At 58.2% G+C, this 115,343-nt stretch carries 111 protein-coding genes, 7 tRNA genes and 3 rRNA genes (2 of these 121 cut by a window edge); 40 read left to right on the forward strand and 81 right to left on the reverse strand.

The genetic code is table 11. The features are described 5' to 3' along the window. From LIS66_RS23925 to tyrS, 55 genes are all read right to left on the reverse strand, one after another. Positions 1-85: the 5' end (the start) of a catalase gene (locus LIS66_RS23925; RefSeq protein ID WP_227973172.1), read on the reverse strand. It extends 1,370 nt beyond the left edge of the window; 85 of the gene's 1,455 nt are visible here — the first part of the coding sequence; it begins with the start codon at positions 83-85; the stop codon falls past the left edge of the window. A 240-nt stretch (positions 86-325) separates the two neighbouring features. Beyond that, entirely contained in the window at positions 326-712 is a 387-nt protein-coding gene (gene rplQ, locus LIS66_RS23930) for a 50S ribosomal protein L17 (RefSeq protein WP_003176402.1), read from the reverse strand. 42 nt (positions 713-754) lie between these two features. After that, entirely contained in the window at positions 755-1,756 is a 1,002-nt protein-coding gene (locus tag LIS66_RS23935) for a DNA-directed RNA polymerase subunit alpha (RefSeq protein WP_016772946.1), read from the reverse strand. A 22-nt stretch (positions 1,757-1,778) separates the two neighbouring features. Continuing rightward, positions 1,779-2,399 carry a 30S ribosomal protein S4 gene (rpsD, locus tag LIS66_RS23940; protein ID WP_003176404.1) on the reverse strand — a complete coding sequence of 207 codons (621 nt, stop codon included), beginning with the start codon at positions 2,397-2,399 and terminating at the stop codon, positions 1,779-1,781. A gap of 18 nt (positions 2,400-2,417) precedes the next feature. Next, positions 2,418-2,807, reverse strand: a complete 390-nt coding sequence (gene rpsK, locus LIS66_RS23945; RefSeq protein WP_002555466.1) for a 30S ribosomal protein S11 — start codon at positions 2,805-2,807, stop codon at positions 2,418-2,420. Positions 2,808-2,837: 30 nt separating this feature from the next. Continuing rightward, complete coding sequence (gene rpsM / locus LIS66_RS23950; RefSeq protein WP_003186020.1) at positions 2,838-3,194, reverse strand: 30S ribosomal protein S13; 357 nt, start codon at positions 3,192-3,194, stop codon at positions 2,838-2,840. Positions 3,195-3,324: 130 nt separating this feature from the next. After that, complete coding sequence (rpmJ, locus tag LIS66_RS23955; protein WP_002555468.1) at positions 3,325-3,441, reverse strand: 50S ribosomal protein L36; 117 nt, start codon at positions 3,439-3,441, stop codon at positions 3,325-3,327. A gap of 27 nt (positions 3,442-3,468) precedes the next feature. Further along, positions 3,469-4,797, reverse strand: a complete 1,329-nt coding sequence (gene secY, locus LIS66_RS23960; RefSeq protein ID WP_042610655.1) for a preprotein translocase subunit SecY — start codon at positions 4,795-4,797, stop codon at positions 3,469-3,471. Then, positions 4,798-5,235 (reverse strand): 50S ribosomal protein L15, encoded by a 438-nt coding sequence (gene rplO, locus LIS66_RS23965; protein WP_003228720.1) that lies wholly within the window; start codon positions 5,233-5,235, stop codon positions 4,798-4,800. A gap of 3 nt (positions 5,236-5,238) precedes the next feature. After that, positions 5,239-5,415: a 50S ribosomal protein L30 gene (gene rpmD, locus LIS66_RS23970; protein ID WP_003176408.1), complete on the reverse strand. Its 177-nt coding sequence runs from the start codon at positions 5,413-5,415 to the stop codon at positions 5,239-5,241. Positions 5,416-5,417: 2 nt separating this feature from the next. Continuing rightward, positions 5,418-5,918 carry a 30S ribosomal protein S5 gene (gene rpsE, locus LIS66_RS23975; protein ID WP_007955637.1) on the reverse strand — a complete coding sequence of 167 codons (501 nt, stop codon included), beginning with the start codon at positions 5,916-5,918 and terminating at the stop codon, positions 5,418-5,420. A 3-nt stretch (positions 5,919-5,921) separates the two neighbouring features. Further along, positions 5,922-6,272, reverse strand: a complete 351-nt coding sequence (rplR, locus tag LIS66_RS23980; protein ID WP_003186037.1) for a 50S ribosomal protein L18 — start codon at positions 6,270-6,272, stop codon at positions 5,922-5,924. A gap of 10 nt (positions 6,273-6,282) precedes the next feature. Further along, on the reverse strand, positions 6,283-6,816 hold the full coding sequence (rplF, locus tag LIS66_RS23985) for a 50S ribosomal protein L6 (RefSeq protein ID WP_003228722.1): 534 nt from the start codon (positions 6,814-6,816) through the stop codon (positions 6,283-6,285). 12 nt (positions 6,817-6,828) lie between these two features. Beyond that, positions 6,829-7,221 (reverse strand): 30S ribosomal protein S8, encoded by a 393-nt coding sequence (gene rpsH, locus LIS66_RS23990; RefSeq protein ID WP_016772944.1) that lies wholly within the window; start codon positions 7,219-7,221, stop codon positions 6,829-6,831. A gap of 208 nt (positions 7,222-7,429) precedes the next feature. Further along, positions 7,430-7,735 (reverse strand): 30S ribosomal protein S14, encoded by a 306-nt coding sequence (gene rpsN / locus LIS66_RS23995; RefSeq protein WP_003186042.1) that lies wholly within the window; start codon positions 7,733-7,735, stop codon positions 7,430-7,432. A gap of 13 nt (positions 7,736-7,748) precedes the next feature. Then, positions 7,749-8,288: a 50S ribosomal protein L5 gene (gene rplE, locus LIS66_RS24000; protein ID WP_003210069.1), complete on the reverse strand. Its 540-nt coding sequence runs from the start codon at positions 8,286-8,288 to the stop codon at positions 7,749-7,751. A gap of 20 nt (positions 8,289-8,308) precedes the next feature. After that, positions 8,309-8,623, reverse strand: a complete 315-nt coding sequence (gene rplX, locus LIS66_RS24005) for a 50S ribosomal protein L24 (protein WP_003186046.1) — start codon at positions 8,621-8,623, stop codon at positions 8,309-8,311. An 11-nt stretch (positions 8,624-8,634) separates the two neighbouring features. Then, positions 8,635-9,003 (reverse strand): 50S ribosomal protein L14, encoded by a 369-nt coding sequence (gene rplN, locus LIS66_RS24010; protein ID WP_002555479.1) that lies wholly within the window; start codon positions 9,001-9,003, stop codon positions 8,635-8,637. A gap of 23 nt (positions 9,004-9,026) precedes the next feature. Further along, positions 9,027-9,293, reverse strand: coding sequence for a 30S ribosomal protein S17 (gene rpsQ, locus LIS66_RS24015; protein ID WP_003194644.1), 267 nt, complete (start codon positions 9,291-9,293; stop codon positions 9,027-9,029). Positions 9,294-9,295: 2 nt separating this feature from the next. Next, a complete protein-coding gene (rpmC, locus tag LIS66_RS24020; protein WP_002555481.1) occupies positions 9,296-9,487 on the reverse strand; it encodes a 50S ribosomal protein L29 in 192 nt (63 codons plus the stop codon). Next, entirely contained in the window at positions 9,487-9,900 is a 414-nt protein-coding gene (gene rplP / locus LIS66_RS24025; RefSeq protein ID WP_003228729.1) for a 50S ribosomal protein L16, read from the reverse strand. The genes rpmC and rplP overlap by 1 nt, the downstream gene beginning before the upstream one ends. Before the next feature lie 12 nt (positions 9,901-9,912). Next, on the reverse strand, positions 9,913-10,599 hold the full coding sequence (gene rpsC / locus LIS66_RS24030) for a 30S ribosomal protein S3 (protein WP_003176422.1): 687 nt from the start codon (positions 10,597-10,599) through the stop codon (positions 9,913-9,915). A gap of 13 nt (positions 10,600-10,612) precedes the next feature. After that, positions 10,613-10,945: a 50S ribosomal protein L22 gene (gene rplV, locus LIS66_RS24035; RefSeq protein ID WP_003103908.1), complete on the reverse strand. Its 333-nt coding sequence runs from the start codon at positions 10,943-10,945 to the stop codon at positions 10,613-10,615. Between the two features lie 11 nt (positions 10,946-10,956). Next, the gene (rpsS, locus tag LIS66_RS24040) at positions 10,957-11,232 is read right to left on the reverse strand and encodes a 30S ribosomal protein S19 (RefSeq protein ID WP_011336172.1); all 276 of its coding nucleotides are present in this window, start codon (positions 11,230-11,232) and stop codon (positions 10,957-10,959) included. A gap of 16 nt (positions 11,233-11,248) precedes the next feature. Next, entirely contained in the window at positions 11,249-12,073 is an 825-nt protein-coding gene (rplB, locus tag LIS66_RS24045) for a 50S ribosomal protein L2 (protein WP_016772943.1), read from the reverse strand. A 14-nt stretch (positions 12,074-12,087) separates the two neighbouring features. Next, the gene (gene rplW, locus LIS66_RS24050) at positions 12,088-12,387 is read right to left on the reverse strand and encodes a 50S ribosomal protein L23 (RefSeq protein WP_002555488.1); all 300 of its coding nucleotides are present in this window, start codon (positions 12,385-12,387) and stop codon (positions 12,088-12,090) included. Further along, the gene (gene rplD, locus LIS66_RS24055) at positions 12,384-12,986 is read right to left on the reverse strand and encodes a 50S ribosomal protein L4 (protein ID WP_227973173.1); all 603 of its coding nucleotides are present in this window, start codon (positions 12,984-12,986) and stop codon (positions 12,384-12,386) included. Before rplD ends, rplW begins: the two co-directional genes overlap by 4 nt. 12 nt (positions 12,987-12,998) lie before the next feature. Beyond that, positions 12,999-13,634, reverse strand: coding sequence for a 50S ribosomal protein L3 (rplC, locus tag LIS66_RS24060; protein ID WP_003228738.1), 636 nt, complete (start codon positions 13,632-13,634; stop codon positions 12,999-13,001). Positions 13,635-13,714: 80 nt separating this feature from the next. Beyond that, positions 13,715-14,026 (reverse strand): 30S ribosomal protein S10, encoded by a 312-nt coding sequence (rpsJ, locus tag LIS66_RS24065; protein WP_003186070.1) that lies wholly within the window; start codon positions 14,024-14,026, stop codon positions 13,715-13,717. Positions 14,027-14,180: 154 nt separating this feature from the next. Then, positions 14,181-15,374, reverse strand: a complete 1,194-nt coding sequence (tuf, locus tag LIS66_RS24070; protein ID WP_024014521.1) for an elongation factor Tu — start codon at positions 15,372-15,374, stop codon at positions 14,181-14,183. 31 nt (positions 15,375-15,405) lie between these two features. Next, the gene (gene fusA, locus LIS66_RS24075) at positions 15,406-17,511 is read right to left on the reverse strand and encodes an elongation factor G (protein WP_016772942.1); all 2,106 of its coding nucleotides are present in this window, start codon (positions 17,509-17,511) and stop codon (positions 15,406-15,408) included. A 30-nt stretch (positions 17,512-17,541) separates the two neighbouring features. After that, a complete protein-coding gene (rpsG, locus tag LIS66_RS24080) occupies positions 17,542-18,015 on the reverse strand; it encodes a 30S ribosomal protein S7 (RefSeq protein WP_016772941.1) in 474 nt (157 codons plus the stop codon). A 107-nt stretch (positions 18,016-18,122) separates the two neighbouring features. Then, on the reverse strand, positions 18,123-18,494 hold the full coding sequence (rpsL, locus tag LIS66_RS24085) for a 30S ribosomal protein S12 (RefSeq protein ID WP_003186084.1): 372 nt from the start codon (positions 18,492-18,494) through the stop codon (positions 18,123-18,125). A 216-nt stretch (positions 18,495-18,710) separates the two neighbouring features. Continuing rightward, positions 18,711-22,910, reverse strand: coding sequence for a DNA-directed RNA polymerase subunit beta' (gene rpoC, locus LIS66_RS24090; RefSeq protein WP_042610656.1), 4,200 nt, complete (start codon positions 22,908-22,910; stop codon positions 18,711-18,713). 64 nt (positions 22,911-22,974) lie between these two features. Next, positions 22,975-27,048: a DNA-directed RNA polymerase subunit beta gene (rpoB, locus tag LIS66_RS24095; RefSeq protein ID WP_016772939.1), complete on the reverse strand. Its 4,074-nt coding sequence runs from the start codon at positions 27,046-27,048 to the stop codon at positions 22,975-22,977. Between the two features lie 221 nt (positions 27,049-27,269). Beyond that, positions 27,270-27,635, reverse strand: a complete 366-nt coding sequence (rplL, locus tag LIS66_RS24100; RefSeq protein WP_003228750.1) for a 50S ribosomal protein L7/L12 — start codon at positions 27,633-27,635, stop codon at positions 27,270-27,272. Positions 27,636-27,708: 73 nt separating this feature from the next. Continuing rightward, positions 27,709-28,209, reverse strand: a complete 501-nt coding sequence (rplJ, locus tag LIS66_RS24105) for a 50S ribosomal protein L10 (protein WP_008081912.1) — start codon at positions 28,207-28,209, stop codon at positions 27,709-27,711. A 198-nt stretch (positions 28,210-28,407) separates the two neighbouring features. After that, positions 28,408-29,103: a 50S ribosomal protein L1 gene (gene rplA, locus LIS66_RS24110; protein WP_024014523.1), complete on the reverse strand. Its 696-nt coding sequence runs from the start codon at positions 29,101-29,103 to the stop codon at positions 28,408-28,410. Beyond that, on the reverse strand, positions 29,103-29,534 hold the full coding sequence (gene rplK / locus LIS66_RS24115; protein ID WP_003176435.1) for a 50S ribosomal protein L11: 432 nt from the start codon (positions 29,532-29,534) through the stop codon (positions 29,103-29,105). The genes rplA and rplK overlap by 1 nt, the downstream gene beginning before the upstream one ends. A gap of 118 nt (positions 29,535-29,652) precedes the next feature. Then, positions 29,653-30,186, reverse strand: a complete 534-nt coding sequence (gene nusG / locus LIS66_RS24120) for a transcription termination/antitermination protein NusG (RefSeq protein ID WP_007957598.1) — start codon at positions 30,184-30,186, stop codon at positions 29,653-29,655. 9 nt (positions 30,187-30,195) lie between these two features. Beyond that, the gene (gene secE / locus LIS66_RS24125) at positions 30,196-30,564 is read right to left on the reverse strand and encodes a preprotein translocase subunit SecE (RefSeq protein WP_016772937.1); all 369 of its coding nucleotides are present in this window, start codon (positions 30,562-30,564) and stop codon (positions 30,196-30,198) included. 45 nt (positions 30,565-30,609) lie between these two features. Beyond that, positions 30,610-30,685 (reverse strand) — tRNA-Trp (locus LIS66_RS24130). A 53-nt stretch (positions 30,686-30,738) separates the two neighbouring features. Continuing rightward, a complete protein-coding gene (gene tuf / locus LIS66_RS24135; RefSeq protein WP_024014521.1) occupies positions 30,739-31,932 on the reverse strand; it encodes an elongation factor Tu in 1,194 nt (397 codons plus the stop codon). Positions 31,933-32,017: 85 nt separating this feature from the next. Next, positions 32,018-32,093 (reverse strand) — tRNA-Thr (locus LIS66_RS24140). A gap of 27 nt (positions 32,094-32,120) precedes the next feature. Then, positions 32,121-32,194, reverse strand: a tRNA-Gly gene (locus tag LIS66_RS24145). 25 nt (positions 32,195-32,219) lie between these two features. Then, a tRNA-Tyr gene (locus tag LIS66_RS24150) sits at positions 32,220-32,304 on the reverse strand. 142 nt (positions 32,305-32,446) lie between these two features. Next, positions 32,447-32,878: an SPOR domain-containing protein gene (locus LIS66_RS24155; RefSeq protein WP_123420233.1), complete on the reverse strand. Its 432-nt coding sequence runs from the start codon at positions 32,876-32,878 to the stop codon at positions 32,447-32,449. A gap of 7 nt (positions 32,879-32,885) precedes the next feature. Then, positions 32,886-33,638, reverse strand: coding sequence for a pantothenate kinase (locus tag LIS66_RS24160; protein WP_227973174.1), 753 nt, complete (start codon positions 33,636-33,638; stop codon positions 32,886-32,888). Further along, entirely contained in the window at positions 33,628-34,581 is a 954-nt protein-coding gene (gene birA, locus LIS66_RS24165; protein ID WP_227973175.1) for a bifunctional biotin--[acetyl-CoA-carboxylase] ligase/biotin operon repressor BirA, read from the reverse strand. Before birA ends, LIS66_RS24160 begins: the two co-directional genes overlap by 11 nt. Before the next feature lie 132 nt (positions 34,582-34,713). Further along, a 5S ribosomal RNA gene (rrf, locus tag LIS66_RS24170) occupies positions 34,714-34,829 on the reverse strand. Positions 34,830-34,985: 156 nt separating this feature from the next. Next, positions 34,986-37,879: ribosomal RNA gene (locus tag LIS66_RS24175) — 23S ribosomal RNA — on the reverse strand. A 247-nt stretch (positions 37,880-38,126) separates the two neighbouring features. Continuing rightward, positions 38,127-38,202 (reverse strand) — tRNA-Ala (locus tag LIS66_RS24180). Positions 38,203-38,232: 30 nt separating this feature from the next. Further along, positions 38,233-38,309 (reverse strand) — tRNA-Ile (locus tag LIS66_RS24185). Between the two features lie 81 nt (positions 38,310-38,390). Then, positions 38,391-39,927, reverse strand: a 16S ribosomal RNA gene (locus tag LIS66_RS24190). Together the 16S, 23S and 5S rRNA genes with 2 tRNA genes alongside form the textbook arrangement of a ribosomal RNA operon. A gap of 553 nt (positions 39,928-40,480) precedes the next feature. Then, positions 40,481-41,680, reverse strand: coding sequence for a tyrosine--tRNA ligase (tyrS, locus tag LIS66_RS24195; RefSeq protein ID WP_042610446.1), 1,200 nt, complete (start codon positions 41,678-41,680; stop codon positions 40,481-40,483). A gap of 212 nt (positions 41,681-41,892) precedes the next feature. Between tyrS and LIS66_RS24200 the strand changes: the two genes are divergently transcribed. Both LIS66_RS24200 and LIS66_RS24205 read left to right on the forward strand, forming a co-directional pair. Further along, positions 41,893-43,317, forward strand: coding sequence for a peptidoglycan DD-metalloendopeptidase family protein (locus LIS66_RS24200; protein ID WP_116658846.1), 1,425 nt, complete (start codon positions 41,893-41,895; stop codon positions 43,315-43,317). A gap of 3 nt (positions 43,318-43,320) precedes the next feature. Then, the gene (locus LIS66_RS24205) at positions 43,321-44,412 is read left to right on the forward strand and encodes an anhydro-N-acetylmuramic acid kinase (protein WP_227973176.1); all 1,092 of its coding nucleotides are present in this window, start codon (positions 43,321-43,323) and stop codon (positions 44,410-44,412) included. A gap of 69 nt (positions 44,413-44,481) precedes the next feature. Here LIS66_RS24205 and erpA read toward each other — a convergent pair whose 3' ends face one another. Beyond that, positions 44,482-44,832, reverse strand: coding sequence for an iron-sulfur cluster insertion protein ErpA (erpA, locus tag LIS66_RS24210; protein WP_007918905.1), 351 nt, complete (start codon positions 44,830-44,832; stop codon positions 44,482-44,484). Between the two features lie 167 nt (positions 44,833-44,999). After that, positions 45,000-46,034, reverse strand: coding sequence for an N-acetyl-gamma-glutamyl-phosphate reductase (gene argC, locus LIS66_RS24215; RefSeq protein WP_123417911.1), 1,035 nt, complete (start codon positions 46,032-46,034; stop codon positions 45,000-45,002). 134 nt (positions 46,035-46,168) lie between these two features. On the opposite strand from argC, the gene hemJ reads away from it, so the two are divergent. The 6 genes from hemJ (at position 46,169) to coq7 (ending at position 50,712) form a co-directional block, all read left to right on the forward strand. Beyond that, entirely contained in the window at positions 46,169-46,597 is a 429-nt protein-coding gene (hemJ, locus tag LIS66_RS24220) for a protoporphyrinogen oxidase HemJ (RefSeq protein ID WP_039757756.1), read from the forward strand. 33 nt (positions 46,598-46,630) lie between these two features. After that, a complete protein-coding gene (locus tag LIS66_RS24225; RefSeq protein ID WP_065616570.1) occupies positions 46,631-47,599 on the forward strand; it encodes an NAD(P)H-dependent flavin oxidoreductase in 969 nt (322 codons plus the stop codon). A 78-nt stretch (positions 47,600-47,677) separates the two neighbouring features. Further along, complete coding sequence (locus LIS66_RS24230; RefSeq protein WP_227973177.1) at positions 47,678-48,625, forward strand: DUF805 domain-containing protein; 948 nt, start codon at positions 47,678-47,680, stop codon at positions 48,623-48,625. Positions 48,626-48,686: 61 nt separating this feature from the next. Next, positions 48,687-49,475, forward strand: a complete 789-nt coding sequence (locus tag LIS66_RS24235) for an SDR family NAD(P)-dependent oxidoreductase (RefSeq protein WP_042610440.1) — start codon at positions 48,687-48,689, stop codon at positions 49,473-49,475. 56 nt (positions 49,476-49,531) lie between these two features. Then, positions 49,532-49,870: a histidine triad nucleotide-binding protein gene (locus LIS66_RS24240; RefSeq protein ID WP_016772924.1), complete on the forward strand. Its 339-nt coding sequence runs from the start codon at positions 49,532-49,534 to the stop codon at positions 49,868-49,870. A gap of 194 nt (positions 49,871-50,064) precedes the next feature. Beyond that, positions 50,065-50,712, forward strand: a complete 648-nt coding sequence (coq7, locus tag LIS66_RS24245) for a 2-polyprenyl-3-methyl-6-methoxy-1,4-benzoquinone monooxygenase (protein ID WP_065616568.1) — start codon at positions 50,065-50,067, stop codon at positions 50,710-50,712. 118 nt (positions 50,713-50,830) lie between these two features. Here coq7 and speD read toward each other — a convergent pair whose 3' ends face one another. After that, positions 50,831-51,625 carry an adenosylmethionine decarboxylase gene (gene speD, locus LIS66_RS24250; RefSeq protein WP_024014530.1) on the reverse strand — a complete coding sequence of 265 codons (795 nt, stop codon included), beginning with the start codon at positions 51,623-51,625 and terminating at the stop codon, positions 50,831-50,833. 237 nt (positions 51,626-51,862) lie between these two features. After that, positions 51,863-52,285: an OsmC family protein gene (locus LIS66_RS24255; protein ID WP_016772921.1), complete on the reverse strand. Its 423-nt coding sequence runs from the start codon at positions 52,283-52,285 to the stop codon at positions 51,863-51,865. A 235-nt stretch (positions 52,286-52,520) separates the two neighbouring features. Here LIS66_RS24255 and crp point away from each other — a divergent pair, with 235 nt between their 5' ends. Continuing rightward, the gene (gene crp / locus LIS66_RS24260) at positions 52,521-53,165 is read left to right on the forward strand and encodes a cAMP-activated global transcriptional regulator CRP (RefSeq protein ID WP_042610435.1); all 645 of its coding nucleotides are present in this window, start codon (positions 52,521-52,523) and stop codon (positions 53,163-53,165) included. A 9-nt stretch (positions 53,166-53,174) separates the two neighbouring features. On the opposite strand, the gene LIS66_RS24265 is transcribed toward crp, so the two are convergent. The 4 genes from LIS66_RS24265 to LIS66_RS24280 all read right to left on the reverse strand — a co-directional run bounded on the left by LIS66_RS24265 (position 53,175) and on the right by LIS66_RS24280 (position 56,491). Next, positions 53,175-53,876, reverse strand: coding sequence for a lipoate--protein ligase family protein (locus LIS66_RS24265; RefSeq protein ID WP_227973178.1), 702 nt, complete (start codon positions 53,874-53,876; stop codon positions 53,175-53,177). A gap of 126 nt (positions 53,877-54,002) precedes the next feature. Further along, positions 54,003-54,842 carry an indole-3-glycerol phosphate synthase TrpC gene (trpC, locus tag LIS66_RS24270; protein ID WP_064365387.1) on the reverse strand — a complete coding sequence of 280 codons (840 nt, stop codon included), beginning with the start codon at positions 54,840-54,842 and terminating at the stop codon, positions 54,003-54,005. Further along, the gene (gene trpD / locus LIS66_RS24275; protein ID WP_064365388.1) at positions 54,839-55,888 is read right to left on the reverse strand and encodes an anthranilate phosphoribosyltransferase; all 1,050 of its coding nucleotides are present in this window, start codon (positions 55,886-55,888) and stop codon (positions 54,839-54,841) included. Before trpD ends, trpC begins: the two co-directional genes overlap by 4 nt. Before the next feature lie 9 nt (positions 55,889-55,897). Further along, positions 55,898-56,491, reverse strand: coding sequence for an aminodeoxychorismate/anthranilate synthase component II (locus tag LIS66_RS24280; protein WP_227973179.1), 594 nt, complete (start codon positions 56,489-56,491; stop codon positions 55,898-55,900). 405 nt (positions 56,492-56,896) lie between these two features. Here LIS66_RS24280 and estP point away from each other — a divergent pair, with 405 nt between their 5' ends. Next, on the forward strand, positions 56,897-58,804 hold the full coding sequence (estP, locus tag LIS66_RS24285) for an esterase EstP (protein ID WP_227973180.1): 1,908 nt from the start codon (positions 56,897-56,899) through the stop codon (positions 58,802-58,804). A 173-nt stretch (positions 58,805-58,977) separates the two neighbouring features. Here estP and trpE read toward each other — a convergent pair whose 3' ends face one another. The 10 genes from trpE to LIS66_RS24335 form a co-directional block, all read right to left on the reverse strand. Continuing rightward, positions 58,978-60,459: an anthranilate synthase component I gene (gene trpE, locus LIS66_RS24290; protein ID WP_227973181.1), complete on the reverse strand. Its 1,482-nt coding sequence runs from the start codon at positions 60,457-60,459 to the stop codon at positions 58,978-58,980. A 70-nt stretch (positions 60,460-60,529) separates the two neighbouring features. Continuing rightward, positions 60,530-61,348, reverse strand: a complete 819-nt coding sequence (locus LIS66_RS24295) for a phosphoglycolate phosphatase (protein ID WP_041476686.1) — start codon at positions 61,346-61,348, stop codon at positions 60,530-60,532. Next, the gene (gene rpe, locus LIS66_RS24300; protein WP_007918813.1) at positions 61,345-62,019 is read right to left on the reverse strand and encodes a ribulose-phosphate 3-epimerase; all 675 of its coding nucleotides are present in this window, start codon (positions 62,017-62,019) and stop codon (positions 61,345-61,347) included. Before rpe ends, LIS66_RS24295 begins: the two co-directional genes overlap by 4 nt. 114 nt (positions 62,020-62,133) lie before the next feature. Then, positions 62,134-63,282 (reverse strand): iron-containing alcohol dehydrogenase, encoded by a 1,149-nt coding sequence (locus tag LIS66_RS24305; RefSeq protein ID WP_083353687.1) that lies wholly within the window; start codon positions 63,280-63,282, stop codon positions 62,134-62,136. A gap of 280 nt (positions 63,283-63,562) precedes the next feature. Continuing rightward, positions 63,563-64,387 carry an ABC transporter permease gene (locus tag LIS66_RS24310; RefSeq protein WP_042610426.1) on the reverse strand — a complete coding sequence of 275 codons (825 nt, stop codon included), beginning with the start codon at positions 64,385-64,387 and terminating at the stop codon, positions 63,563-63,565. Between the two features lie 12 nt (positions 64,388-64,399). Then, positions 64,400-65,647 (reverse strand): ABC transporter permease, encoded by a 1,248-nt coding sequence (locus LIS66_RS24315; RefSeq protein WP_227973182.1) that lies wholly within the window; start codon positions 65,645-65,647, stop codon positions 64,400-64,402. Between the two features lie 224 nt (positions 65,648-65,871). After that, positions 65,872-66,915 (reverse strand): ABC transporter substrate-binding protein, encoded by a 1,044-nt coding sequence (locus LIS66_RS24320; protein WP_227973183.1) that lies wholly within the window; start codon positions 66,913-66,915, stop codon positions 65,872-65,874. A 60-nt stretch (positions 66,916-66,975) separates the two neighbouring features. Beyond that, on the reverse strand, positions 66,976-68,100 hold the full coding sequence (locus LIS66_RS24325; RefSeq protein ID WP_042610424.1) for an ABC transporter ATP-binding protein: 1,125 nt from the start codon (positions 68,098-68,100) through the stop codon (positions 66,976-66,978). Positions 68,101-68,435: 335 nt separating this feature from the next. Continuing rightward, a complete protein-coding gene (locus LIS66_RS24330; protein WP_003228820.1) occupies positions 68,436-69,065 on the reverse strand; it encodes a response regulator transcription factor in 630 nt (209 codons plus the stop codon). Between the two features lie 116 nt (positions 69,066-69,181). Next, a complete protein-coding gene (locus LIS66_RS24335) occupies positions 69,182-71,578 on the reverse strand; it encodes a PAS domain S-box protein (RefSeq protein ID WP_227973184.1) in 2,397 nt (798 codons plus the stop codon). Between the two features lie 73 nt (positions 71,579-71,651). Between LIS66_RS24335 and LIS66_RS24340 the strand changes: the two genes are divergently transcribed. After that, positions 71,652-72,638: an alpha/beta hydrolase family protein gene (locus LIS66_RS24340; RefSeq protein WP_227973185.1), complete on the forward strand. Its 987-nt coding sequence runs from the start codon at positions 71,652-71,654 to the stop codon at positions 72,636-72,638. A 96-nt stretch (positions 72,639-72,734) separates the two neighbouring features. Here LIS66_RS24340 and LIS66_RS24345 read toward each other — a convergent pair whose 3' ends face one another. Genes LIS66_RS24345 through LIS66_RS24355 form a run of 3 tightly spaced genes read right to left on the reverse strand, consistent with a single transcriptional unit; the run spans position 72,735 to position 75,191 of the window. Next, entirely contained in the window at positions 72,735-73,502 is a 768-nt protein-coding gene (locus LIS66_RS24345) for a TerB family tellurite resistance protein (RefSeq protein ID WP_042610124.1), read from the reverse strand. Between the two features lies 1 nt (position 73,503). Continuing rightward, positions 73,504-74,175: an N-acetylmuramate alpha-1-phosphate uridylyltransferase MurU gene (murU, locus tag LIS66_RS24350; RefSeq protein ID WP_083353691.1), complete on the reverse strand. Its 672-nt coding sequence runs from the start codon at positions 74,173-74,175 to the stop codon at positions 73,504-73,506. Further along, positions 74,172-75,191, reverse strand: coding sequence for an aminoglycoside phosphotransferase family protein (locus LIS66_RS24355; RefSeq protein WP_123417897.1), 1,020 nt, complete (start codon positions 75,189-75,191; stop codon positions 74,172-74,174). Before LIS66_RS24355 ends, murU begins: the two co-directional genes overlap by 4 nt. Positions 75,192-75,321: 130 nt before the next feature. Between LIS66_RS24355 and LIS66_RS24360 the strand changes: the two genes are divergently transcribed. From LIS66_RS24360 to LIS66_RS24410, 11 genes are all read left to right on the forward strand, one after another. Beyond that, positions 75,322-78,123 (forward strand): LPS-assembly protein LptD, encoded by a 2,802-nt coding sequence (locus LIS66_RS24360; protein WP_042610121.1) that lies wholly within the window; start codon positions 75,322-75,324, stop codon positions 78,121-78,123. Then, positions 78,098-79,420: a peptidylprolyl isomerase SurA gene (gene surA, locus LIS66_RS24365; protein ID WP_185053921.1), complete on the forward strand. Its 1,323-nt coding sequence runs from the start codon at positions 78,098-78,100 to the stop codon at positions 79,418-79,420. The genes LIS66_RS24360 and surA overlap by 26 nt, the downstream gene beginning before the upstream one ends. After that, positions 79,417-80,406 (forward strand): 4-hydroxythreonine-4-phosphate dehydrogenase PdxA, encoded by a 990-nt coding sequence (gene pdxA / locus LIS66_RS24370; protein ID WP_083353693.1) that lies wholly within the window; start codon positions 79,417-79,419, stop codon positions 80,404-80,406. The genes surA and pdxA overlap by 4 nt, the downstream gene beginning before the upstream one ends. Beyond that, complete coding sequence (gene rsmA / locus LIS66_RS24375; protein WP_039757718.1) at positions 80,403-81,221, forward strand: 16S rRNA (adenine(1518)-N(6)/adenine(1519)-N(6))-dimethyltransferase RsmA; 819 nt, start codon at positions 80,403-80,405, stop codon at positions 81,219-81,221. The genes pdxA and rsmA overlap by 4 nt, the downstream gene beginning before the upstream one ends. Before the next feature lie 113 nt (positions 81,222-81,334). Further along, complete coding sequence (gene apaG, locus LIS66_RS24380; protein ID WP_042610118.1) at positions 81,335-81,715, forward strand: Co2+/Mg2+ efflux protein ApaG; 381 nt, start codon at positions 81,335-81,337, stop codon at positions 81,713-81,715. Further along, positions 81,715-82,596, forward strand: a complete 882-nt coding sequence (locus LIS66_RS24385; RefSeq protein WP_227973186.1) for a symmetrical bis(5'-nucleosyl)-tetraphosphatase — start codon at positions 81,715-81,717, stop codon at positions 82,594-82,596. Before apaG ends, LIS66_RS24385 begins: the two co-directional genes overlap by 1 nt. A 34-nt stretch (positions 82,597-82,630) precedes the next feature. Next, positions 82,631-82,960: a thiosulfate sulfurtransferase GlpE gene (gene glpE, locus LIS66_RS24390; RefSeq protein WP_042610116.1), complete on the forward strand. Its 330-nt coding sequence runs from the start codon at positions 82,631-82,633 to the stop codon at positions 82,958-82,960. Positions 82,961-83,256: 296 nt separating this feature from the next. Beyond that, positions 83,257-85,179: a PrkA family serine protein kinase gene (locus LIS66_RS24395; RefSeq protein WP_039757710.1), complete on the forward strand. Its 1,923-nt coding sequence runs from the start codon at positions 83,257-83,259 to the stop codon at positions 85,177-85,179. A 119-nt stretch (positions 85,180-85,298) separates the two neighbouring features. Then, a complete protein-coding gene (locus tag LIS66_RS24400) occupies positions 85,299-86,570 on the forward strand; it encodes a YeaH/YhbH family protein (RefSeq protein ID WP_039757709.1) in 1,272 nt (423 codons plus the stop codon). Next, positions 86,567-88,129, forward strand: a complete 1,563-nt coding sequence (locus tag LIS66_RS24405; RefSeq protein WP_064365402.1) for a SpoVR family protein — start codon at positions 86,567-86,569, stop codon at positions 88,127-88,129. The genes LIS66_RS24400 and LIS66_RS24405 overlap by 4 nt, the downstream gene beginning before the upstream one ends. Before the next feature lie 64 nt (positions 88,130-88,193). After that, positions 88,194-89,423 (forward strand): multifunctional CCA addition/repair protein, encoded by a 1,230-nt coding sequence (locus LIS66_RS24410; RefSeq protein WP_227973187.1) that lies wholly within the window; start codon positions 88,194-88,196, stop codon positions 89,421-89,423. Positions 89,424-89,505: 82 nt separating this feature from the next. Here LIS66_RS24410 and folK read toward each other — a convergent pair whose 3' ends face one another. Together folK and folB are read right to left on the reverse strand one after the other, a co-directional pair. Then, positions 89,506-90,024, reverse strand: coding sequence for a 2-amino-4-hydroxy-6-hydroxymethyldihydropteridine diphosphokinase (folK, locus tag LIS66_RS24415; protein ID WP_042610112.1), 519 nt, complete (start codon positions 90,022-90,024; stop codon positions 89,506-89,508). Next, positions 90,015-90,371, reverse strand: coding sequence for a dihydroneopterin aldolase (folB, locus tag LIS66_RS24420; protein ID WP_064365404.1), 357 nt, complete (start codon positions 90,369-90,371; stop codon positions 90,015-90,017). Before folB ends, folK begins: the two co-directional genes overlap by 10 nt. 74 nt (positions 90,372-90,445) lie before the next feature. Between folB and plsY the strand changes: the two genes are divergently transcribed. Beyond that, positions 90,446-91,015, forward strand: a complete 570-nt coding sequence (gene plsY, locus LIS66_RS24425; RefSeq protein WP_024014548.1) for a glycerol-3-phosphate 1-O-acyltransferase PlsY — start codon at positions 90,446-90,448, stop codon at positions 91,013-91,015. Positions 91,016-91,038: 23 nt separating this feature from the next. Here the strand turns inward: plsY and tsaD are convergent, their stop codons facing one another. Continuing rightward, on the reverse strand, positions 91,039-92,064 hold the full coding sequence (gene tsaD, locus LIS66_RS24430) for a tRNA (adenosine(37)-N6)-threonylcarbamoyltransferase complex transferase subunit TsaD (RefSeq protein WP_042610110.1): 1,026 nt from the start codon (positions 92,062-92,064) through the stop codon (positions 91,039-91,041). Between the two features lie 199 nt (positions 92,065-92,263). On the opposite strand from tsaD, the gene rpsU reads away from it, so the two are divergent. The 16 genes from rpsU to LIS66_RS24510 all read left to right on the forward strand — a co-directional run bounded on the left by rpsU (position 92,264) and on the right by LIS66_RS24510 (position 112,751). Next, positions 92,264-92,479, forward strand: coding sequence for a 30S ribosomal protein S21 (gene rpsU, locus LIS66_RS24435; protein ID WP_002551877.1), 216 nt, complete (start codon positions 92,264-92,266; stop codon positions 92,477-92,479). Between the two features lie 486 nt (positions 92,480-92,965). Then, positions 92,966-94,930 carry a DNA primase gene (dnaG, locus tag LIS66_RS24440; RefSeq protein ID WP_042610109.1) on the forward strand — a complete coding sequence of 655 codons (1,965 nt, stop codon included), beginning with the start codon at positions 92,966-92,968 and terminating at the stop codon, positions 94,928-94,930. 67 nt (positions 94,931-94,997) lie between these two features. After that, on the forward strand, positions 94,998-96,845 hold the full coding sequence (gene rpoD / locus LIS66_RS24445; protein ID WP_227973188.1) for an RNA polymerase sigma factor RpoD: 1,848 nt from the start codon (positions 94,998-95,000) through the stop codon (positions 96,843-96,845). Positions 96,846-96,970: 125 nt separating this feature from the next. Beyond that, positions 96,971-100,717, forward strand: a complete 3,747-nt coding sequence (locus tag LIS66_RS24450) for a bifunctional diguanylate cyclase/phosphodiesterase (protein ID WP_227973189.1) — start codon at positions 96,971-96,973, stop codon at positions 100,715-100,717. Between the two features lie 15 nt (positions 100,718-100,732). Continuing rightward, a tRNA-Ile gene (locus LIS66_RS24455) sits at positions 100,733-100,809 on the forward strand. A 280-nt stretch (positions 100,810-101,089) separates the two neighbouring features. Then, the gene (locus tag LIS66_RS24460; RefSeq protein WP_042610127.1) at positions 101,090-101,530 is read left to right on the forward strand and encodes a hypothetical protein; all 441 of its coding nucleotides are present in this window, start codon (positions 101,090-101,092) and stop codon (positions 101,528-101,530) included. A gap of 308 nt (positions 101,531-101,838) precedes the next feature. Next, positions 101,839-102,300 (forward strand): Lrp/AsnC family transcriptional regulator, encoded by a 462-nt coding sequence (locus LIS66_RS24465; RefSeq protein WP_042606694.1) that lies wholly within the window; start codon positions 101,839-101,841, stop codon positions 102,298-102,300. A gap of 223 nt (positions 102,301-102,523) precedes the next feature. Next, positions 102,524-104,206 (forward strand): flavin monoamine oxidase family protein, encoded by a 1,683-nt coding sequence (locus LIS66_RS24470; RefSeq protein WP_227973191.1) that lies wholly within the window; start codon positions 102,524-102,526, stop codon positions 104,204-104,206. A gap of 12 nt (positions 104,207-104,218) precedes the next feature. Then, complete coding sequence (locus LIS66_RS24475) at positions 104,219-105,013, forward strand: carbon-nitrogen hydrolase family protein (RefSeq protein ID WP_042606688.1); 795 nt, start codon at positions 104,219-104,221, stop codon at positions 105,011-105,013. Positions 105,014-105,051: 38 nt separating this feature from the next. After that, positions 105,052-107,463, forward strand: coding sequence for a pyrroloquinoline quinone biosynthesis protein PqqF (gene pqqF / locus LIS66_RS24480; RefSeq protein ID WP_227973192.1), 2,412 nt, complete (start codon positions 105,052-105,054; stop codon positions 107,461-107,463). Between the two features lie 156 nt (positions 107,464-107,619). Then, positions 107,620-107,694, forward strand: coding sequence for a pyrroloquinoline quinone precursor peptide PqqA (gene pqqA, locus LIS66_RS24485; RefSeq protein WP_003444522.1), 75 nt, complete (start codon positions 107,620-107,622; stop codon positions 107,692-107,694). An 81-nt stretch (positions 107,695-107,775) separates the two neighbouring features. Next, entirely contained in the window at positions 107,776-108,687 is a 912-nt protein-coding gene (gene pqqB, locus LIS66_RS24490) for a pyrroloquinoline quinone biosynthesis protein PqqB (protein WP_227973193.1), read from the forward strand. Between the two features lie 142 nt (positions 108,688-108,829). Continuing rightward, positions 108,830-109,582 carry a pyrroloquinoline-quinone synthase PqqC gene (gene pqqC, locus LIS66_RS24495; protein ID WP_064365278.1) on the forward strand — a complete coding sequence of 251 codons (753 nt, stop codon included), beginning with the start codon at positions 108,830-108,832 and terminating at the stop codon, positions 109,580-109,582. After that, a complete protein-coding gene (gene pqqD, locus LIS66_RS24500) occupies positions 109,579-109,854 on the forward strand; it encodes a pyrroloquinoline quinone biosynthesis peptide chaperone PqqD (RefSeq protein ID WP_042606684.1) in 276 nt (91 codons plus the stop codon). Before pqqC ends, pqqD begins: the two co-directional genes overlap by 4 nt. Beyond that, positions 109,847-110,986: a pyrroloquinoline quinone biosynthesis protein PqqE gene (pqqE, locus tag LIS66_RS24505; protein ID WP_185053929.1), complete on the forward strand. Its 1,140-nt coding sequence runs from the start codon at positions 109,847-109,849 to the stop codon at positions 110,984-110,986. Before pqqD ends, pqqE begins: the two co-directional genes overlap by 8 nt. Further along, positions 110,952-112,751 carry an alpha/beta hydrolase family protein gene (locus LIS66_RS24510; protein ID WP_227973194.1) on the forward strand — a complete coding sequence of 600 codons (1,800 nt, stop codon included), beginning with the start codon at positions 110,952-110,954 and terminating at the stop codon, positions 112,749-112,751. Before pqqE ends, LIS66_RS24510 begins: the two co-directional genes overlap by 35 nt. Before the next feature lie 115 nt (positions 112,752-112,866). Here LIS66_RS24510 and LIS66_RS24515 read toward each other — a convergent pair whose 3' ends face one another. Continuing rightward, positions 112,867-113,025: a YqaE/Pmp3 family membrane protein gene (locus LIS66_RS24515; protein WP_003228885.1), complete on the reverse strand. Its 159-nt coding sequence runs from the start codon at positions 113,023-113,025 to the stop codon at positions 112,867-112,869. 191 nt (positions 113,026-113,216) lie between these two features. After that, positions 113,217-114,443: an aspartate aminotransferase family protein gene (locus LIS66_RS24520; RefSeq protein ID WP_227973195.1), complete on the reverse strand. Its 1,227-nt coding sequence runs from the start codon at positions 114,441-114,443 to the stop codon at positions 113,217-113,219. Between the two features lie 170 nt (positions 114,444-114,613). Between LIS66_RS24520 and LIS66_RS24525 the strand changes: the two genes are divergently transcribed. Then, a protein-coding gene (locus LIS66_RS24525) for a LysR family transcriptional regulator (protein ID WP_064365285.1) crosses the window boundary here: on the forward strand, positions 114,614-115,343 show its 5' portion. The gene runs 185 nt beyond the window's last position; the window shows 730 of its 915 coding nt (coding positions 1-730); its start codon is at positions 114,614-114,616; its stop codon lies off the right edge, out of view.

The raw sequence follows: 115,343 nt of genomic DNA on the forward strand, positions 1-115,343 counted from the left end.
GACCGCGTGGGCCGGCGGAGCGGGAATTCTGGTTGTCAGCGACTGGCGCGCCACTGGCGGTTGTAAGCGTTTTGGTCTGGCTCATGCGGTCTTCTTCCTCTGTCAGTCTTTGAACTGCCGGCTAATGGGCTTGGCGGGAAGTATTGATCATCGACGTTATCGCTACAAATTCATTAACTTGCAGACATCGATAGATAATTACTAATTATGTTTTCCCGGCACATAGTGGCAGTTCGAGCATGTCAGAAACTTGTACGGACGACGCATTTCTTACAGGCACAAAAAACCGGGCACTAGGCCCGGTTCTTTGTTTCAGACTGACGTCTTACTCGGCGGATACAGCTTCGCCAGCAGTAGCACGATCAACCAACTCGACGTACGCCATAGGCGCGTTGTCGCCAGCGCGGAAACCGCACTTGAGGATGCGCAGGTAGCCACCCTCACGGGTAGCGTAACGCTTGCCCAGGTCGTTGAAGAGCTTACCAACGATAGCTTTCGAACGAGTACGGTCGAAAGCCAGACGGCGGTTAGCCAGGCTGTCTGTCTTGGCCAGAGTGATCAGCGGCTCGGCAACGCGGCGCAGTTCTTTGGCTTTTGGCAGAGTAGTTTTGATCAGCTCGTGCTCGAACAGCGACACCGCCATGTTTTGGAACATGGCCTTGCGGTGCGAGCTGGTGCGGCTCAGGTGACGACCACTTTTACGATGACGCATGGTTCATTCCTTACCAAACACTACGTTCGGTGATTACGACGATCAGGCAGTCGCCTTGTCGTCCTTCTTAAGACTTGCAGGCGGCCAGTTGTCGAGGCGCATGCCGAGGGACAGACCGCGGGAGGCCAGAACGTCCTTGATTTCAGTCAAGGATTTCTTGCCCAGGTTCGGAGTCTTCAACAGCTCTACTTCGGTACGCTGAATCAGGTCGCCGATGTAGTAGATGTTTTCCGCCTTAAGGCAGTTAGCCGAACGTACAGTCAGTTCCAGATCGTCAACCGGGCGAAGCAGGATCGGATCGATCTCGTCTTCCTGCTCGACAACCAGCGGCTCACTTTCACCCTTGAGGTCGACGAACGCAGCCAGCTGCTGTTGCAGGATGGTTGCAGCGCGACGGATAGCCTCTTCAGGATCCAGAGTACCGTTGGTTTCCAGATCAATAACCAGCTTGTCCAGGTTGGTACGCTGCTCGACACGGGCGTTTTCCACCACGTAGGCGATACGGCGAACCGGGCTGAACGAAGAATCGAGCTGCAAGCGACCGATGCTGCGGCTTTCGTCTTCATCGCTCTGACGCGAGTCGGCTGGTTCATAACCACGACCACGAGCTACGGTGAGCTTCATGTTCAGGGCGCCGTTAGACGCCAGGTTAGCGATTACGTGATCGGGATTAACGATCTCGACATCATGATCCAGCTGAATATCGGCAGCGGTAACCACCCCCGAACCCTTCTTCGACAAGGTCAGCGTAACTTCGTCACGACCGTGCAGCTTGATGGCCAGACCTTTAAGGTTCAACAGGATTTCAATTACGTCTTCCTGTACACCTTCGATGGCGCTGTACTCGTGGAGCACACCGTCAATCTCGGCCTCGACTACTGCGCAGCCGGGCATTGAGGACAACAGGATGCGGCGCAGCGCGTTGCCCAGGGTGTGGCCAAAACCACGCTCGAGAGGCTCGAGAGTGATCTTGGCGCGGGTTGGACTGACAACCTGCACATCAATGTGGCGGGGTGTCAGGAACTCATTTACCGAAATCTGCATGGATGCACCTATTTTCTAGCCCTTACTTGGAGTAGAGCTCGACAATCAGGCTTTCGTTGATGTCGGCGGACAGATCACTGCGAGCAGGAACGTTCTTGAAAACGCCCGACTTCTTCTCAGTGTCTACTTCTACCCATTCTACGCGGCCACGTTGGGCACACAGATCGAGAGCTTGGACAATGCGAAGTTGGTTTTTTGCTTTCTCGCGAACTGCAACCACGTCACCAGCACGAACCTGATACGACGGGACGTTTACGGTCTGACCGTTGACGCTGATCGACTTGTGCGATACCAGCTGACGGGATTCGGCACGAGTCGAACCAAAGCCCATACGGTATACAACGTTGTCCAGACGGCATTCGAGAAGTTGCAGCAGGTTTTCACCGGTTGCACCTTTCTTGCCAGCAGCTTCTTTGTAGTAGCCGCTGAACTGACGCTCGAGAACGCCGTAGATACGACGGACCTTCTGCTTTTCACGCAGTTGGGTGCCGTAGTCGGACTGGCGGCCGCGGCGTTGGCCGTGGATACCAGGTGCTGCTTCAATGTTGCACTTCGATTCGATCGCGCGCACGCCGCTCTTCAGGAAGAGATCGGTGCCTTCGCGACGAGCGAGTTTGCATTTTGGACCAATGTAACGAGCCATTCTTTACAATCTCCTGGATTACACGCGGCGCTTCTTCGGCGGACGGCACCCGTTGTGCGGGATTGGCGTCACGTCGGTGATGCTGGCGATCTTGTAGCCACAGCCGTTCAAAGCGCGGACTGCGGATTCACGACCTGGACCTGGACCCTTGACGTTGACGTCGAGGTTTTTCAGGCCGTATTCCAGCGCAGCTTGACCAGCACGCTCAGCAGCTACTTGAGCAGCGAACGGGGTGGACTTGCGGGAACCGCGGAAACCCGAACCACCGGAGGTAGCCCAGGAAAGAGCGTTACCTTGACGGTCGGTAATGGTCACGATGGTGTTGTTAAAAGATGCATGGATGTGGGCGATGCCATCAACCACTGTCTTTTTAACTTTTTTACGAGGACGAGCAGCAGGTTTTGCCATGATTAAATTCCTGTCGATTCGCTGGGGCGATTACTTGCGGATCGGCTTACGCGGACCTTTACGGGTACGCGCGTTGGTCTTGGTACGCTGACCGCGTACTGGCAGACCACGACGATGACGCAGACCGCGATAGCAACCGAGGTCCATCAAGCGCTTGATTTTCATGTTGATTTCGCGACGCAGGTCACCTTCAGTGGTGAACTTCGCCACTTCGCCACGCAGCTGTTCAATTTGCTCGTCGCTCAGATCTTTGATCTTTGCTGCTGGGTTTACCCCAGTCACTGCACAGATCTTCTGCGCAGTAGTGCGACCAACACCATAGATGTAGGTCAGCGAGATAACAGTATGCTTGTTATCTGGAATGTTAACGCCTGCAATACGGGCCATTCAGTGGGACTCCAATTGACAGCTACCTACGCCCCGGAAGCCAAGAAATAGGGCGCGAGATAATATCGCTGTAATAACAAATAATCAACCCGGTAGCGCACTAGCTACCGGGCTTGAAGCACAATCACACTCAGCCTTGGCGCTGTTTGTGACGCGGTTCCGCGCTGCAAATTACTCGAACAACACCTTCGCGGCGAATAATCTTGCAGTTACGGCACAGCTTTTTCACCGATGCACGAACTTTCATCACCAACTCCTCGAACCTTATGGGTACTCAGCGCAACATGCCGCTGCCGTAACCCTTCAGGTTGGCTTTCTTCATCAGGGATTCGTACTGGTGCGAAACGAGGTGCGATTGTACTTGGGACATGAAGTCCATCACAACCACGACCACGATCAGCAACGAGGTCCCGCCAAGGTAGAACGGAACGTTTGCTGCAACCACCAGGAACTGGGGCAACAGGCACACGGCCGTCATGTAAAGAGCACCGAACATGGTCAAGCGGGTCAGAACGCCATCGATATAGCGCGCAGACTGCTCACCTGGACGGATGCCCGGAATAAAGGCACCGGACTTCTTCAGGTTTTCCGCTACGTCTTTCGGATTGAACATCAACGCCGTATAGAAGAAGCAGAAGAAAATAATCCCTGCACTAAACAGCAGAATATTCAACGGCTGACCAGGAGCGATCGACTGCGAGATGTCCTGCAACCAGCCCATACCTTCAGACTGACCGAACCAGGCACCCAACGAAGCCGGGAACAGCAAAATGCTGCTCGCGAAAATAGCCGGAATAACACCGGCCATGTTCACCTTCAGCGGCAAGTGGCTTGTCTGCGCAGCAAAAACCTTGCGGCCCTGCTGACGCTTGGCGTAGTGAACAGCGATACGACGCTGGCCACGCTCAATGAACACCACGAAACCGATAATCGCTACTGCCAGCAAACCGATGGCAACCAGGGCGAAGATGTTGATATCACCCTGACGCGCAGACTCGAAAGACTGCCCGATTGCTCTCGGAAGACCGGCGACGATACCCGAAAAAATCAACATCGAGATACCGTTGCCTACACCACGCTCAGTAATCTGCTCACCCAGCCACATCATGAACATCGCACCAGCCACAAAAGTGGTTACCGCGACGAAATGGAAGCCAAAGTCACCAGTGAACGCAACGCCCTGCCCCGCCAGGCCAATGGACATGCCAATAGCCTGAACGAGAGCGAGGACGACGGTGCCGTAGCGGGTGTACTGGCTGATCTTGCGACGGCCAGCTTCACCTTCCTTCTTCAACTGCTCCAGCTGCGGGCTGACGGCGGTCATCAGTTGCATGATGATCGATGCCGAAATGTACGGCATGATCCCCAGTGCAAAGATGCTCATCCGTTCCAGCGCGCCGCCGGAGAACATGTTGAACAAGCTAAGAATGGTCCCCTCATTCTGTCGAAACAGGTCTGCGAGTCGGTCCGGGTTGATACCTGGAACCGGGATGTGTGCGCCTATTCGGTAGACGATAATCGCCAGGAACAGAAAACGCAGACGAGCCCAGAGTTCAGACATACCGCCTTTGCCGAGCGCAGAGAGAGCACCTTGCTTAGCCATTTATTCCTCGAACTTGCCGCCAGCTGCTTCGATAGCCGCACGCGCACCTTTGGTGGCGCCGATTCCCTTGCCGATAGTGACAGCGCGAGTCACTTCACCGGACAGCATGATTTTCACACGCTGTACGTTGACGTTGATCACGTTGGCATCTTTCAGGGACTGCACAGTAACGATGTCGCCTTCCACTTTGGCCAGCTCGGACAGACGCACTTCTGCGCGGTCCATGGCTTTCAGGGAAACGAAACCGAACTTGGGCAGGCGACGATGCAGCGGCTGTTGACCGCCTTCAAAGCCTGGAGCAATGGTGCCACCGGAGCGGGAGGTCTGACCTTTGTGACCACGGCCACCAGTCTTGCCCAAACCACTACCGATACCACGGCCCGGACGATGCTTTTCGCGACGGGAACCCGGCGCTGGACTCAGATCATTGAGTTTCATCGATTAACCCTCGACACGCAGCATGTAGTAAGCCTTGTTGATCATCCCGCGATTCTCGGGAGTATCCTGGACTTCTACAGTGTGACCGATGCGACGCAGACCCAGACCCTTAACGCACAGTTTGTGGTTAGGGATGCGGCCGGTCATGCTTTTGATCAGCGTTACTTTAACGGTAGCCATGATTACTTGATCTCCTCAACACGCAGGCCACGCTTGGCAGCGATGGACTCAGGAGACTGCATAGCCTTCAGACCCTTGAAAGTGGCGTGAACCACGTTTACCGGGTTAGTCGAGCCGTAGCACTTGGCCAGAACGTTCTGAACGCCAGCAACTTCGAGGACAGCACGCATAGCGCCGCCAGCGATGATACCGGTACCTTCAGAAGCAGGCTGCATGTACACCTTCGAAGCGCCGTGAGCGGACTTCATTGCGTACTGCAGAGTGGTGCCGTTCAGGTCAACTTGAATCATGTTGCGGCGAGCAGCTTCCATTGCCTTCTGGATCGCAGCAGGCACTTCACGTGACTTGCCACGGCCGAAGCCAACACGCCCTTTACCATCACCAACCACGGTCAACGCGGTGAAAGTGAAGATACGGCCGCCTTTAACGGTTTTGGCTACGCGGTTAACTTGAACCAGCTTCTCGATGTAGCCTTCGTCGCGCTTTTGGTCGTTATTTGACATAACTTAGAACTCCAGCCCAGCTTCACGAGCAGCATCAGCCAGCGCTTTAACGCGGCCGTGGTACTTGAAGCCAGAGCGGTCGAAAGCCACTTGCGAGACGCCAGCGGCCTTAGCACGCGTAGCGACCAGCTGGCCAACCTTTGTGGCCGCGTCGATGTTGCCAGTGGCACCATCACGCAGTTCTTTATCCAAAGTCGAGGCACTTGCCAGGACTTTGTTGCCGTCGGCCGAGATGACCTGGGCGTAGATGTGCTGCGACGAGCGGAACACGCAGAGACGCACGACTTCGAGTTCGTGCATTTTCAGGCGTGCTTTGCGAGCGCGACGCAGTCGAGTAACTTTTTTGTCGGTCATTTGCTATGCCCTACTTCTTCTTGGCTTCTTTACGACGGACGACTTCGTCCGCGTAGCGCACACCTTTGCCTTTGTACGGCTCTGGTGGACGGAAGTCGCGGATCTCGGCGGCCACTTGACCTACCAGCTGCTTGTCGATGCCCTTGATCAGGATATCGGTCTGGCTAGGAGTCTCAGCGGTGATGCCTTCCGGCAGTTCGTAATCCACTGGGTGCGAGAAGCCAAGAGCCAGGTTCAGAACCTGACCTTTTGCTTGCGCTTTGTAACCAACACCGACCAGCTGGAGCTTGCGCTCGAAGCCTTGGCTTACGCCCTGGACCATGTTGTTTACCAACGCACGCGTGGTACCGGCCATTGCGCGAGTTTGTTGATCGCCATTGCGAGCAGCGAAACGCAGCTCACCAGCTTCTTCAACGATCTCAACGGACGAATGGATGTTCAGTTCAAGAGTACCCTTGGCACCCTTCACCGAAAGCTGTTGGCCTGCGAATTTGACTTCGACACCGGCTGGCAGCTTAACGGGGTTCTTAGCGACGCGAGACATGCTTATCCCCCCTTAGAACACAGTGCAAAGAACTTCGCCGCCGACACCGGCAGCGCGCGCAGCACGATCCGTCATCACACCTTTGTTGGTGGAGACGATAGACACGCCAAGACCGCCACGAACTTTCGGCAGATCCTCAACGGACTTGTACTGACGCAGGCCTGGACGACTAACGCGCTTCACTTCTTCGATAACCGGACGGCCTTCGAAGTACTTCAGCGAGATGGACAGCGACGGCTTGGCGTCGGTGGTGATCTGAAAATCCGCGATGTAACCTTCGTCCTTCAGGACTTTTGCTACAGCAGCCTTCAACGTGGAAGACGGCATGCTTACGACAGACTTTTCAGCCATCTGGGCATTACGGATTCGAGTTAGCATGTCCGCTAACGGGTCCTGCATACTCATGGGCTAGACGCTCCTAATACAGAAAAATTAGCCTTGCGGCTACTACTTGTCGCCGAGAACTTCCGGGCAGAAAAACACGGGCTCAGGCGAGCCGGTCATTCTAGACACACCCCAGAAATGAATCAAGCCCCAAAAGGGGCTTGATTCAGATTCAAGGCCACCGATGGTCAGGTTCTTGCGAACCCGAACATCGAGACTTTGACAACTGTTACCAGCTGGCTTTAACCAGACCTGGTACGTCACCGCGCATTGCAGCTTGACGCAGCATGTTACGGCCGAGGCCGAACTTGCGGTACACGCCGTGCGGACGACCAGTCAGGCGGCAACGGTTACGCATGCGCGAAGCGCTTGCGTCACGTGGTTGCTTCTGCAGAGCTACGGTAGCTTCCCAACGCGCTTCTGGACTTGCGTTCAGATCGACGATGATAGCTTTCAGCGCTGCACGCTTGGTGGCGTACTTGGCAACGGTGAGCTGACGCTTCAGCTCACGGTTCTTCATGCTCTTCTTGGCCATTTTCCTACTCCAATCAGTTGCGGAACGGGAATTTGAAAGCACGCAGCAGAGCGCGGCCTTCATCATCGTTCTTGGCAGTGGTGGTCAGGGTAATGTCCAGACCGCGGAGAGCATCGATCTTGTCGTAGTCGATTTCCGGGAAGATGATCTGCTCTTTCACGCCCATGCTGTAGTTGCCACGACCATCGAAGGACTTGGCATTCAGGCCGCGGAAGTCGCGAACCCGAGGCAGGGAGATCGACAGCAGACGATCCAGGAACTCGTACATACGCTCACGGCGCAGGGTCACTTTGACGCCGATCGGCCATCCTTCGCGGACTTTGAAGCCAGCGATGGATTTACGAGCGTAGGTCACAACGACTTTCTGGCCGGTGATCTTTTCCAGGTCAGCAACAGCGTGCTCGATGACTTTTTTGTCGCCGATCGCTTCGCCCAGACCCATGTTCAGGGTGATTTTGGTAACGCGCGGAACTTCCATCACGTTCGAAAGCTTAAGTTCTTCCTTAAGTTTCGGAGCGATTTCCTTCCGGTAAATCTCTTTTAGTCGTGCCATGGTCTTCTACCTAGCAGTGTTCAAGCATCAACCGCTTTTTGGGTCGACTTGAAGACACGAATTTTCTTACCGTCTTCTACTTTGAAACCAACGCGGTCAGCCTTGTTGGTTTCGCCGTTGAAGATGGCGACGTTGGAAGCGTGCAGTGGCGCTTCTTTCTCGACGATACCGCCCTGTACGCCCGACATCGGGTTAGGCTTGGTATGACGCTTGACCAGGTTCAGACCGCCAACAACCAGACGGTTGTCAGCAAGAACCTTCAGCACCTTACCGCGCTTACCTTTGTCTTTGCCGGCGATCACGATGATCTCGTCGTCACGACGAATCTTTTGCATGTCGGATCTCCTTACAGCACTTCTGGGGCGAGCGAGACGATCTTCATGAACTTCTCAGTACGAAGTTCACGGGTCACTGGCCCAAAGATACGGGTGCCGATCGGCTCTTGCTTGTTGTTCAGAAGAACAGCAGCGTTGCCATCAAAGCGGATAATGGAGCCATCAGCACGACGTACGCCGTGACGAGTGCGGACTACAACAGCAGTCATCACTTGGCCTTTTTTCACCTTACCGCGCGGAATTGCTTCCTTCACGGTAACTTTGATGATGTCACCGATACCAGCGTAACGACGATGGGAGCCACCCAGCACCTTGATGCACATAACACGGCGAGCGCCGCTGTTATCGGCCACATCGAGCATGGATTGAGTCTGAATCATATAATTTCTCCGACCCCTAGCCCTTAGACTTCCACAGCGCGTTCGAGAACATCAACCAGCGCCCAAGACTTGGTCTTGGCCATCGGACGAGTTTCACGAATAGTGACTTTGTCGCCGATGTGGCACTGATTGGTTTCGTCGTGCGCGTGCAGCTTAGTCGAACGCTTAACGTATTTACCGTAGATCGGGTGCTTAACGCGACGCTCGATCAGAACGGTGATGGTTTTGTCCATCTTGTCGCTGACAACACGGCCAGTCAGCGTACGGACAGTTTTTTCGGCTTCAGCCATGATCACTTACCTGCCTGCTGGTTGAGCACAGTCTTCACGCGAGCGATGTCACGCTTAACTTGCGAGAGCAGATGAGACTGCCCCAACTGGCCAGTTGCTTTCTGCATGCGCAGATTGAACTGGTCGCGCAGCAGGCCGAGCAGTTGCTCGTTCAGCTGCTGTGCGGATTTTTCACGAAGTTCATTCGCTTTCATCACATCACCGTCCGTTTAACAAAGGAGGTGGCGAGCGGCAGCTTTGCAGCAGCCAGGGCGAAAGCCTCACGCGCCAGCTCTTCAGAAACACCCTCGATTTCATACAGGACTTTGCCTGGCTGAATCTGGGCAACCCAGTACTCCACGTTACCCTTACCTTTACCCATACGAACCTCGAGAGGTTTCTTGGAGATCGGCTTGTCCGGGAATACACGGATCCAGATCTTGCCGCCACGTTTTACGTGACGGGTCAGAGCACGACGCGCTGACTCGATCTGACGAGCGGTGAGACGACCACGAGCAACAGACTTCAGCGCGAACTCGCCGAAGCTGACTTTGCTACCGCGCAGTGCCAGACCACGGTTGTGGCCGGTCATCTGCTTGCGGAACTTCGTACGCTTTGGTTGCAACATTTGGCGTACCCCTTACTTAGCAGCTTTTTTACGAGGCGCTGGTGCTTGCGGTTTCAGTTCTTCTTGGCGACCACCAATAACTTCGCCTTTGAAGATCCAAACCTTTACACCGATCACACCGTAAGTGGTGTGAGCTTCGTAGTTGGCATAGTCGATGTCGGCACGCAGGGTGTGCAGTGGCACACGACCTTCGCGATACCATTCAGTACGTGCGATTTCAGCACCGCCGAGACGACCGCTCACTTGGATTTTGATGCCTTTGGCACCAATGCGCATGGCGTTCTGTACAGCGCGCTTCATAGCGCGACGGAACATTACACGACGCTCCAGCTGCTGAGCTACGCTCTGCGCAACCAGCATACCGTCGAGCTCCGGCTTGCGGATCTCTTCGATATTGATGTGCACAGGCACACCCATTTGCTTGGTCAGGTCCTGACGCAGTTTCTCAACATCTTCACCTTTCTTCCCGATAACGATACCTGGACGAGCGGTGTGGATGGTGATGCGTGCAGTTTGGGCCGGACGATGGATATCGATACGGCTTACGGACGCGCTTTTTAGTTTGTCTTGGAGATACTCACGCACTTTCAGATCTGCGAACAAGTAGTCCGCATAAGTCCGACCGTCTGCGTACCAGACGGAGGTGTGCTCCTTGACGATTCCCAGGCGAATGCCAATGGGATGTACTTTCTGACCCATCTCTTCGACTCCGTTACTTGTCAGCAACCTTGACAGTGATATGGCAAGACCGCTTGACGATGCGATCAGCACGGCCTTTGGCACGTGGCATGATGCGCTTCAGCGAACGCCCTTCGTTGACGAAAACGGTGCTGACTTTCAGGTCATCAACGTCTGCGCCTTCGTTATGCTCGGCGTTGGCTACGGCCGACTCCAGCACTTTCTTCATGATCTCGGCGGCTTTCTTACTGCTGAAAGCCAACAGGTTGAGCGCTTCGCCCACCTTCTTCCCGCGGATCTGGTCGGCGACCAAGCGGGCTTTCTGGGCGGAGATTCGAGCGCCCGACAACTTAGCGGCTACTTCCATTTCCTTACCCCTTAACGCTTGGCTTTCTTGTCAGCCACGTGCCCGCGATAGTTGCGGGTACCGGCGAACTCGCCCAGTTTGTGGCCGACCATGTCTTCGTTAACGAGAACTGGGACGTGCTGACGACCGTTGTGTACTGCGATGGTCAGACCGACCATTTGTGGCAGGATCATCGAACGACGCGACCAGGTTTTAATTGGTTTGCGATCGTTCTTTTCCGCCGCCACTTCGATCTTCTTCAGTAGGTGAAGATCAATAAAAGGACCTTTTTTCAGAGAACGTGGCACTGTCGTATCCCTCTATTTACTTGCGACGACGGACGATCATTTTGTCGGTACGCTTATTACCACGAGTCTTCGCGCCCTTAGTCGGGAAGCCCCATGGCGATACCGGATGACGACCACCAGAGGTACGACCTTCACCACCACCATGTGGGTGGTCAACCGGGTTCATGGCAACACCACGAACGGTTGGGCGAACGCCACGCCAGCGTTTGGCACCAGCTTTACCCAGCGAACGCAGGCTGTGCTCGGAGTTCGAGACTTCACCCAGGGTCGCACGGCATTCAGCCAGGACTTTACGCATTTCACCGGAACGCAGACGCAGGGTCACGTAAACACCTTCACGAGCGATCAGCTGAGCCGAAGCACCAGCGGAACGAGCGATCTGTGCACCTTTACCTGGCTTCAATTCGATGCCGTGTACGGTAGAACCGACTGGAATGTTGCGCAGTTGCAGAGCGTTGCCTGGCTTGATTGGAGCCAGAGCGCCTGCGATCAGCTGGTCGCCAGCACTCACGCCTTTAGGGGCGATGATGTAGCGGCGCTCGCCGTCTGCGTAGCAGAGCAGTGCGATGTGAGCAGTACGGTTTGGATCGTATTCGATACGCTCGACAGTGGCGACGATGCCATCTTTGTCGTTGCGACGGAAATCGACCATACGGTAATGCTGCTTATGACCACCACCGATGTGACGAGTGGTAATACGGCCATTGTTGTTACGACCACCAGACTTCGATTTTTTCTCGAGCAGCGGTGCGTGAGGAGCGCCTTTATGCAGCTCCTGGTTGACCACCTTGACCACAAAACGGCGGCCAGGGGAAGTCGGTTTGCATTTAACGATTGCCATGATGCACCCCTTCCTTACTCAGCACTGCTGCTGAAATCGAGATCTTGGCCTGGCTGAAGGGAGATAACTGCCTTCTTCCAGTCATTACGCTTGCCCAGACCGCGAGCAGTGCGCTTGCTCTTACCCAGAACGTTCAGGGTAGTGACGCGCTCTACTTTCACGCTGAACAGGCTTTCGACGGCCTTCTTGATTTCCAGCTTGGTTGCATCGGTAGCAACCTTGAAAACGAACTGGCCTTTCTTGTCTGCCAGAACCGTAGCCTTCTCGGAAACGTGCGGGCCAAGCAGAACTTTAAATACGCGTTCCTGGTTCATCCCAGCAGCTCCTCGAATTTCTTCACGGCCGACACGGTGATCAACACCTTGTCGTATGCGATCAGACTAACTGGATCGGAACCTTGCACGTCACGTACATCTACGTGCGGCAGGTTGCGAGCAGCCAGGTACAGGTTCTGATCAACAGCGTCCGACACGATCAGAACGTCGGTCAGGCTCATGTTGTTCAGTTTGCCCAGCAGATCTTTGGTTTTCGGAGTTTCAACAGCGAAATCCTGAACCACGACCAGACGATCAGTACGCACGAGCTCAGCAAGGATGGAACGCATTGCTGCGCGATACATCTTCTTGTTCAGCTTCTGGGAGTGATCCTGTGGACGAGCTGCGAAAGTGGTACCGCCGCCACGCCAGATTGGGCTACGGATAGTACCGGCACGAGCACGGCCAGTACCTTTCTGACGCCATGGGCGCTTGCCGCCACCACGAACGTCGGAACGGGTCTTCTGCTGCTTGCTACCTTGACGGCCGCCGGCCAAGTAGGCCACGACTGCTTGGTGAACCAGCGTCTCGTTGAATTCGCCGCCAAATGTCAGTTCGGAAACTTCGATCGCTTGAGCGTCATTTACATTTAATTGCATGTCAGCTTCCCCTTAACCGCGAGCCTTGGCTGCTGGACGTACAACCAGGTTGCCGCCAGTAGCGCCAGGAACAGCACCCTTGACCAACAACAGATTGCGTTCAGCGTCCACGCGCACTACTTCCAGGGACTGCACGGTCACGCGCTCAGCGCCCATATGACCGGACATTTTTTTGCCCTTGAATACACGACCAGGAGTCTGGCACTGGCCGATAGAGCCTGGGACGCGGTGGGATACGGAGTTACCGTGGGTGTTATCTTGCCCGCGGAAATTCCAACGCTTGATCGTACCCTGGAAGCCTTTACCCTTGGACTGACCGGTTACATCAACCAGTTGACCAGCGGCGAAGATTTCAGCGTTGATCAGATCGCCAGCCTGGTACTCGCCTTCTTCAAGACGGAATTCCATGGTGGTGCGACCAGCGGCTACGTTCGCTTTAGCGAAGTGGCCAGCCTGAGCTGCTGTTACACGCGAAGCGCGACGCTCGCCGACAGTGACTTGCACTGCACGATAGCCATCGGTCTCTTCAGTTTTGAACTGGGTGACGCGATTCGGCTCGATCTCAATGACCGTGACCGGAATGGAGACACCTTCTTCGGTGAAAATACGGGTCATACCGCATTTACGACCGACTACACCAATAGTCATGTTGTAAACCTCATGAGTGTACGGGGCTTTCACCCGCTATGGCCGCCCATTTCAGAGCGTTACACGACCAAGACCGAGTCTTAGCCGAGGCTGATCTGCACTTCCACACCGGCCGCAAGATCAAGCTTCATCAGCGCATCAACGGTTTTATCCGTTGGCTGGACGATGTCCAGAACACGCTTATGAGTGCGGATCTCGTACTGGTCACGCGCGTCTTTGTTGACGTGCGGGGAAACCAGAACGGTGAACCGCTCTTTACGGGTAGGCAGTGGAATTGGACCACGCACTTGAGCACCAGTACGTTTCGCGGTTTCCACGATTTCCTGGGTTGATTGGTCGATCAGGCGATGGTCAAAAGCCTTCAACCTGATACGGATTTGCTGATTTTGCATTGGATTTCAGACTCCGGCTGCTATTCCCACCGGGCGCAATACGCCCGTTAAAAGGAGGCGCAATTCTATAGACGCCCCCGATAGGTGTCAACCCAATAAAAAAGCCCCCGCTGAGCGGGGGCTTTTTCAATCCATCAAGCTGACTTTAAAAGCCTTACTCGATGATTTTGGCTACGACGCCAGCGCCGACGGTACGACCGCCTTCACGGATAGCGAAACGCAGACCGTCTTCCATCGCGATGGTTTTGATCAGGGTAACAGTCATCTGAATGTTGTCACCTGGCATTACCATTTCAACGCCTTCTGGCAGCTCGCAGTTACCAGTCACGTCAGTAGTACGGAAGTAGAACTGTGGACGGTAGCCTTTGAAGAACGGAGTGTGACGACCGCCTTCTTCCTTGCTCAGAACGTAAACTTCTGCAGTGAACTTGGTGTGCGGCTTGACCGAACCTGGCTTGACCAGAACCTGGCCACGCTCAACGTCGTCACGCTTGGTACCACGCAGCAGAACGCCACAGTTCTCGCCAGCACGACCTTCGTCGAGCAGCTTGCGGAACATCTCAACACCGGTGCAGGTGGTGGTGGTGGTGTCACGCAGACCAACGATTTCCAGAGCGTCCTGAACGCGAACGATACCGCGCTCGATACGACCAGTCACAACAGTACCGCGACCGGAGATCGAGAATACGTCTTCGATTGGCATCAGGAACGGCTTGTCGATCATACGAACTGGTTCTGGGATGTAGGTATCCAGAGTTTCAACCAGCTTACGAACGGCAGTGGTGCCCATTTCGTTGTCGTCTTTGCCTTCCAGCGCCATACGAGCCGAACCGATGATGATCGGAGTGTCGTCGCCTGGGAAGTCGTAGGTCGACAGCAGGTCACGAACTTCCATCTCAACCAGTTCCAGCAGCTCAGCGTCGTCTACCAGGTCAGCCTTGTTCAGGAAAACCACGATGTACGGAACGCCTACCTGACGGGACAGCAGGATGTGCTCACGGGTTTGTGGCATCGGACCATCAGCGGCCGAGCAAACCAGGATCGCGCCGTCCATCTGGGCAGCACCGGTGATCATGTTCTTCACGTAGTCAGCGTGACCTGGGCAGTCAACGTGAGCGTAGTGACGAATAGTCGAGTTGTACTCAACGTGAGCGGTGTTGATGGTGATACCGCGAGCTTTTTCTTCTGGTGCGCTGTCGATCTTGTCGAATTCAACGACGGCCGAACCGAAAACTTCGGAGCAGACGCGAGTCAGAGCAGCAGTCAGAGTGGTTTTACCGTGGTCAACGTGACCAATGGTGCCAACGTTGACGTGCGGTAGGGAACGATCAAATTTTTCTTTAGCCACGACAATTAACTCCTAGCCTAAAGGGGCTGAATCAGCCTTGTTTTTTGGTTACGGATTCGACGATGTGCGACGGAGCCGTATCGTATTTTTTGAATTCCATAGAGTAGCTTGCGCGACCCTGGGACATGGAACGAACGTCGGTCGCATAACCGAACATCTCACCCAGTGGAACTTCGGCACGGATAACCTTGCCGGACACTGTGTCTTCCATACCCTGGATCATGCCGCGACGACGGTTAAGGTCGCCCATCACGTCACCCATATAGTCTTCAGGCGTAACAACCTCTACCGCCATGATCGGCTCGAGCAACTCACCACCGCCCTTCTGGGCCAGTTGCTTGGTCGCCATGGAAGCAGCCACCTTGAACGCCATCTCGTTGGAGTCGACGTCGTGGTAAGAACCATCGAACACGGTAGCCTTCAGGCCGATCAGCGGATAGCCGGCAACTACGCCGTTCTTCATCTGCTCTTCGATACCCTTCTGGATAGCCGGGATGTATTCCTTAGGAACCACACCACCTACAACTTCGTTCACGAATTGCAGACCTTCCTGACCTTCGTCAGCAGGAGCAAAACGGATCCAGCAGTGACCGAACTGGCCGCGACCACCGGACTGACGAACGAACTTGCCTTCGATTTCACAGTTCTTCGTGATGCGCTCACGATACGAAACCTGAGGCTTGCCGATGTTGGCTTCGACGTTGAACTCACGGCGCATCCGGTCAACCAGGATGTCCAGGTGCAGCTCGCCCATGCCGGAGATGATCGTCTGACCAGTCTCTTCATCAGTTTTAACGCGGAAAGACGGGTCTTCCTGAGCGAGCTTGCCCAGAGCGATACCCATTTTTTCCTGGTCATCCTTGGTCTTAGGCTCTACGGCAACCGAAATAACCGGCTCCGGGAAGTCCATGCGAACCAGGATGATTGGCTTGTCAGCGTTGCAGAGGGTTTCACCAGTGGTGACGTCCTTCATGCCGATCAGGGCCGCGATGTCGCCAGCGCGTACTTCCTTGATCTCTTCACGGGCGTTTGCGTGCATTTGCACCATACGACCCACGCGCTCTTTCTTGCCTTTGACCGAGTTGATCACGCCGTCGCCGGAGTTCAACACGCCCGAGTAAACACGGACGAAGGTCAGAGTACCCACGAATGGGTCGGTAGCGATCTTGAACGCCAGAGCCGCGAAAGGCTCGTTGTCGTCTGCATGACGCTCCATCTCTTCTTCCTCGTTATCAGGGTTGGAACCCTTGATAGCAGGAATGTCGGTCGGAGCAGGCAGGTAGTCGATAACGGCGTCGAGAACCAGGGGAACACCCTTGTTCTTGAACGAAGAACCGCAAACAGCCAGAACGATTTCGCCGGCGATAGTACGCTGACGCAAAGCAGCCTTGATCTCTTCGATCGACAGCTCTTCGCCTTCCAGGTACTTGTTCATCAGCTCTTCGTTGGCTTCGGCAGCAGCCTCAACCATGTTGTTGCGCCACTCTTCAGCCAGCTCTTGCAGCTCGGCAGGAATGTCCTTGCGAACAGGGACCATACCTTTGTCGGAGTCGTTCCAGTAGACAGCTTGCATGTTGATCAGATCGATCTGACCCTGGAAGTTGTCTTCGGAACCGATGGCCAACTGGATCGGCACCGGAGTGTGACCCAGACGCTGCTTGATCTGACCGATCACGCGCAGGAAGTTGGCGCCGGCACGGTCCATCTTGTTTACGTAAACAAGACGTGGAACGCCGTATTTGTTGGCTTGACGCCATACGGTTTCCGACTGCGGCTCAACACCCGAAGTACCGCAGAACACCACGACAGCGCCGTCGAGTACGCGCAGGGAACGCTCAACTTCAATGGTGAAGTCAACGTGGCCCGGGGTATCGATTACGTTGAAACGGTGCTCGTGAGAGTACTGCTTCTCGGAACCTTTCCAGAAGGCGGTAATGGCAGCAGAAGTAATGGTAATACCACGCTCCTGCTCCTGAACCATCCAGTCTGTGGTCGCGGCGCCATCATGCACCTCGCCCATTTTGTGACTTTTGCCGGTGTAAAACAGTACGCGCTCGGTGGTGGTGGTTTTACCAGCATCCACGTGAGCAACGATACCGATGTTACGGTAGCGGCTAATCGGAGTAGTACGAGCCATAAAGCCCTCGCAAAATTAGTGAAGCTAAAATTAGAAGCGGTAGTGCGAGAAAGCTTTGTTAGCTTCGGCCATACGGTGCACGTCTTCACGCTTCTTAACAGCAGCACCTTTACCTTCAGCAGCATCCAGCAGTTCGCCAGCCAAACGCAGAGCCATAGACTTCTCGCCGCGCTTACGGGCGAAGTCTACCAACCAGCGCATTGCCAGAGCGTTACGACGGGAAGGACGAACCTCGACCGGAACCTGATAAGTAGCACCACCAACGCGGCGCGACTTCACTTCGACCAGCGGAGCGATGGCGTCGAGTGCTTTTTCGAAGAGTTCCAGGGGATCGGTGCCAGCCTTACGGGCCGCAACGGTTTCCAGGGCACCATAAACGATACGCTCGGCAACGGCTTTCTTGCCGCTTTCCATAACGTGGTTCATGAATTTGGCGAGGATCTGGCTTCCGTATTTCGGATCGTCCAGAATCTCACGCTTTGCTGCTACGCGACGTCTTGGCATGATAAGCCCTCAAGCGGTCTTCAGGTTAGCTCGGGACAGATCCAGAGGATGCGTGCCCGACCTTACTCTTATCGACTCAATAAAATAAAAATCTGCAAAACGGCCGATTACTTCGGACGCTTGGTACCGTACTTCGAACGACCCTGGTTACGGCCTTTAACGCCGGAAGTATCCAAGGAGCCGCGAACGGTGTGGTAACGAACACCTGGCAAGTCTTTTACACGACCGCCGCGGATCAGTACCACGCTGTGCTCTTGCAGGTTGTGGCCTTCACCGCCGATGTACGAGGAAACCTCGAAACCGTTGGTCAGACGCACACGGCATACTTTACGCAGTGCCGAGTTAGGTTTTTTCGGCGTGGTGGTGTACACACGGGTGCACACGCCACGACGTTGCGGGCAGTTCTGCAGCGCAGGTACGTCGGATTTCTCGACGATACGCTTACGCGGCTGACGTACCAGCTGGTTGATAGTTGCCATCTACTAGCTCCACTGTTGTCTTGCGACGCTATTGTCTTGCAAGAAAAGCAAAATGGCAGGAACGAATTCCCGCCAAATTTAGGGGATCAAGAGTCTAAAGAGGATCTTGATTCCAGTCAAGGCAAGGCCCCGACCTCCCCGCCCGTCGAACCTCGACTAAATGTCTCGATTCGACGAACGGAGCGATCAGGGCCTCACGCTCGTTTATCGCAGAACTCAGTTACCGCTCGAGTTCAGCGCTTCGGTCAGTGCAGCTTCCACTTCACTGGCGCTTACGCGCAACGGCTTGTCGGCATCACGGCGACGCTTGCGCTCGCTGTGATAGGCAAGACCGGTACCGGCCGGGATCAGACGACCCACGACTACGTTTTCTTTCAGGCCGCGCAGGTAATCGCGCTTGCCGGTGACTGCCGCTTCGGTCAGTACGCGGGTGGTTTCCTGGAAGGAAGCCGCCGAGATGAACGATTCGGTGGACAACGACGCCTTGGTGATACCCAGCAGCACGCGAGTGAACTTGGAGACAAACTTGTCTTCCGTGCTCAGACGCTCGTTCTCTACCAGAACGTGAGTCAGTTCCATCTGGTCGCCCTTGATGAAGCTGGAATCGCCGGACTCGGAAATCTCAACTTTACGCAGCATCTGACGCAGGATGGTCTCGATGTGCTTGTCGTTGATCTTCACGCCTTGCAGACGGTAAACGTCCTGGATCTCGTTGACGATGTACTTGGCCAGCGCGCTCACACCCAGCAGACGCAGGATGTCGTGCGGATCGCTTGGACCGTCGGAGATAACTTCGCCGCGGTTTACCTGTTCGCCTTCGAAGACGTTCAGGTGACGCCACTTCGGAATCAGCTCTTCGTACGGATCGCTACCGTCGTTCGGGGTAATGACCAGACGGCGCTTGCCCTTGGTCTCTTTACCGAACGCGATGGTGCCGCTGACTTCAGCAAGAATCGACGCTTCTTTCGGACGACGGGCTTCGAACAGGTCGGCAACACGCGGCAGACCACCGGTGATGTCACGGGTCTTCGAAGTTTCCTGCGGGATACGAGCGATAACGTCACCGATCGCAATCTTCGCACCGTCAGCCACACCGACCAGGGCGTTGGCTGGCAGGAAGTACTGAGCGATAACGTCAGTGCCTGGCAGCAACAGATCCTTGCCGTTGTCGTCGACCATCTTCACTGCTGGACGGATTTCCTTACCGGCAGCTGGACGATCTTTCGCGTCGAGAACTTCAATGTTGGTCATACCGGTCAATTCGTCAGTCTGACGCTTGATCGTGATGCCTTCTTCCATGCCCACGTAGGTCACGGTACCTTTCATTTCGGTAACGATCGGGTGAGTGTGCGGATCCCACTTGGCCACGATGGCGCCAGCGTCGACCTTGTCACCTTCCTTGACCGAAATCACAGCACCGTACGGCAGCTTGTAACGCTCACGCTCACGACCGAAGTCATCCGCGATTGCCAGCTCACCGGAACGGGACACAGCAACCAGGTGGCCATCCACTCGCTCAACGTGCTTGAGGTTGTGCAGACGGACAGTACCGCCATTCTTCACCTGAACGCTGTCAGCTGCGGAAGTACGGCTTGCCGCACCACCAATGTGGAACGTACGCATGGTCAGCTGGGTACCCGGCTCACCGATGGACTGGGCAGCGATAACGCCGACCGCTTCACCGATGTTCACCTGGTGACCACGAGCCAGATCACGGCCGTAGCACTTGGCGCAAATGCCATAGCGGGTTTCGCAGCTGATCGGCGAACGCACGATCACTTCGTCGATGCTGTTCAGCTCGATGAACTCGACCCACTTCTCGTCAACCAGAGTGCCGGCAGGAACGATAACGTCCTCGGTACCTGGCTTGAACACGTCACGGGCAATCACACGACCCAATACGCGCTCACCCAACGGCTCTACAACGTCACCGCCTTCAATGTGCGGAGTCATCAGCAGACCGTGTTCGGTGCCGCAATCGATCTCGGTCACTACCAGATCCTGCGCCACGTCTACCAGACGACGAGTCAGGTAACCGGAGTTCGCAGTTTTCAACGCGGTATCCGCCAGACCTTTACGAGCACCGTGAGTCGAGATGAAGTACTGAAGTACGCTCAGACCTTCACGGAAGTTCGCAGTAATCGGCGTTTCAATGATGGAGCCGTCCGGCTTGGCCATCAGACCACGCATACCGGCCAGCTGACGAATCTGTGCTGCGGAACCCCGCGCACCCGAGTCGGCCATCATGTACATCGAGTTGAAAGACTCTTGGTCGACTTCGTCGCCGTGACGGTCGATGACTTTCTCTTTCGAGAGGTTGGCCATCATCGCCTTGGAAACTTCATCGTTCGCTTTCGACCAGAGGTCGATCACTTTGTTGTACTTCTCGCCCTGGGTTACCAGGCCGGAGGCGTACTGGCTCTCGATCTCTTTCACTTCGTCGGTGGCTGCACCGATGATGCGGGCTTTTTCGTCCGGGATAACGAAGTCGTTAACACCGATGGAAACGCCGGAGATGGTCGAGTAAGCGAAACCGGTGTACATCAACTGGTCAGCGAAGATCACGGTCTCTTTCAGACCAACCACGCGGTAGCACTGGTTGATCAGCTTGGAGATCGCCTTCTTCTTCATCGGCAGGTTGACGACGTCGAACGACAGACCTTTTGGCACAACCTGGAACAGCAGCGCACGGCCGACGGTGGTGTCGACGATACGGGTACCGCTCACGCTGTTGCCGTCACGATCGTTGACGGTTTCGTTGATACGAACCTTGACCTTGGCATGCAGCGCGGCTTCGCCGGCACGGAATACACGGTCGACTTCCTGCAGATCCGCGAACACACGACCTTCGCCCTTGGCGTTGATCGCTTCACGAGTCATGTAGTACAGACCCAATACAACGTCCTGCGACGGAACGATGATTGGCTCACCGTTGGCTGGCGACAGGATGTTGTTGGTCGACATCATCAACGCACGCGCTTCCAACTGGGCTTCCAGTGTCAGCGGTACGTGCACGGCCATTTGGTCACCGTCGAAGTCGGCGTTGTACGCAGCACAGACCAGAGGGTGCAGCTGGATAGCCTTACCTTCGATCAGTACCGGTTCAAACGCCTGGATACCCAGACGGTGAAGGGTCGGTGCACGGTTGAGAAGAACCGGGTGTTCGCGAATCACTTCAGCGAGAACGTCCCAAACCTCTGGCAGCTCGCGCTCGACCATTTTCTTGGCCGCTTTGATGGTGGTCGCGAGACCACGCATTTCCAGCTTGCCGAAAATGAACGGTTTGAACAGCTCGAGAGCCATCTTCTTCGGCAGACCGCACTGATGCAGACGCAGAGTCGGGCCTACGGTAATAACCGAACGACCGGAGTAGTCAACACGCTTACCGAGCAAGTTCTGACGGAAACGACCTTGCTTACCCTTGATCATGTCAGCCAGGGATTTCAGAGGACGCTTGTTGGAACCTGTGATAGCGCGGCCACGACGACCGTTGTCGAGCAGCGCATCGACCGCTTCCTGCAACATACGCTTTTCGTTGCGCACGATGATGTCCGGAGCGGACAGATCCAGCAGGCGCTTCAAACGGTTGTTACGGTTGATCACTCGACGATACAGATCGTTGAGGTCGGAAGTGGCGAAACGACCGCCATCCAGCGGGACCAGTGGACGCAGATCTGGCGGCAGAACCGGCAGAACGGTCAGCACCATCCACTCTGGCAGGTTGCCGGAACCCTGGAAGGCTTCCATCAACTTCAGACGCTTGGACAGCTTCTTGATCTTGGTTTCCGAGTTGGTTTGCGGAATCTCTTCGCGCAGACGGCCAATCTCGTGTTCCAGGTCGATAGCGTGCAGCAGTTCACGGACAGCTTCGGCACCCATGCGGGCGTCGAAATCGTCACCGAACTCTTCCAGCGCTTCGAAATACTGCTCGTCGTTCAGCAGCTGACCTTTTTCAAGGGTGGTCATGCCTGGATCGATAACGACATAGCTCTCGAAGTAGAGAACGCGTTCGATATCACGCAGGGTCATGTCCATCAGCAAGCCGATACGGGACGGCAGCGATTTCAGGAACCAGATGTGGGCAACCGGCGAAGCCAGTTCGATGTGCGCCATGCGCTCACGACGAACCTTGGCCAGTGCAACTTCAACGCCGCACTTCTCGCAGATCACACCACGGTGCTTCAAGCGCTTGTACTTACCGCACAGGCACTCGTAATCCTTTACCGGGCCAAAGATCTTGGCGCAGAACAGACCGTCACGCTCAGGTTTGAACGTACGGTAGTTGATGGTTTCCGGCTTTTTAACTTCACCGAACGACCACGAACGGATCATCTCCGGCGAGGCCAATCCGATACGGATGGCGTCGAACTCTTCGACTTGACCCTGGTTTTTCAGCAAATTCAGTAGGTCTTTCAAGGCCTTTCCTCCTGGCGGAGCAGAGAGCGGGCAATCCTGCCCCGCTCTCGATTCGCGTCACGTGTTATTCGGTTTCCAGATCGATATCGATGCCGAGGGAACGAATTTCCTTGATCAACACGTTGAAGGACTCGGGCATGCCCGGCTCCATACGGTGATCGCCATCCACGATGTTCTTGTACATCTTGGTACGGCCGTTCACATCGTCCGACTTCACTGTGAGCATTTCTTGCAGAGTGTAAGCAGCACCGTATGCTTCCAGTGCCCAGACCTCCATCTCCCCGAAACGCTGACCACCGAACTGCGCCTTACCACCCAGCGGCTGCTGGGTAACCAGGCTGTAAGAACCGGTAGAACGCGCGTGCATCTTGTCGTCTACCAAGTGGTTCAGCTTCAGCATGTACATGTAGCCAACGGTAACTGGACGCTCGAACTTGTTGCCGGTACGGCCGTCGGTCAGCTGCATCTGGCCGCTTTCCGGCAGGTCTGCCAGTTTCAGCATGGCCTTGATTTCGCTTTCCTTGGCGCCGTCGAACACTGGAGTGGCCATTGGAACGCCGCCACGCAGGTTGTTCGCCAGATCGAGGATTTCCTGATCGGAGAAGCTGTCCAGGTCTTCGTTACGACCGCCGATCTGGTTGTAGATCTCGTCCAGGAAGGTGCGCAGCTCAGCCACTTTACGCTGCTCTTCGACCATCCGGTTGATCTTCTCGCCCAGACCTTTGGCCGCGAGGCCCAGGTGGGTTTCGAGAATCTGACCAACGTTCATACGCGAAGGTACGCCCAGCGGGTTGAGGACCACGTCGACCGGGGTGCCATTGGCATCGTGCGGCATGTCTTCAACCGGCATGATCACGGAGACCACACCCTTGTTACCGTGACGACCGGCCATCTTGTCGCCCGGCTGGATGCGGCGACGGATTGCCAGGTAAACCTTGACGATTTTCAGCACGCCTGGAGCCAGGTCATCGCCCTGCTGCAGTTTGCGCTTCTTGTCTTCGAACTTGTCGTCCAGCAGACGGCGACGATCAACGATGTAGGCCTGAGCCTTCTCGAGCTGCTCGTTCAGCGCATCTTCAGCCATGCGCAGTTTGAACCACTGGCCGTGCTCAAGACCGTCGAGTACTTCGTCGGTGATGTCCTGACCTTTCTTCAGGCCGGCGCCGCCTTCGGCCTTGTGGCCTACCAGAGCGGAACGCAGACGTTCGAAAGTCGCGCCTTCAACGATGCGGAACTCTTCGTTCAGATCCTTGCGGATCTCGTCCAGCTGGGACTTCTCGATCGACAGTGCACGAGCATCACGCTCAACGCCGTCACGGGTGAAGACCTGTACGTCAATGACAGTACCTTTGGTGCCGGTTGGCACGCGCAGGGAGGTGTCTTTAACGTCGCTGGCTTTTTCACCGAAGATTGCACGCAGCAGTTTTTCTTCCGGAGTCAGCTGGGTCTCGCCTTTCGGAGTGACCTTGCCGACCAGGATGTCGCCTGCGCCTACTTCAGCACCTACGTAAACGATACCGGCTTCGTCCAGCTTGTTCAGTGCAGCTTCACCCACGTTCGGGATGTCCGCAGTGATTTCCTCTGGGCCAAGCTTGGTGTCACGAGCCACACAGGTCAGTTCCTGAATGTGGATCGTGGTGAAGCGGTCTTCCTGAACCACACGCTCGGACAGGCAGATGGAGTCTTCGAAGTTGAAGCCGTTCCATGCCATGAACGCGATGCGCATGTTCTGACCCAGCGCCAGTTCACCCATGTCGGTGGACGGGCCGTCGGCCATGATGTCGCTACGCTGAACGCGATCACCTTTACGCACCAGCGGACGCTGGTTGATGCAAGTGTTCTGGTTCGAGCGGGTGTATTTGGTCAGGTTGTAGATGTCGACACCGGCTTCACCGGTTTCAACTTCGTCATCGGCAACACGAACCACGATACGGCTGGCGTCGACGGAATCGATCACGCCACCACGACGAGCCACGACGCAAACGCCGGAGTCACGGGCTACGTTACGCTCCATGCCGGTACCTACCAGCGGCTTGTCAGCGCGCAGGGTCGGTACAGCTTGACGCTGCATGTTCGAACCCATCAACGCACGGTTGGCGTCGTCGTGCTCGAGGAACGGGATCAGCGACGCTGCAACCGACACAACCTGCTTCGGCGAAACGTCCATCAAGGTGACGTCTTCCGGCGCCTTGACGGTGAATTCGTTCAGGTGACGTACGGCTACCAGTTCGTCGATCAGGACTTTCTGCTCGTTCATGGTCGCCGAAGCCTGCGCGATCACGTGATCGGCTTCTTCGATAGCGGACAGGAACACGATCTCGTCGGTCACCACGCCCTCTTTCACCACGCGGTACGGGCTTTCCAGGAAGCCGTACTGGTTGGTGCGAGCGTACGCAGCCAGCGAGTTGATCAGACCGATGTTCGGACCTTCCGGCGTTTCAATCGGGCAGACACGACCGTAGTGAGTCGGGTGTACGTCACGGACTTCGAAGCCTGCGCGCTCACGAGTCAGACCACCAGGGCCGAGTGCGGAGACACGACGCTTGTGGGTGATCTCGGACAGCGGGTTGTTCTGGTCCATGAACTGCGAGAGCTGGCTGGAACCGAAGAACTCTTTCACCGCCGCAGCCACTGGCTTGGCGTTGATCAGGTCTTGCGGCATCAGGCCTTCGCTTTCAGCCATCGACAGACGCTCTTTGACCGCACGCTCAACACGTACCAGGCCAACGCGGAACTGGTTCTCGGCCATTTCGCCTACGCAGCGAACACGACGGTTACCCAGGTGGTCGATGTCATCGACGATGCCTTTACCGTTACGGATGTCGACCAGAGTCTTCAGTACCGCGACGATGTCTTCCTTGCACAGCACGCCCGAACCTTCGATCTCGGTACGACCGATACGACGGTTGAACTTCATCCGGCCGACCGCAGACAGGTCATAGCGCTCAGGGCTGAAGAACAGGTTGTTGAACAGGGTCTCGGCAGCGTCCTTGGTTGGCGGCTCGCCTGGACGCATCATGCGATAGATCTCGACCAGCGCTTCCAATTGGTTGCTGGTGGAGTCGATCTTCAGCGTGTCGGAGACGAACGGACCGCAGTCGATGTCGTTGGTGTACAGGGTCTCGATGCGAACGACCTGAGCCTTGGCGATTTTTGCCAGGACTTCAGTGTTCAGCTCGGTGTTGCATTCAGCCAGGATTTCGCCAGTGGCCGGGTGCACGATAGCCTTGGCGGTGGTGCGGCCGAGGACGTAATCCAGTGGCACATCCAGCGTCTTGATACCGGCTTTTTCGATCTGGTTGATGTGGCGCGCGGTAATACGGCGGCCCTGCTCAACGATGACCTTGCCCTTCTCGTCCTGGATGTCCAGAACCGCAACTTCACCACGCAGGCGCGATGGCACCAGTTCCAGGCTGAGGGTTTCGCCGCTCAGGTGGAATACGTTGGTGGTGTAGAACGCGTCCAGCACTTCTTCAGTGGTGTAACCGAGTGCGCGCAGCAGTACCGAAGCCGGCAGCTTGCGACGACGGTCGATACGCACGAAGACGCAGTCTTTCGGGTCGAACTCGAAGTCCAGCCACGAACCGCGGTAAGGAATGATGCGAGCCGAGTACAGCAGTTTGCCGGAGCTGTGCGTCTTGCCGCGGTCGTGGTCGAAGAACACGCCCGGGGAACGGTGCAGCTGGGAAACGATAACACGCTCGGTACCGTTGATTACGAAGGTACCGTTCTCAGTCATCAGGGGGATTTCACCCATGTAGACTTCTTGCTCTTTGATGTCCTTGATCGCTTTGTTCGACGATTCTTTGTCGAAAATGATCAGGCGCACTTTTACCCGCAAAGGTACGGCGAAAGTTACACCGCGCAATACGCATTCTTTGACATCAAATGCCGGTTCGCCCAGGCGATAACCGACGTACTCCAGCGCAGCATTGCCGGAGTAGCTGATGATCGGGAAAACGGATTTGAAGGCCGCATGCAGGCCCACGTCGCGGAACTGATCTTTAGTCGCTCCCGCTTGCAAGAATTCACGATACGAATCCAGCTGGATGGCCAGGAGGTAAGGCACATCCATGACGTCCGGCAACTTGCTAAAGTCCTTGCGGATACGTTTTTTCTCAGTATATGAGTAAGCCATCAGCGTTCCCCAGCTTGGTCACCTGCTTGTTTGGCCCCTCCCGACGGGAGCAGCCAGAAAATCGTGCAAACCCCATGGTTTGCGCCACCGCATCGGGTGGTTACAGCGCCTTTATCGGCACCGACCCAGTCGGCTGCCAATAACGGAAAAAGGCCGGTGGCAAGAGCCACCAGCCATCAGCCTGTCGCTTGACGCTCGGGCTGGAGGAGCAAAGTCGATGCTTACTTCAGCTCGACTTTAGCGCCTGCTTCTTCCAGCTTCTTCTTGGCGTCTTCAGCCGCTTCTTTCGAAACGCCTTCAGCTACAACCTGAGGAGCGCCGTCTACTTTCTCTTTGGCTTCTTTCAGGCCCAGACCGGTCAGTTCGCGAACTGCCTTGATCACGTTAACCTTCTTCTCGCCAGCTTCCAGCAGAACAACGTTGAACTCGGTTTGCTCTTCAACAACAGCGGCAGCAGCAGCTGGACCAGCCGAAGCAGCAGCAGCGGTAACACCGAAGGTTTCTTCCATCGCTTTGATCAGCTCAACGATTTCCACTACGGATTTCTGGCCGATTGCTTCGATGATTTGTTCGTTAGTCAGAGACATGACTCAATTCCTGAATTGGGGGACGGCCTACGCGACCATCGAAATAAACAAAAAACGCGAGAAGTGACGAGCCTTAGGCTGCGGCAGCTTCTTTCTGGTCGCGAATTGCCGCCAGAGTACGAGCCAATTTGCTGGTAGCGCCTTGAATCACGCTCATCAGCTGAGAAATTGCTTCGTCACGGGTCGGCAGAGTTGCCAGTACGTCGATCTGATTAGCTGCGAGGAACTTGCCCTCGAACGCAGCTGCCTTGATCTCGAACTTGTCCTGACCCTTGGCAAACTCTTTGAAGATACGGGCAGCAGCGCCCGGATGTTCGTTCGAGAATGCAATCAGGGTCGGGCCGGTGAACACGTCGTTGAGGACACTGTATTGAGTGTCAGCAACAGCGCGCTTGAGCAGGGTGTTACGTACAACACGTACGTAAACGCCAGCTTCACGAGCCTCTTTACGGAGTCCGGTCATTGCGCCTACTGTTACGCCACGTGCATCAACCACGACAGCGGACAGAGCGACTTTGGCAGCCTCGTTGACTTCAGCGACGATGGCCTTCTTGTCTTCGAGATTAATTGCCACGGGTTTAACTCCTGCTTGTTACCGTTTCATTCGATCGGAACCGAATGTCGTTTTGGTGTCTGATTCGGTAAGGAACCGGGAGCACCATCTGCGTAGGCTTGAGGTTTAAGGCTCGCGCCGCCTACGGTCTTGGATAGCCCCCGCCAGGCAGGGACCCCAATCTTTCAATTGGCGCGGTAATCCGCGCCAACCTTTGTCTTACGCGTCGAGCGAGCTCTGGTCGATAACCAGACCTGGGCCCATGGTGGTGCTCAGGGTAACGCGCTTGACGTAAATGCCTTTCGAAGAAGCTGGCTTGATACGCTTCAGATCAGCGATCAGGGCTTCAACGTTTTCCTTCAGCTTGACGGCGTCGAAGCCGATCTTGCCAACGGAAGTGTGGATGATGCCGTTTTTGTCGGTGCGATAACGAACCTGACCAGCCTTGGCGTTTTTAACCGCGTTGGCTACGTCTGGAGTTACGGTGCCGACTTTCGGGTTAGGCATCAGGCCGCGTGGACCGAGAATCTGACCCAACTGACCTACAACGCGCATGGCATCCGGGGATGCGATCACTACGTCATAGTTCAGGTCGCCGCCTTTCATTTCGGCAGCCAGGTCGTCCATACCTACACGGTCAGCGCCGGCAGCCAGAGCGGCCTCAGCAGCTGGACCCTGGGTGAACACAGCAACGCGAACGGTCTTGCCAGTGCCGTGCGGCAGCACAGTAGCGCTACGAACAACCTGGTCGGATTTACGTGGGTCTACGCCCAGGTTTACAGCAACGTCGAACGACTCGCTGAACTTGACAGTCGACAGCTCGGCCAGCAGAGCAGCGGCGTCTACAATGTTGTAGGCCTTGCCTGCTTCGATTTTGCCGGCGATAGCCTTTTGACGCTTGGTCAGCTTAGCCATTACACACCCTCCACGTTAAGGCCCATGCTACGAGCAGAACCGGCGATAGTACGCACGGCTGCATCCATATCAGCTGCAGTCAGATCCGCGTTTTTGGTTTTCGCGATTTCTTCCAGCTGAGCACGGGTAACGGTGCCAACCTTAACGGTGTTCGGACGAGCGGAACCGCTGGTCAGACCGGCCGCCTTCTTCAGCAGAACCGAAGCAGGGGTGGATTTGGTTTCGAAAGTGAAGCTACGGTCGCTATAGACAGTGATGATCACTGGAGTCGGCAGACCTGGCTCAAGACCCTGGGTACGGGCGTTGAAAGCCTTGCAGAATTCCATGATGTTCACGCCGTGCTGACCCAGAGCAGGACCAACAGGTGGACTTGGGTTAGCCTGAGCGGCCTTCACTTGCAGCTTGATGTAAGCGGTAATCTTCTTGGCCATGAGGCACTCCAATTACGGGTTCGAACGCCTCGGAAGGCTCCCCGGTTACTTGCGCGTTTATCCCAGTGACGACAAAACCCCACAGCCTAAGGCTGCGGGGTTGGGATTGCTTGTCCAGTTAGACCTTCTCGACCTGACTGAACTCGAGCTCCACCGGAGTAGAGCGACCGAAAATGAGCACCGCCACTTGGATCCGGCTCTTTTCGTAGTTAACTTCTTCCACAACACCATTGAAATCGGCGAATGGACCGTCGTTGACACGCACCGTCTCACCTGGCTCGAACAACGTCTTCGGCTTAGGCTTGTCACTACCATCAGCAACGCGACGCAGAATCGCTTCTGCCTCTTTATCGGTAATTGGTGCAGGCTTGTCGGCAGTACCGCCGATGAAACCCATCACCCGAGGAGTATCCTTGACCAAGTGCCAAGTACCCTCGTTCATATCCATCTGGACCAGCACATATCCTGGGAAGAACTTCCGTTCGCTTTTGCGCTTCTGGCCGTTACGCATCTCAACCACTTCTTCAGTGGGAACCAGAATCTCGCCGAAGCCATCTTCCATGCCAGCCAGCTTTACGCGCTCGATCAGCGAGCGCATCACATGCTTCTCGTAACCCGAGTAAGCATGCACAACATACCAACGCTTAGCCACGGGACACCCTTAGCCGACAATCAAGGAAACAAGCCAGCCGAGCAGGGAATCAAGCCCCCACAACAGCAACGCCATAACCAGAACAACAGCCACGACAATCAGCGTGGTCTGCGTGGTTTCTTGGCGAGTTGGCCACACGACTTTACGAATCTCGGTGCGAGCTTCCTTAACCAGTACAAAGAAAGACTTGCCCTTCGCGGTCTGCAGGCCTACAAAGGCAGCTACAGCAGCAATGGCAAGCAAAGCAAGTACACGGTACAGGATCGGCGAAGCAGCGTAGTACTGATTGCCAACAACGCCAACAACCACCAAAGCGACTACTACAAGCCACTTGAGCAGATCGAAGCGAGAGCCTTGAGCTTCAGCTTTAGGAGTCATCTATGAAGATCCTGTGAAAAGAAAGCCAGACACACCGAGTGAATCTGGCAGGTCAGGAGGGAATCGAACCCCCAACCTACGGTTTTGGAGACCGTCGCTCTGCCAATTGAGCTACTGACCTAAAACAAAATCAGGCCGACCATTATGCCGGCCCGAAAAATACATTACAACCGCTTATTCGATGATTTTGGCTACGACACCAGCGCCGACGGTACGACCGCCTTCACGGATAGCGAAACGCAGACCGTCTTCCATCGCGATGGTTTTGATCAGGGTAACAGTCATCTGAATGTTGTCACCTGGCATTACCATTTCAACGCCTTCTGGCAGCTCGCAGTTACCAGTCACGTCAGTAGTACGGAAGTAGAACTGTGGACGGTAGCCTTTGAAGAACGGAGTGTGACGACCGCCTTCTTCCTTGCTCAGAACGTAAACTTCTGCAGTGAACTTGGTGTGCGGCTTGACCGAACCTGGCTTGACCAGAACCTGGCCACGCTCAACGTCGTCACGCTTGGTACCACGCAGCAGAACGCCACAGTTCTCGCCAGCACGACCTTCGTCGAGCAGCTTGCGGAACATCTCAACACCGGTGCAGGTGGTGGTGGTGGTGTCACGCAGACCAACGATTTCCAGAGCGTCCTGAACGCGAACGATACCGCGCTCGATACGACCAGTCACAACAGTACCGCGACCGGAGATCGAGAATACGTCTTCGATCGGCATCAGGAACGGCTTGTCGATCATACGAACTGGTTCTGGGATGTAGGTATCCAGAGTTTCAACCAGTTTACGAACGGCAGTGGTGCCCATTTCGTTGTCGTCTTTGCCTTCCAGCGCCATACGAGCCGAACCGATGATGATCGGAGTGTCGTCGCCCGGGAAGTCGTAGGTCGACAGCAGGTCACGAACTTCCATCTCAACCAGTTCCAGCAGCTCAGCGTCGTCTACCAGGTCAGCCTTGTTCAGGAAAACCACGATGTACGGAACGCCTACCTGACGGGACAGCAGGATGTGCTCACGGGTTTGTGGCATCGGACCATCAGCGGCCGAGCAAACCAGGATCGCGCCGTCCATCTGGGCAGCACCGGTGATCATGTTCTTCACGTAGTCAGCGTGACCTGGGCAGTCAACGTGAGCGTAGTGACGAATAGTCGAGTTGTACTCAACGTGAGCGGTGTTGATGGTGATACCGCGAGCTTTTTCTTCTGGTGCGCTGTCGATCTTGTCGAATTCAACGACGGCCGAACCGAAAACTTCGGAGCAGACGCGAGTCAGAGCAGCAGTCAGAGTGGTTTTACCGTGGTCAACGTGACCAATGGTGCCAACGTTGACGTGGGGCAGGGAACGATCAAATTTTTCCTTAGCCATCGATATCACCCTCTACAGAAGAAATTAGACAAACAATATCAACCATTAAAACAAAGGCAGATATTTTCATATCTGCCTTGTTATATGGAGCTCTTGAGCGGATTTGAACCGCTGACCTCACCCTTACCAAGGGTGTGCTCTACCAACTGAGCTACAAGAGCAAAACCCTTTTGCACAACCTGCAAACTTGGAGCGGGTAGCGGGAATCGAACCCGCATCATCAGCTTGGAAGGCTGAGGTTCTACCACTAAACTATACCCGCGGAGCCTGCAGCTCACGCTTAAATCTGGTGGAGGGAGAAGGATTCGAACCTTCGAAGTCGTAGACGTCAGATTTACAGTCTGATCCCTTTGGCCGCTCGGGAACCCCTCCTAATCAGGCCGGCATTCTATATCATGCCGAACCCCTGTCAAGCATTTTCTCATTTAAAAACCTGAGGTTAGCTGCGTTGACACACTTCACACTGAATGCCGATTAAGGTGTTCGCTGTGGAGCGGGCGCCATTCTATGCAAACTATTGAACAGGTGCAACCCCTTCGCACAGCATTATTTTATGTTTTAACTCATTGAATTCCTTGGAAAGGTTTTGCAACTGTTGATCGCCCAACAATCGCTGGCCATCTGGTGGAACTGCCAGCCAGTAACCGCTTCCGGCAGCATCTTTCGGCACGGATTGCACATTGACTCTCATCGCCACCAGGCGCTGCTGCAGCTGGGCAACCGAATCCTCATCAGAAAATCCGCCAAGGAACAGACACTGTTGACGCGCAGCACCTTCCGCCCTGCGCCCTTCACCGGCTGTTTCGCTCAGCAGACGAATATCTTGCTGCGAACCGCGATACAAATTCAGAGGCGTTACGTCCTTGGCTCGCAAGGGCGCTTCCTGCTGATGCCAGACGTAGTAAAAACCATTGAGAACAACAAGCAGCAGAAACAACCAACGCATATAAACCTCAGGACAAGGGACACGCCATGGCCAAGCCGACAAAAACCAGGTCGGGCACCACCTTGGCCTCAGGCACGACGCCATCCACCAACTCAGCATCTCCTCCCGTAACGAAGACCATGAAGTTTTCGCACCAATATGCTCGAGCCAGCTCTAATTGAGTGAGCACGAAGCCCCTCAGCATCAGAGAACAACCGCGCTCTACCGCCTCTACGGTGCTCCGTCCCGGCACATGACTGGAAAGGGCCCGCTCAGCCGCCTCATCACCATAACGAATTTTGCGCGTATGGGTGCGCAGCTGGTTTCGCATCAATGGCATACCAGGGCAGATGAACCCACCGAGATGCTCCCCGTCCGCCGCAACAAAATCAGCAGTGACAGCCGTACCGAAGTCGAGAATCAGGCAAGCATTGCCGGCAGCCAAGTGAAAGCCCCCAAGCATCGCCAGCCAGCGATCAAGCCCCAAGCGCTCATAATTTTCATAGCCGTTACGAACGCCAGACATCTCGCGCGCGGATTTCGCACATACGACAGGGATACCGAATTCCCGCTCTATAAGCTCAATTAACGCGCCGGTTTCCTCATCAGTCCTGACACTTACCAAACGACAGTTGCGCAGTGAGAGCGACTTTATGATCCGCAGGCTCTCAATTAAAGCTTGATTGGAATCTACAACCCCTTCCGAGAGCACTCCGCTCGCCCCGGCATTCAGGACGCGCCATTTTATAAAGCTGTTGCCGCAGTCAAGCTCAAGAATCATCACGCAACCTCAGGCTGAGCTCTCCACCACTGAAGACTTTTTCAACACCGTCTACGTTCAAGCGCAACCCGCCCTGGCTATCAATACCGAGTACAACCCCGTCGACCTGACTGTTACCAGCAATCAACGAAACGGCGCGCCCCTGCCAAAGATGGTTTTCCGCCCATTCTGCGTGCAGACCAGCGAAGCCATTGGCTTGGTGCTTATCAATGTAAGCGCTCAATTGATTACTTAACTGAATCACTAAAGCATTGCGATCACAGGCTCGCCCAGACTCAAGCCTTATGGAGGTCCATTGCTGGTCGACCTCGTCAGCAACCTGCATATTCACATTGATTCCTATACCCAGCACCACATGACAGACATCCGCCGGATCTCCGACGAGCTCAAGTAGAATCCCGGCGATCTTCTTATTACCCACCAAAACATCATTGGGCCACTTCAAACCGGCATTCGGTACACCCGCATTTCGCAAGGTCTGCATAACGGCCAAGCCAACAACAAGGCTCAACCCTTCAAGCTGACGCATGCCCCCATCGATACGGAGGACGAGGCTGTAGTAAAGATTTTCTGCAAATGGGCTCACCCACTTACGACCACGACGACCACGCCCTGCCAATTGTCGCTCCGCCAGCACCAAAAATGGCGCAGGAGCGCCTTCACCAACGGAGCGCAGAGCTTCGGCATTTGTCGAATCGACAGAATCAAACACAGTCACAGGCCACTGAGGCGCCCTTCTGGCTATTTCCACAGGATCAAGCAGCATTAAAGGCGCCGACAATTGATATCCTCGACCGCGGACTTTATGGATCGACAGGCCCAGCTCGGCTTCAAGCTGCTGCAACTGCTTCCATACAGCACTTCGGCTAATTCCCAGGGCAGTCCCCAAGTCCTGTCCGGAATGGAATCGCCCATCCTTCAGAAGATCCAACAACGTCAACATGCAGGTTTCGCCTCACAATGAGGCCCGAATGATAGCCATGCCCCGGGCCGTTGCATAGAAATCAAGCAGACACATTTCTCGCAGGCAAAACAAAACCCCAACTGCTTTCGCAATTGGGGTTTCGGAATTTAATCTTGACGATGACCTACTCTCACATGGGGAAACCCCACACTACCATCGGCGATGCATCGTTTCACTGCTGAGTTCGGGATGGGATCAGGTGGTTCCAACGCTCTATGGTCGTCAAGAAATTCGGGTACTGAGTCGTGACCAGATGGCCTCGCTTCAGCAAATTGGGTATGTGACAGCGGTCGGTGTTTGTGCGCTTCGAACTTTCGGTTCGTTTCGTCTTCACACACCGCAATCTGGCGCCTTTTCAGGTCAGCAAATTGCTTGGGTGTTATATGGTCAAGCCTCACGGGCAATTAGTATTGGTTAGCTCAACGCCTCACAGCGCTTACACACCCAACCTATCAACGTCGTAGTCTTCGACGGCCCTTCAGGGAACTCAAGGTTCCAGTGAGATCTCATCTTGAGGCAAGTTTCCCGCTTAGATGCTTTCAGCGGTTATCTTTCCCGAACATAGCTACCCGGCAATGCCACTGGCGTGACAACCGGAACACCAGAGGTTCGTCCACTCCGGTCCTCTCGTACTAGGAGCAGCCCCTCTCAAATCTCAAACGTCCACGGCAGATAGGGACCGAACTGTCTCACGACGTTCTAAACCCAGCTCGCGTACCACTTTAAATGGCGAACAGCCATACCCTTGGGACCGGCTTCAGCCCCAGGATGTGATGAGCCGACATCGAGGTGCCAAACACCGCCGTCGATATGAACTCTTGGGCGGTATCAGCCTGTTATCCCCGGAGTACCTTTTATCCGTTGAGCGATGGCCCTTCCATACAGAACCACCGGATCACTAAGACCTACTTTCGTACCTGCTCGACGTGTCTGTCTCGCAGTCAAGCGCGCTTTTGCCTTTATACTCTACGACCGATTTCCGACCGGTCTGAGCGCACCTTCGTACTCCTCCGTTACTCTTTAGGAGGAGACCGCCCCAGTCAAACTACCCACCATACACTGTCCTCGATCCGGATAACGGACCTGAGTTAGAACCTCAAAGTTGCCAGGGTGGTATTTCAAGGATGGCTCCACGCGAACTGGCGTCCACGCTTCAAAGCCTCCCACCTATCCTACACAAGCAAATTCAAAGTCCAGTGCAAAGCTATAGTAAAGGTTCACGGGGTCTTTCCGTCTAGCCGCGGATACACTGCATCTTCACAGCGATTTCAATTTCACTGAGTCTCGGGTGGAGACAGCGCCGCCATCGTTACGCCATTCGTGCAGGTCGGAACTTACCCGACAAGGAATTTCGCTACCTTAGGACCGTTATAGTTACGGCCGCCGTTTACCGGGGCTTCGATCAAGAGCTTCGCGTTAGCTAACCCCATCAATTAACCTTCCGGCACCGGGCAGGCGTCACACCCTATACGTCCACTTTCGTGTTTGCAGAGTGCTGTGTTTTTAATAAACAGTCGCAGCGGCCTGGTATCTTCGACCGGCATGAGCTTACGGAGCAAGTCCTTCACCCTCACCGGCGCACCTTCTCCCGAAGTTACGGTGCCATTTTGCCTAGTTCCTTCACCCGAGTTCTCTCAAGCGCCTTGGTATTCTCTACCCAACCACCTGTGTCGGTTTGGGGTACGGTTCCTGGTTACCTGAAGCTTAGAAGCTTTTCTTGGAAGCATGGCATCAACCACTTCGTCACCCAAAGGGTAACTCGTCATCAGCTCTCGGCCTTAAGATCCCGGATTTACCTAAGATCTCAGCCTACCACCTTAAACTTGGACAACCAACGCCAAGCTGGCCTAGCCTTCTCCGTCCCTCCATCGCAATAACCAGAAGTACAGGAATATTAACCTGTTTTCCATCGACTACGCTTTTCAGCCTCGCCTTAGGGACCGACTAACCCTGCGTCGATTAACGTTGCGCAGGAAACCTTGGTCTTTCGGCGTGGGTGTTTTTCACACCCATTGTCGTTACTCATGTCAGCATTCGCACTTCTGATACCTCCAGCAAGCTTCTCAACTCACCTTCACAGGCTTACAGAACGCTCCTCTACCGCATCACCCGAAGGTGATACCCGTAGCTTCGGTGTATGGTTTGAGCCCCGTTACATCTTCCGCGCAGGCCGACTCGACTAGTGAGCTATTACGCTTTCTTTAAAGGGTGGCTGCTTCTAAGCCAACCTCCTAGCTGTCTAAGCCTTCCCACATCGTTTCCCACTTAACCATAACTTTGGGACCTTAGCTGACGGTCTGGGTTGTTTCCCTTTTCACGACGGACGTTAGCACCCGCCGTGTGTCTCCCATGCTCGGCACTTGTAGGTATTCGGAGTTTGCATCGGTTTGGTAAGTCGGGATGACCCCCTAGCCGAAACAGTGCTCTACCCCCTACAGTGATACATGAGGCGCTACCTAAATAGCTTTCGAGGAGAACCAGCTATCTCCGAGCTTGATTAGCCTTTCACTCCGATCCACAGGTCATCCGCTAACTTTTCAACGGTAGTCGGTTCGGTCCTCCAGTCAGTGTTACCTAACCTTCAACCTGCCCATGGATAGATCGCCCGGTTTCGGGTCTATTCCCAGCGACTAGACGCCCTATTAAGACTCGCTTTCGCTACGCCTCCCCTATTCGGTTAAGCTCGCCACTGAAAATAAGTCGCTGACCCATTATACAAAAGGTACGCAGTCACAGAACAAAGTCTGCTCCCACTGCTTGTACGCATACGGTTTCAGGATCTATTTCACTCCCCTCTCCGGGGTTCTTTTCGCCTTTCCCTCACGGTACTAGTTCACTATCGGTCAGTCAGTAGTATTTAGCCTTGGAGGATGGTCCCCCCATATTCAGACAAAGTTTCTCGTGCTCCGTCCTACTCGATTTCATGACTAAGAGATTTTCGCGTACAGGGCTATCACCCACTATGGCCGCACTTTCCAGAGCGTTCCGCTAATCTCAAAGCCACTTAAGGGCTAGTCCCCGTTCGCTCGCCACTACTAAGGGAATCTCGGTTGATTTCTTTTCCTCAGGGTACTTAGATGTTTCAGTTCCCCTGGTTCGCCTCTTGCACCTATGTATTCAGTACAAGATAACCATCTTATGATGGCTGGGTTCCCCCATTCAGACATCTCCGGATCAAAGTCTGTTTGCCGACTCCCCGAAGCTTTTCGCAGGCTACCACGTCTTTCATCGCCTCTGACTGCCAAGGCATCCACCGTATGCGCTTCTTCACTTGACCATATAACCCCAAGCAATCTGGTTATACTGTGAAGACGACATTCGCCGAAAATTCGAATTTCTCAACTAAGAGAACTCACAAATTTTACCTTAGCCTGATCCGTTACCAGTGAAAGTAACGTTCAGTCTATCTTTCTATCACATACCCAAATTTTTAAAGAACGATCTAGTCAAAGACTAGAAATCAACATTCATCACCGTTTCGGTGGAATGCTCATTTCTAAGCTTTCAAACTTCAGAAGCAGTAGTGGTGGAGCCAAGCGGGATCGAACCGCTGACCTCCTGCGTGCAAGGCAGGCGCTCTCCCAGCTGAGCTATGGCCCCGTATTTCTACAGGCGTTTCCCACACAAAATTGGTGGGTCTGGGCAGATTCGAACTGCCGACCTCACCCTTATCAGGGGTGCGCTCTAACCAACTGAGCTACAGACCCAATTTCGGGCTGCTTCTATCGTCTTCTTCAATGAATCAAGCAATTCGTGTGGGAGCTCATGCAGCAGCTGATGTCGTCGATTAAGGAGGTGATCCAGCCGCAGGTTCCCCTACGGCTACCTTGTTACGACTTCACCCCAGTCATGAATCACACCGTGGTAACCGTCCTCCCGAAGGTTAGACTAGCTACTTCTGGTGCAACCCACTCCCATGGTGTGACGGGCGGTGTGTACAAGGCCCGGGAACGTATTCACCGCGACATTCTGATTCGCGATTACTAGCGATTCCGACTTCACGCAGTCGAGTTGCAGACTGCGATCCGGACTACGATCGGTTTTATGGGATTAGCTCCACCTCGCGGCTTGGCAACCCTTTGTACCGACCATTGTAGCACGTGTGTAGCCCAGGCCGTAAGGGCCATGATGACTTGACGTCATCCCCACCTTCCTCCGGTTTGTCACCGGCAGTCTCCTTAGAGTGCCCACCATAACGTGCTGGTAACTAAGGACAAGGGTTGCGCTCGTTACGGGACTTAACCCAACATCTCACGACACGAGCTGACGACAGCCATGCAGCACCTGTCTCAATGTTCCCGAAGGCACCAATCCATCTCTGGAAAGTTCATTGGATGTCAAGGCCTGGTAAGGTTCTTCGCGTTGCTTCGAATTAAACCACATGCTCCACCGCTTGTGCGGGCCCCCGTCAATTCATTTGAGTTTTAACCTTGCGGCCGTACTCCCCAGGCGGTCAACTTAATGCGTTAGCTGCGCCACTAAGAGCTCAAGGCTCCCAACGGCTAGTTGACATCGTTTACGGCGTGGACTACCAGGGTATCTAATCCTGTTTGCTCCCCACGCTTTCGCACCTCAGTGTCAGTATTAGTCCAGGTGGTCGCCTTCGCCACTGGTGTTCCTTCCTATATCTACGCATTTCACCGCTACACAGGAAATTCCACCACCCTCTACCATACTCTAGCTTGCCAGTTTTGGATGCAGTTCCCAGGTTGAGCCCGGGGATTTCACATCCAACTTAACAAACCACCTACGCGCGCTTTACGCCCAGTAATTCCGATTAACGCTTGCACCCTCTGTATTACCGCGGCTGCTGGCACAGAGTTAGCCGGTGCTTATTCTGTCGGTAACGTCAAAATTGCAGAGTATTAATCTACAACCCTTCCTCCCAACTTAAAGTGCTTTACAATCCGAAGACCTTCTTCACACACGCGGCATGGCTGGATCAGGCTTTCGCCCATTGTCCAATATTCCCCACTGCTGCCTCCCGTAGGAGTCTGGACCGTGTCTCAGTTCCAGTGTGACTGATCATCCTCTCAGACCAGTTACGGATCGTCGCCTTGGTGAGCCATTACCTCACCAACTAGCTAATCCGACCTAGGCTCATCTGATAGCGCAAGGCCCGAAGGTCCCCTGCTTTCTCCCGTAGGACGTATGCGGTATTAGCGTTCCTTTCGAAACGTTGTCCCCCACTACCAGGCAGATTCCTAGGCATTACTCACCCGTCCGCCGCTGAATCCAGGAGCAAGCTCCTTTCATCCGCTCGACTTGCATGTGTTAGGCCTGCCGCCAGCGTTCAATCTGAGCCATGATCAAACTCTTCAGTTCAAACATCTTTGGGTTTTTAAGAAACCCTAAACTTGGCTCAGCAATCGTTGGTTACATCTTTGATTTCTCGCGGAGTAACTTGTGATGCTGATAATCTTGTTGACTATCAGTCTGACTGCACAAGCACCCACACGAATTGCTTGATTCAGTTGTTAAAGAGCGGTTGGTTAAGATCTTTCGTCTCAACCGAGGCGCGCATTCTACAGCAGCCTCATTTGCTGTCAAGTGATTATTTTCAGAAGCTTTCGAAGAATTCTTCAACAACTTCAACCACTTGCGCTTGCGATCTCTCGTTAGCGGGAGGCGAATTCTACAGCGTTAATCGCTGCTGTCAACACCTCTTTTTCTCCGCTTTCGACCGAGAAGATCGAATCGTTAAAAGAGCCAAACATCACTACTCTTTCAACTCCTTCCAGGCTTCGATGATCTGAAGCGAGCTGCTGTCGAAAACTGCGTAACTCTTTGAATCTCAAGGAGTTTTCCGTTTCGACTGCGCCGGAAGTGGGGCGAATTATAGACCTCTGGAATTCGCCGTCAACCCCTAATTCCAACTTTATTCAGATTTCAGCGTGATACGCGCAAAAGCCTTCTTACCGGCCTGGCAAACGTGAGTCGCGCCCACTACATATATAAAGGAGCGATCAACCACCTCACCATCAACGCGCACTCCGCCAGCCGCCAACAGATCACGCGCCGCTGCCGAGTTCTTCACCAGACCTGCCTTATTAAGAACGGCAGCGATCGGCATGTCCTCAGCCGAAGCCAGTTCGATCTCAGGCAAATCGTCCGGAAGCTCGCCATCCTTCATGCGATTGCCAGCCCCACGATGAGCATTCGCTGCAGCTTCTTCACCATGGAAACGCGCAACAATCTCTTCAGCCAGCTTGATCTTGATGTCACGCGGGTTCGCACCAGCTTCAACGTCAGCCCTGAATGCATCGATCTCATCCATGGACCGGAAGCTCAGCAATTCAAAGTAACGCCACATCAGCGCATCCGGAATGGAAACCAGCTTGCTGTACATGACGCCCGGCGCTTCCTGGATACCGACGTAGTTGCCCAGCGACTTGGACATCTTCTTCACGCCATCCAGACCTTCCAGCAATGGCATGGTCAGAATGCACTGAGCCTCCTGACCATACCCACGCTGCAGTTCACGCCCCATCAGCAAATTGAATTTCTGATCGGTACCGCCCAGTTCGACATCCGCGCGCAGTGCGACCGAGTCGTAGCCCTGCACCAGCGGATAGAGGAACTCGTGAATAGCGATTGGCTGATTGGTGGTGTAACGCTTGTCGAAATCATCGCGCTCGAGCATGCGGGCGACAGTGTATTGCGACGTCAGACGAATGAAATCCGCCGGTCCCATCTTGTCCATCCAGGTGGAGTTGAAGGCAACTTCGGTTTTCGCCGGATCAAGAATTTTGAAAACCTGAGTCTTGTAGGTTTCGGCATTCTCGAGAACCTGTTCGCGCGTCAGCGGCGGGCGCGTTGCGCTCTTGCCACTCGGGTCGCCGATCATCCCGGTGAAGTCACCAATAAGGAAGATCACCTGATGCCCCAGCTCCTGGAACTGACGCAGCTTATTAATAAGCACGGTATGACCCAGATGCAGATCCGGAGCGGTAGGGTCGAAACCAGCCTTGATACGCAGCGGTTGGCCGCGTTTGAGCTTCTCGACCAGCTCGGACTCGACCAACAGTTCTTCCGCACCACGTTTAATCAGCGCTAGCTGCTCTTCAACCGACTTCATAACAGACCCGCAAGGCTCAGATTCAAAGGGAACCAACCATACAAGAACGCGCACCAATTACAAGTTTTGCCCGGCGCACGGACAGCAATCCACAGGCCCGAGGTCTGTGGACTTGCTTCAGAGATGATTTGGTTATATTTTATACAGTTATTTCATCTTCATCATGTCATTCATCTTTTCCAATTCATCTATTTCAAAGTCAAAAATTACCTATGACCACAGAACCGTCTAAAGCGCCCCCGCTTTACCCGAAGACCCACCTGCTCGCCGCAAGTGGAATCGCCGCCCTTCTCAGTCTGGCGTTGCTGGTATTTCCCTCCAGCGATGTTGAAGCCAAAAAGACGACTCTGAGTCTTGAACTGGAAAGTCCTGCTGAACAACTGACACAAGATCAAGACGCTGCCGATGCAGCTCAAGCCACAACCGAACCCGCAGCTTCCCCGTTCGCACAAATTGAAAACAGCGACGAAAATGCCGCGCAAACAGCCGAAACTGCGCCGGCGCCTGTTGCGGCTGCTGAGAAACCAAAAGAGCCTGGTCACCGCGAGGTCGTGGTTTCCAAAGGCGATACGCTGTCTACCCTGTTTGAAAAGGTCGGTCTGCCAGCAGCCTCTGTGCACGAAGTACTGGCAAGCGACAAGCAGGCCAAACAGTTCAGCCAGCTCAAGCGTGGTCAGAAACTCGAATTCGAACTGAGTCCGGAAGGACAGTTGACCAGCTTGCACAGCAAGGTCAGCGACGTTGAAACCATTACCCTGACCAAGAACGATAAGGGCTATTCGTTCAACCGTGTCACCGCCAAGCCAACGGTTCGCACTGCCTACGTTCATGGCGTCATCAACAGCTCGCTTTCGCAGTCCGCTGCGCGCGCCGGCCTCTCTCACAGCCTGACGATGGATATGGCCAGCGTCTTCGGCTACGACGTCGACTTTGCTCAGGACATCCGTCAGGGTGACGAATTCGATGTGATCTACGAGCAGAAAGTCATCAACGGCAAGGCAGTCGGCACCGGCCCGATCCTTTCCGCGCGCTTCACCAACCGTGGCAAGACCTACACCGCCGTTCGCTACACCAACAAACAAGGCAACAGCAGCTATTACACCGCCGATGGCAACAGCATGCGCAAGGCTTTCATCCGGACGCCGGTTGACTTCGCCCGCATCAGCTCGAAGTTCTCCATGGGCCGCAAGCACCCGATTCTCAATAAGATCCGCGCCCACAAAGGTGTTGATTACGCAGCTCCACGGGGCACGCCGATCAAGGCTGCTGGTGACGGCAAAGTATTACTGGCCGGTCGTCGTGGCGGTTACGGCAATACCGTGATCATCCAGCATGGCAACACCTACCGCACGCTGTACGGCCACATGCAGGGTTTCGCCAAAGGCGTGAAAACCGGCGGTACCGTCAAGCAGGGTCAAGTCATTGGCTACATCGGTACCACCGGCCTTTCTACTGGCCCACATTTGCATTACGAATTCCAGGTAAACGGCGTTCACGTCGATCCGCTGGGCCAGAAGCTGCCAATGGCCGATCCGATCGCCAAGTCCGAGCGCGCGCGTTTCCTGGCGCAGAGCCAGCCGCTGATGGCGCGCATGGATCAAGAGAAGGCCACCATGCTGGCTTCGAGCAAGCGCTAAGCGATGGCCCTGTATATCGGTGTGATGTCCGGAACCAGTCTCGACGGGCTGGACATCGCCCTGATCGAACAGACCTCGGCGATCAAACTGATCGCCACCCACTACCTGCCAATGCCTGACTCCCTGCGCGCCGAGCTGCTTGGCTTGTGCGCCAGCGGCCCCGACGAGATCGCCCGCTCGGCGATTGCCCAGCAACACTGGGTCGAGCTCGCAGCCCTAGGTATTCATGCCCTCCTCGCTCAACAACAGCTCCAACCCGATGCCATCCGCGCTATCGGCAGCCACGGTCAGACCATTCGCCATGAACCGGCACGCGGCTTCACCGTGCAGATCGGTAACCCAGCCCTGCTGACAGAGTTGACCGGCATTACCGTCGTCAGTGATTTCCGCAGCCGCGATGTTGCGGCGGGCGGCCAGGGTGCACCTCTGGTGCCAGCGTTTCACGAAGCTTTGTTTGAAGAGCGTACCGGTAACCAGGCAGTCTTGAATGTAGGCGGATTCAGCAATCTCAGCCTGATTGAGCCAAGCAAACCTGTAGCCGGTTTCGACTGCGGCCCTGGGAATGTTCTGATGGACGCCTGGATTCACCGGCAACGCGGCGAAAACTATGACCGGGACGGGCAGTGGGCTGCGACCGGCACGGTTCAGCCAAGCCTGCTCAAAGCACTGTTCAGCGACCCGTTCTTCGTGACCAAAGGCCCGAAGAGTACCGGCCGTGAAGTGTTCAATCTGCCTTGGCTGGAACAGCATCTTTCACGCCTGCCGAGCTTTGCGGCCGAAGACGTTCAGGCCACGCTGCTCGAACTGACGGCGCTGACCATCGTCGAGTCGCTGCAAAGTGCTCAATCGGACACGCAGGAACTGCTGGTCTGTGGCGGCGGCGCACATAACGCCACACTGATGAAACGACTGGCGGATCTACTGCCGAACACTAAGGTCGCCAGCACCGCAACTCACGGCGTCGATCCGGATTGGGTGGAAGCCATGGCCTTCGCGTGGCTCGCTCATTGCTGCCTGGAAGGGATTGCCGCCAACCGGCCAAGCGTCACCGGTGCTCGCGGTCTGCGCGTACTCGGCGCTATCTACCCGGCATAATCTCCGCACACAAAAACGCCGCAGAACCGAAAGGCTCTGCGGCGTTTTGTTGTGTGCGGTGAAGTGCGATCAGATCGAGAACGACGATCCGCAACCACATGTCGTTGTGGCATTCGGGTTCTTGATCACGAAGCGCGAACCTTCCAGACCTTCCTGATAATCCACCTCGGCACCGGCCAGGTACTGGAAGCTCATCGGATCGACCACCAGGCTCACGCCTTCGCGCTCGACGATGGTGTCGTCATCGGCCACGTCTTCATCGAAGGTGAAACCGTATTGAAACCCAGAACAACCGCCGCCCGTAACGAATACGCGCAGCTTCAAGCGATCATTCCCCTCTTCATCGACCAGGCTCTTCACCTTGTGCGCAGCACCTTGAGTGAATTGCAAAGCCGTGGGGGTGAAGGATTCGACGCTCATGCTGACTATCTCCCGGCGTTACGCCGCCATAATGCGTGATGACGCGCATTATCCGCTTGTCCTAGAAAATTGGTCAACTATTAGAGGAGCAGCGCAAGCTTCGAGCGCTGAGCTTCAAGCTTGCCGCTGATCTCTTGTAGCTTGTGACTTTAAGCTCGTAGCTGCTTTTAAGGAAGCATGCCGGCGTGGGACAGGCCGAAGCGCTCGTCCAGTCCGAACAGGATGTTCATGTTCTGCACCGCCTGGCCCGAGGCGCCTTTGACGAGATTGTCGATCACCGAAAGTACCACCACCAGATCGCCATCCTGCGGACGATGCACAGCAATGCGGCAGACGTTGGCGCCGCGCACGCTGCGGGTTTCCGGGTGGCTACCGGCTGGCATTACATCGACGAACGGTTCGTTGGCGTAGCGCTTTTCGAACAGCGCCTGCAGATCCACCGAGCGATCGACCACGGTCGCATAGAGTGTGGAGTGAATACCGCGAATCATCGGCGTCAGGTGCGGTACGAAGGTCAGGCCGACATCCTTGCCCGCCGCGCGACGCAGACCCTGGCAAATTTCCGGCAGGTGGCGATGACCTTTTACCGCATAGGCCTTCATGCTTTCCGACGTCTCGGAGTACAAAGAACCTACAGCCGCGCCACGCCCGGCACCGCTGACGCCGGATTTGCAGTCGGCGATCAGGCGCGAAGCGTCGGCCAGCCCTGCTTCAAGCAATGGCAGGAAGCCCAGTTGCGTAGCGGTTGGGTAGCAACCCGGCACCGCGATCAGGCGCGCTTTCTTGATCTGCTCGCGATTGACTTCCGGCAAACCGTAGACAGCTTCGTCCAGCAGTTCTGGCGCGCCGTGCGGCTGGCCGTACCACTTGGCCCATTCATCAGCGTCTTGCAGACGGAAGTCGGCAGACAGATCAATGACCTTGGTGCCCGCCGCCAGCAGTTCGCCTGCCAAGGCGTGAGCCACACCGTGTGGCGTGGCGAAGAACACCACATCGCAGGCGCCGAGGGTTTTCACGTCCGGCACGCTGAACGCCAGGCCGTCGTAGTGGCCGCGCAGGTTCGGGTACATGTCAGCCACGGCCAGACCGGCCTCGGATCGGGAAGTGATGACGACCACTTCTGCCTGCGGATGCTGTGCCAACAGACGCAGCAGTTCGACACCGGTGTAACCCGTGCCGCCGACGATACCGACCTTGACCATAAACCTGCCCTCAACGAACCCACTGGAAAGCCGTCGATAATAGGGGCCGCGCGCGCCTGCGACAACCGCCAAGGTGACGCGCGGGCGCTCAAGCCTCTACTATCTGGCTACCGTGAATGAGGGAATAACCAAAAATGCTCTATCTATGGCTTAAAGCGTTTCACATCGTCAGCGTCGTCTGCTGGTTTGCCGGGCTGTTCTACTTGCCGCGCCTGTTCGTTTACCACGCACAAAGCGCAGACACGATCAGCCAGGAACGCTTCAGCGTCATGGAGCGCAAGCTGTATCGCGGCATCATGGGGCCGGCGATGATCGCCACGCTGATCTTCGGTGGCTGGCTGATCTACCTCAACCCGTCACTCTTCAGCCAGGGCGGCTGGATCCACGCCAAGCTGACCCTGGTCGTATTGCTGATCGGCTACCACCACATGTGCGGCGCGCAGGTAAAACGTTTTGCCCGTGGCGAAAACACCCGCAGCCATGTCTTTTATCGCTGGTTCAATGAAGTGCCGGTTCTGATATTGCTGGCTATCGTAATTCTGGTCGTGGTCAAGCCGTTCTAACTTCAATCAATACAGATCTTCGGGGTGTTCTCAATGTCGCTGCCCGCTCTGCTCGAACAACGCCTGCGTCTGCCCGTGGTGGCGGCGCCGATGTTTCTGATTTCCAATCCGGAGCTGGTGCTCGCCTGCTGCCGCAACGGCGTGGTCGGCAGCTTTCCGGCGCTGAACCAGCGCGAGAGCAGCGGATTCAAGGCCTGGCTGGAACAGATCGAGGCGGGCTTGGCGACGCTGGATAATCCGGCCCCTTATGCCGTGAACCTGATTGTTCACCACAGCAACCCGCGCCTGCAGGCGGATCTGGACATCTGCGTCGAGCACAAGGTACCGATTGTCATCACCAGCCTCGGCGCGGTGAAGGAACTGGTCGACGCGGTGCACAGCTATGGCGGCCTGGTGTTTCACGACGTGACCACGCGGCGCCATGCCGAGAAAGCCGCTGAAGCCGGGGTCGACGGACTGATTGCCGTCGCAGCCGGTGCCGGTGGGCATGCCGGCACCTGGAGTCCGTTTGCGCTGATTGCCGAAATCCGCGAGTTTTTCGACAAGACGCTGTTGCTTGCAGGATGTTTGAACCACGGCCATGAGATTCTCGCCGCGCAGCTGCTCGGCGCGGATTTGGCCTACTTCGGTACGCGATTTATCGGCACCACCGAAAGTCACGCGCCTGACGCCTACAAAGACATGCTGCTGACAGCCAAGGCTGCCGACATCATTCATACTCCAGCGGTGTCGGGAGTGCCGGCCAGCTTCATGCGCCAGAGCCTGGAAGCGGCCGGTTTCGACATGGCAGCGCTACAAGGCAAGGGCGAGGTGAATTTCGGCGACAAGCTCAAGCCCATCAATGATGAGGCCAAAGCCTGGAAGACCGTGTGGTCGGCGGGCCAGGGTGTTGGCCAGATTGACGATCTGCCAAGCGTGGACCAGTTGATTGCGCGGCTGGACGCGGAATATCGTCAAGCCCAAACGCGCGCTGCACAGCTGCCACAACGCTGGCCGCGCTGAGAGATACCCGGCCAGTCACTATCAGGCTGGCCTCGACTTGATACCTGCAAACCCAATCGCGACAAGGATGCCTCGGCCATGAGCGAACCCCGTTACAAGATCGTCTTCGACGGCGCGCTGCAACCCGGCGTCGACCTCACTACTGCCAAACTGAATCTGGCGGATCTGTTCAAAAGCGATGTGGCCGCCATCGAGCGCCTGTTCAGTGGCCGCGCCGTCGCCCTCAAACGGGATTTATCCCACAGCGATGCCCAGACGTATCTGCAAGCGTTGAGCAAAACCGGGATCGATGCGCGGATCGAAGCGGAAACTGCCATTGAGCTGAGTCTGGCAGATGTCCACGATAACCCTGCAGCGGTGGCCGAACCGGACTCGCCCTACGCCCCGCCACGCGCGAACGTCGGAGAAAGCCTGCCAGCGTTCGCCACGCTCAAGCCATTCAGTGTCGAAGGCCGGATCGGTCGCCTGCGCTTTCTGGCCTGGACCATGGTCTTGAGTCTGGTGGCCCTGCCCATCGTCGGCGTGTTCGCCTTGATTGCGTTGGGACTGGTCAGCGGCGACTCGACAACCGGCCTGATTTTCGGCGGGATTCTGGCCGTCTTCCTGTTTATTGGCTTCATGATCGTCAGCATTCTGTTCAGCGTTCAGCGCCTGCACGATATCGGCTGGTCAGGCTGGCTGTGGTTGCTGAATCTGGTGCCGTTCGTGGGCAGCTTCTTCCCACTGGTGATCATGGTCGTCCCCGGCAATACCGGCGCCAACCGCTATGGCCCGCCGCCGCCGCCCAACAGCACAGCGGTCAAAGTGCTGTGCTCATTGTGGATCGTGTTCTTCGCGCTGATTTTTGCCGGCGGCCTCCTCGGTGGCTTCTCCGCTGTGCAAGAGGAGTACGAAAGCAATCTGGAAAGCAGTTATGACAGCGGCTCGGTGACCACCGACGAAGTTGAGGTCGTCGAACCGCCAGCGATTTCCGCCGACGAGGCAGCCGAACCGGCGCAGGCCCCTGTAGACTCTGTGCAAGAATGAACAGCGCTCCTCGCCGTGACAACCGCGTCGCCGGCGCGGAGCTGTTGCGATGGAGAACTGCATGACCCGTTACGCTCTGATCACTGGCGCCTCCAGCGGCATCGGCCTGGCCATGGCCGAAGCGCTGGCCCGGCGTGGCCGCAGCCTGATTCTGGTGGCACGACAGCGTGATCAGCTGGAAAGCATCGCCATCGAGCTGACCCAGCGCTTCGATGTCGAAGTGTTGTTTCGTGCCTGCGACCTCGGCGAACCGTTGCGCCTGTCCGGCTTTTTGCTGGAGCTCGAAGAAGGTGACCGGCAGATCGATCTGCTGGTCAACTGCGCCGGTATCGGCACGTGCGGCCCGTTTCTCGCGCAGGACTGGATGACCGAACAGGACCTCATCGAGGTCAACATCCTGGCCCTCACTCGCCTTTGCCATGCGGTCGGCAACAGCATGGCGCTACTGGGTGGCGGGCAGATTCTGAACGTCGCCTCGGTGGCCGCTTACAGCCCCGGCCCATGGATGAGCACTTACTACGCCAGCAAAGCCTACGTGCTGCACTTTTCCGAAGCCCTGCGCGTCGAGCTCAAACAAAGCGGCGTGAAAGTCTCGGTGCTGTGCCCTGGCCCGACACGTACGCCGTTCTTCCGTACCGCACAAATGAGCAGCGAAAAGATCGAAAGCAGCAACTCGCTGATGAGTCCGGAAGAGGTCGCGCTGCATGCCGTGCGTGCACTGGATAAAAATCGCGCAATCATCATTCCGGGACGACGCAACCGCTGGCTGGCGTTCCTGCCGCGGCTGGGTTCGCGCTGGCTTAACCGGACGATTGTCGGCATGGTCAACAAAGCTTACTGCCCCCGCTAGGAAGACGACTTCGAAGCGGTACACTCGATTCAGCCCAACTCAACGGAGAAACAGCAGTGGATACTCTGTTCACCAAGATCATCAACCGGGAAATCCCGGCCAATATCATTTACGAGGACGACCAGGTTCTGGCCTTCCACGACATCGCCCCACAAGCTCCGGTGCACTTTCTGGTAATCCCGAAAAAACCGGTGCGCACGCTCAATGACCTGACCGAAGACGACAAGGCGCTGGCCGGGCACATCCTGTTCACTGCGCAGCGTCTGGCGCTGGAACTGGGTTGCGAAGAGGGCTTTCGCGTGGTGATGAACTGCAATGAACTTGGCGGGCAGACTGTCTATCACATTCATATGCACGTGCTGGGGCAGCGTCAGATGAACTGGCCGCCGGGCTGATTGGCGACAACCGACTGTGGGAGCGAGCCTGCTCGCGAAGGCGTCGATACATTCAACACTTCAGTATCCGATAATCCGCTTTCGCGAGCAGGCTCGCTCCCACAAAGAGCAAAATCAGCAGCCAATGACCCAGCGCAAACCCTCGCCGGCCGATTCGGTTAAACTGGCCGCCGAGATTCTTCCCGGAGGTCAGCATGACTACCCAACGTCACTACTCGCCCATAGACCGTCTTCTGCTGCAAGCCGATGCCGCGATGCGCACGCTGTTGCCCTTCAGTGGCCAGCCGTACCGTCCATCGCCAGCGATTCTGCAGCCGGACACGCAGATGAGCGACGAAGACACCCGCCACGTCGCCGGCCTGATGCGCATCAACCACACCGGTGAAGTCTGCGCCCAGGCGCTGTACCAGGGCCAAGCACTGACCGCCAAGTTGCCGCAAGTACGCCAAGCCATGGAGCACGCGGCGGAAGAAGAGATCGATCATCTGGTCTGGTGCGAGCAGCGCATTCACCAACTGGGTAGCCACACCAGCGTGCTGAATCCACTGTTTTACGGCATGTCGTTCGGCATCGGCGCGGTCGCCGGACTGATCAGCGACAAGGTCAGTCTTGGTTTCGTCGCGGCGACCGAGCATCAGGTGTGCAAGCACCTGAATGAGCATCTGGAGCAATTGCCGGCCGAGGACGAGAAGTCCCGGGCGATTCTCGAGCAGATGCGCATCGATGAACAACATCACGCGGAAAGTGCTTTGGATGCGGGCGGGTTTCGTTTTCCGGCGCCGGTGAAGTTCGGGATGAGCCTGTTGGCGAAAGTGATGACCAAGAGTACCTATCGGATTTGAGATCTGGGTCGATGCTGATGGCCTCATCGCGAGCAGACTCACCCTTACAGGGCTCCGTATTGCAGCAATAAAAAAGGCGACTGCCGTGAGGGAGTCGCCTTTTTTGTGTCCGGGAATCTTAGGTCGGCATGTTTCGCGCGTAGAAGATTTCCAGCATTTCGTGTTTCACACGGTCGGTCACCTGGGCACGTTGCTCGGGCGAAAGATTGCTGGTGGCGTCGCCGAACAGGTAGTTGTCCAGTTCGAAGTTCTTCAACAGCATCTTGGTGTGGAACAGGTTTTCCTGGTACACGTTCACGTCGGTCATCTGGTACGCGTCGCGGGTGTCTTCGGAGAGGTAGTTCTGGATCGAGTTGATTTCGTGGTCGATGAAGTGCTTGTTGCCTTCAACGTCACGGGTGAAGCCGCGCACACGGTAATCCACGGTCACGATGTCCGAATCGAACTGGTGAATGAGGAAGTTGAGCGCTTTGAGCGGTGAAATGACACCACAGGTCGACACGTCGATATCCACACGGAAGGTCGCAATACCATCGTCCGGATGGATTTCCGGGTAGGTGTGTACCGTGATGTGGCTCTTGTCGAGGTGGGCCAGAATGATTTCGGGCAACGGGCCCGGCGATTCTTCGATCTGGCTGTCAGTCGGGGTTACCGGCTCTTCCGAAATCAGAATCGTGACGCTGGCGCCCTGGGGTTCATAGTCCTGACTGGCGATGTTCAGGATGTTGGCACCAATGATCTCGACAACTTCTGTGAGAATCTGCGTCAGGCGTTTCGCGTTGTACTCTTGATTGATGTACTCGACGTAAGCCTGCTGGTCTTGCGGGGTTTCCGCGTAGCAGATGTCATAGATGTTGAAGCTCAAGGTCTTTGTCAGGTTATTGAACCCGTGGAGCTTGAGTTTGCTTTTCACCGTTAAAAACTCTCTATGTATGCGGCGCGGCCGCGTGATCAAGCATGCCCGTCAAGTGCGAACAACGCACCTGCGTAGGACGGTTAACACCTCTTCGCGATGGCGATTTTGGTTATCTGTTCAGGCGGATGACCTGTCGGCTGACCGATCACTGCCCTGAAAAAAGTGGCGCATTATGCAGACGTCAGCAGGGGATCGCCAGAGTCTGCACTGCTTTTATGATAGTTGAATGTCGGTTCAACCGAGTTCAACGATTTCATAGTCGTGGGTAATCGCCACCCCAGCCGCGCCGAGCATGATCGACGCGGAGCAATACTTCTCGGCCGACAGCTCGATGGCGCGCTTGACCTGGGCTTCTTTCAGGCCCCGGCCCTTGACTACGAAGTGCATGTGGATCTTGGTAAAGACCTTGGGATCTTCAGTCGCGCGCTCGGCGTCGAGGAAGGCTTCGCAGCTTTCAACGGCCTGTCGCGACTTCTTCAGGATGCTGACCACGTCGAAGTTGCTGCACCCGCCGACACCCAGCAAGAGCATCTCCATCGGGCGAACCCCGAGGTTACGGCCACCGGCGTCCGGCGGACCGTCCATCACCACGACATGACCGCTGCCCGATTCGCCGAGGAACATGGCTTCGCCAGCCCATTGGATGCGTGCCTTCATCGCCCAGACTCCACTGTAAAAAAAGGGTCGCCAGCTTAGCACAGGGCTTTGTCCCGGCAGGAGCGACGTCCTAGGACGGATGCTGTCTGGTTGTAGGTAATTTCTCGAATTTTCGACGAAGTGTCTGGTAAGCTGGCGCCAATTCGCTGGCGCCCATTCGTCAGCCCTGTAGCGACCGCCTTCAGCGCCTCATAAAAACTCAAACATCACCGTGCAGTCTTTTCGGGATACAACCATGGTTGCTATTACCCCCACACCCAAAATCAAGAACATCGACAAGCTGCTGATGCATTGCCAGCGCCGGCGTCATGCGGCAAAGAGCAACATCATCTGCGCCGGCGATCGCTCGGACACGCTGTACTTCATCATCAAGGGCTCGGTCACTATCCTCATCGAAGACGACGATGGTCGCGAGATGATCATCGCGTACCTGAACGCCGGGGATTTCTTCGGCGAACTGGGCCTGTTCGAACAAGCCGGCCACGAACAGGAACGCAGCGCCTGGGTGCGAGCCAAGGTCGAGTGCGAAACCGCGGAGATCAGTTACGCCAAGTTCCGCGAACTGTCGCAGCAGGACCCAGACATTCTTTACGCACTCAGCGGACAAATCGCACAACGCCTGCGCAACACCACGCGCAAAGTCGGCGACCTGGCGTTTTTCGACGTCACCGGTCGAGTCGCTCGGTGCCTGCTGGAACTGTGCAAACAGCCGGACGCCATGACGCACCCGGATGGCATGCAGATCAAAGTCACCCGCCAGGAAATCGGTCGGATCGTCGGTTGTTCGCGAGAGATGGTCGGCCGCGTGCTCAAGGATCTTGAAGAACGCAACCTGGTCGACGTGAAGGGCAAGACCATGGTGGTCTTCGGGACACGCTAAGCCTGCAAATCAGGCGCTGTAGATCTGCGCCAGCATCAAACGAAACAGCTCATCGAGACGCGCCAGCGCTTGTGGCGCGTTGAATTTCTCATGCAAGGCGATATGGCTTTGCGCCCTCACCCGTTGCTCCAGCCCGCAGGCTTCATTGAAGCGATTGACCGCGGCGACCATCGACTCGCGCTCGTCATCCATCAGCATCGCCCCGTGCACCAGACCCACCGGACGTTGTCCGCCCTGGCTCTGACGCCAGCGCTGGGCGGTGCCGACCATCTTGCGGCCGTCGAGATTGACGTTGAAGCGGCCATCGCAGAATGCACCGTCGATTTCCCCCACCGACGATGTACCACCCAACTCATCCAGCAACTGACAGATCGGATCGCACAGGCGACGATAGCCGGTTTCGATGCGGTTCAAGTCGCCTTCGCTGCGAGGCGGGGCATAGACCAAAGCAATGTTGATGGTCGCAGCAGATTGCGGCACCGGCTCGCCGCCGGTTTCTCGCAGCAGCACCGGCCAGCCGGCGGCAGCGGAGACTTCGCACGCGTGGTCGAATTGCGGGAGACGGTTGAGGCGGCGCGGCATGACCAGCGCGCGGTCGGTGGGTTGCCAGAACAGCAGACCGAATTCGGCGTCGCCGGCGCAGACCGAGGCCAACAAGTCCTGTTCGGCTTGCAGGCCGGATTCGATGGTCAGGGGGGTTGGCAGCGACATGGGGGGGCTCCGGCAGATTGAATCTCTTTAGCGGAATTCAGGGCCTCTTCGCGAGCAGGCTCGCTCCCACACTGGAATGCATTTCCCTGTGGGAGCGAAGCCTGCTCGCGAATGAGGGCGACTCGGTCAGTCGAGGGTCGAACCGCTGACGACTGGACCGCCCCGCTCCGGGAAGAACAAGCGCTGCAATTCAACGCCCGGGTTTTCCGCGCGCATGAACGCTTCGCCGACCAGGAACGAATACACATCGCTGATTTCCATCAGCTCGACGTCGGCCCGATTGAGGATGCCGCTCTCGGTAATCACCAGGCGATCGCGCGGGATGCGCGGCAGCAGGTCGAGAGTGGTTTCCAGGCTAACGTCAAAGGTGTGCAGGTTGCGGTTGTTGACGCCAACCAGCGGCGTGTCGAGGGTCTTCAGCGCGCGTTCCAGTTCGTCACCGTCGTGCACTTCCACCAAGACGTCGAGACCGACGCCCTTGGCCACGGCGGCCAGTTCGGCCATTTTCACGTCGTCGAGCGCGGAGACGATCAGGAGCACGCAATCGGCGCCAAGCGCGCGGGCTTCAACGATCTGGTACGGATCGATCATGAAGTCCTTGCGGATCACCGGCAGCTTGCACGCAGCGCGTGCCTGTTGCAGATACGCATCGGCGCCCTGGAAGTAATCGATGTCGGTCAGCACCGACAGGCAAGTCGCCCCGCCCTTTTCGTAGCTCTTGGCGATGTCGGCCGGCACGAAGTCTTCGCGGATCACGCCTTTGCTCGGCGAGGCCTTTTTGATTTCAGCAATCACTGCCGGCTGTTTCTTCTTCGCTTGCGCCAGCAATGCCTGGGCAAAACCACGGGGTGCATCGGCCGCCTTGGCCAGACCTTCCAGCTCGCTCAGGCTGACCCGAGCGCTGCGCTCGGCGACTTCCTCAACCTTGCGCGCCAGAATGTTTTCCAGAACCGTCGGTACACTCATCCTTCATTCTCCACTTTGAATACCGCGGTAAAGGCACCCAGCTCCTCGAGTTTTTCCCGAGCGAGGCCGGTGTGCAGCGCGTCGTGCGCCAGCTCCACACCTTGTTTCAGACTGCTTGCCAGGTCGGCGGCATACAGCGCCGCACCGGCATTGAGCACAATCATCTCGGCCGCTTTCTGGCCGTTTTCGGTTTTGCGCTTGCCGAGGGCATCGCGGATCAGCGCCAGCGATGCTTCCGGGCCCTCGACCGAGAGGCCGTGCAGACTCTGGCTCTTCATGCCGAGGTCTTCCGGTTCGACCCAATACTCAGTGATTTCGTTGTTTTTCAGTTCGGCGACAAAGGTCGGCGCGGCGAGGCTGAATTCATCCAGACCGTCCTTCGAATGCACCACCAGCACGTGTTTGCTGCCCAGTCGCTGCAAGACTTCGGCCAATGGCCGGCACAGCGCCTGAGTAAACACGCCTACCACTTGATGTTTCACACCGGCCGGATTCGTAAGCGGGCCGAGCATGTTGAACAGCGTGCGCAGGCCGAGTTCGCGGCGCGGGCCGGCGGCGTACTTCATCGCTTTGTGGTGAGTCTGGGCAAACATGAAACCGATACCGACGTTGTCGATGCAGCGCGCGACCTGTACCGGGGTGAGGTTCAGGTAAATGCCGGCAGCCTCCAGCAGATCAGCGCTGCCGCTCTTGCCGGAGACTGCGCGGTTGCCGTGCTTGGCCACGGTGCAACCGGCCGCTGCAACAACAAAGGAAGACGCGGTCGAGACGTTGAAGATGTTCGCACCGTCACCGCCGGTGCCGACCACATCGACCACGCCGTCGAGGGTTTTCAGCTCGACCTGATCGGCCAGCTCACGCATCACCGACACGGCGCCGACGATCTCGTCGATGCTCTCGCTCTTCATGCGCATGGCCATCATGAACGCGCCGATCTGCGCTTCGGTGCACTGGCCGGTCATGATTTCGCGCATCACATCGCGCATTTCATCGGTACTGAGGTCGAGGTGATCGACGATACGGCTCAGGGCTGTCTTGATATTCATGGGAAGTCCTTAGCGCGTGCCGCCGGTTTGTTTGAGGAAATTGGCAAACAGTTCATGACCCTGCTCGGTGAGGATCGACTCGGGGTGGAACTGTACGCCCTCGATGTTCAGGGTCTTGTGACGCAGGCCCATGATTTCGTCGACCGAGCCGTCGTCGTATTGGGTCCACGCGGTCAGTTCCAGGCAATCGGGCAGGCTCTCGTGCTTGACGATCAGCGAGTGATAGCGGGTAACGGTGAGCGGATGATTGAGGCCGGCAAACACGCCCTTGTCCTCGTGGAATACCGGGCTAGTCTTACCGTGCATGACCTGGCGGGCACGCACCACATCACCGCCGAAGGCCTGGCCGATGGACTGGTGGCCCAGGCACACGCCGAGGATCGGCAGTTTGCCGGCGAAGTGCTTGATCGCGTCAATGGAAACGCCCGCCTCGGTGGGCGTGCACGGCCCGGGGGAAACCACGATGCGCTCGGGATTCAGCGCTTCGATTTCGGCGATGGTCAGTTCGTCGTTGCGCACCACTTTGACTTCGGCACCCAGCTCGCCGAGGTATTGCACAACGTTGTAGGTAAAGGAGTCGTAGTTGTCGATCATCAGCAACATGGCGTTTCGAACCTCTTGAATTCTGACTTGATGACAGCCTTCAGATGACTTGCCCGCAGGGCGCTGCGCGATGTCAGACGCGCAGAGAGCGCCAGCAGCGGCGTTTCAAACAGACAAGGAAGGCAAAGCGATACAGATCCGGCGGGGCCGGCAGAGAAGATTCAGGCGCGCCAACGCCAGCGGGCGTGTGCCTTGATGACTTGATCCAGAAGTTTGCTGGTGATCAACACGGGGAAGGTCTCGTTCATACGTTCCGGCACAGTAACTTAGCTGGGCGGAGCGTGCAATATGGCGGGGCCTGCGGGTTATGAAACGGCAGAAGGATTCGCGACCGATGGCAAAACGCCGAACGTTTTTGGTACTGTCGTTTCGTTCACCTACAACAATAAATAAACGGACTTGCTCATGATCAGACAAACGTTGTTTGTACCGCTGGCCGGCTGCTTGCTCGCACTCGCCTGCGCCCAGGCCAACGCAGCACCCAACCCTTATTCAAGCTTCATCGTATTCGGCGACAGCCTCAACGACGCCGGGACCTTCGCCGACACGGGCGGCCCGGCGGGCTCCACCGAGCGCTACACCAACCGCACCGGGCCGGTATATCGGGATGGCAGCGGCGAAGTTTATTCATTGAATTCCACACAGTTGCTTGGCGGTCGCCTGGGCTTTTCCGCCGACCAGACTGCCTCGTCCAGCTCCGCGGTGCGCGCGGCAAACGGCCAGCCCGACGGCAACAACTGGGCTGTCGGCGGCTATCGCACTGACCAGATTCTCGACTCGATCACCACCCAATCGGCCACCGGCGAACGCACCCGCGCCGGTTACCTGCCGTCGAACGGTTTTCGCGCCGACCCGAATGCGCTGTATTACATTTCCGGTGGCGGCAACGACTTCCTTCAGGGCCGCATTCTCAGCCTGCCCCAAGCCAACGCCGCTGCCGATCGGCTGGCCGACAGCGTGCAGAGTCTGCAGAGCGCCGGCGCCAAATACGTGATGGTCTGGCTGCTGCCCGACGTGGGCCTGACACCTGCCATCAATGGCACGCCGCTGCAAGCGTTCAGCAGCACCCTCGCCAACCAGTTCAACAGCCAGTTGGTGACGCGCCTGCAAGGCATCAACGCCGAAGTCATTCCGCTGAACATTCCGGTGCTGCTCTCGGAAGTCTTCGCCGACCCGGGGCGCTTCGGTCTGGCCACTGACCAGAACCTCACCGCGACCTGCTTCAGTGGCAGTGGCTGCCCGGAAAACGCCCGCTACGGGATCAACAGTGCCACGCCGGACCCGACCAAGCTGATCTACAACGATGGCGTGCACCCGACCGAATCCGGGCAGAAACTCATCGCCGATTACGCCTACTCTCTACTGGCAGCGCCGTGGGAACTGAGCCTGTTGCCGGAAATGGCCCGCGGCACTGTGCGCGCGCATCAGGATGAATTGCGCAACCAATGGCAGGCAGACTGGGAGAACTGGCAAGCGGTCGGCCAATGGCGTGCGATTGTCTCGGCCGGCGGACAGCATCTGGATGTCGACAGCCAGAGCAGCGGCGCCAGCGCCGATGGCAGCGGTTACAACCTCAACGTCGGCGGCAGCTATCGCCTGAACGAAGCCTGGCGCGTGGGCGTGGCGGCCGGTTTGTACCGGCAGAATCTCGAGGCCGGCCACAACGACTCCGACTACAAACTCAACAGCTACATGGCCACCGCGTTCGCCCAGTTCCAGCAGAATCGCTGGTGGGCCGACGCCGCGCTGACCGGCGGCAAACTCGACTACGACAATCTCAAGCGCAAGTTCGACCTGGGCGCCAGCGAGGGTGCGGAGAAAGGCGATACCGACGGCAGCCTGTGGGCGTTCAGCACGCGCCTCGGTTATGACATTGCCCAACCCGGCAGCCAATGGCACCTGTCGCCATTTGTCAGCGCCGATTACGCCAGTGTCGATGTCGACGGTTACTCGGAAAAGAGCAATCGCGCCACGGCGTTGACCTTCGATGACCAGAGCCGCGATTCGAAACGTCTGGGTCTGGGCATTCAGGGCAAGTACAACTTCACCGCGCAAACGCAGGTGTACGGCGAATACGCGCATGAGCGTGAATACGAAGATGACGTGCAGAAGGTCAACATCGCCCTCAACACCCTGCCGGCCAATGACTTCACCCTTGAAGGCTATACACCGGCAAGTCACCTGAACCGCTTGAGCCTTGGCGTCAGTCACAAGCTGACGGCGGATCTGGCGCTGCGTGGGGGGTATACGTTGCGCAAGGACGATGACTTCAAACAGCAGGGACTGAATGTCGGGGTTGTGCTGGATTTCTGAGTGATGGATGCAAAAAAAAGCGGCGCCCTGACAGGCGCCGCTTTTTTATTGCCGTACACAGATCAGATGTAGGAGTGAGCCTGCTCGCGATAGCGAATCAACATTCAACAAATTTGCTGACTGACACACCGCTATCGCGAGCAGGCTCACTCCTACAAGGGTTTGGTGGTGGCTCAAATTTCCGGGGTCTGCTCGGCCAGGGCCACGGCGCGGAACATCGCGCGGCGTTTGTTCAGGGTTTCTTCCCACTCCAGCGCCGGCACCGAGTCGGCGACGATGCCGCCACCGGCCTGCACATGCAGCTCGCCGTTCTTGATCACAGCGGTACGAATGGCAATGGCGGTGTCCATGTTGCCGTTCCAGGCAAAGTAACCGACCGCGCCGCCATATACCCCACGTTTGACCGGCTCGAGTTCGTCGATGATTTCCATCGCGCGAATTTTCGGCGCGCCGGACAAAGTCCCCGCCGGCAGAATCGCCCGCAGTGCGTCCATGGCCGTCAGGCCCGACTTCAACTGGCCGGTGACGTTGGAGACGATGTGCATGACGTTGGAATAACGCTCGATGACCATTTTCTCGGTGAGCTTCACCGAACCGATTTCCGAGACGCGCCCGGTGTCGTTGCGGCCCAGATCGATCAGCATCAAGTGCTCGGCGATCTCCTTGTCATCCGAGAGCAGATCCTGCTCCAGCGCCACATCGGCTTCTTCAGTCGCACCGCGTGGACGCGTGCCGGCAATCGGGCGCACGGTGATCAGGTTGTCTTCAACGCGCACCAGCACTTCCGGCGAACTGCCGACGACATGGAAATCGCCGAAGTTGAAGAAGTACATATACGGAGTCGGGTTGAAGCACCGCAGGGCGCGGTACAGATCGATCGGCGCAGCCTTGAAGTCGATCGACATACGCTGCGACGGCACGACCTGCATGCAGTCGCCGGCAAGGATGTATTCCTTGATGGTGTCGACGGCTTTTTCGTAATCGTCCTGAGTGAAGCTCGAACGGAACACCGGATCGGCCGATTGCTGTTTGCTGAAATCCAGGCCACGACGCGGGGTGATCGGCTGACGCAGTTGCTCGAGCAACTCCTGCAAACGCGCCTGGCCTTGCTCGAAGGCATCGGCCTGGGCAGGGTCGGCAAGGACAATCGCGTGCATCTTGCCGGCCAGGTTGTCGAACACCACGACGGCGTCGGACACCATCAGCAGAATGTCCGGCACGCCCAACGGATCCGGGTTCGGACACTTGCCCAGACGCTTCTCGACATAGCGCACGCAGTCGTAACCGAAGTAACCGACCAGGCCACCGTTGAAACGCGGCAGACCGGCGATGGTCGGCACGTTGTAGCGCGCCTTGAAGGCTTCGACGAAGGCCAGCGGATCTTCAACATCGTGGCTTTCAGTCTCGACGCCATCAACGGTGATGCTGATGTGATGGTCGTGCACCCGCAGCACGGTGCGGCACGGCAGACCGATGATCGAGTAACGGCCCCACTTCTCGCCGCCCTGCACCGATTCGAGCAGGTAGGAGTTGGGCTGGTCAGCCAGTTTCAGGTAGATCGACAGCGGCGTGTCGAAGTCGGCCAGGGTTTCGCAGGCCAGCGGGATGCGGTTATAGCCGTCAGCGGCCAGACGCAGGAATTCTTCGCGAATCATAAGGTGCCTCGTGGTGTGAGGTGCAATCAGTCAGTCAGGCAAACACGCCGGCAGGGCCGGCCAGAATCAGTCAGGCGCGCCAACGCCAGCGGGCCAGGGCCTTGATGACTTTCATCCAGAGTTTGCGGGTGACCACCACGATGGCGTTTCCAGAAGGGGGTTGAACAGCGTCGGGCAACGTTATCCCACCGGCCAGATCCAGGCAACCGGGAATTAGTTTGCGCAAATCGTCGATCACCAGTGCCGGCGATTCCTCGGCAATCGGCCGGCCATGGTTGTAGCCGTAACTGAGCGCCACACATTTGACCCCCGCCGCTTTCGCCGCCTGCACATCGCTGCGCGAGTCGCCGACGAACAACGATTGCGAGGCCGGAATGTTGGCCATTTTCATCACGAAAAACAGCGCCGCCGGGTCAGGCTTCTTCTGCGGCAGGGTATCGCCACCGATGATCCACTTGAAGTAGCGGCCGATCTTCATCTGATCGAGCAGCGGCGCGACGAACCGCTCGGGCTTGTTGGTGATCAGCGCCATGGCCACGCCTTGCTTGTGCAGCCACTTGAGCGTGTCGCGCACACCGGGATAGACCACGGTCAGCTCATGGCTGGCGCCGTACGCCTCCATGAAAATTTCCAATGCGCGCTCGGCTTCAGCGTCATCCACCGCCGAATGATCGATGCCACCCGCCAAGGCCCGACGCACCAGCACCGGCGCGCCATTGCCGACCCATTCGCGCACCGCCTCGATACCCGCCGGCGGACGACCGAGGGAGAGCAGCATGGTGTCCACCGCCGCTGCCAGGTCGGGAACCGAATCGATCAGCGTGCCATCCAGATCGAACATCACCAACCGTGGCAATTGCCCCGGGAACAGCTGCTCAAAACCGCTCATGGGCGCGCCAGTGCCAGTTCGGAACGCATCTTGTCGATGACTTCCTGATAGTTCGGCGCATTGAAAATGGCCGAGCCGGCGACAAAGGTGTCAGCGCCGGCGGCGGCGATTTCGCGGATGTTGTTGACGTTGACGCCGCCGTCGATTTCCAGACGGATATCGCGCCCCGAAGCGTCGATGATCGCCCGCGCTTCACGCAGTTTGTCGAGGGTGCCGGGAATGAACTTCTGCCCGCCGAAGCCCGGGTTGACGCTCATCAGCAGGACCATGTCGACCTTGTCGATCACGTACTTGAGCACGTCCAGCGGGGTCGCCGGGTTGAACACCAGGCCGGATTTGCAACCGCCTTCACGGATCAGTTGCAACGAGCGATCAACGTGCAGCGTGGCTTCCGGGTGGAAGGTGATGTAGGTCGCGCCGGCTTCGATGAAGTCGCCAACGATGCGGTCCACCGGGCTGACCATCAGGTGCGCGTCGATCGGCGCGGTGACGCCGTACTTGCGCAGTGCTGCGCAAACCATCGGACCGATCGTCAGGTTCGGCACGTAGTGGTTGTCCATGACGTCGAAATGGACGAAGTCGGCGCCGGCGGCGAGAACGTTGTCCACTTCCTCGCCGAGGCGGGCGAAGTCGGCGGAGAGGATCGACGGAGCAATTACGAAGGGCTGCATGACGCACCTGTGCTGAGCTAAATCACGATGGCGCGCATTGTATACCTCAAGTTTCCACGCGCGCACCGGGACCGCGATGATTGGGTTGCGCCATGAGCCCCAAGCGACTGCAACTCAGTAGGCCGCGCGATAGATCTTCTCGATGTCGCCGGCGCTGAGTTGGCGCGGGTTGTTGCGCATCAGTCGCTCAATGCCGGCGGCCTCTACGGCCATGGCCGGGATCGCTTCTTCCGGCACGCCGAAACTGCGCAACCCGGCAGGAATTTCCACCGCCGCGCACAAATCGCTCATGGCCTGCACGGCTTTGTCCGCTGCTTCGCTGGCACTCAGATGAGCGGTCTTCACGCCCATGGCTTCGGCAATATCCTGCATGCGTTCGACGCAGGCCATTTTGTTCCAGGTCATCACATAGGGCAGCAACAAGGCGTTGCTGACGCCGTGGGCAATATTGAAACGCCCGCCCAGCGGATACGCCAGCGCATGCACCGCGCCGACCCCGGCATTGCCGAACGCCATGCCGGCCATCAGGCTGGCGGTGGCCATATCTTCGCGCGCTTGCAGGTTGGCGCCATTGGCGTAGGCCTTGGGCAAGGCGCCGGCGATCAGTTTGATCGCGCCAATGGCGAGGGAGTCGGTGATCGGCGAGGCATTCACCGACAGATAGGATTCGATGGCGTGCACCAGTGCATCGACGCCGCTGGCGGCGGTGACACTGCGCGGACAGGTCAGGGTCATTTGCGGACTGACCAGCGCCACGTCCGGCAACAGATAGTCGCTGACAATGCCTTTCTTCAACTGCGCGACCTTGTCGGAGAGGATCGCCACGTTGGTGACTTCGGAACCGGTGCCAGCGGTAGTCGGGATGGCGATCAGCGGCGGGCCCTTGCGCGGCACCTGATCAACGCCGAACAGGTCTTCCAGCGCGCCGTGATAACCGGCGTAGGCGGCGACGCTCTTGGCGATGTCGATGGCGCTGCCACCGCCGAGGCCGATCAAACCGTCATGCCCGCCCTCACGGTAGGCGCGCATGCAGTCTTCGACGATGGCGATTTCCGGGTCGGGCAGCACCCGGTCGAAAATCTCGTAGTCGCGCCCGCCGAGTTGCACCAGCGCCAGCTCGACGGTGCCGGATTTGACCAGCGCCGCGTCGGTAACGATCAGTGGGTTGTCGACATCAAGGCGCGTGAGCTCCGCCGCCAGTTGTTCGATGGCTGCGGCGCCGGTGATCAGTTTGTGAGCGATTTTGAACTGGGACAGACTCATGGTGCGCAGCCTCTTATAGATGTGGGAGCTGGGCACAAGATTAGCTGGGGATTTGGGGTTGTCTGCTATTCAGGTGGTGAATGGTTGACCGGTAAAAGATCAAGAGCCCCTCACCCTAACCCTCTCCCGGAGGGAGAGGGGACTGACCGAGTTGTACTCTCGAAGTACATCGACCTGAATTACCGAGTCGAACTCCGGCCGCGAAAGCCACGAAGATCTGCTCCCTTCCCCCTCGCCCCCTTGGGGGAGAGGGCTGGGGTGAGGGGGTGGCTTTTGATCTTTAGATCTGAGCGGTGCGCAGTTTCTCGCTACGCCCGCGCAACCATTCCAGGGTCAGCAGCAGGATGACGGAGAAGGCAATCAGCAACGTCGCCGCCGCCGCAATCGTCGGGCTGAGGTTCTCGCGAATCCCGCTGAACATCTGCCGTGGCAACGTCGCCTGCTCGGGACCTGCGAGAAACAGCGTCACCACCACTTCGTCAAACGATGTCGCAAAGGCAAACAGCGCCCCGGAAATCACCCCGGGCGCAATCAGCGGCAAGGTCACACGGCGGAACGCGGTGAGCGGCGACGCCCCCAGGCTGGCCGCCGCGCGCACCAGATTGTGATTGAAGCCCTGCAACGTCGCCGACACGGTGATGATCACAAACGGCACACCCAATACCGCATGCACCACGATCAGCGAAAAGAAGCTGTTGCCCAGCCCCAGCGGCGCGAAGAACAGATAGCTCGCCACACCGATGATCACCACCGGCACCACCATCGGCGAAATCACCAGCGCCATCACCAGCGATTTGCCGGGGAAGTCGCCCCGGGTCAGGCCGATCGCCGCCAGGGTGCCGAAGATCATCGCCAGCACGGTCGCGGCCGGGGCGACGATGATGCTGTTCTTCAGCGCACGCATCCATTCCGCCGAGGCGAAGAAGTCGTGGTACCACTGCAGCGAGAAACCCTGCAGCGGATAGACCAGGAAACTTCCCGAGTTGAACGACAGCGGCACGATCACCAGCACCGGCAGGATCAGGAACAACAGGATCAGGCCGCAGAGGATCCGCAGGCTGTAGAACCACACCCGTTCGATGGGTGACATGTAAGGACTCAGCATCGCAAATTCCCCTTAGCTCAGGCGCAGGCGACTGGCGCCGACCAGCCAGCTGTAGATCAGATAAAGCACCACGGTTGCCAGCAACAGCAGACCGCCGAGCGCGGTGGCCATGCCCCAGTTGATGCTGGTGTTGGTGTAGAAAGCGACGAAGTAGCTGACCATTTGGTCGTTCGGGCTGCCGAGCAGCGCCGGCGTAATGTAGTAGCCGATGGCGAGGATGAACACCAACAGGCAGCCGGCGCCGACACCGGCGTAGGTCTGCGGGAAGTACACGCGCCAGAAACTGGCGAACGGATGACAGCCGAGAGAAATCGCCGCGCGCATGTAGGTTGGCGAGATGCCCTTCATCACGCTGTAGATCGGCAGAATCATGAACGGCAGCAGGATGTGCACCATCGAGATGTACACGCCGGTGCGGTTGAACACCAGTTCCAGCGGTTTATCGATGATGCCCATGGCCAGCAGCGCGCTGTTGATCAGGCCGCCGGATTGCAGCAGCACGATCCACGCCGCGACCCGCACCAGAATCGAGGTCCAGAACGGCAGCAGCACCAGAATCATCAACAGGTTGCTCTGCCGCGAAGGCAGGTTCGCCAGCAGGTAGGCCAGTGGATAGGCGAGCAACAGGCAGATCACAGTGATGACCAGGCCCATCCAGAAGGTACGGGCGAAGATGTCGAGGTAGATCGCCTGATCCGGGGTGGCCGGGGCCAGTTCGCCCAGGTCGTCGATGCGGTGATCGACTGCCGCCAACAGGTAATACGGAGTGATGCTACTGGTGTTGCGTTTCACCGCTTGCCAGTAGGCCGGGTCGCCCCAACGCTCGTCGAGCGCTTCCAGGGCTTCTTTATAGGAGGCCGGTTCGCTGGCGAACGGCAGCGCCCGGGCGGTTTTGGTCAGCAGGCTGCGATAGCCGGCCAACTCCATGTTCAAGCGCTTGGACAGATCGCCCAGTGTCTGGTTTTTGCGTGCTTCGGCGAGGTCTTCGCTGGCCGCCTTGTACACCGGCTCGGCAGGCAGGCCGCGGCCGTCCCAACTGGCGATGGCAGTGACCGTGCGCGGCATGCCGCCAACCACTTCCGGGTTGCCGACGCTTTTATAGAGCAGCGCCACGATCGGCACCAGAAACACCAGCAGCAGGAACAGCACCAGCGGCGCAATCAGCGCCTGGGCCTTCCAGCGGTTGACCCGCTCGGCGCGCTTGAGCTTCTGCTTCAAGGTGGGGCTGGCGCCCTCGGTCAGGGGAACGGCGATGGCCATGACGTACTCCGCAAATCTTTGATCGTTACAGAGGTGGCGAACCGCCGCTGTTGTGTTGAACCACCACGCTGAGGATGGCGGCCCCTGTGGCGAGCGAGCTTGCTCGTGCTGGGCTGCGAAGCGGCCCCAAAATCGGGTTGGCACTGCCAATTTTGTGAGTGCTGGGCACGCAAGCGGGAGCAAGCTCCCTCGCCACAGGAGTTCTCATCCAGTTTTGAGCTGGGTTATTTCGCCGCCCAGGAATTGAAGCGCTGTTCCAGTTGTTCGCCGTTGTCAGCCCAGAAGCTGACGTCGATCTGCACCTGGTTGGCGATGTTTTCCGGGGTGGTCGGCATGTCTTTCAGGACATCCTTGGCCAGCAGCGGCACGGCCTGGGTGTTGGCCGGGCCGTAGGCGATGTTTTCCGAGTAGGTCTTCTGCTGCTGCGGCTGTACCGAGAAAGCGATGAATTTCTTCGCCGCTTCCGCGCGCTTGGCGTCCAGACCTTTCGGAATGGCCCAGGCATCGAAGTCGTAGATGCCGCCGTTCCATACCACTTTCAGATTGGATTCTTTCTGCACCGCCGCGATGCGACCGTTGTAGGCCGAGCTCATGACCACGTCACCGGAAGCGAGGTACTGCGGCGGCTGTGCGCCGGCTTCCCACCACTGAATGCTTGGCTTGAGCTCATCGAGTTTCTTGAAGGCGCGATCCTGTCCGCCCTTGCTCGCCAGCTCTTTGTAGACGTCTTTCGGCGCCACGCCATCGGCCATCAGCGCAAATTCGAGGGTGTACTTGGCGCCTTTGCGCAGGCCACGCTTGCCGGGGAATTTCTTGGTGTCCCAGAAATCCGCCCAACTGGTCGGTGCAGTTTTCAGCTTGTCAGCGTTGTAAGCCAATACGGTCGACCAAACGAAGAAGCCCACGCCGCAAGGCTGAATCGCGCCTTTGACGTAGTCTTCGCTCTTGCCGAACAGCGCCGGGTCGAGTTGCTCGAACATGTCTTCGTCGCAACCACGGGACAATTCTGGCGATTCAACTTCGACCAGGTCCCAGGACACGCTCTTGGTGTCGACCATGGCTTTGACCTTGGCCATTTCGCCGTTGTATTCGCCGGCAACGATCTTGCCGTTGCCCGCCGCTTCCCACGGTGCATAGAAGGCTTTGACTTGCGCCGCCTTGTTCGCCCCGCCAAACGACACCACGGTCAAGTCCGGGCCGGCAGCCATCGCGCCGCTCGCACCCATCAGGCCCAGAGTCAGGGCGGTGAACTTCAGGGATCTCAACATTTATTGTTCTCTCCACGTGCAGGGTTGGTGTTGGTATTGCCGGGGCGCTTGGTGCGCCTCTTAATGCGCTTCTGAAAGCGGATCGAGCGCGCGTACGTGCTCGACCTGCCAGCCAAGCGGTACCACGTCACCGACACTGAGCGCAGGATCGAGCTCGGCAATCGGCTGTTTCACGAAGAAGTCGCTCTTGCCGCAGACTTCCAGGCGCACCCGAACGTGGTCGCCCAGATAGATGAATTCCGCCACCCTCCCTGAGAAGCGGTTGACACATTGATCGCTCGAACCATTGAGGCTGACGCGTTCCGGACGGATCGACAGGGTCACCGGCTCGCCGGTCTGGCCGACGTTGACTGCCAGCGCCTCGACCTTTTCGCCACGGCCCAACTCGACCACACAACGCTCGCCGCTCTGGCTGAGCAGGCGTCCGTTGAGACGGTTGTTCTCGCCGATGAAGTTGGCGACGAAAGTGTTCTTCGGCTCTTCATACAGCGTGCGTGGCGGCGCGATCTGCTGGATCTCGCCTTGATGGAACACGGCAACGCGGTCGGACATGGTCAGCGCTTCGCCCTGATCGTGGGTCACGTAGACCACGGTCACGCCGAGGCGCTGGTGCAGGTGCTTGATCTCCATCTGCATGTGTTCACGCAATTGCTTGTCGAGGGCGCCGAGGGGTTCGTCCATCAGCACCAGTTGCGGTTCGAACACCAGCGCGCGGGCCAATGCCACGCGCTGCTGCTGACCACCAGACAACTGCGCCGGATAGCGCGAAGCGAAGGCATCGAGCTGAACCATGCTGAGGACTTTCTTTACCCGCTCGCTGACATCGCTTTTGTTCAGGCCACGCACGGTCAGCGGAAACGCAAGGTTCTCTGCGACGGTCATGTGCGGGAACAGCGCGTAGTTCTGGAACACCATGCCGATGTCACGCTTGTGCGGCGGTACGTTGTTGATCGAACGCCCGGCGAGGAGGATTTCCCCGGCGGTCGGTGTTTCGAAACCGGCGAGCATCATCAGGCTGGTGGTCTTGCCGGAACCGGACGGCCCGAGCAGGGTGAGGAATTCGCCTTTGCGAATGTCCAGGTTGAGGTCTTTGACGATCAGGTTCTCGCCGTCGTAGCTCTTCTGCACACCACGAAAGCTGACCAGCACATCACTGGTCCCTGCGCTTGTATCGACCTGGCTCATACCCACACCCTTGCTGTTGATGACTGCTTGTTCATCAAGCCTAGTGGCTGGCGCCTGCCACGCAAATCGGGGCGCAGGAGAGAATCGCTTAAGCACAATGGAAGGTTGGGGGTAGGGATTGCCCTACAAGGATGGCGCTAATGGATAAAGCAGTGGCGAGCGGTGAGCTGCAAGCCGCAAGCAAGGGCGAAAGCGGCTGTCGCTAATGGATATGCCTGCACGCAGATCCATTGTAGGAGTGAGCCTGCTCGCGATAGCGGTGCATCAGTCACTGAATTGTTTTCAGGAAGGACGCTATCGCGAGCAGGCTCACTCCTACAGTTGATAGCGGTGGGTCAGAGAAGTTTGTGTTCCATCGCGTATTTCACCAGTTCCGCCAGCGAGGTGATGTTGAGCTTTTGCATCAGGCGCGCCTTGTGGGTGCTGATGGTCTTGCTGCTCAGGGCCAGTTGCTGGGCGATATCGTTGACGTTGGCACCTTGGGCCAGGCGTTCGAACACCGAGAACTCGCGTTCGGACAACAACGAATGCAGCGGCCGGGTATCGGTCAGGCCGACTTCGAAGACCATGCGGTCGGCCAGTTCCGGATCAATGTAGCGCCCACCCGCCGCGACCTTGCGGATCGCCGTAAGCAGCAGCGCCGGATCGCTGTCCTTGGTCGCATACCCGGCCGCGCCGACCTTCAATGCGCGTGCAGCCATTTGCGCTTCGTCGTGCATCGACAGCACCAGAATCGCCGGCGGATTGTTCAGCGCACGGATGCGCGGGATCGCTTCCAGGCCATTGACCCCGGGCATGGAGATGTCCAGCAGCACCACTTCGCACGGTACGCTGCGCAGGGTTTCCAGCAGTTGCTCGCCATTGCTCGCCTCCCCCACTACTTGCAGATCCTTGGCCAGGCCGATCAATTGCTTGATGCCCTCGCGGACGATGGTGTGGTCTTCGGCTACCAGTACACGGATCACGTTCTTCTCCTCAGCCAAAATATTTCGCGAGCAGGCTCGCTCCCACCTTGGAATGCATTCTCCCCCGGTGGGAGCGAGCCTGCTCGCGAAGGCGTCAGCACTCACAACACAAACCTTCAGACCTCACTCACCGGCACCCACACCTTAAGACTGGTGCCCTCCCCCGGCTCGCTCTCCAGCTCCAGCCGCCCGCCCATGATCAGCACCCGCTCACGCATGCCGACCAGGCCAAACGACGTCGGCCGATCTTCAGCGGTGACAAATCCCACGCCATCATCGCTGACGGTCAGACACAATTCATTGCCCGCAAGCGCCAGCGTCAATTCCACAGTATGCGCCTGAGCATGACGCATCACGTTGGTCAGCGCCTCCTGCAAAATCCGGAACAGCCCCACCGCTTTGGCATCGCTGAGCGCCGGCAGGTTGTCCGGCACCTGCACCAGACACGGAATCTGCGTGCGCGCCTCGAAGCGCCGCGCCTGCCACTCGATCGCCGAGGCAATCCCGGCATCGAGGATCGGCGGGCGCAACGCCGTCGCCACATCGCGCACCAGCTGAAATAGTTGTGCGATCAGGCGCTTCATGCTGTTGAGCCGTTCGTTCAGACCCGGATCGAGTTGCGCGTAGGCCAGTTCGCACATCGATGTCTCCAGTTTCAGCACGGTGAGCATCTGTCCCAACTCATCATGGACCTCGCGGGCGATGCGCGCCTTCTCTTCTTCGCGCACGCTCTCCAGGTGCGCCGACAATTCACGCAACTGCTCGCGCGAAGCCGCCAGTTCCAGCTCGATGCGTTTGCTTTCGCTGATGTCCCAGACGATGCCGTCCCACACGTAGGCGCCGTCCTCCAGTTGCCGGGTGATCGCCTTGATCTCGGCCCAGCGCTGCTCGCCCTGACGCGTGACGATGCGGCCCTGCCACGACCAGTCGCTGTCGGTGTCCAGTGCCTGATCCTGGGTGCGGTGATAACTGGCCTTGTCGTCGGGATGCACCAGACTGCGCAGGCCCATGTCGCGGTGAGCAATGGCCGCCGGCGCGTAGCCGACCAGCGTCTCGCTGCCCTCGCTGATGTAGGCAAAGTCGATCTGCCCGGTGACCGGCGCCCGCTCCAGCCGAAACACCAGGCCTGGGACGTTGGCGGCGATGCCTTGCAGGCGCGCTTCACTTTCCTGCAACGCGGCCAGTGCGCGGCGCCGATCGGTGACGTCGGTGAGGTAGACCACCAGATATTCACTGTCACGAAAGCGCAGAAAACTCAGGGACACATCCGCCGGCAACACGCTGCCGTCGGCACGCAGGCAACTGGTTTCGAAGCTCAGCGGCCCTTCTTCACTGGCCCGCGCACGCTTCCACAGATTGAGCCAGCGATCCATGTGCAGGCCGGGTTCGAAGTCGATCAGCGGCCGCTCGATCAGCCCGCCCGAGGGATAGCCGAGCATGTTTTCCGCTGCGCGGTTGGCGTAGCGCACATGGCTGTCCCAATTGACCCACAGAATGCCAACGGTGCTTTGGTCGATGGAAAACTGCGTCAGCCGCAGCGCTTCTTCACTGGCTGCGCGCAACGCGATGTCCTCGCGGGCGCTGAGCAGGCGCTGTTCGAGGCTGTGCTGTTGGCGTCGCTGCCAGACCACGATCGCCACGCAACTGAACAGCATCACGGCAAACAACAGGCTGAGGTTCTGCCAGAACCCCGGCGATTCGGCCAGCCGTGGGTATTTCGGTTGCAGCCACTGATTGTGCAGTTGTTCCAGATCCTTGGCCGGAATCGCACGCAAGGCGCTCTGGACGATGCCGGCCAGTTCCGGCCAATCCCGCCGTGACGCCACACGCAGCAATTGCGGCAGGCCGATATCGCCGACCACCACCAGTTCGGCGAACTCCGGCTCCACCGACAGGCGTCCCAACTGTGCTTCATCAACCACCGCGTAGGAGGCCTGCTGACTCAACAGCAACTGCAACGCCTGACGCTCCAGCGGCACGCCTTGCAGGTTCAGGTGCGGATAGTTGCTGCGCAGATAATCGGCGGTGCTGCTCGGCATGCGCACGGCGACGCGAGTCTGGCTGTCGAGTTTTTCCAGATCGACTGCGCCGCTGCTTTTCTGGTCGCTGACCACCAGCTGCGGCACGCGCATGTACGGGTCGGAAAATTGCCAGTGGCGCAGCGCGCCCGGCGTTTGACTCAGACCCGGGGCGATATCGATCTCACCCTCGCGCAACGCGCTTTCCAACTGCCCGAGGTCCTGGAAATTGCGCCAGCTCAGTTCCACGCCCAGGGTTCTGGCGAGCAGTTTCATCAACTCGACATTGGCCCCGGACAGGCGCTGCAGGCGCCGATCATAAGTCGCGTAGGGCGCCTGCAGGACCAGGCCGACGCGCAACTCATTGTGCTGCGCCAGCCATTGCTGCTGCTCTGGCGTCAGTTGCGCGGCATGGGCCGGTGGCGCAGGCGCCGCCCAGCCCATCAAGGGAAACCACAAACAGCCGATAACCCACAGGCAGCAAAATCGCTTCATTGAAGTCTCATACACTGACAAATTCTGACCAACCCATTAGGCTGCCGGGATACTTTCTGGCCTGGAATAACCGATGCCCTCTGTCTACCGCCTGGCACTGCCAGCATTGTGCCTGTCGCTGATCCTGCCCTGTGCGTTTTCCGTCGAAGCCGCCGACCCGGCGCCCGCCGCCACGGACAAGCCCGCCGAAGAAAAACCGGCCGAGCGCCAGCCACTGCTTGAGCGTAGTCAGGAAGAGGCGGCCGCACTGCAACGTAAACTGCCGGCGCAAGAGCAGCAACAGTTACAGGCTGGCAGCGAGACCTTCCTCGCCCTGTGGAAACCGGCCAACAGCGCCGAGCCCAAAGGTGCGGTGATCATCGTTCCCGGTGTTGGCGAAACCGCTGACTGGCCGCAGGCCGTCGGCCCGTTGCGGCGCCAATTGCCGGACGCCGGTTGGAGCAGCCTGAGCATCACCCTGCCCGATCTGCAAGGCGACGCCATCGCCCCACGCGTGATCGAACCGGCTGCGGCGCCGAAAGCCCCGGAAACCACGAGCAAAGACGCGACCACTGCGCAACCGATCGAACAAGCCGCTGGCGGTGAAGCGGAAGTTGCTGAACAGGTCGTGGCGCAAACCAGCGAAGAACAAGCCAAGGCCGATGCCGAACGCGTCTTCGGACGGATCGACGCAGCGATCGCCTACGCCGAACAGCAGAGCGCGCGCAGCATTGTCGTGCTCGGTCACGGCACCGGTGCCTACTGGGCGGCGCGTTTTCTCAGCGAGCGACAAACGCCTCAGGTGGAGAAACTGGTCATGGTTGACGCGCAAGCACCGGCCAAAGCCCTGCCGCCACTCGCCGAATTGACGCCGACGCTGAAGCTGCCGACGGCGGATATTTTCTATATGGACAAAGCCCTCGATCGCAACGCGGCGCTGGAGCGCATGCAGGCCAGCAAGCGCCTGAAGACCTCGGCGTTCAGCCAGGTCGCGTTGAAGGTGTTGCCGGACAAAAAGGCTGAGCAGGAACAGCTGGTTCGACGGGTGCGGGGCTGGTTGAATCCACAAAATACGGACTGATAAAAGCAAAAGATCGCAGCCTTCGGCAGCGCCTACAGGAAAATGCATTCCAAGGGTAGGAGCTGCCGAAGGCTGCGATCTTCTGATCTTCAAGGGTCAGCGAAAATCCCGCCGCTCCCGAATCAACGTATAGGCATTGTGCAATTCCCGCGTCCGCTCGGTCGCCTCACGCACCTGAGCCGGCGTCGCGCCGCTGCCGGCAATCTTGTCCGGGTGATGGCGACTGAGCAATCGCCGGTAAGCGCGCTTGATCTGCGCCGGCTCGCTGCTCGCCGACACCCCAAGCAACTTCATCGCCTCCTGATAACTCACCGCCGCACTGACAATCGGCCGCTTGCCCGGCTCGTAATCGCTGGCCAGCGCTTGCACCTGCTGCGACGTCCAGCCCAGCCACTTGCCCCACTGCGCCAGCAACTCGCGTTCGCTGACACCGGCGCGACCATCGGCCCAGACCATCCGCCAACAGGCGCGCAACACACCTTCGGTCGCATGCGGTTGCGAACTCAGACGGCGCAGATAACCGCGCAGATTGTCGCTGCCGGACTTGCCACGATTGAACGCAGCAATGGCCCGCCGTGTCGCCGGCTCGCTCATCTCCAATGCGCGCATTTCATTGCGCGCCTGCTGGATGTGCCCGTCCGTGACGCGCCCGTCGCTCTTGGCCAGACGCCCGAGCAAGACGAACAGCAGCTCATCGTTGCGCAGCATCGGCCGACCGCCGAGCTTTTCCCGCAAGTGTCCCCAGCTCTGCAGCTGCAGGCGCCGATCCAGCGCCTGCCCCAACAACGCTCCAAGCATGGCCCCCGGAATGCTGGCAATCGCGTACCCCACTCCGGCTCCAATCAGAGTCCCTGGCCACAACATCTCAGCGACTCGCTTCTATCAGGGCTTCGGCTTCGGCCAAGCGTTCATGGGTACCGACATCCACCCAATGGCCCTTCAGGCGCTCGCCCGTGACTTCGCCGTCGGCCATGGCTTTGCGCAACAAAGGCGCGAGTTTGAAAGCACCGTCGCTGCAACCGTCGAACAGCTGCGGATGAAGCACGGCGATACCGCTGTAAGTCAGAGTAGGTGCATCAGGCTCGCCGTCCTGCACTTTGCCGTCGATCAGGGTGAAATCGCCCTTCGGGTGATGCGCCGGATTGTCCGCCAGCACCAGATGCGCCAAACCATTGATCGGCTGGTGCAACACGCTGAAGTCGTAATCGGTCCAGATGTCGCCGTTGACCACCAGAAACGCATCGTCACCGAGCAACGGCAGTGCACGGAAAATCCCGCCGCCGGTTTCCAGCGGCTCGCCCTCCGGCGAATACTGAATGCTCAGACCGAAACGCGAACCGTCGCCCAGATGATCTTCGATCTGCTGACCGAGCCAGGCGTGGTTGATGACGATGTCGTTGAAGCCTGCGGCCGCGAGGGCGCGCAGGTGATACTCGATCAGCGGCAGACCGCCGGCACGCACCAGCGGTTTAGGCGTGGTCAGGGTCAGGGGGCGCATGCGCTCGCCTTTGCCCGCCGCCAGAATCATTGCCTTCATGCCGTCGCTCCAGCATGCAAGCTGCTGAACAGCGCTTGCAGCTCCGCCAGTTCGGGACGGCGGGCGATCACTGCTTCTATATAAGAGAAGAAGCGCGGCACGTCGGCCAGATAACGCGGCTTGCCGTCGCGATGGCAGATCCGCGCGAAGATGCCGATGACTTTCAGGTGACGCTGCACGCCCATCAGGTCGCTGGCGCGCAGGAAATCTTCGAAATCCGTCTGCACCGGAATATCCAGCGCCGAGGCCTGCTGCCAATAACTCTCCAGCCAGCCGCGTACACGTTCTTCAGGCCAGCTGAGGAACGCGTCCTTGAACAGGCAAGTAACGTCGTAAGTCACCGGGCCGTATACCGCATCCTGAAAATCCAGCACGCCGGGGTTGGGCTCGCTGAGCATCAGGTTGCGTGGCATGTAGTCGCGGTGCACCAGCACTTTCGGCTGCGCCAGCGCGCTGTCGATCAGCAGCTGGCTGATGTGCTGCCACTGTTGCTGCTGCGCCGCATCGAACTCGATGCCCAGCTCATGCTTGACGTACCACTCGGGGAACAACTCGAGTTCACGCCGCAACAGGGCGACGTCGTAACCGGGCAACGGTGCGACCATCGGCAACTGTTGAAAAGCCAACAGCGCTTGCAGGGCATCGTGGAATAACGCGTCGGCATTTTCGCCATCGATCACGTCGAGATAGGTCTTGTTGCCCAGGTCATTGAGCAAAAGAAAACCGCGCTCGAGGTCTTCGGCATAAATTTTCGGCACATTTATTCCGGATTTCGCCAGCAAAAAGGCGATATCCACGAACGGTTTGCAGTTTTCCTGCGGTGGCGGCGCGTCCATTACGATGAAGCTGCGACCGTCGCCCTCCCAACGGAAGTAACGACGGAAACTCGCGTCGCTGCTGGCCGCGGTCAACGTGGCCGGGGGCACGGTGCCCCAGCCCTGCTCGGCAAACAGCTTCGCCAACTGCTCATCGAGCCAAACTTTCAGGTGTTGCAAGCGTACATCTTGGTCAGGCATTGCAAGGGTCTCCGACGGCGCTAGCCGTCAAGCGGGTCATGCTTTATTATCCAGCATCTTTTTCAGACCATCGAGAGGCGTGCGGCCCACACCGCGGGCAGATGGCACGCAGGAAGCCCGGACTAATAAGATGGCATTGAAATCCCCCGCGTTTCGTAAAAAATTTCCGTTGTTGGTAACCGGCAGTCTGCTGGCTATGCAACCTCTGGCCAGTCAATTCGTTGTTGCCGCCGAGCAGTATGACTGCTCCGTCTCGGCTACGGGTGGCTGGGACTGTGCGCCCAAGTCGCCCGCCGCGGCATTGCCGCCGCGTCCGGTGCATGACGGCAGTGCCGTCAGCGCCGCCGGCGAGCCTGTGGCCGACAAGGGTTCCGACGCCGACACTGGCGCGAAAACCGCACTGGTCACCGAAGCCAAGGGCCGCGGCCTGAAATCCCGTAGCGAAGACTACAGTCACCTCGACTGGGTTCCGCGCGAGAAGCTCACCGCCGCCCAATTGGCCGAGACTGGTCCTTACTGCTCTGGTTCCTATATCGAACCGATTCGTCCTGGCATGAATGACAAGACGAATAAAAGTGATGCGCCGACCTTCATCGGTGCCAAAGCATCGCGTTACGAGCAGGACACCCAGGTCGCCAGCCTCGCCGGTGACGTGATCATGCGTCAGGGCAGCATGCAGGTCGAAGCCGACGAGGCCAACCTGTATCAGGCCGAGAGCCGTGGCGAACTGGCCGGCAACGTACGCATCCGCGACAACGGTGCGCTGATCGTCGGCGACCACGCCGATGTGCAGCTCGACACCGGTGAAGCCAAGGTCGACAACGCCGAGTACGTGATGCACAAATCGCGCATCCGCGGTAACGCGCTGTACGCCAAGCGTGCCGAGAACGCGATCATCCGCTTGAAGGACGGCACGTACACCACGTGCGAACCGAACAGCAACGCGTGGCAGCTCAAGGGCAACAACATCACATTGAATCCGGCCACCGGTTTCGGTACCGCGACCAACGTGACCTTGCGCGTCAAAGACATTCCGATTCTGTACACGCCGTACATCTACTTCCCGATCGATGACCGCCGCCAGTCAGGCTTCCTGCCGCCGACCATCGGTTCGGGCAGCGACACCGGCTTCATGCTGGTCACGCCTTATTACTTCAACCTGGCGCCGAACTATGACGCCACGTTGTACCCGCGCTACATGAGCAAGCGCGGCATGCTGGTGGAAGGCGAATTCCGTTACCTGACCAAGTCGAGTGAAGGTCAGTTCGGGGCCTCGTACCTGAACGACGAGAACGACGATCGCAAACGCCAGTCCGACTACAACGAGACTCGCTACATGTACAACTGGCAGCACAAGGGCGGTCTCGACTCCCGTGTGCTGACCCAGGTCGATTACACCAAGATCAGTGACCCCTACTACTTCCAGGATCTGGAAACCGACCAGATTGGCGTTAAGAGCAGTGACTTTGTGAATCAACAAGGCCTGGTTTCTTACCGTGGTGATTCCTATACCGCCACGTTGAACGCTCAGAAGTATCAGTTGGCCACCGTTTCGAACATTACGCCTTACGGACGTCTGCCGCAGATCACCTTCAATGGTCAACTGCCCTATCATCCAGAAGGCCTCGATTTCGATTATCAGACCGAGCTGGTGCGTTTCGACCGCGACCTGAGAAGCGGCACCTTTGTCCAGGAAGACGGTATTACCACCGAGCCGCGTCTGGACAACAACATCACCGGCCTGGCTCGTGCCAATGGCGATCGCTTGAATCTGAAGCCGGGCGTCAGCCTGCCGATGAGCTGGACATATGGCTTCCTGAAGCCATCGCTGAAATATCAGTACACCCAATATCAGCTTGATCTGGACAACACCGGTAAAGCGCAGATCGATGCACTGTCGCCAGCAAACCAGAAGCTCTACGGCAAGTTCGACAGCAACCAGAATCGTGGCGTACCGATCGCCAGCATTGATAGCGGCCTCTACTTCGACCGAAATACTTCGTACTTCGGCAAGAACTATCGCCAGACTCTGGAACCGCGCCTGTTCTACCTGTACGTCCCTGAGGTCGATCAGGAAGATATTCCGGTGTTCGATACCAGCGAAACGACGTTCAGCTACTCCTCGCTGTTCCGTGACAACCGCTTTACCGGCGCCGACCGTGTCGGGGACGAAAACAAGCTGTCGCTGGGCGTAACCAGCCGCTGGATCGAAGACAACGGTTTCGAGCGTCAGCGCATCAGCGTAGGCCAGGCTTATTACTTCAAGAATCGCGAAGTGCAGTTGCCTGGTATCGATGCGAAAACCCGTGAAGATTCCAAATCCAGTGTCTCGCCGTACGCGCTTGAATACGAGTACCGCTGGAACCGCGACTGGCGCGCCACAGCCGACTACAACTGGGACCCGGACAGCCGCAGCCCGCGCTCCGGCAGTGCGATGTTCCACTACCAGCCAGCAGACAACCCGAACAAGGTCATCAATGCCGGCTATCGCTATCGTAATGATCAGGTTCGTTACGACCAGAACACCGGTCAGTGGTCGGTGGGCGGTGGTGACTACGGCGTTCCCGGGCAGCCTGGCTACGTGAAGGATTACTACAAGATCCAGCAGCATGACTTCTCCGTCATCTGGCCGATCGTTCCACAGTGGAACGCCATCAGCCGCTGGCAGTACGACTACAACCGCAATCGCACCCTGGAAGCCTTCGGTGGTTTCGAATACGACAACTGCTGCTGGAAACTGCGCCTGATCAATCGTTACTGGGTTTCCTATGACGAGTTCAGCCAGGAAGCTCCGCAAAACGAAAAAGGCGACCATGGCGTCTTCCTCCAAATTGTTCTGAAGGGGCTCGGCGGCCTGACTGGCGCCAAGGTAGAGAGCTTCCTCGACAAAGGCATTCAAGGTTATCGTGAACGTGAAGACCAAGCTTTCTGATTGTCTGCGCCCGCTGCTGCTGGGCGCGCTGTTCCTGGGCACGGCGGCCAACGCCGCCGTGCAGTCCATCGATAAAGTGGTGGCGATCGTCGACAACGACGTGGTCATGCAGAGCCAATTGGACCAGCGCGTTCACGAAGTTCAGCAGACCATCGCCAAGCGCGGGGGCGGCCTGCCGCCTCCGGGCGTGCTCGATCAGCAAGTGCTCGAGCGCCTGATCGTCGAAAACCTGCAACTGCAGATCGGCGAACGTTCCGGTATCCGCATCACTGACGAAGAACTCAACCAGGCCGTCGGCACCATCGCCCAGCGCAACAACATGACTGTTGATCAGTTCCGCGCTGCGCTGGCTCGTGATGGCCTGAACTATGACGACGCCCGTGATCAGATCAAACGCGAAATGATCATCAGCCGTGTGCGTCAGCGACGCGTGGCAGAACGCATTCAGGTTTCGGAGCAGGAAGTGAAGAACTTCCTCGCCTCCGATCTCGGCAAAATGCAGCTGTCCGAAGAACTGCACCTGGCCAACATCCTGATCCCGACCCCGGAAAGCGCCAACTCTGATGCCATTCAGAGCGCTGCGCGCCAGGCGATGGAGGTTTACCAGCAGCTCAAGCAAGGCGCTGACTTCGGTCAGATGGCCGTGGCCAAGTCCGGCAGCGACAACGCGCTGGAAGGCGGCGACATGGGCTGGCGTAAAGCCGCGCAACTGCCACCGCCGTTCGATCGTGAACTGAGCAGCATGGCCGTCGGCGACATCACCCAACCTGCACGCACCCCGGGCGGTTTCATCATTCTGAAGCTGCTGGGCAAGCGTGGCGGCGAAGCGCAGATGCGCGACGAAGTGCATGTGCGGCACATCCTGGTCAAGCCAAGCCCGATCCGCGACGAGGCCAAGACCAAGGCACTGGTGCAATCGTTGTATGACCGCATCAGCGCCGGCGAAGACTTTGCCGAGCTGGCAAAAAACTACTCGGAAGATCCGGGTTCCGCGCTCAATGGCGGCGACCTGAACTGGATCGACCCGAACGTACTCGTACCGGAATTCCGCGAAGTGATGGCCTCGACTCCACAAGGCCAGCTGTCCAAGCCATTCCAGACCCAATACGGCTGGCACGTGCTGGAAGTCCTTGGCCGTCGCGCCACCGACAGCACCGAGCAGGCCCGTGAGCAGCAAGCCATGACCGTACTGCGTAACCGCAAATACGACGAAGAGCTGCAAACCTGGCTGCGTCAGATCCGTGACGAAGCGTACGTAGAGATCAAACTCCCTGGTGCAGACCAGGCAGCGCAGTGAAACCCAAGCGTTTCGCGCTGACACCCGGCGAACCAGCCGGCATCGGTCCCGACCTGTGCCTGCTGCTCGCCTCGCAAGCCCAGCCACATCCCCTGATTGCCATCACCAGCCGCGACCTGCTCCTTGAGCGGGCCGCGCAACTGGGGCTGGTCGTCAATCTGCTGGATGTCACCCCGGATCAGTGGCCTGATGTTCCGGCACCCGCCGGTGGCCTGTATGTCTGGGATACGCCGCTCAGCGCACCGGTAGTTGCCGGGCAACTGGACAAGTCCAACGCGGCGTTCGTCCTCGAAACCCTGACCCGCGCCGGCAACGGCTGCCTGAACGGCGACTTCGCCGGGATGATCACAGCGCCGGTGCATAAAGGCGTGATCAACGAGTCAGGCATCGCCTTCTCCGGACACACCGAGTTTCTTGCCGACCTGACGCACACCGCGCAAGTGGTCATGATGCTTGCGACGCGTGGTTTGCGCGTGGCGCTGGTCACCACGCACCTGCCCCTGCGCGAGATTGCCGATGCGATCACCCCAGAGCGGCTGGAGCGCGTCACGCGAATCCTGCACGCCGATCTGCGAGACAAATTCGGCATTGCCCAGCCACGCATTCTGGTCTGCGGACTCAATCCGCACGCCGGTGAAGGCGGCCACCTGGGCCATGAAGAAATCGACATCATCGAACCGACCCTGGAGCGCCTGCGCAGCGAGGGCATGGACCTTCGTGGCCCGCTGCCTGCCGACACTCTGTTTACCCCCAAATATCTGGAGCACTGCGATGCAGTGCTGGCGATGTACCACGACCAGGGCTTGCCCGTGCTCAAGTACAAAGGCTTCGGCGCTGCCGTCAACGTGACGCTGGGCCTGCCGATCATCCGCACCTCGGTCGACCATGGCACCGCCCTGGACCTGGCCGGCAGCGGCAGGATCGACACCGGCAGCCTGCAAGTGGCCCTGGAAACCGCCTACCAGATGGCCGAGACCCGTTTATGAACGAGCAATACCAACACAAGGCGCGCAAACGCTTTGGCCAGAACTTTCTCCACGATGCTGGCGTTATCGACCGCATCCTGCGCTCGATCCATGCCAAGGCTGACGACCGCCTGCTGGAAATCGGCCCGGGCCAGGGTGCCCTGACCCAAGGCTTGCTTGGCTCCGGCGCCCAACTCGACGTGGTGGAACTGGACAAGGATCTGATCCCGATCCTCAACCAGCAGTTTGCCGGCATGAGCAATTTCAACCTGCATCAGGGCGATGCGCTGAAATTCGACTTCAATACGCTGAACGCCGCGCCGAACAGCCTGCGGGTGGTCGGCAATCTGCCGTACAACATCTCCACGCCGCTGATTTTCCACCTGCTGAACAACGCCGGCATCATCCGCGACATGCACTTCATGTTGCAGAAAGAAGTGGTCGAGCGCCTGGCCGCAGGCCCGGGTGGCGGTGACTGGGGTCGTCTGTCGATCATGGTTCAGTACCATTGCCGCGTCGAACATCTGTTCAACGTCGGCCCGGGCGCGTTCAATCCGCCGCCGAAAGTCGACTCGGCGATCGTTCGCCTGGTGCCCCACGCGGTATTGCCACACCCGGCCAAGGATCACAAGTTGCTCGAGCGCGTTGTGCGCGAAGCGTTCAATCAGCGCCGCAAAACCCTGCGCAATACCCTCAAGCAATTGCTCAGCAACGCCGAAATCGAAGCCGCCGGCGTCGATGGCAGCCTGCGTCCCGAGCAACTTGATCTGGCCGCATTCGTGCGCCTGGCCGACCAGCTCGCGATACAGGTACCGGCAGCTCCCGCCGCCGACTGACCAGCGATGAACGCTATCGGGCAGCACTCCACTCTGGTTTACTGCCCGATACTTGCCTAGACTGATTCCCCATCAGCTACGCCCCGCGTTCCGCTTCGTTAAGGCCTTCTTGCATGTCCGATTCCCGTTATCAGGTCGATGTCAGCGTCGTCACCCACTATCTGGCAGACCAATCGCAACCCGAACACGACCGTTTCGCCTTCGCCTACACCATTACCGTGCAGAACAACGGTGAGATTGCGGCCAAACTTCTCTCCCGGCATTGGGTGATTACCGATGGCAATGGCCATGTCGAAGAAGTGCGCGGTGAAGGGGTCGTCGGCCAGAAGCCGCTGATCGCCGCGGGCGAAAGCCACACGTATACCAGCGGCACGGTAATGATCACCAAGGTCGGCACCATGCAGGGCACCTATCAAATGCTCGCCGATGACGGCAAGCATTTCGATGCAGTCATCAAACCGTTTCGCCTCGCTGTACCCGGAGCCCTGCACTGATGACGACTTACGCCGTCGGTGACCTGCAGGGCTGCCTCGAACCGCTCAAGTGTCTGCTCAAGCAAGTTGCCTTTGACCCGGAGCTGGATCGGCTGTGGCTCGTGGGCGACCTGGTCAATCGTGGCCCGCAGTCGCTGGAAACCCTGCGCTTTCTCTACCAGATGCGTGAGTCACTGGTGTGCGTGCTCGGTAATCACGACCTGCACCTGCTGGCCGCTGCGAAGAAAATCGAGCGTTTGAAGAAAAGCGACACGTTGCGCGAAATCATCGAGGCGCCGGATGGCCCGCAACTGATGGAATGGCTGCGCCAGCAGAAGCTGATGCATTACGACGAAATCCGTGATGTCGCCATGGTTCATGCCGGCATCCCGCCACAATGGTCGCTGCGCCGCGCCTTGAAGTGCGCCGCCGAAGTCGAGACCGCACTGCGCGACGACAACGTGTTCCCCGCCTACCTCGACGGCATGTACGGCAACGAGCCGGCAAAATGGGACAACGACCTCAAAGGCATCGATCGCCTGCGGGTGATCACCAATTACTTCACGCGCATGCGCTTTTGCACCGCCGAGGGCAAGCTTGACCTCAAGAGCAAGGAAGGCCTGGACAGCGCCCCGCCCGGCTACAAGCCGTGGTTTCAGCACAAGGAGCGCAAGACCAAGGGCCTGCGCATCATTTTTGGTCACTGGGCAGCGCTTGAAGGCAATATCCACGAGCCGGGCATTTCAGCGCTGGACACCGGATGCGTATGGGGCGGCAGCCTGACGCTGATGAACGTCGACAGCGGCGAACGCCTGTCATGCAAATGCGATGAACACGGCGGGCTTGCGCACACGGTCGCGCCACTTATCTCCGAATCTTCGCCAGTCGGCGCACCGCGCTAGACTGCGCCTTCAGTTGAGCAACAGGAACTTTGTCATGAGCGAATTCAAACGAATCCCCCCGGAACAGGCCCAGGCCCTGCGTGAACAAGGCGCCGTCGTAGTCGACGTGCGCGACCCGGCTACCTTTGCCTCACTGCACATCAGTGGTTCGAAGCATCTCGACAACCATTCGCTGCACGCTTTCATTCAAGGCGCCGACCTGGATGCACCGACCGTCGTGGTCTGCTACCACGGCAATTCCAGTCAGGGCGCAGCTGCCTATCTGGTCGGCCAAGGTTTCTCCGACGTCTACAGCATGGATGGCGGTTTTGAGCTGTGGCGTACTACCTATCCTTCGGAAACTGCGCAAGGCAGCGAAGAATAATTTTTTTGCGCGGCGCAGGCCCCGGCTTCCGTGGGCCTGCGCGCGGCAGACAAACGGTCTGCCACAACTAATTACGTATCTCGCCTTTACCTCTCGAATTCCCAACTATCCTTAAGCGCAGGCCATCCAAAACAGGGGAGAGCCGGTACACCGGCGCGCGGGTCATCGGGAGTAGCTTTCGCGGTTTGTCGACCGTGGAAGAATTCTGGGGGGTAAACAGCAGCTGCCATAGCGACTGCTGCCAGCATCGACTGAGTGATCCGGCGTCGGCTCCACGTATCGAGCGAGGTGACGTCATGAGTATCTTTAGCCACTTCCAACAACGCTTCGAATCCACACGCCAGGAAGAACTTTCTCTGCAGGAGTACCTGGAGCTGTGCAAAAAGGATCGCAGCGCCTACGTTTCCGCCGCCGAGCGTCTGTTGATGGCGATCGGCGAACCGGAACTGCTCGACACTTCGACCAATTCGAGGCTGTCGCGCATCTTCTCCAACAAAGTGATCCGTCGCTATCCGGCCTTTGAAGACTTCCATGGGATGGAAGAATGCATCGACCAGATCGTCTCGTATTTCCGCCACGCCGCCCAAGGCCTGGAAGAGAAGAAACAGATCCTCTATCTGCTCGGCCCCGTGGGTGGCGGTAAATCGTCCCTGGCCGAGAAGCTGAAGCAGCTGATGGAAAAAGTGCCCTTCTACGCAATCAAGGGCTCGCCGGTCTTCGAATCGCCTCTGGGTCTGTTCAACGCCACCGAAGATGGCGCGATCCTTGAGGAAGACTTCGGTATCCCACGGCGCTACCTGAACACTATCATGTCGCCCTGGGCGACCAAGCGCCTGGCTGAATTCGGCGGCGACATCAGTCAGTTCCGCGTGGTCAAACTGTACCCGTCGATCCTCAATCAGATTGCCGTCGCCAAGACCGAACCCGGTGACGAGAACAACCAGGATATCTCGGCGCTGGTCGGCAAGGTCGATATCCGCAAGCTCGAAGAATTCCCGCAGAACGACGCCGACGCCTACAGCTATTCCGGTGCGCTGTGCCGGGCCAACCAGGGCCTGATGGAATTCGTCGAAATGTTCAAGGCGCCGATCAAGGTGCTGCACCCACTGCTGACCGCCACGCAGGAGGGTAACTACAACAGTACCGAAGGCCTCGGCGCGATTCCGTTCACCGGCATCCTGCTGGCTCACTCCAACGAATCGGAGTGGCACACCTTCCGCAACAACAAGAACAACGAGGCGTTCATCGACCGGATCTACATCGTCAAAGTGCCGTACTGCCTGCGCGTCAGCGATGAAGTGAAGATCTACGACAAATTGCTGTTCAACAGCTCCCTGTCCAAGGCGCATTGCGCACCGGACACCTTGAAGATGCTCGCGCAGTTCACTGTGCTGTCGCGCCTCAAGGAACCGGAAAACTCCAACATCTATTCGAAGATGCGCGTCTACGACGGTGAAAACCTCAAGGACACCGATCCAAAGGCCAAGTCGATTCAGGAATACCGCGACTCGGCCGGTGTCGATGAAGGCATGAACGGTCTGTCGACCCGCTTCGCCTTCAAGATCCTGTCCAAGGTGTTCAACTTCGACCCGCATGAAATCGCCGCCAACCCGGTGCACCTGCTCTATGTGCTGGAACAGCAGATCGAACAGGAGCAGTTCCAGGCTGAAACCCGCGAACGCTATCTGCGTTATCTGAAGGAATATCTCGCCCCGCGCTACATCGAGTTTATCGGCAAGGAAATCCAGACTGCTTATCTCGAGTCCTACAGCGAGTACGGTCAGAACATCTTCGATCGCTATGTGCTGTACGCGGACTTCTGGATTCAGGATCAGGAGTATCGCGATCCGGAAACCGGCGAGATCCTCAACCGCGTGGCCCTGAACGAAGAACTGGAAAAAATAGAAAAACCGGCCGGCATCAGCAATCCGAAGGATTTCCGCAACGAAATCGTCAACTTCGTCCTGCGCGCCCGGGCCAACAACAACGGCAAGAACCCGACCTGGCTCAGCTACGAAAAACTGCGGGTGGTCATCGAGAAGAAAATGTTCTCCAACACCGAGGACCTGCTGCCCGTCATCAGCTTCAACGCCAAGGCCAGCAAAGAGGATCAGCAGAAACACAACGACTTCGTTACACGAATGGTTGAACGTGGCTACACCGATAAACAGGTACGGCTTCTGTCCGAATGGTACCTGCGGGTCCGCAAGTCGCAGTGAGGCAGCTGCAAGCGTCCAGCTACGAGCTGCAAGAGAAAAGCGTGTAAACCGGAGTTTTTCGGGATCGGCTTCTACTTGCAGCTTGCAGCTCAAAACTTGAAGCTCCCCGGAGGGGCCTTATGAGCTATGTGATCGACCGACGCCTCAATGGCAAGAACAAGAGCACGGTGAACCGTCAGCGCTTTCTGCGGCGTTATCGTGACCACATTAAAAAGGCTGTCGAAGAGGCAGTCAGCCGGCGCTCCATTACCGATATGGAGCACGGGGAACAGATCAGTATTCCTGGTCGCGATATCGACGAGCCGGTGCTTCATCATGGACGCGGCGGCAAACAGACCGTGGTGCATCCCGGCAACAAGGAGTTCACGGCCGGTGAACACATCGCACGCCCACCCGGAGGCGGAGGTGGCCGCGGTCCGGGCAAGGCTGGCAATTCCGGCGAAGGCATGGACGAGTTCGTCTTCCAGATCACCCAGGAAGAATTTCTCGAATTCATGTTCGAGGACCTCGAACTGCCGAACCTGGTCAAACGCAACCTGACCGGCACCGACACGTTCAAAACCGTACGCGCCGGGATCAGCAACGAGGGTAATCCGTCACGGATCAATATCATCCGCACCCTGCGCTCAGCTCACGCGCGTCGTATTGCCCTGTCCGGCAGCAGCCGCGCGAAACTGCGCGAAGCCAAGGAAGAGCTGGCGCGGCTCAAGCGCGAAGAGCCGGACAATTTCGGTGATATCCAGGAACTCGAAGCCGAAATCGAGAAACTCAGCGCACGGATCCATCGCGTGCCGTTCCTCGATACCTTCGACTTGAAATACAACCTGCTGGTCAAGCAACCGAACCCCAGCTCGAAAGCGGTGATGTTCTGCCTGATGGACGTTTCCGGCTCGATGACGCAAGCGACCAAGGATATCGCCAAGCGCTTTTTCATCCTGCTATATCTGTTCCTCAAGCGTAACTACGACAAGATCGACGTGGTGTTCATCCGCCACCACACCAGTGCCCGGGAAGTGGACGAAGAGGAGTTTTTCTACTCACGGGAAACCGGCGGCACCATCGTTTCCAGCGCCTTGAAGCTGATGCAGGAAATCATGGCCGAGCGCTATCCAAGCAACGAGTGGAACATCTATGCCGCTCAAGCCTCCGACGGCGATAACTGGAACGACGACTCGCCGATCTGCCGTGACATTCTGATCAATCAGATCATGCCGTTTGTGCAGTACTACACTTATGTGGAGATTACCCCACGCGAACATCAGGCCCTGTGGTACGAGTACGAACGCATCGCCGAAGCCTTCTCTGACACTTTTGCCCAGCAGCAACTGGTCTCGGCCGGAGATATCTATCCGGTCTTCCGTGAACTCTTCCAGCGCAGGTTAGTGACATGACCGCCAAAGAGCAGAAGCGCCAACCGATTTCCACCGGCTCCGAATGGACATTCGAGCTGATCCAGACCTACGACCGCGAAATTGCCCGGATCGCGGCCCGCTATGCGCTGGATACCTACCCCAACCAGATCGAGGTGATCACCGCCGAGCAGATGATGGATGCCTACGCCTCGGTGGGCATGCCGCTGGGCTATCACCACTGGTCCTATGGCAAACACTTCCTCAGCACCGAGAAATCCTACAGTCGCGGGCAGATGGGCCTGGCTTACGAGATCGTAATCAACTCCGATCCGTGCATCGCCTACCTGATGGAGGAGAACACCATTTGCATGCAGGCGCTGGTGGTAGCTCATGCCTGCTACGGCCACAACAGTTTCTTCAAGGGCAACTACCTGTTCCGCACCTGGACCGACGCCAGTTCGATCATCGATTACCTGGTGTTCGCCAAGCAGTACATCATGCAGTGCGAAGAGCGCCATGGCATCGATGCGGTGGAAGATCTGCTCGACTCCTGTCACGCGCTGATGAACTACGGTGTCGACCGCTACAAGCGTCCGTATCCGATTTCCGCCGAGGAAGAGCGCCGGCGCCAAAAGGATCGCGAAGAACACATGCAGAAGCAGATCAATGATCTGTGGCGCACCATCCCCAAGGGTGCGGACAAATACAGCGACAAGGACAACGCCCGCTTTCCGGCCGAGCCGCAGGAAAACATCCTCTATTTCATCGAGAAGCATGCACCTCTGCTGGAGCCGTGGCAGCGCGAGATCGTGCGAATCGTGCGCAAGATCGCCCAGTATTTCTATCCGCAGCGCCAGACCCAGGTGATGAACGAAGGCTGGGCAACGTTCTGGCATTACACGCTGATGAATGACCTGTATGACGAAGGCCTTGTCACTGATGGCTTCATGATGGAGTTCCTCACTTCGCATACCAGCGTGGTGTTCCAGCCGGGTTTCGACAGTCCGTACTACAGCGGTATCAACCCGTATGCGCTGGGCTTCGCCATGTACCGCGACATTCGGCGCATGTGCGAAGAGCCAACCGAGGAAGACCGTCGCTGGTTCCCGGATATCGCCGGCTCCGACTGGCTGTCGACCATCAAGTTCGCCATGAGCAGTTTCAAGGACGAGAGCTTTATCCTGCAGTACCTGTCGCCCAAGGTGATCCGCGATCTGAAGCTCTTCAGCATCCTCGATGACGATCAGAAGGATGACCTGCTGGTGCCGGCCATTCATGACGAGGGTGGCTACCGCATCATCCGCGAAACCCTGGCTGCGCAGTACAACCTCGGCAATCGTGAACCCAACGTGCAGATCTACAGCATCGACCGGCGCGGCGATCGCTCCCTGACCCTGCGCCATCAGCAACATGACCGCAAACCGCTGGGTGACTCCACCGATGAAGTGCTCAAGCACTTGCACCGGCTATGGGGGTTCGACATTCATCTGGAAACCCTGCAGGGTGACCAGATCATGAAAACCCATCACGTGCCGCCACGCAGTGAGCACAGCGAAGGCGATTATGGCCGGCTCGATCTGGCCGTGATTCATCTTTGATCCGGTTCTGGCCTCCGAACGTCTGACGCAAGGGTTATCCTGTCGGACTGACGGAGGTTTTTTTATGCAGGTTTACAAGGTTGGCGGCGCGGTACGTGATCGCCTGTTGGGATTGCCGGTCGCTGATGTCGACCGGGTCGTGGTCGGCGCGACCACTGAAGAAATGCTCGCCAAGGGATTTCGCCCGGTCGGCGCGGATTTTCCAGTGTTTCTGCACCCCAAAACCGGCGAGGAATATGCCCTCGCCCGCACGGAACGCAAGAGTGGCCGCGGCTACGGCGGCTTCACTTTCCATGCAAGTCCCGAAGTCACGCTGGAAGAAGACCTGATTCGCCGCGACCTGACGATCAATGCCATGGCTGAAGACGATCAGCTCAACCTGACCGATCCCTATCATGGCCAGCGCGATCTTGAAGCGCGAATTCTTCGTCATGTTTCCCCGGCGTTCGCCGAAGATCCGCTGCGTGTGCTGCGCGTTGCCCGTTTCGCCGCGCGCTATGCCGAACTGGGCTTCACGGTCGCGGACGAGACAATGGAGCTGATGCGTCAGCTCAGCGAGTCCGGGGAACTGCAGGCACTGACTGCCGAACGTAGCTGGAAGGAAATTTCCCGGGCGCTGATGGAAAACCACCCGCAGGTATTCGTCCAGGTGTTGCGCGACTGCGGCGCCCTCAAAGTGCTGATGCCGGAGGTTGACGCCTTGTTCGGCGTACCGCAGCCGCAGGCCCATCACCCGGAAATCGACACAGGCCTGCACACCCTGAGCGTGCTGGAACAATCAGCCCTGCACAGGCAACCGCTGACGGTGCGCTGGGCCTGTCTGCTGCATGACTTGGGCAAAGGCCTGACGCCAGAAGAGGAATGGCCTCGGCATATCGCCCATGAGCACACCGGGCTGAAGCTGATCAAAGCGGTCAACCAGCGCTTCAAGGCACCCAAAGAGTGTCAGGAACTGGCTCTGCTGGTCGGCCAGTATCACACCCATGGGCACCGGGCTCTGGAGTTGAAGGCCTCCACATTGCTGGAGTTGCTGCAGAGCTTCGATGTCTATCGGCGGCCGCAGCGCTTCGAGGAGTTTATCGCTGCGTGCGAGATGGATGCTCGTGGCCGCAAAGGCCTGGAGCAGCGCAGTTATCCACAGGCGGAATATCTGCGTGGGGCGGCGAAGGCTGCGCGAGAAGTGGCGGTGCAGCCACTGCTGGAAATGGGCTTCAAGGGCCCTCAGTTGGGCGAAGCGCTGAAGCGTGAGCGGCTCAAAGCGTTGAAAGCCTACAAAGAGGCGGCGACAGCCTAAAAAGCTTCGCGAGCAGGCTCGCTCCCACATGAGACCTCGATCCAATGTGGGAGCGAGCCTGCTCGCGAAAGCGCCTTTGATATCACCGCAAATCCGAAGGCGTGAGCTGCTCTCCCCGCCATTCGAACGCAACCGGCGCCAACACCTGATCAATCTGCGCCTCAGCCCACAACGTCGCAAAGCTCTTGCCCACACCCGGATGCACCCGCTGCGGCGCGATCAATGACAGCGGCCACAGCACGAAAGCGTTTTTCAGGATTTCCGCCCGCGGCAGAGTCAATCCGTCGAAATTACCCACCAGATCGCCATACAGCAGCACGTCGATATCCAGCGGCAACCCCTTGCGATCCGGTGCATAACGACCGTTATCCGCCTCGATGAATTTCAAGCGCCGATCCAGCTCCATCAATGGCAGATCGGTGTACGCCGAAACCACGAAATTGAAGAACGGCCCGCTCTTGATGCCCACCGGCTGGCTCTCGAACACCGCCGAACAACGGATATCCACCAGAAATTTCGCCAGCGCATCGAGACCGGCACGCAAATGGGTTTCCCGCTCGATATTGCTACCGAGCCCGAGGTAGACCTGAGTCAGCGACATCCGCGCTCGATCTCCACACCCACACCGCCCTTGGCTGCCGGCACGGCGCCCGGCTTGGTCAGTTTCAGTCGTACCCAGGTGATGTTGAATTCGGCCATGAGCACTTCAACCAGACGCTCGGCAAAGGTCTCGACCAGTTGGAACTGCGCCTGCTCGGCAAAAGCCTGGATGCGCGTGGAAACGCTGGCGTAATCGAGCGCCAGGGTCAGGTCGTCACCAGCGGCGGCCGGGCGATTGTCCCAGGCGAAGCTCAGATCAAGACGCAGGCACTGACGGATGCCGCGCTCCCAGTCGTAGGCACCGATCACGGTGTCGACTTCCAGGCCCTCGATAAACACTCTGTCCAAGCACTTCTCTCCGCTGCACGACAAGGGCGCGATGCGCCGTTAGAATCAGGGCGTCCTCGCCCGGAATAGTTAGCATGTTTTGGTTACTGGCGATTCTCGCCTACCTGCTTGGCTCGCTGTCCTTCGCCATTTTGCTCAGCCGCCTGACCGGAAACCCGGATCCGCGAATGAGTGGCTCGGGTAATGCCGGCGCCACCAACATGCTGCGCCTGGCCGGTCGCAAACTGGCGATCCTGACCCTGCTCGGTGATCTGTGCAAAGGCCTGCTGCCGGTGCTGATCGCATCGAGCGCGGGCCTTTCGCTGCAGGATCAGGCGTGGATTGGCGTGTGCGCCGTGATCGGTCACCTTTTCCCGCTGTACTTCCGCTTTCGTGGCGGCAAAGGCGTCGCCACTGCCGCCGGCATGTTGCTCGGCCTGTATCCACCTGCTGCGCTGCTGGCGGTGTGCGCCTGGCTGCTGACGTTCTACCTGACTCGCACCAGTTCGCTGGCAGCGCTGATTGCCACGCCGTTGACCCTGCCGCTGCTGGCCTGGCAGGAACCGGAGGCCTTGCTGCCAATGAGCGCACTGACCTTGCTGATTGTCTGGCGTCATCGCGGCAATCTACGCGACCTGTTTGCCGGGCGCGAACGGCATTTTTGAATGACGTCCGCGAGCATCGCTGATCACAATGCCGACAACTGCTCCATCGGCCAGCGCGCCTGCACGGTGATGGCCAGACTTTCCTGCTGACCGGCCTTGAGGCGCTGGCATCCGGCAAACGCAATCATCGCGCCATTGTCGGTGCAGAACTCGGGACGCGCGTAGAACACATCGCCCTTCATATCGCCGAGCATCTTTTCCAGGGAAATCCGCAACGCCTTGTTGGCGCTGACGCCGCCGGCAATCACCAGCCGCTTCATGCCCGCCTGCTTCAGGGCGCGCTTGCACTTGATGGTCAAAGTCTCCACCACGGCCTGCTGGAACGCCAGCGCGATGTCGCAACGGGCTTGTTCGCCGTCGTCCCCGGCGCTGACGCATTGCTGCCAAGTGTTGAGGGCGAAGGTTTTCAGGCCGCTGAAGCTGAAATCCAGCCCCGGACGATCACACATCGGACGCGGGAAGGTAAAACGTCCTGCGACGCCCTTCTCGGCCAGCTTGGCGATTTCCGGCCCGCCGGGATAATTGAGGCCCATCATCTTCGCGGTCTTGTCGAACGCTTCGCCGGCCGCATCGTCGAGTGTCTCGCCAAGCAGGCTGTATTGGCCGATGCCGTCGACCTGAACCAGCTGCGTATGACCACCGGAAACCAACAAAGCGACGAACGGGAATTCCGGCGGTTTCGGCTCCAGCATCGGTGCCAGCAGGTGGCCTTCCATGTGGTGCACGCCAAGCGCCGGAATACCCCAGGCAAACGCCAGTGCCTGCGCACAGGACGCACCGACCAGCAGCGCGCCGACCAGGCCAGGACCTGCGGTGTAGGCGATTGCGTCGATCTCGGTCGGCACGCAGTCGGCCTCGGCCAGCACCTGACGGATCAAGGGCAGCATGCGTTTGACGTGGTCACGCGAAGCCAGCTCCGGCACCACACCGCCATAGACGCGGTGCAGGTCGATCTGACTGAACAGCGCATCGGCCAGCAGGCCGCGCTCGCTGTCATACAATGCGACGCCGGTTTCGTCGCAGGAGGTTTCTAATCCCAGTACTAGCATGGGTTTGCGCCTTGTTTAGGCTGAATTCGAAGGCGCGCATAATAGTCGCCACGTGATGCCCCGACCAGCGGTTTTCGATCAGAGGCTTTGCATTCCGAGCGATGAGGGGTTAACATCCGCAACCCTTAAAAACCGACGTCTTCAAGTGCTCTTTTGCCGCGAGGATGTTGACCCCGGTAATGAATGAAGGTAGCTCTGGATGCCAGCCGTCAAAGTAAAAGAGAACGAACCCTTCGACGTAGCTCTGCGTCGTTTCAAGCGCTCCTGCGAAAAAGCCGGTGTACTGGCTGAAGTTCGTAGCCGCGAATTTTACGAGAAGCCAACTTCTGAGCGTAAGCGCAAGGCAGCAGCCGCTGTTAAGCGTCACGCCAAGAAAGTTCAGCGCGAACAGCGCCGCGCCGTTCGTCTGTACTAATACACAGACGTTCGTAGCAAGCTTCTTGCCTAAGCCCGGCCCTCAGCCGGGCTAATGGCATTTGCGTAAAACGCTTGATGCTTCACCGTCGACGCCGCCGATGCGACCGAGACAAATCTGCTTCACCGCGTCAGGCCTGGCTCTTTTGCCAGCGGTGCACGTCTTTTCTGACGAGCCTTTCAAGGCTACTGACGAGCACACCCACTGATTCCTCTTACGACGATCAGCCCAAGGCACCTGCATGCGTGCCCGCTTTATTGAGCTATCCGAGGCCGACAACCGGCCGTCAGCGGATTCAGCGCAACACTTTCAAATAGTCGAAGACTGATAGGTACTAACGTCAGTGGATTTTCGGCAGATACACTTCCCGACAGCGATCACGCAGACGACACCGGTCGAGCCGCACTTTTTGTGCGTTTCCAACAATGGCCCGCGTCCGACAGCCTGGCGCAACGGATTTATTGCAGCGCAGACGACGAGAATGCCATGGCCGGGCTGATTCCCCAGAGCTTCATTGACGACCTGCTGAACCGCACCGACATCGTCGACGTGGTCAGCTCGCGCGTGCAATTGAAGAAGGCCGGCAAGAACTACACCGCCTGCTGCCCGTTCCATAAAGAGAAAACCCCGTCATTCAGCGTCAGCCCCGACAAGCAGTTCTATTACTGCTTCGGCTGCGGCGCTGGCGGCAACGCCCTCGGCTTTCTCATGGATCACGACAACCTGGATTTCCCCCAGGCCGTCGAAGATCTGGCCAAAGCCGCCGGCATGGAAATCCCCCGCGAAGAAAGCGGCCGCGAGCGCAAGCCGCGCCAGCCGACCGATTCTCCGCTGTACCCGCTGCTCACCGCCGCCGCTGACTTCTATCGGCAGGCACTCAAGAGCCATCCATCGCGCAAGGCCGCAGTGGATTACCTCAAGGGTCGCGGCCTGACCGGCGAGATCGCCCGGGATTTCGGCCTCGGCTTTGCGCCACCGGGCTGGGACAATCTGCTCAAGCATCTGAGCAGCGACACCCTGCAACAGAAGGCCATGATCGAAGCCGGTCTGCTGATCGAGAACGCCGAAACCGGCAAACGCTATGATCGCTTCCGTGATCGCGTAATGTTCCCGATCCGCGACACCCGTGGACGGATCATCGCCTTCGGCGGCCGCGTACTCGGTGACGACAAGCCCAAGTACCTGAACTCACCGGAAACCCCGGTATTCCATAAAGGCCAGGAACTCTATGGCCTCTATGAAGCGCGCAAAAACAATCGCAACCTCGATGAAATCATCGTCGTCGAAGGCTATATGGACGTCATCGCCCTCGCCCAGCAAGGCTTGCGCAATGCCGTCGCCACGCTGGGTACCGCGACCAGCGAAGAGCATTTGAAGCGCCTGTTCCGCGTCGTCCCGAACGTATTGTTCTGTTTCGACGGCGACCAGGCCGGGCGCAACGCCGCGTGGCGCGCACTGGAGGCGACCCTGCCGTGCTTGCAGGACGGTCGCCGCGCACGATTCCTGTTTCTGCCCGAAGGCGAAGACCCGGATACCCTGGTGCGCGCCGAAGGCACCGACGCTTTCAAGGCGCGCATCAATCAGCACGCGCAGCCGCTGGCCGATTATTTTTTCCAGCAACTGACCGAAGAAGCCGATCCGCGCTCCCTCGAGGGCAAGGCGCACATGGCCACCCTCGCTGCGCCGCTGATCGACAAGGTGCCGGGCGCAAACCTGCGCATTCTCATGCGTCAGCGCCTGACCGAGATCACCGGCCTGAGCAGCGAGACCGTCAGCCAATTGGTCCAGAGTGCACCGCAGGAAGCACCGCCCGCCTATGATCCGGGCATCGATTACGACGCCATGCCGGATTACAGCGACTACCATCAGCCGCAGGCACAGGACATGTATGTGCCGCAGCAGGAATGGACGCCGAAGAAACCCGGCGCCGGCGGCAAGAAGTGGGACAAGAAACCGTGGGACAAGAATGGCAAGCGTGGCGGCGACCGTGAACCGCAGCGCCCGCGCACGCCGATTGGCGTTGAATCGCCAACCCTGACGGCCCTTAGAACATTGCTCCATCATCCGCAACTGGCCAAGCGCGTGGAAGACGCCGGGCACATTGCCGATGAAAATCAGACCAACGCCCAACTGCTTGTGGCGCTGCTCGAAGCCGTGCAGAAGAATCCCAAGCTAAACTCATTTCAGTTGATCGCACGATGGCACGGTACTGAACAGGGTCGCTTGCTCAAGGCGCTGGCAGAAAAGGAATGGCTGATTGACGGAGATAACCTTGAACAACAGTTTTTCGACACCATTACTAGCTTGTCAGCCCGCCAACGCGAGCGAAATCTCGAACAGTTACTCAGGAAAGCGCGGCAAAGCGAACTGAGCGTCGAAGAGAAAAATCAACTGCGCGACCTTTTAAGTCGCAATGTTTCCGCATCAAACCCGACCTCAACTGGCGCGTGAGGTCATAGCTCAGGTATAATCCTCGGCTTGTTTTTTGCCCGCCAAGACCTTCAGTGGATAGGGTGTTATGTCCGGAAAAGCGCAACAGCAGTCTCGTATTATTGAGTTGATCAAACTGGGTCGTGAGCAGAAGTATCTGACTTACGCCGAGGTCAACGACCACCTGCCCGAGGATATTTCAGATCCGGAGCAGGTGGAAGACATCATCCGCATGATTAACGACATGGGGATCCCCGTACACGAGAGTGCTCCGGATGCGGACGCCCTTATGTTGGCCGACGCCGATACCGACGAGGCCGCTGCGGAAGAAGCAGCCGCTGCGTTGGCGGCGGTGGAGACCGATATTGGTCGCACCACTGACCCGGTGCGCATGTACATGCGTGAAATGGGTACGGTCGAGCTTCTGACCCGTGAAGGCGAAATCGAAATCGCCAAGCGGATCGAAGAAGGCATTCGTGAAGTGATGAGCGCAATCGCGCATTTCCCTGGCACGGTTGACCACATTCTCTCCGAGTACACCCGCGTCACCACCGAAGGTGGTCGCCTGTCCGACGTCCTGAGCGGTTATATCGACCCGGACGACGGCATCGCGCCGTCTGCGGCAGAAGTGCCGCCGCCGGTCGATCCGAAAGCCGTCAAGGCCGACGACGACACCGACGACGATGAAGCCGACTCTTCCGATGACGAAGAAGAAGCCGAAAGCGGTCCGGATCCGGTCATTGCTGCGCAGCGCTTCGGCGCCGTGGCCGACCAGATGGAAATCACCCGCAAGGCCCTGAAAAAGCACGGTCGTCACAACAAGGCAGCGGTTGCCGAGTTGCTGGCCCTGGCCGAGCTGTTCATGCCGATCAAACTGGTGCCGAAGCAATTCGAAGCCCTGGTCGAGCGTGTGCGCAGTGCCCTGGATCGTCTGCGTCAGCAAGAGCGCGCGATCATGCAACTGTGCGTACGTGATGCACGTATGCCGCGCGCCGATTTCCTGCGTCAGTTCCCGGGCAACGAAGTCGACGAAAGCTGGTCCGACGCCCTGGCCAAAGGCAAGAGCAAGTACGCCGAAGCCATCGGTCGCGTGCAGCCGGACATCATCCGTTGCCAGCAGAAACTGATCGCGCTGGAAACCGAGACCGGTCTGACCATCGCCGAAATCAAGGACATCAACCGTCGCATGTCGATCGGTGAGGCCAAGGCCCGCCGCGCGAAGAAAGAGATGGTTGAAGCCAACCTGCGTCTGGTGATCTCGATTGCCAAGAAGTACACCAACCGCGGTCTGCAATTCCTCGATCTGATCCAGGAAGGCAACATCGGTCTGATGAAAGCGGTGGACAAGTTCGAATACCGTCGTGGTTACAAGTTCTCGACTTATGCCACCTGGTGGATCCGTCAGGCGATCACTCGCTCGATCGCCGACCAGGCCCGCACCATTCGTATCCCGGTGCACATGATCGAGACGATCAACAAGCTCAACCGTATTTCCCGGCAGATGCTGCAGGAAATGGGTCGCGAACCGACCCCGGAAGAGCTGGGCGAACGCATGGAAATGCCTGAGGACAAGATCCGCAAGGTACTGAAGATCGCCAAAGAGCCGATCTCCATGGAAACCCCGATCGGTGATGACGAAGACTCCCATCTGGGCGACTTCATCGAAGACTCGACCATGCAGTCGCCAATCGATGTCGCCACGGTGGAAAGTCTGAAGGAAGCGACTCGCGAAGTACTGTCCGGCCTCACTGCCCGTGAAGCCAAGGTATTGCGCATGCGCTTCGGTATCGACATGAACACCGACCATACGCTCGAAGAAGTGGGCAAACAGTTTGACGTAACGCGTGAGCGGATCCGTCAGATCGAAGCCAAGGCGCTGCGCAAGCTGCGCCACCCGACGCGAAGCGAGCATCTGCGCTCCTTCCTCGACGAGTGATACCAGAACCCCCGGCCCAGGCCGGGGGTTTTGTTTTATGGCAGATTAAATTCCCCGCCCCACCCTCCCCGCCGCATACCCCGTCTACACTCGAAACAATCACCCCCAGCCCTGACGAGAGCGTTATGCCCAGACTGGCGCCCGTGCTGTTTCTGCTGTCATTGATGATCTGCACCGCCACGGCTGACGCGCTGACTCTCACCGATGAAGAACGCAGCTGGCTGGCGGCTCACCCTGACTTGCGCCTGGGTGTCGATGCATCGTGGCCGCCCTTCGAATTTCGCGACGACCAGAACCGTTATCAGGGTCTGGCTGCCGACTATATCGACGTGATCCGTCAACGTCTGGCGATCAAGCTGACGCCCATCGAACCGGTGAGCTGGACGGTGGTGCTGGAGCAGGTCAAGAAGGGCAAGATCGATTTGCTGCCGGGGATCATGTCTACGCCGGAACGCCAGAACTATCTGTCATTCACCCGGCCGTACCTCGACTTTCCGATCGTCATCCTCGCCCATGTCGGCGGCGCCCAGCCGCGCAAACTCGATGACCTGTATGGGCTGAAAATCGCCGTGGTGGACAACTACGCACCCCACGAACTACTACGCACTCACCACCCCGACCTGAATCTGGTCGCCATGCCCAACGTCAGTTCGGCGCTGCAAGCCCTGGCGACTGATGAAGTGGACGCGGTGGTCGGTGACCTGGCTTCCAGCGTCTGGAGCCTGCGCCAGCTCAAACTCGACGGCCTCTACGTCAGCGGCGAAACCCCGTATCGCTATCAACTGGCGATGGCCGTCCCCCGCGACAACAAGGTGCTGGTGGGGATTCTCGACAAGGTCCTTGCCGACATGACGCCGGCGGAAATCAGCAGCATCCAGGAGCATTGGGTCGGCAATGTGCTCGACCATCGCTCGTTCTGGTCAGACCTGCTGGTGTATGGCCTGCCCGGTCTGTTACTGCTCATCACCGTCCTCGCCGTGGTGATTCGCATCAACCGCCGCCTGAGCTCGGAAATCACCCGGCGCATCGACCTTGAGCAGGAATTGCGCAGCAGCGAATATCACTACCGCGGCCTGGTCGAGAGCTTGTCGGCGATTGCCTGGGAAGCGCGGATGAGCGACTTCACCTACAGCTATGTTTCGCCTCACGCTGAAGACTTGCTCGGCTATCCACAGTCCCATTGGCTGATTCCGGGCTTCTGGCACAACATCATTCACCCCGCCGACCTGACCCGCACGCAGAACTATTGCAAGGAAGCGCTGCGACAGGGCCGCGATCACATCGTCGACTATCGCGTCATCACCGCCGACGGCCGCTGCCTGTGGGTGCGCGACATTGTCAGTCTGATCGAGCATGGCCACGAACCGGTGATGCGTGGTTTGATGATCGACATCAGCGAAATCAAGCGCACCGAAGAGGCGCTGCGCCTGTCGGAACAGAAATTCGCCTCGGTGTTCGAACAGTGTCCGGACATTCTGGTAATTGCGCGGCTGTCCGACGGCTGCTTGCTCGAGGTCAACGAGGCCTTCGAAGAGCAGATCGGTCTCAGGGCCGAGGACGTGATCGGCCAAACCGCCACCCACCTCAATATCTGGGGCATTCCCGGCGTCGGCCCGGGCCTGTTGCAGCGCTTGCAGGCCGGCAGCATTCGTAATCTGGAGATGCCCTTTCGCCGCAACAACGGCCAGGTATTCACCGGGTTGATTTCCGCCGAGCCCTTCGACCTCGACACCACCCCGGCGCTGGTGGTCGTGGTGCGCGACATCAGCCAGCTCAAGGAAACCCAACAGCAACTGCAGACCTCAGAAGAGAAGTTTGCCAAGGCCTTTCATGCGTCGCCGGACGGTTTGCTGCTGTCGCGCCAAAGCGACGGCCTGTTGTTGGAGGTCAATGAAGGTTTCAGCCGCATCACCGGTTTCAACAGCGCCATGTCAGTGGATCGGTCAACGCTGGATCTCGGGATCTGGGTCAACCTCAACGAACGCAAACAGATGCTCGACCTGTTGCACCGCGACGGTTTTGTCCGTGACTTCACCTGCCATATCCGTCGCAGTGACGGGCAGATTCGCCTGTGTGAAGTCTCCAGTCGCCCGCTGCCGATCGGCGACGAAGACTGCATGCTGACCATCGCCCGGGACATCACCGAGCGCCATCTCATGCAGGAAAAACTGCAGCAGGCGGCGACGGTTTTCGAAAGCACCGCTGAAGGTGTACTGATCACCGACACCCAGCAACACATCAGCGCGGTCAATCGCGCCTTCACCGAAATCACCGGCTACAGCGAAAGCGAGGCGCTGGGCCACACGCCACGGCTATTGGCGTCTGGGCTGCACGACAGCGCGTTCTACGCGGCGATGTGGCACCAATTGACCGACGAGGGACACTGGCAAGGCGAGATTTCCAACCGGCGCAAGAACGGCGAGCTGTACCCGAGCTGGCTGACCATCAGCGCCGTGCGTAATCGCGACAAGTTCATCACCCACTTCGTCGCGGTATTCGCCGATATTTCCAGCCTCAAGCACGCCCAGGCCAAGCTCGATTACCAGGCTCACCACGACCCGCTGACCGGTCTGCCCAATCGCACTTTGTTCGAAAGTCGCCTGCAAATGGCCTTGACCAGCCAACAGGAAAATGGCGGCCAGGGCGCGGTGCTGTTTCTCGATCTGGACCGCTTCAAGCACATCAACGACAGCCTCGGCCACCCGGTGGGCGACCTGTTGCTCAAGGGCATCGCCGTGCGTTTGAAGGAACAGTTACGAGATATCGACACCGTCGCCCGATTGGGCGGTGACGAATTCATTATTTTGCTGCCGGGCTTGCAGCAAGCCAGCGACGCCGACAACATCGCGACGAAACTGCTCAATTGCTTCGGCGCGCCGTTCCAGGCCGGCGAACACGAGTTCTTCATCAGCGCCAGCATCGGCACCAGCCTCTATCCACGCGACGGTTGCGACGTGGCGACGCTGGTGAAAAACGCTGACGCGGCGATGTACCGTTCCAAAGCCAAGGGGCGCAATCGCGTCGAAAGCTACACCCGCGACCTCACCGCCCAGGCCAGCGAACGCATAGCACTGGAACACGAACTGCGCCGCGCCATCGAGCGCGACGAGCTGTTTCTCTACTATCAACCGAAAATCAGCCTGGTCGACCACAATCTGGTGGGCGCCGAAGCACTGATTCGCTGGCGTCATCCGACCTTCGGCGAAGTGCCGCCCGAGCACTTCATTCCTCTGGCCGAAGAGAACGGCATGATCCTGCAGATCGGCGATTGGGTGCTGGAAACCGCATGCCGGCAGATGTTCGAGTGGAACCGGATTTATCAACCGCTCGGCCCGCTGTCAGTGAACCTCGCCGGAGCGCAGCTGCGTCAACCGAACCTGCTGGTACGCATCGAGCAACTGCTCAAGGAAAACCGCCTCAGGCCGGATTTACTGCAACTGGAAATTACCGAGAATTTCATCATGAGTCAGGCCGAAGAGGCGCTGGCGGTGCTGCACCAGCTCAAACACCTCGGCGTACAGCTGGCGATCGACGACTTCGGCACCGGCTACTCCTCGCTCAGCTATCTCAAACGCCTGCCGTTGGACATTCTCAAGATCGATCAGTCTTTCGTCCGCGGACTGCCCGACGATCCCCACGACGCGGCGATCGTACGCGCCATCATCGCGCTGGGGCGGAGCATGCAATTCACGGTGATTGCCGAAGGCGTGGAAACCCAGGCCCAACAACAATTCCTCGCCGCGGAAGGTTGTGAACAGATCCAGGGCTACATCGTCAGCCTGCCGCTGCCACCGGACGAATTCGCCGCCACGTTTCTGCATGTGACCGTATCGGATTTTTCGGATAGCACAGCCGCGAAACCGTCGCTATAATCCGCGGCCTACTGAGGGCCCATAGCTCAGTTGGTTAGAGCAGAGGACTCATAATCCTTTGGTCCACGGTTCAAGTCCGTGTGGGCCCACCAAATTGAAAAGCCGCGCCGAATGCGCGGCTTTTTTGTGGGCGAGTGGTTGGGTTGCGTCTTGGCGTGCGCAATGTTCGGAAGACCTGACCAGAGCTGTAGGAAAGATCCGAAGCTGCGGTTTTGAGCGGTAAGACGTCTGTTGATGATGTCTTCGCAGGGATACTCTCGAGACGTCGCTGCTTATCAGCGACCGGGGCTTGGAAATCCGTACAAATCAATACGTCCGGCGACAGTAACAATGGAATGGAAAGACCTGATAATTGGCGGACGCAAATACTGCATGGCGCATTTACAACCCTTCGAACTCGCATTTGAAGTGGCTGAGCAGCAGCTGGTTGTCAGGTTTGAATTCGGGTTCCACTGTTTTACCGATGACAAAGGTCACGGCCAGCCACTAAGACACAGGGGAGAAGTTCGGTATTTTTGTGCGGACCGCCACCACTGCAGCAGCCAAATTACGGATTACTTGCACAAACGCTTTTTCAAAGGTCTGGCTGTGCCCTTCTACGTAGAAAACAGTCAGCGCTATTACTGTCTGGACTTGCATGACTACGCGGTCTTTTTTTCTATCAGCAAGCCGCAGCACTCAACGAACCGTCTCAAACTCCGGATCATTTCCGCCTATGAGGTCGCTGAGTGGGGGCGGTCGAAGCTGCCGAAAGGAAAACCACATAACGTCCGCTACATCCTGGAAATGCGAAACGCGGGAAAGTCCATTTGAGAGAAAGCAAAAAGCCCCGACGCATGCACATCGGGGCTTTCTGTAAATCTCAATATCGGCCTGTCCTTTCACGGTTTCCCGCTTATCCCGCTCACTGGCTAGGAGTAGCTTGCGCCACCGAAATCAACACCCTTTGCTTGCAAAGTTCCGGTCTGTGCTGACATGCCGATGATAGCCCTTGAACCTGACAAGAGCAACCGTCACGGCCGCCAGCTCCCCCCATTAACCGATGGTGCTGCGAGTATGCCCCAATGCAATTGACCCTGTAACATCCGTAACCTCACCGCCCCATGCCAACGGAGCCTCCCTTGCCAGACACCCGCCCCCCCACCCTCGACGAAATCGATCGCCAACTGATCGCCGCGCTGCAAATCAACGCTCGCGAAAGCGTGGCCATGCTCGCCCGTCAGCTAGGCATTGCTCGCACTACGGTGACGTCGCGCCTGGCCCGGCTGGAAAAAGCCAAAGTGATCACCGGCTATGGTGTGCGCCTCGGTCAGCGCGTCGTCGATGGTGGCTTGCAGGCTTACGTCGGGATCAAGGTGCAGCCACGCTCCGGCAAAGATGTGCTGCGGCGCTTGAGTGCGATGGCGCAGGTGCAGCAGTTGTGTGCGGTGAGTGGCGAGTTTGATTATGTGGCGTGGTTGCGCACTGATTCGCCGGAGCAGCTGGACCAATTGCTGGATCAGATTGGCAGCGTTGATGGGGTGGAGAAGACCACGACGTCGATCATTTTGAGCAGCAAGATTGATCGTGGGCAGCCGGTTTAAGGTTTTGATCGAGGTTCTCGGGTGAATTTCAGAGCCTCTCCGCGAGCAGTCTCGCTCCCACATTTTGGTCGGTGTGTAGTCGCCGCTCGTCATATTGATCGCTACTCTGGCAAAACGACGACACATTGCGTCTTATTAACGCGCTCCACGCTCCCTAGAATGGCTGGCATCTTTTCCTATACTCAGACGCGAATCCTGCGTCGGGTCGCCAACAAGGTCAGCCATGAACACGAACAATCGTCATCCTGCAGACGGGAAAAAACCAGTCACCATTTTCGGTCCGGACTTTCCGTTCGCGTTTGACGACTGGATCGAGCATCCGGCGGGTCTGGGCAGCATTCCTGAAGAGCACCATGGCGCTGAAGTGGCGATTGTCGGCGCGGGCATCGCCGGTCTGGTGGCTGCGTATGAACTGATGAAACTCGGTTTGAAGCCGGTGGTGTACGAGGCGTCAAAGCTCGGCGGTCGTCTGCGCTCGCAGGCCTTCAACGGCACCGATGCCATCGTCGCCGAACTCGGCGGTATGCGCTTTCCGGTGTCCTCCACGGCGTTTTATCACTACGTCGACAAGCTCGGCCTCGAGACCAAGCCTTTCCCCAACCCGCTGACCAGCGCTTCGGGCAGCACCGTGATCGATCTGGAAGGCGAAACCTATTACGCCGAAAGCCTGAAGGATCTTCCTGCATTGTTCCAGGAAGTCGCCGACGCCTGGGCGGATGCGCTGGAAGCCGGTTCGCAGTTTTCCGATATCCAGCAGGCCATTCGCGACCGGGATGTGCCGCGGTTGAAAGAACTGTGGAACAAGTTGGTGCCGCTATGGGACGACCGGACCTTCTATGACTTCGTCGCCACCTCGAAAGCCTTCGCCAAACTGTCGTTCCAGCACCGCGAAGTATTCGGCCAGGTCGGTTTCGGCACTGGCGGCTGGGATTCGGACTTCCCCAATTCGATGCTGGAAATCTTCCGCGTCGTGATGACCAACTGCGACGATCACCAGCACCTGGTAGTCGGCGGCGTCGAGCAGGTGCCGCAAGGCATCTGGCGTCATGTGCCGGAACGCTGCGTACATTGGCCGGCCGGCACCAGCCTGAAATCCCTGCACCGTGGCGCGCCGCGATCCGGTGTGAAGAAAATTGCCCATGCGCCGGAGGGCCGTTTCGCCGTTACCGACAACAACGGTGACACCCGTGAATACGCCGCTGTGCTGACGACTTGCCAGAGCTGGCTGCTGACCACGCAGATCGAATGCGACGAAACCCTGTTTTCGCAGAAGATGTGGATGGCCCTCGACCGCACGCGCTATATGCAGTCATCAAAAACCTTCGTGATGGTCGACCGGCCATTCTGGAAGGACAAAGACCCGGAAACCGGCCGCGACGTAATGAGCATGACCCTCACCGATCGCCTGACCCGTGGCACCTATCTGTTCGACAACGGTGACGACAAGCCGGGGGTGATCTGCCTGTCGTACTCGTGGATGAGCGACGCGTTGAAAATGCTCCCGCATCCGGTGGAAAAACGCGTCGAACTGGCCTTGAACGCGTTGAAAAAGATCTACCCGAAAGTCGACATCGCCGCACGCATCATCGGTGATCCGATCACTGTGTCGTGGGAAGCCGATCCGTATTTCCTCGGAGCCTTCAAAGGCGCCCTGCCCGGCCATTACCGCTACAACCAGCGCATGTACGCGCACTTCATGCAGGACGACATGCCGGCCGAGCAGCGCGGAATCTTCATCGCCGGCGACGATGTTTCGTGGACACCGGCATGGGTCGAAGGCGCCGTGCAGACATCACTCAACGCGGTGTGGGGCATCATGAAACATTTTGGCGGCTCGACACATAAAGAGAACCCGGGCCCGGGTGATGTGTTCAAAGACATCGGCCCTATCGCCCTGCCTGAGTAAGAGGATTCCCCGATGCGCGTAGCCGTTTACCAATGTCCACCGTTGCCACTGGACCCCGTCGCCAACCTGCATCGCCTGCACCAGGTGGCGATGGAGGCCAAAGGCGCCGACCTCCTGGTGCTGCCGGAGATGTTCATCACCGGCTACAACATCGGCGCCGAAGCGGTCAGCACGCTGGCCGAGGTTTATAACGGTGAATGGGCGCAGCAGATCGGGCGTATCGCCAAGGCTGCGGGTCTGGCGATCGTTTACGGTTACCCGGAGCGCACCGCCGACGGGCACATCTACAACGCCGTGCAACTGATCGACGCCCACGGCGAGCGCCTGTGCAATTACCGCAAGTCGCATCTGTTCGGCGACCTTGACCGGTCGATGTTCAGCCCCGGCGAAGCAGAGTTGCCGGTGGTAGAGCTGGACGGCTGGAAGCTCGGTTTCCTGATCTGCTATGACCTGGAGTTCCCGGAAAACGCTCGTCGTCTGGCCTTGGCCGGCGCCGAGCTGATTGTGGTGCCGACGGCGAACATGATTCCGTTCGACTTCGTCGCCGACGTCACCGTGCGCGCCCGCGCCTTCGAAAACCAGTGCTACGTGGCTTATGCCAATTACTGTGGGCATGAAGGCGATATTCAGTACTGCGGGCAAAGCAGCGTGGCCGCACCGGACGGCAGCCGCATCGCCCTGGCAGGTCTGGACGAGGCGCTGATCGTCGGTGAACTGGACCGACAACTGATGAATGATTCACGCCAGGCCAACCGCTATCTCAGCGATCGCCGTCCCGAGCTTTACGGCGCGCTGAACCGTCGCTAATCCGCTAGCATGGGCACTTCACTGTTCTGGAAGTGCCCATGCCTGCACCGACTCGTCCCCTCCCCCACACTGAAATTCTGGCTAATGGCTTGCGCGTGACCCTGCGCCACGTGCCCGGCCTCAAGCGCAGCGCTGCCTTATTGCGCGTAGCGGCCGGCAGCCATGACGTGCCGTTGGCATGGCCGGGGCTGGCGCATTTTCTTGAACACCTGCTGTTTCTCGGCACCGAGCGTTTTCCGACAAACGAAGGGCTGATGGCCTACGTACAACGTCACGGCGGGCAGGTGAATGCCAGCACCCGCGAACGCACCACGGACTTTTTCTTCGAACTGCCCGTGCCGTTGTTCGGCGCAGGGCTTGAGCGTCTGTCAGACATGCTCGCCCGGCCGCGTATGAATCTGGACGATCAACGGCGTGAACGGGAGGTGCTACAGGCAGAATTCATCGCCTGGTCGCAAGATCCGACCGCACAGCAGCAATTTGCCTTGTACGACGGTTTACCAGAGCAGCACCCGTTGCGCGGATTTCATGCGGGCAATCGGCGCAGCCTGCAGGTGGATTCGCCGGCGTTTCAAACGGCACTGAAGGGTTTCCATCAAAGGTTTTATCGCACCGGGCAAATGCATCTGAGTCTGGTTGGGCCGCAGAGCGTCGATGAGCTTCGAGTGCTGGCGCAGCAATTCGCAGTTGTCTTGCCGGTTGGGGATAAAGTTGCCCAAGCCACACCGCTACCGCTGACAGTGAAAAGTTATCAACAGGTCGGCGCTCACGCGAACCTGTTATGGGCCTTCGACGACTTACCCGAGTCATCCGCGGAGGCGATGGCCTTTCTCTGTCATTGGTTGAACAGCGCAAAACCTGGTGGGTTGCTCGCGTACCTGCATCAACAGAATCTGGCTGACAGCCTGAAAGCCGTGCCGGTCTATCAATTTGCCGGGCAGGCGTTGCTGCATCTGCAACTCAATGCCGGTGGCGAGCGCTTGCATGCCATCAACGAACAGCTGCTGGACTGGCTGAGCTTCTTCGCCCAGCAGGACTGGACGCCATTGCGCGAGGAATACGCCGCCCTGCTTCAGCGCCAACAACACGTCAGCGGAGCTTTGCAACTGGCGCGGTTCGACGTTGAGCAGCAAGCATTCGGCCTGTCCGAATCGGGTGCCGCCGCACTTGAGCACATCCTTCACGAAATCGGTGTTGTGGATAACTTCAGCGACCATTGGCATCTGCCCGCCGCCAATCCTTTCTTACGGGCCAGTGAACCGCTGGCCAACGCTGGTCTGATTCGCGGCCAGACCAGCGCCCACCGTGGCCTGCGCACGTTCGCCCAGGATCGCTCGCGCAGCCGCCGGGAACGCTCGCCGATGCATTTCAGTCAGGCGTTGCCGGACAACAGCGATGAAGGCGCAATTTATCTGCGTTGGCAGGTCGAGGCGGCGGCCAGCGCTGATCTGCGTTCACGATTGCAGCGCAGTCTGCGCCAGACACGACAGGATGCGTCAGAGGCCGGAGTGGATCTGTCTTTCAGTGCTGCGGGCAACCAATGGCTGCTGAAAATGACCGGGCTGCAAGAATCCATGCCCAGCGTCCTGGAGCATGCGCTGAAATGTCTGACGACTATTGACGCCGATTCGCCGCGCGACGCGACACAGATACCCTCGATGCCGCTGCGCCAATTGCTTGAAGCGTTACCGCAAACGTCCCTGCCCAGGATTGAAGCCAGCGATGACGCCAAACGCCTGTGGACAACTTCGCGCTGGGACGGCCTCGCCCTTGGGCTCGACCAACCAACCCAATCAGCCATGGGCCTGGCGCTCAGCCGCATTCCCGGCACCCCCGACAATCAGCTGCCGATTACTCTGCACAACAATGCCGAGTACCGCTGGAGCCGAATCGACACGGCCTCCACCGAACATGCCTTGCTGCTCATCTGTCCGACCGCCAGCCATGACATCGCTGATGAAGCCGCTTGGCGCCTGCTCGCACAGCTGTGCCAGACGGCGTTCTACCAGCGCCTGCGCGTCGAACTGCAATTGGGTTACGCCGTGTTCAGTGCGTTGCGACAGTTGCACGGGACGACTGCGATCGTCTTCGCCGTGCAGTCGCCTGCAACCCCCGTGGTCACCTTGCTTGAACACATTCAGGATTTCCTCAACGGCGTTCCAGCCATGATCGGAACGCTCGGTGACGCCAGTATCAAGCAGCAGCGCGAAAGCCTCGCCGAGCAATTCAGTGATGCCACATTAGCCACCAGAGACGCTGCCGAACTCCTGTGGCAGGGCAAACTCGCCGGCCATTCGTCGGATTACCGTGAGCAACTGGTCGCAGCGATCAATCAACTGGATACGCGAGACCTGCTGACCGCTGCGCAACGCCTGATCAATGTCGACGGCGGCTACCATTGCCTGGCCAATGAACCAATGCCCGGCGCGCCGTGGCAAGCGGCAAACTGATCATTACCGAGGCTGCAAGGAGCTTTCTCAAAGATTCACGGGTCATTACGCTGAAATTTTGAGTAACATAGCCGCCTAACTAATTGGAACATCATCGCGCTGCCGTGGACTATACCTATGGATAGCGCTATCCCAACCCACAGAAGGAGACACCTCATGGCCTGGACCAAACCTGCTTACACCGACCTGCGTATCGGCTTCGAAGTCACCATGTACTTCGCCAGCCGCTGAGTTCTGCCTACGCAGGATTGCAGTGCAACGCCTCGGCTCGCCGGGGCGTTTTATTTTCCGCGTTGAAATGATGGAGCGTTCATGTTCGTCCAGATTCTGGGTTCGGCCGCCGGTGGCGGTTTTCCGCAGTGGAACTGCAACTGCGTCAACTGCGCAGGCTTTCGCGACGGCAGCCTGAATGCCAAGGCGCGTACCCAATCGTCCATCGCCATTTCCGCTGACGGCGTGAACTGGGTGCTGTGCAATGCCTCGCCGGACATCCGCGCGCAACTGCAAAGCTTCGCCCCGATGCAGCCAGGTCGGGCCCTGCGCGACACCGGCATCAGCGCGATCATCCTGATGGACAGCCAGATCGACCACACCACCGGCCTGCTCAGCCTGCGCGAAGGCTGCCCGCATCAGGTCTGGTGCACGGACATGGTTCACGAAGATCTCAGCACCGGTTTCCCCCTGTTCAAGATGCTCACCCATTGGAACGGCGGGCTGGACTGGAACCGCATCGAACTCGACCAGAGCTTCACCGTAGCGGCCTGCCCGAACCTGCGTTTCACCCCGCTGCCGTTGCGCAGCGCCGCACCGCCGTATTCGCCGCATCGTTTCGATCCGCATCCGGGGGACAACATCGGTCTGATCGTTGAAGACCTCAACACCGGCGGCAAGCTGTTCTACGCGCCAGGGCTGGGCAAGGTCGACGCGCCGTTGCGGGAAATCATGGCGAGCAGCGATTGCCTGCTGGTCGACGGCACACTGTGGGACGACGATGAAATGCAGCGTCGTGGCGTTGGCACCCGCACCGGTCGTGAGATGGGCCACCTGGCGCAGAATGGCCCCGGCGGCATGCTCGAAGTGCTGGAGCAGTTGCCCGAGCAGCGCAAGGTGCTTATCCACATCAACAATACCAACCCGATTCTTGACGAAGATTCGCCGGAACGCGCGGAACTGGCGCGGCGTAATGTTGAAGTGGCGTTTGATGGTATGAGTATTGTGTTGTAAGCCATAGATACCGATGCGCGGCCCTTCGCGAGCAGGCTCGCTCCCACATTTGCAATGCGATCAACCTGTGGGAGCGAGCCTGCTCGCGAAGAGGCCAGTGCAAACAGAAAAGATTTCTAGGGTTGTTCCCCGGAGAACAAACATGACTGACACGCCAATGTCCCCGGCCGAATTCGAAGCGGCCCTGCGCGCCAAAGGCGCCTACTACCACATTTACCACCCGTACCACGTGGCGATGTACGAAGGCCGCGCCACCCGCGAGCAGATTCAGGGCTGGGTCGCCAACCGCTTCTACTATCAGGTGAATATTCCCCTGAAAGACGCGGCGATCCTCGCCAACTGCCCGGACCGCGAGATTCGTCGCGAGTGGATTCAGCGCCTGCTCGACCACGACGGCGCGCCCGGCGAAGACGGCGGCATCGAAGCCTGGCTGCGCCTCGGCCAGGCTGTCGGCCTGGACCCGGATCAATTGCGCTCCCAGGAACTGGTGCTGCCCGGTGTGCGTTTCGCCGTCGATGCCTACGTCAACTTCGCCCGTCGCGCCAGTTGGCAGGAGGCCGCCAGCAGCTCGCTGACCGAACTGTTCGCGCCGCAGATCCACCAGTCACGCCTCGACAGCTGGCCGCAGCATTACCCGTGGATCGACCCGGCGGGTTATGAGTATTTCCGCACCCGCCTCGGTCAGGCGCGCCGCGATGTCGAGCATGGGCTGGCGATCACCCTTGAGCACTACAAGACTCGCGAAGGCCAGGAGCGCATGCTGGAAATTCTCCAGTTCAAACTGGACATTCTTTGGAGCATGCTCGATGCCATGAGCATGGCCTACGAATTGAACCGTCCGCCCTATCACAGCGTGACCGAGCAACGGGTCTGGCATAAAGGAATCACCTTATGAGTTTTGATCGCAGCAAAGTGCCGAACTGGCGCCCAGGCTACCGCTTTCAGTACGAGCCGGCGCAAAAAGGCCATGTGTTGCTGTACCCGGAAGGCATGATCAAGCTCAACGAGACGGCCGCGCTGATCGGCGGCTTGATTGATGGCGAACGCGATGTCGCGGCGATCATTGCCAGACTCGACGAGCAGTTCCCTGGCGTCCCCGAACTCGGTGACGACGTCGAACAATTCATGGAGGTTGCCCGTGAGCAACACTGGCTCACCCTTGACTGATCTGCCGGCGAAACCGGAAGTCGGCCTGCCGCTGTGGTTGCTCGCCGAGCTGACCTACCGCTGCCCGCTGCAATGCCCATACTGCTCCAACCCACTGGATTTCGCCGAGCAGGGCAAAGAGCTGACCACCGAACAGTGGATCAAGGTGTTCCGCGAAGCGCGGGAAATGGGCGCGGCGCAGTTAGGCTTTTCCGGCGGCGAACCATTGGTGCGTCAGGATCTCGCCGAACTGATCGGTGAAGCGCGGCAGTTGGGTTTCTACACTAACCTGATCACCTCCGGCATTGGCCTGACCGAGCAGAAAATCAGCGACTTCAAGAAGGCCGGGCTCGATCACATCCAGATCAGCTTCCAGGCCAGTGACGAGCAAGTGAACAACCTGCTCGCCGGCTCGAAAAAAGCCTTTGCGCAGAAGCTGGAAATGGCTCGTGCGGTGAAGGCCCACGGCTACCCGATGGTGCTGAACTTCGTTACCCACCGGCACAACATCGACAAGATCGACCGCATCATCGAGCTGTGCATTGCGCTGGAGGCGGACTTCGTCGAACTCGCCACCTGCCAGTTCTACGGCTGGGCGCAGCTCAACCGCGTCGGCCTGTTGCCGACCCAGGAACAGCTTGTGCGCGCCGAGCGCATCACCAACGAATACCGGGCCAAACTGGAAGCCGAAGGGCATCCGTGCAAGCTGATCTTCGTGACTCCCGACTACTACGAAGAGCGTCCCAAAGCCTGCATGAACGGCTGGGGCAGCATCTTTCTGACCGTCACTCCAGACGGCACGGCTCTGCCCTGCCATGGCGCCCGCCAGATGCCTGTGCAGTTTCCCAACGTGCGCGATCACAGCATGCAGCACATCTGGTATGACTCGTTCGGCTTCAACCGCTTTCGCGGTTACGACTGGATGCCCGAACCCTGCCGCTCTTGCGACGAGAAAGAAAAAGACTTCGGCGGCTGCCGCTGCCAAGCGTTCATGCTTACCGGCGATGCCAGCAATGCCGACCCGGTGTGCAGCAAGTCCGAACATCACGGCGTGATTCTCAAGGCCCGCGAAGAAGCCGAGACCGCCACTCAAACCATCGAACAATTGGCCTTTCGCAATGAACGAAACTCACGCCTCATCGCCAAGGGCTGAGCCTTTCAGCGCCGCCCAAGCTGTTGCCGCCGGAACCGACTTCGCTGAGCTGCAGCTCGGCGTCCACGGGCTGTTCTGGAATGAATATCGCCCAGAGGATGCCGCATGCCGAATTTGGCATTGGCGCGATGGCTTGGCGAAATGTCTGACGCCGGATGGCTTCAGCGTGCGTAGCCGCGTGTACGAATATGGCGGTGGCGCGTTTTGTCTGACGCCTGACGGCGTGGTTTTCGTCAATGAAGCGGATCAGCAGTTGTACCGACAGGCTCTGGGTGGCGAGCCGGTCGCGCTGACATCCACTGACTGCCGCTACGGTGATCTGCAATTTGCCGGTGGCCGGGTGTTGGCGGTTGAAGAGCAGCAGGATCGGCATCGGCTGGTGGCGATTGAGCTGGCGACCGGTACGCGACGAGTACTGGCGGAGGGAGCGGATTTCTACGCGGCGCCAACGTTGAGCGCGGATGGTCAGCGACTGGCGTGGATCGAGTGGAGCCGACCGCATCAACCATGGACGTCGACCCGTTTGATGGTTGCTGAAGACGATTTTTCTGTGCCTTGCTGTGTTGCCGGTGAGCAGATGGAGGAGTCGATCCAGCAGCCGCGCTTCGACGCCGGTGGGCGGCTCTGTTGCCTGACGGATCGTAGCGGCTACTGGCAGCCGTGGATCGAAACGTCTGATGGCTTGCAGGCGCTGGCCAGCTCCGCGGCCGATCACGCGCCCGCGCCTTGGCAGCTTGGCGGCTGCACCTGGCTGCCCGTCGGTGATCAATTTCTAGCCACTTGGAGCGAGGATGGTTTCGGTCGCCTGGCCCTTGGCGATGAAGACTTCAGCGCCGGCTACAGCCGCTTCCGCCATTTGGCGCTGGATCAACAGTTCGTCTATTGCATCGCCGCATCACCGGTCAGCCCGTCGGCAGTGATCGCCATTGATCGCGTCTCTCATGCAGTAAAGGTATTGGCCGGCGGCGTGGCCCCGTTGCCCGCCGAACGCATCAGCCGTCCGCAGACCTTGCGTTATCCCAGCGGCTCGGGTGAGGCGCACGGTTTCTTCTACCCGGCCATGAGCGGTGAAGCGAAACCGGCGCTGGTGGTGTTTATCCACGGCGGCCCGACGTCGGCGTGCTATCCGATGCTCGACCCGCGCATCCAGTATTGGACGCAGCGTGGTTTCGCGGTCGCCGACCTCAACTATCGCGGCAGCAGCGGCTATGGTCGCGAGTATCGGCAAGCACTGCATCTGCGCTGGGGCGAGGTGGATGTCGAGGACGCCTGCGCGGTGGTCGATTACCTTGCGGGACAGGGCTTGATCGATGGCGACCGCGCGTTCATTCGCGGAGGCAGTGCGGGCGGGTACACGACACTGTGCGCACTGGCGTTCAGACAGGTCTTCCGCGCAGGCGCCAGCCTCTATGGCGTCAGCGATCCGGTCGCTTTGGCCCGGGCAACACACAAGTTCGAAGGCGACTATCTGGACTGGCTGATCGGCGATCCCGAACGCGATGCCGAGCGCTACGCCGCCCGCACGCCACTACTGCACGCAGAGAACATCCGCGTGCCGGTGATTTTCTTTCAGGGAGAACTGGACGCGGTGGTCGTACCGCAACAGACCCGCGATATGGTCGCGGCGCTGGAGCACAACGGCATTGCAGTGGAAGCGCATTACTACCCCGAAGAGCGCCACGGCTTTCGCCGCGCCGTCAATCAGGCGCACGCATTGGAGCAGGAGTGGACGTTTTATCGGCGGGTGATGGGGCTGGTTTACTGAAAACCGGTTGCGCCTTTCGCGAGCAGGCTCGCTCCCACAGAGGACTTGTGTACACCACAGATCCAGTGTGGGAGCGCGCCTGCTAGCGAAAGCTATCTGATAGACGCTACCTGACTCAACGCTTGGCGATGATATACACCGCATGCACGATTCCCGGAATGTAGCCGCACAGCGTCAGCAGAATGTTCAGCCAGAATGCCCCGCCAAATCCGACCTGCAGAAACACGCCCAGTGGCGGCAACAGAATAGCGATGATGATACGAATGAAATCCATGGGGCAGCTCCTGAATGGGGGTTGGCTCACTTGAGCCATACAAGCTAATCGACCTGCGCCGTTCGTCAGGGTTCATTACGCTTGCTATTTGATCGCCAGCACCACAAAAAAACGCCCCACGCCAAAAGAATCAGGCGTGGGGCGTGCGTTATACCGCGAGACGGTTCGGGTAATCGGTGGGGCAGTTCAGCTCAGACGGCAATGCCCTTGCGGCACTGCAATTGAGCGGTGCGTACTCGCGAGAAAGCGCGGCCCAGGCGCAAAAGCATTTCGTCGATGTTGGCTTTGCTGACAGTGAGGGCCGGGGTGAAACGCAGGCAGTCGGGTTGCACGGCGTTGAGTATCAGGCCTTCGTGCAGCGCAGCGTGAACAACGGCATCGGCGCACTCTGCCGATAACGTCAGCCCATAGAACAGGCCCTGGCCGCGCAGTTCGCCATGGCCGTAGCGGTGCGCCAATCGCGCAAGGCCTTCGCGCAGATGCTGGCCGTTGTCGTTGACCTGTTGGAGGAAGCTGCGGTCGTGCACGCTGTCGAGTACCACCAGGCCGGCTGCGGTCATCAACGCGTTGCCGTGATGGGTGCCGCCCAGTTCGCCGACGGCGAAACAGCAGGCTTTGCGCCGCGCCAGCAACGCTGCCAGTGGCAAGCCGCCGCCAAGGCCTTTGCCGAGCACGACGATATCGGCGCGAATGCCGTAGGACTGTTCGGCGAGCAAGGCGCCGCAGCGGCCGATACCGGTCTGTACTTCGTCGAGAATCAGCAGAATGCCCAACTCGCGACACAGTCGCTCGACGCCTTTGAGGTAATGCTCGGTCGCGGGAATAACCCCGGCGTCGCTCTGGATCGGTTCAAGCATGATCGCGACGGTCTGCGCGTCGACCGCCGCGTGCAGGGCCGGCAAGTCGTTGAATGGCACCTGATCATTCGTCGCCAGACTGCGACCATGGCAGCCCTGCTGCGCCATGATGATCCGCGAAGCGCCCCCGCGATGCAGTTGGCCCCACTTGAGTGCCAGTCTGAGCGCCGCCTCACAGGCTTCGCTGCCGCTGTTGAGCAGATAAGCCTGATCGCTGTGGGTGCTGGCACACAGGCGCTCGGCGAGGCTGAGCATGCCGCGATTGTGCAGCTTGAAACCCGGATTGATCAGCGCCTGCGCCTGACTGGCAATGGCTTTGACCAGCGCGGTGGGGCTGTGGCCAAGGCTGTTGGCGCCGCCGGCCTGGGAAAAGTCGAGATAGGCGCGATCGTTGCTGTCCCACAGCCAGGAACCCTGGCCTCGAACGAAGACTTGGGGCGGCCGTTCAACACTGGACATCAGACGAGCGGCATGTAGACGATCGGTCATTGCTGAGGACTCCGCCTCGAATGCAAGGTCATCAAGATCTGGCGTGTGGCGCCGCAAACTGAACAGATTCATCCGCAAATACCTCGCTGGAGGTATTTTGAACTGCCTATGTAAACACTGGCGAAGCGCAGGTCATTCATCGCGTATTTTCGGCCCTGAAAGCCTTGGGATTGCGGTTAGACTAGGCGCACCCGCGTCTGCGGGCCATTTCGATTTCCGAGCTATTTCAATAAGCATTACTTATGGATTTCAAACAACTGCGTTATTTCGTCGCGGTCTACGAAGAGGGTCATGTCGGCCGTGCGGCCGAACGGCTGTCGATCTCGCAGCCGGCACTGTCGCAGCAGATTCGTCAGCTTGAGCAGAACCTCGATGTAACGCTGTTCGAACGCAGCAGCAAACGCTTGCTGCCGACCCTTGCCGCTCATACGTTGTACAACCACGCGTTACCGCTGCTCGATGGCTTGCAGCGGGCGCGCGAGGCGTTGGGCAATTTCAAGGGGCAGGCATTGCGGACCCTGGCGATCGGTGTGCTGCAAACGGTGCACACCAGCCTCGTGCCGCAAATGCTCGAGCGTGTGCGCAAGGCGCAGCCGCATCTGGTGGTGCAGATCTATGAGCTGACCGGGCTGGAGATCGAACGACGCCTGCTCAATGGTTCGCTGGACATCGGCATCAGTTATCTGCCGCCCCGCCAACCCGGGCTGCACGGCGTGTTGCTGTACGAGGACGAACTGACGCTGGTCATCCCGGCGGATCATCCCTTGCGTGATTTCAAGAAAGTCTCGATGCGCCAGGCTGCTGAACTGCCGATGCTGCTGCTCGGCGAAGAGTTCCAGATCCGGCAGATCTGGCAGGCACAACTGACCAGCCTTGGACGCCGTCCGCAGGTGCAGGCGGAGCTGAACAATATGCTGGGTATTCTCGACAGCCTGCCGCACACCAAACTGGCAACGGTGTTGCCAGGACGCT

It is taken from the genome of Pseudomonas sp. HN2, from assembly GCF_020736465.1.
Lineage (GTDB): Bacteria > Pseudomonadota > Gammaproteobacteria > Pseudomonadales > Pseudomonadaceae > Aquipseudomonas > Aquipseudomonas moraviensis_A.

Bases quoted from the DNA above. Each gene is read 5' to 3' on its own strand.
- rplQ (WP_003176402.1), bottom strand. From the start codon at position 712: ATGCGTCATCGTAAAAGTGGTCGTCACCTGAGCCGCACCAGCTCGCAC.
- LIS66_RS23935 (WP_016772946.1), bottom strand. From the start codon at position 1,756: ATGCAGATTTCGGTAAATGAGTTCCTGACACCCCGCCACATTGATGTG.
- rpsD (WP_003176404.1), bottom strand. From the start codon at position 2,399: ATGGCTCGTTACATTGGTCCAAAATGCAAACTCGCTCGTCGCGAAGGC.
- rpsK (WP_002555466.1), bottom strand. From the start codon at position 2,807: ATGGCAAAACCTGCTGCTCGTCCTCGTAAAAAAGTTAAAAAGACAGTG.
- rpsM (WP_003186020.1), bottom strand. From the start codon at position 3,194: ATGGCCCGTATTGCAGGCGTTAACATTCCAGATAACAAGCATACTGTT.
- rpmJ (WP_002555468.1), bottom strand. From the start codon at position 3,441: ATGAAAGTTCGTGCATCGGTGAAAAAGCTGTGCCGTAACTGCAAGATT.
- secY (WP_042610655.1), bottom strand. From the start codon at position 4,797: ATGGCTAAGCAAGGTGCTCTCTCTGCGCTCGGCAAAGGCGGTATGTCT.
- rplO (WP_003228720.1), bottom strand. From the start codon at position 5,235: ATGAAACTCAATGATCTGAGTCCAGCGCCGGGTTCCCGTCGCGAAAAG.
- rpmD (WP_003176408.1), bottom strand. From the start codon at position 5,415: ATGGCTACCGTTAAAGTAACGCTGATCAAAAGCATGACCGGCCGCATC.
- rpsE (WP_007955637.1), bottom strand. From the start codon at position 5,918: ATGTCAAATAACGACCAAAAGCGCGACGAAGGCTACATCGAGAAGCTG.
- rplR (WP_003186037.1), bottom strand. From the start codon at position 6,272: ATGACCGACAAAAAAGTTACTCGACTGCGTCGCGCTCGCAAAGCACGC.
- rplF (WP_003228722.1), bottom strand. From the start codon at position 6,816: ATGTCTCGCGTCGCTAAGAACCCCGTTAAGCTGCCAGCCGGTGTCGAA.
- rpsH (WP_016772944.1), bottom strand. From the start codon at position 7,221: ATGAGTATGCAGGACCCGTTAGCGGACATGCTAACTCGAATCCGTAAT.
- rpsN (WP_003186042.1), bottom strand. From the start codon at position 7,735: ATGGCCAAGAAGAGCATGAAGAACCGTGAGCTGAAGCGTCAGCTCACC.
- rplE (WP_003210069.1), bottom strand. From the start codon at position 8,288: ATGGCACGACTAAAAGAGATTTACCGGAAGGAAATCGCTCCGAAACTT.
- rplX (WP_003186046.1), bottom strand. From the start codon at position 8,623: ATGCAAAAGATTCGTCGTGACGACGAGATCATCGTGATCGCCGGCAAA.
- rplN (WP_002555479.1), bottom strand. From the start codon at position 9,003: ATGATTCAGACTCAATCCATGCTCGATGTGGCCGATAACAGCGGCGCT.
- rpsQ (WP_003194644.1), bottom strand. From the start codon at position 9,293: ATGGCTGAAGCCGAAAAAACTGTCCGTACGCTGACTGGCCGTGTTGTC.
- rpmC (WP_002555481.1), bottom strand. From the start codon at position 9,487: ATGAAAGCGAATGAACTTCGTGAAAAATCCGCACAGCAGCTGAACGAG.
- rplP (WP_003228729.1), bottom strand. From the start codon at position 9,900: ATGTTGCAACCAAAGCGTACGAAGTTCCGCAAGCAGATGACCGGCCAC.
- rpsC (WP_003176422.1), bottom strand. From the start codon at position 10,599: ATGGGTCAGAAAGTACATCCCATTGGCATTCGCCTGGGAATCGTCAAG.
- rplV (WP_003103908.1), bottom strand. From the start codon at position 10,945: ATGGAAGTAGCCGCTAAGTTGTCGGGCGCTCGAATCTCCGCCCAGAAA.
- rplB (WP_016772943.1), bottom strand. From the start codon at position 12,073: ATGGCAATCGTTAAATGCAAACCGACTTCCCCTGGCCGCCGTTTTGTG.
- rplW (WP_002555488.1), bottom strand. From the start codon at position 12,387: ATGAACCAGGAACGCGTATTTAAAGTTCTGCTTGGCCCGCACGTTTCC.
- rplD (WP_227973173.1), bottom strand. From the start codon at position 12,986: ATGCAATTAAATGTAAATGACGCTCAAGCGATCGAAGTTTCCGAACTG.
- rplC (WP_003228738.1), bottom strand. From the start codon at position 13,634: ATGACTATTGGTGTAGTCGGTCGTAAATGCGGTATGACCCGTATTTTC.
- rpsJ (WP_003186070.1), bottom strand. From the start codon at position 14,026: ATGCAAAATCAGCAAATCCGTATCAGGTTGAAGGCTTTTGACCATCGC.
- fusA (WP_016772942.1), bottom strand. From the start codon at position 17,511: ATGGCTCGTACTACTCCGATTAGCCGCTACCGTAACATCGGTATCGTT.
- rpsG (WP_016772941.1), bottom strand. From the start codon at position 18,015: ATGCCAAGACGTCGCGTAGCAGCAAAGCGTGAGATTCTGGACGATCCG.
- rpsL (WP_003186084.1), bottom strand. From the start codon at position 18,494: ATGGCAACTATCAACCAGCTGGTACGTCAGCCGCGTAAGCGTATCGTC.
- rpoB (WP_016772939.1), bottom strand. From the start codon at position 27,048: ATGGCTTACTCATATACTGAGAAAAAACGTATCCGCAAGGACTTTAGC.
- rplL (WP_003228750.1), bottom strand. From the start codon at position 27,635: ATGTCTCTGACTAACGAACAAATCATCGAAGCAATCGGCCAGAAATCC.
- rplA (WP_024014523.1), bottom strand. From the start codon at position 29,103: ATGGCTAAGCTGACCAAGCGTCAAAAGGCTATCGCCGGCAAAATCGAA.
- rplK (WP_003176435.1), bottom strand. From the start codon at position 29,534: ATGGCCAAGAAGATTACCGCTTACATCAAGCTGCAAGTGAAGGCCGCT.
- secE (WP_016772937.1), bottom strand. From the start codon at position 30,564: ATGACTCCTAAAGCTGAAGCTCAAGGCTCTCGCTTCGATCTGCTCAAG.
- tuf (WP_024014521.1), bottom strand. From the start codon at position 31,932: ATGGCTAAGGAAAAATTTGATCGTTCCCTGCCCCACGTCAACGTTGGC.
- LIS66_RS24155 (WP_123420233.1), bottom strand. From the start codon at position 32,878: ATGCGTTGGTTGTTTCTGCTGCTTGTTGTTCTCAATGGTTTTTACTAC.
- LIS66_RS24160 (WP_227973174.1), bottom strand. From the start codon at position 33,638: ATGATTCTTGAGCTTGACTGCGGCAACAGCTTTATAAAATGGCGCGTC.
- birA (WP_227973175.1), bottom strand. From the start codon at position 34,581: ATGTTGACGTTGTTGGATCTTCTGAAGGATGGGCGATTCCATTCCGGA.
- tyrS (WP_042610446.1), bottom strand. From the start codon at position 41,680: ATGAAGTCGGTTGAAGAGCAGCTAGCGCTGATTAAACGTGGTGCGGAA.
- LIS66_RS24200 (WP_116658846.1), top strand. From the start codon at position 41,893: ATGACCACAGAACCGTCTAAAGCGCCCCCGCTTTACCCGAAGACCCAC.
- LIS66_RS24205 (WP_227973176.1), top strand. From the start codon at position 43,321: ATGGCCCTGTATATCGGTGTGATGTCCGGAACCAGTCTCGACGGGCTG.
- erpA (WP_007918905.1), bottom strand. From the start codon at position 44,832: ATGAGCGTCGAATCCTTCACCCCCACGGCTTTGCAATTCACTCAAGGT.
- argC (WP_123417911.1), bottom strand. From the start codon at position 46,034: ATGGTCAAGGTCGGTATCGTCGGCGGCACGGGTTACACCGGTGTCGAA.
- hemJ (WP_039757756.1), top strand. From the start codon at position 46,169: ATGCTCTATCTATGGCTTAAAGCGTTTCACATCGTCAGCGTCGTCTGC.
- LIS66_RS24225 (WP_065616570.1), top strand. From the start codon at position 46,631: ATGTCGCTGCCCGCTCTGCTCGAACAACGCCTGCGTCTGCCCGTGGTG.
- LIS66_RS24230 (WP_227973177.1), top strand. From the start codon at position 47,678: ATGAGCGAACCCCGTTACAAGATCGTCTTCGACGGCGCGCTGCAACCC.
- LIS66_RS24235 (WP_042610440.1), top strand. From the start codon at position 48,687: ATGACCCGTTACGCTCTGATCACTGGCGCCTCCAGCGGCATCGGCCTG.
- coq7 (WP_065616568.1), top strand. From the start codon at position 50,065: ATGACTACCCAACGTCACTACTCGCCCATAGACCGTCTTCTGCTGCAA.
- LIS66_RS24255 (WP_016772921.1), bottom strand. From the start codon at position 52,285: ATGAAGGCACGCATCCAATGGGCTGGCGAAGCCATGTTCCTCGGCGAA.
- crp (WP_042610435.1), top strand. From the start codon at position 52,521: ATGGTTGCTATTACCCCCACACCCAAAATCAAGAACATCGACAAGCTG.
- LIS66_RS24265 (WP_227973178.1), bottom strand. From the start codon at position 53,876: ATGTCGCTGCCAACCCCCCTGACCATCGAATCCGGCCTGCAAGCCGAA.
- trpC (WP_064365387.1), bottom strand. From the start codon at position 54,842: ATGAGTGTACCGACGGTTCTGGAAAACATTCTGGCGCGCAAGGTTGAG.
- trpD (WP_064365388.1), bottom strand. From the start codon at position 55,888: ATGAATATCAAGACAGCCCTGAGCCGTATCGTCGATCACCTCGACCTC.
- LIS66_RS24280 (WP_227973179.1), bottom strand. From the start codon at position 56,491: ATGTTGCTGATGATCGACAACTACGACTCCTTTACCTACAACGTTGTG.
- estP (WP_227973180.1), top strand. From the start codon at position 56,897: ATGATCAGACAAACGTTGTTTGTACCGCTGGCCGGCTGCTTGCTCGCA.
- trpE (WP_227973181.1), bottom strand. From the start codon at position 60,459: ATGATTCGCGAAGAATTCCTGCGTCTGGCCGCTGACGGCTATAACCGC.
- LIS66_RS24295 (WP_041476686.1), bottom strand. From the start codon at position 61,348: ATGAGCGGTTTTGAGCAGCTGTTCCCGGGGCAATTGCCACGGTTGGTG.
- rpe (WP_007918813.1), bottom strand. From the start codon at position 62,019: ATGCAGCCCTTCGTAATTGCTCCGTCGATCCTCTCCGCCGACTTCGCC.
- LIS66_RS24305 (WP_083353687.1), bottom strand. From the start codon at position 63,282: ATGAGTCTGTCCCAGTTCAAAATCGCTCACAAACTGATCACCGGCGCC.
- LIS66_RS24310 (WP_042610426.1), bottom strand. From the start codon at position 64,387: ATGCTGAGTCCTTACATGTCACCCATCGAACGGGTGTGGTTCTACAGC.
- LIS66_RS24315 (WP_227973182.1), bottom strand. From the start codon at position 65,647: ATGGCCATCGCCGTTCCCCTGACCGAGGGCGCCAGCCCCACCTTGAAG.
- LIS66_RS24320 (WP_227973183.1), bottom strand. From the start codon at position 66,915: ATGTTGAGATCCCTGAAGTTCACCGCCCTGACTCTGGGCCTGATGGGT.
- LIS66_RS24325 (WP_042610424.1), bottom strand. From the start codon at position 68,100: ATGAGCCAGGTCGATACAAGCGCAGGGACCAGTGATGTGCTGGTCAGC.
- LIS66_RS24335 (WP_227973184.1), bottom strand. From the start codon at position 71,578: ATGAAGCGATTTTGCTGCCTGTGGGTTATCGGCTGTTTGTGGTTTCCC.
- LIS66_RS24340 (WP_227973185.1), top strand. From the start codon at position 71,652: ATGCCCTCTGTCTACCGCCTGGCACTGCCAGCATTGTGCCTGTCGCTG.
- LIS66_RS24345 (WP_042610124.1), bottom strand. From the start codon at position 73,502: ATGTTGTGGCCAGGGACTCTGATTGGAGCCGGAGTGGGGTACGCGATT.
- murU (WP_083353691.1), bottom strand. From the start codon at position 74,175: ATGAAGGCAATGATTCTGGCGGCGGGCAAAGGCGAGCGCATGCGCCCC.
- LIS66_RS24355 (WP_123417897.1), bottom strand. From the start codon at position 75,191: ATGCCTGACCAAGATGTACGCTTGCAACACCTGAAAGTTTGGCTCGAT.
- LIS66_RS24360 (WP_042610121.1), top strand. From the start codon at position 75,322: ATGGCATTGAAATCCCCCGCGTTTCGTAAAAAATTTCCGTTGTTGGTA.
- rsmA (WP_039757718.1), top strand. From the start codon at position 80,403: ATGAACGAGCAATACCAACACAAGGCGCGCAAACGCTTTGGCCAGAAC.
- apaG (WP_042610118.1), top strand. From the start codon at position 81,335: ATGTCCGATTCCCGTTATCAGGTCGATGTCAGCGTCGTCACCCACTAT.
- LIS66_RS24385 (WP_227973186.1), top strand. From the start codon at position 81,715: ATGACGACTTACGCCGTCGGTGACCTGCAGGGCTGCCTCGAACCGCTC.
- glpE (WP_042610116.1), top strand. From the start codon at position 82,631: ATGAGCGAATTCAAACGAATCCCCCCGGAACAGGCCCAGGCCCTGCGT.
- LIS66_RS24395 (WP_039757710.1), top strand. From the start codon at position 83,257: ATGAGTATCTTTAGCCACTTCCAACAACGCTTCGAATCCACACGCCAG.
- LIS66_RS24400 (WP_039757709.1), top strand. From the start codon at position 85,299: ATGAGCTATGTGATCGACCGACGCCTCAATGGCAAGAACAAGAGCACG.
- LIS66_RS24405 (WP_064365402.1), top strand. From the start codon at position 86,567: ATGACCGCCAAAGAGCAGAAGCGCCAACCGATTTCCACCGGCTCCGAA.
- LIS66_RS24410 (WP_227973187.1), top strand. From the start codon at position 88,194: ATGCAGGTTTACAAGGTTGGCGGCGCGGTACGTGATCGCCTGTTGGGA.
- folK (WP_042610112.1), bottom strand. From the start codon at position 90,024: ATGTCGCTGACTCAGGTCTACCTCGGGCTCGGTAGCAATATCGAGCGG.
- plsY (WP_024014548.1), top strand. From the start codon at position 90,446: ATGTTTTGGTTACTGGCGATTCTCGCCTACCTGCTTGGCTCGCTGTCC.
- tsaD (WP_042610110.1), bottom strand. From the start codon at position 92,064: ATGCTAGTACTGGGATTAGAAACCTCCTGCGACGAAACCGGCGTCGCA.
- rpsU (WP_002551877.1), top strand. From the start codon at position 92,264: ATGCCAGCCGTCAAAGTAAAAGAGAACGAACCCTTCGACGTAGCTCTG.
- dnaG (WP_042610109.1), top strand. From the start codon at position 92,966: ATGGCCGGGCTGATTCCCCAGAGCTTCATTGACGACCTGCTGAACCGC.
- rpoD (WP_227973188.1), top strand. From the start codon at position 94,998: ATGTCCGGAAAAGCGCAACAGCAGTCTCGTATTATTGAGTTGATCAAA.
- LIS66_RS24450 (WP_227973189.1), top strand. From the start codon at position 96,971: ATGCCCAGACTGGCGCCCGTGCTGTTTCTGCTGTCATTGATGATCTGC.
- LIS66_RS24460 (WP_042610127.1), top strand. From the start codon at position 101,090: ATGGCGCATTTACAACCCTTCGAACTCGCATTTGAAGTGGCTGAGCAG.
- LIS66_RS24470 (WP_227973191.1), top strand. From the start codon at position 102,524: ATGAACACGAACAATCGTCATCCTGCAGACGGGAAAAAACCAGTCACC.
- LIS66_RS24475 (WP_042606688.1), top strand. From the start codon at position 104,219: ATGCGCGTAGCCGTTTACCAATGTCCACCGTTGCCACTGGACCCCGTC.
- pqqF (WP_227973192.1), top strand. From the start codon at position 105,052: ATGCCTGCACCGACTCGTCCCCTCCCCCACACTGAAATTCTGGCTAAT.
- pqqB (WP_227973193.1), top strand. From the start codon at position 107,776: ATGTTCGTCCAGATTCTGGGTTCGGCCGCCGGTGGCGGTTTTCCGCAG.
- pqqC (WP_064365278.1), top strand. From the start codon at position 108,830: ATGACTGACACGCCAATGTCCCCGGCCGAATTCGAAGCGGCCCTGCGC.
- pqqD (WP_042606684.1), top strand. From the start codon at position 109,579: ATGAGTTTTGATCGCAGCAAAGTGCCGAACTGGCGCCCAGGCTACCGC.
- LIS66_RS24510 (WP_227973194.1), top strand. From the start codon at position 110,952: ATGAACGAAACTCACGCCTCATCGCCAAGGGCTGAGCCTTTCAGCGCC.
- LIS66_RS24515 (WP_003228885.1), bottom strand. From the start codon at position 113,025: ATGGATTTCATTCGTATCATCATCGCTATTCTGTTGCCGCCACTGGGC.
- LIS66_RS24520 (WP_227973195.1), bottom strand. From the start codon at position 114,443: ATGAATCTGTTCAGTTTGCGGCGCCACACGCCAGATCTTGATGACCTT.